This is a genomic window from Streptomyces sp. NPDC002795 (genome assembly GCF_042888725.1).
In the GTDB taxonomy this organism is placed as follows: domain Bacteria; phylum Actinomycetota; class Actinomycetes; order Streptomycetales; family Streptomycetaceae; genus Streptomyces.
In genome coordinates, this window is record NZ_JBIAQB010000002.1 from 454028 (window position 1) to 565682 (window position 111655).

Here is a 111655-nt window from a genome sequence, read left to right on the forward strand (position 1 = left end):
CGAGGGAGGCGGCGCAAGCCCCCCGTTACCGATGGGTACTCATATCCGGTTCGCGGCTGGTGCACCCTTTTCCGAGGCCGCGTCCGGTATCGGCAAGGGGCGCTTCTCGATGGCCGCGGCCATGACGTCGGGGAACAGATCCGGAGTACAGGCGAAGGCCGGCGCGCCCAGGCTCGCGAGCGCCGCCGCGTGCTCCCGGTCGTAGGCGGGCGCGCCTTCGTCGGAGAGCGCGAGCAGCGTCACGAACTGCACGCCGGACGCCTTCATCGCGGCGACCCGCTTCAACATCTCGTTGCGGATGCCTCCCTCGTAGAGGTCGGAGATGAGGACGACGACGGTCTCCGCGGGGCGGGTGATCTGCGACTGGCAGTACGCGAGCGCCCGGTTGATGTCCGTGCCGCCGCCGAGCTGGGTGCCGAACAGGACGTCGACCGGATCGTCGAGCTGGTCCGTCAGGTCCACGACGGCCGTGTCGAAGACGACGAGCCGGGTCGCTATCGAGCGCATGGAGGCGAGCACCGCCCCGAAGACGGAGGCGTAGACGACGGATGCCGCCATCGAGCCCGACTGGTCGATGCAGAGGACGACTTCCTTCTTCACGGACTGCGCCGCGCGCCCGTACCCGATGAGCCGCTCGGGCACGATCGTGCGGTACTCGGGCAGGTAGTGCTTGAGGTTGGCCGCGATCGTGCGGTGCCAGTCGATGTCGTGGTGGCGCGGCCGCTGGATGCGGGCGCTGCGGTCGAGGGCTCCGGTGAGGGTGGCGCGGGTGCGCGTGGCGAGCTTCTTCTCCAGGTCATCGACGACCTTGCGCACGACGGCGCGGGCCGTCTCCTTCGTCGTCTCGGGCATCGCCTTGTTGAGCGAGAGCAGCGTGCCGACGAGGTGCACGTCCGCGTCGACGGCCTCCAGCATCTCCGGTTCGAGCAGCAACGTGGAGAGCCCGAGCCGGTCGATGGCGTCCCGCTGCATGACCTGGACGACGGAGGACGGGAAGTAGGTCCGGATGTCGCCGAGCCAGCGGGCCACGGCCGGAGCGGACGCGCCGAGCCCCCCGCTCCGGCTGCCGCCGGTCTGTTGCCTGCCGCCCTGTTGCTTGTCGCTGCCCGAGCCGTACAGCGCGGCGAGGGCGCCGTCCATCGCGGCGTCCTGCCCCGCGAGCCCATAGCCCGTACCGTCCGCGTCCGCCCCGCCGAGCACGAGTCGCCAGCGCCGCAACCGCTCGTCCGTGTCTGTCCCGGTGTCCGTCATGCCACCGCCCCCTCAAGGCTGTTGTCTCCCCGGCCGTTCCCGTTCCCGTCCCCGTCCCCGTCCCCGAGCAGGAGGCGCAGCACCGGCAGCACCGCGTCCGCCCGCTCCGCGTCCAGTTCCTCCCCGAAGCCGCTCGGTCCGCCGGTGACCGGGGACTGCCCGCCCGCGGACGGCCCGCGCCGGACCAGCTCGCCCAAGGTCCGCCGCACGCCGGGCTCGTACGCCGAGAACGTGCGCCGCAGCAACGGCAGTACGTCCGTGAACGCATCGCCCGACACCCGCGTCAGCCACGCGTCGACCAGGCCCAGGAGCCGCTCGTCGTGCACCAGAAGCAGCCCGCCGCCCGAACCCCCGGCCGCGCCGCCGACGAATCCCTCGATCCACGCCGCCGCCTCGGCCGGCGCGGTGCCGGGCGAGAGGGCGAGACTCATCAACCGGGCAGCGTCCTCCTCGTCGAGCACGCCCTCGTCAAGCAGAACCCGCGCGCACCGCCCCCGGATCACCCCGGCCACGCTGTCCCGCTCCGCGAGCACGCGCAGCACGGTCCGCCAGCGCCCGCGCACCCCGGTGTCCTCAAGGAGCGCCACGGCCGAGTGCACCGCGTCGACGTGACCGCGCATCTCTTCGGCCGCCTCCGCGTCGAGCCCCGCGCACGCCGGGGGCAGGCCGACGAAGACCCGCCCGGCGAGGCCCGCCGCCACCTCGGCGAGGGCTTCGGTGTCGGTGCCGCGCACGTCGCCGTAGCGCAGGGCGCGGACCAGGGCGGGCAGGGCGCCGGCGAGGTGACCGACGTCCGCGTCGAGGGCCGCACGGTCGGCGAGGATCCGCATCACCGTCGGCAGCGCGTCCGCGAGTCCCGCGAGGAGGCAGACCTCGGCGAGCGCCGTGACGTCGGCGAGCGCCCCCGCCGCGACCGCGTCCGTCTCCGCCTTGACGGTCGCGGCGGCGAGCACGGTCGTCCCCCACCCCCCGGCCTCCGCGACCCGCACGGACAGCTCCGGCTCCCAGCGCAGCCGCCACGACTCGCGGAACGTGCCGGTGGTACCGCGCGCCGATCTCGCCGGCTCCCCCCAGGCCACGCCCAGGAGCCGCAGCCGGTGCAGCAGGCGGCTGCGCGCGGCGTCGGTGTCGCCCCGCAGGTCGAGGTCCAACTCCTTCTCCGCCGCGGCCGGTTTGAGCCGCAGGGAACGCTGCTGCCGCGTCAGGTCGCGCTGCAACGGCACCGCGGGCGCCGCTTCGGGCACCTCCCCCAGCACGTCACCCACCACCAGCTTGTCGTGGATGAGCGCCAGCGGTACGTCCGAGCCCTCGCACAGCACCGCCCGCACCGCGTCGGTGGTCTCGGTGAGCCCCGCGAGCGGCCGCCCGCGCATCACGGCGAGGGTCTCCGCGAGCCGTACCGCCTCGATGACATGGGCGGAGGACACGATGCGGTCCTCCTCGCGCAGCAGCCCGGCGACCTTGGTCAGCCAGCGCTCCACGGGCCGGTCGGGCGCGCTGAACAGATGCCCGTACCAGCCGGGCGAGTCGATGCCCGCCCCGTATCCGCTGACCCGGGCCAGGCGCCGGTGCGTCCACGGCACCCACGTCATGTCGACCTTCGCCTTCGGCAGCCCCTTGAGCAGGGCGCGGTCGGCCGCGACGGTCGTCCTCTCCCGCAGCGCGGGCACATGCCACGCCCCGCACACCACGGCCACGTCGTCCCCGAACTCACGCTGCGCCGCCCGCACTTGGAGGCGCATGTACGCCTCGCGCGTCACATCACGGCCGTGTCCCCCGTCCCCGCACGTCTCCCGCAGCGCGCCCATCGCCTCCCCGAGCGCGGCGAAGGCGTCGCCGTCCCGGTGCTCGACGACGTCCTCCCACCAGCGCTCCGCGTCGTCGTATCCGGCGGTCTCGGCGAGGACCCGCAGGGGGTCCACGCGCAGGGGGTCCACGCGCACGGAGTCCTCGTCCTCGGGACCCCCGGGCCCCTCGGGGTTCTCTGGCGCGGGTTCGTCATCGCCGCGCAGTGCCAGGCTGTGCGCGGCCGGCAGGTCGATGAAGCGCACCGGCACATCGCGCGCCAACGCCCAGCGGATCGCGACCCATTCGGGCGAGAACTCGGCGAACGGCCAGAACGCCGACCTCCCCGGCTCGTCCACGACGTGCGCGAGCAGCGCGACCGGCGGCCGCATACCGGCCTCCGCGGCGAGCGGCACGAGACCATCGGCCTCCGGTGGCCCCTCGATCAGTACGATCCGCGGCTCGGCGGCGTCGAGCGCGGTGCGCACGGCACGCGCGGAGCCCGGCCCGTGGTGCCGCACACCGAGCAGCGCGGGGCCCGTCGCGCTCGACGGCTTGGTCGTCATGCGCTCACCTCTCGGCAGGCCCGGTAGAAGTCCTTCCAGCCGTCGCGCTCGCGCACCACGGCCTCCAGGTACTCCTGCCAGACGACCCGGTCCGCCGCCGGATCCCGCACCACGGCCCCGAGGATTCCGGCCGCCACGTCGGAGGGGCGCAGCACGCCGTCCCCGAAGTGGGCGGACAGCGCCAGGCCGTTGGTGACGACGGAGATCGCCTCGGCGGTCGACAGCGTGCCGCTGGGGGACTTCACCTTCGTCCGCCCATCGGCCGTCACACCGTCGCGCAGCTCGCGGAAGACAGTGACGACGCGGCGGATCTCGTCCATCCCGTCGGGCGCGCTGGGCAGCTCCAGTGCGCGGCCGACCTGGTCGACCCGCCGCGAGACGATGTCGACCTCGTCCTCCACGCTCGCGGGCAGCGGCAGCACGACCGTGTTGAACCGGCGCCGCAGCGCGCTCGACAGATCGTTGACCCCGCGGTCGCGGTCATTGGCCGTGGCGATGAGGTTGAAGCCGCGCACCGCCTGCACCTCCTGCCCCAACTCCGGTATCGGCAAGGTCTTCTCGGACAGGATCGTGATCAGCGTGTCCTGCACATCGGCCGGAATGCGCGTCAGCTCCTCGACGCGCGCGGTCATCCCCTCCGCCATCGCCCGCATGACCGGGCTCGGCACGAGGGCGTCCCTGCTCGGCCCGTTGGCCAGCAGCTGCGCGTAGTTCCAGCCGTATCGGATGGCCTCCTCGGGCGTCCCCGCCGTGCCCTGCACCAACAGCGTCGAGTCCCCGCTCACGGCGGCCGCGAGATGCTCGGACACCCAGGTCTTGGCGGTGCCGGGCACGCCGAGCAGGAGCAGTGCCCGGTCGGTCGCCAGCGTCGTCACGGCGACCTCGACGATGCGTCGCGGGCCCACGTACTTCGGCGAGATCACCGTGCCGTCGGGCAGTGCGCCGCCGAGCAGATACGTCGCGACGGCCCACGGCGACATGCGCCAGCGGGCCGGCCGCGGCCGGTCGTCCTGCGCGGCGAGCGCCGCGAGTTCCTCCGCGAACGCGTCCTCGGCGTGCGCCCGCAGCACCTCGTCCGCGACCTGGCCCCCGCCCTGACTCCCGGCCCGGTTCCCAGTCTGGCTCTCGACGGAAATGGTCATGGCTGTCCCCCTCCAACTCGCCCCACTCGAACCCGCACGACGAGCCCTCGACCGCTCTCGTCGCGTGATGGGTTCCACGGTGCACCACGCCACTGACAATCGACATCGGCCGCACAATCACCGCAGGTCAGAGCCGTTGCCGGTCGGATTGTCAGTGGCGGGATCTACCGTCGAGGACATGAATCAGCTGGGGGTGCGCTGGACGACGGATCAGGTGCTCGCACTGGCGCCTGACGCCGCGTCACGCAAGGCGGGAAGCAAGCTCGGGGGGCCGGGCCCGTGGTCGGGGACCGGAAGTTCCGCGGGCGCGGAGGATTCGGACGAGGGGGCGGTATGGGGACTGTGCAAGGGGAGCGGCAGCAAGCCGTACCAGACGATCGTGGACATCGGCGGGGGCGCCCCGGGGGCGAACGGGCCGGGGTACAAATGCAGTTGCCCGAGCCGCAAGTTCCCGTGCAAGCACGCGCTCGGGCTCTTGCTGCTCTGGGCGGGCGGCGATGCGCAGGTGCCGGCCGGCCAGTCGCCGCCGGAGTGGGCCGAGCCCTGGCTGGCGGGGCGGCAGAAGCGGGCAGGGTCCCAGGAATCCGCGGTGTCGGAGACCGGTCCGGGCAGCGCCCCGGCGGATCCGGAGGCGGCCCGGCGCAGAGCCGAGCGCCGCGCCCAGCGGATCACGGCGGGCGCGACAGAACTGGAGCAGCGCCTCGCCGACCTGCTGCGCGGCGGCCTCGCGCAGGCGGAGCAGTCGGGTTACGGCCTGTGGGAGGAGACGGCCGCGCGCATGGTCGACGCGCAGGCGCCCGGACTCGCGGCGCGCGTAAGGGAGTTGGGGGCGATCCCCGCGTCCGGGCCCGGCTGGCCGGTGCGACTGCTCGAAGCGTGCGCGCTGCTCCACCTCCTCGACCAGGGCTGGTTGCGCCGCGATGCCCTGCCCGCCGACCTGGCGGCGACGGTCCGTTCGCGCGTGGGCCTGCCGGCTTCGGACAGAGAGCCACCGCTGCGCGACCGCTGGCTGGTCCTCTCCCAGTACGACACGGCGGACGGCCACCTCACCACGCGCCGGATATGGCTGCACGGCACGCGGAGCGCGCGCACCGTGCTGCTCCTCTCCTACGGGGCGGCAGGCCGCGCCCCGGCGCTCGCCCTGCCGGCCGGGCGCACGCTCGACGCGGCGGTGTCGGCGTATCCCGGAGCGGGGGCCCTCCGGGCGGAGCTGGGCGAGCAGTTCGCCCCGGCGGATTCGGACGGCATACGTCCTGGTGCCGTACGCCCGAAGGGAGTTGACGTCACCTCCGGTCTCGCTGCCTACGGAGCGGCGCTCGCGGCCGACCCCTGGCTGGAGTCCTGGCCGGTCACGCTCGCGGAGGTGATACCGACGCGGGACCCGGACGGCCACTGGCAACTGGCGGACGACGAAGGCAAGTCGGCGCTCCCGCTCACCGCACACGCGGCGGCGTCCCCCGGCCTGTGGCGCCTGGTCGCCGTCTCGGGAGGCGCGCCGGTGACGGTGTTCGGCGAATGCGGCCCGACCGGTTTCCGCCCGCTGGCCACGTGGGCGGAGGAAGCGGGGGAGGTCATATCGCTGTGCTGACCCATCCGAGAACAGCCACCACGCCGAAACACCGTTGCCGGTGAAGAGGACCGCACCACGGAGAGGACCCACGATGACCACCACCGCCACCTGGGACGACCTCGTCAGCGCCGCCCTGCTCGGAACCGAACGCCGCTCGGACCGCCCGCCACTCGCCCTCCTCGACGAGGCCGCCGTGCACACCGTGCGCCGCCGGGCCGGCCTGCGTCCCGGCACGGCGACCGCACCGCCGGACCGCGCCGAGGCCGACCCGCGTCCCCCACTGCCGAGGGCCGCGCGCCAGCGGCTCGCGCTCCTGCTCACCGACCGCTCCAGCGGCAGCGGTCCGCGCCGCGGCACCGCTCCCGACCTCCTCGAACTGCTCCCGCAGTGGCTGGCCACGGCCAACGCGCACGGGTACGCGCCCCCGCCCGAGCTGCTGCCCGCACTGCTCGACGCGGCGCGCGGCCGCACCGACCTGCGCCCACCGGCCCTCGCGTTCGCGGGGCCGCGCGCCCGGTGGCTGGCCCGGCTCAACCCGGACTGGAAGTTCGCGCTGCGTGCCACGCCGGGCGTCGGCGCCGTGCTGCCGGCTCCGGAGGAGAGCGAACAGGTCCATCTGCGGTGGGAGGAGGGCCTGTTCGCGGAGCGGGTCGCACAGCTCGCCTCCGTTCGGGCGCACGATCCGGACGCGGCCCGGACGCTCCTGGCCGGGACCTGGGGCACGGAGCGCGCCGAGGACCGCCTGATGTTCCTCGACTCGCTGCGCACGGGGCTCGGCGACGCGGACGAGCCGTTCCTGGAGCAGGCGCTGACCGACCGCAGCAAGAACGTGCGGGCGACGGCGGCCGAGCTGCTCTCCGCGCTCCCCCGCTCGGCGCTCGCCGCGCGGATGGCGGACCGCGCGCTGACCTGCGTGGCGCTCGACCGCGCGGAGGGGGAGATCGTCGTGGAGGCGCCGCACGAGTGCGACGCGGGGATGGAGCGGGACGGCGTCGTGGCGAAGCCGCCGCAGGGCCGGGGGGAGCGGGCGTGGTGGCTCGGCCAGTTGGTGGAGGCGGCGCCGCTCGGCCGGTGGCCGGACAGGTTCGGTGGCCGGAGCCCGGAGGCGATAGCGGCGCTGCCGGTCGCCGACGACTGGCGCGGGGAGCTGCACGCCGCGTGGTGCCGGGCGGCGGTCCGGCAGCGGGACATCGGCTGGTCACGGGCGTTGCTCGGGGCGCCGACGTCGTCGGACGCGGCGGGGCCCGGGGCGGTGTCGCTCGCCGAGCGGGCGAAACTGCTCGCGGCGCTGCCGGGGGTTGAACGGGCGGACTGGGTGGCGGAGTTCATCTCGGCGCACGGGCTGTCCGAGGCGTTCCAGCTGCTGGGGGTGTGCGGCACGCCGTGGGCGCGGCCGCTCGGGCGGTCCGTGGTCGATGCGTTGAACATCGCGCGGGACGCGGGGAGTTACCCGTGGAGCTTCAGCGGGGTGATGGGACTCGCGGAGCGCTGCCTGGATCCCGAGGAGGTGGCGCGGCTCGACGGGCTCACGGCGGCCGTCGAGGAACCGGAGGGCTCGGCGCCCGGGGCCGGGGGTTACTGGACGGAGGCGTTCCAGCGCCTCGCCGGCACGTTGCGGCTGCGCCGGGCCATGCGGGACGAACTGGCTCCGCCGTGATCCGGCCCGGGCCCCGGCCCCGCATCCCTCATGTGCGGCACCGGGGGCGAGGTCACGGGGCTTCGCCCCGGACCCCGCGGGCTCTCGTACGAAAGGCAGGCTGGAAGGTCAGCCGCCGGACGGCTCCGGTTGGCGGACGTTGGCGCGGACCCAGTCGACGATGGAGGCCGTCGTGGCACCCGGGGTGAAGATCTCCGCGACGCCCTTCTCCTTCAGCGGCGCGATGTCCCCCTCGGGGATGATGCCGCCGCCGAAGACCTTGATGTCCGCGGCGTCGCGCTCGGCGAGGAGCTCGATGACGCGGGCGAAGAGCGTGTTGTGCGCGCCCGAGAGGATGGAAAGACCGATCGCGTCGGCGTCCTCCTGGATGGCGGTGTCCACGACCTGCTCGGGCGTCTGGTGCAGGCCCGTGTAGATGACCTCCATCCCGGCGTCGCGCAGCGCCCGCGCGATCACTTTGGCCCCGCGATCGTGGCCGTCGAGTCCCGGCTTCGCGACGACCACGCGGATCGGACCGGCTGCCACACCCATCACTGCCTCCCTGAAACGACTGCTCAAGCAGAAGTTGAAGCGACTGTTCAAAGACTGATGCCCGAAGTGAACGAACGTTATCGACAGCATCCCGCAAGCCGCCGTTTCACGGTGCGGACCGAGGGGGAAATCACACGGTGGGACACATTCGCTGCGCGCCGCGACTGCCACAGGCGGGACTCACCGCCACATCCGGGACAGGCGCGAGGGAGCCGCTTCGAGGTCGCGCGCCACCGCGCCGACAGCCGCACGGCACGGTGGCACGGTGCTTCCGGCTGCCGTCCGGACCGATGAGTCGGCGCATCGGACACGGCCGGCGCCGCGGGGCCGCTTCGGCCGGCTCTCATGAGCGCACACGGGGACAGAGGCGTCCTCCCGTGTGCCGACGGGAGGTTGACCGATGAAGGTCACGAGGACCTTGCCCTTTCGCCCCCTCTGCCACCTGCTGCCCACGAGACTGGCCGGTCTCTCGATCGCGCTCCTGAAGGCGACCGCCCTGGAGCTGGCGATCCTCGCGGGCCATCTGCTCCTCTACCCCTCGGGCATCCTCCCGGAACGAAGGCAGCCGCGGGCGCTGCCCCGGCATCCCTCGCCCTGCACCCCCATGGACAGGGAAACCGTCACGGTGGAGGAGAGCCCACCGACAGCAGCGGACGCGCCGCGCCTGCCCACCCCGGCCAAGCCCCCGGTCCTTCTCCTGCACGGCTTCATCGACAACCGCTCCGTCTTCGTCCTGCTGCGCCGCTCCCTCACGCAGCACGGCAGGCGGCACATCGAATCGCTCAACTACTCCCCTCTCACCTGCGACATCCGGGCCGCCGCCGCGCTGCTCGCCCGGCACGTGGAAGAGGTGTGCGAGCGGTCGGGCCGGGACAGGGTCGACATCGTGGGGCACAGCCTGGGCGGTCTGATAGCCCGTTACTACGTGCAGTGCCTCGGCGGCGACACGCGGGTGCGCACGCTCGTCACCCTCGGCACCCCGCACGGCGGCACACGCGTGGCGCCGCTCGCCGACGCGCATCCGATCGTCCGGCAGATGCGGCCCGGCTCGTCCCTCGTCGAGGAGTTGAAGCGGCCCGCGCCCGGCTGCCGTACGCGCTTCGTGAGCTTCTGGAGCGACTTCGACCAGTTGATGCTGCCTCTGGAGACGGCGTGCGTGGACCACGCGGACCTTCTCGCGCAGAACGTGCGGGTCACGGGCATCGGCCATCTCGCGCTGCCGGTGCACCCGGCCGTCGCGACCGGCATCCGCCAGGCCCTCGACGCGGAGCCCGCGGAGGGAGCGCGCGCCGCCGACAAGACCGGCGGCGGTCTGACGGTGGCCTGAAATCCCGCGACTTCCCCGCGCTTTCGTCGAACGGGTCTCGAACCCAGGGCCAAGGAACTGTCCACAGTCCACCCAAAGGCGGCTGATTGCCCGTTTCCCCGGGCCCGGAAACCCGACGAAGATTGTCGAGCCGTCGTACCGACGGGTACAGTCACCGCACTGCTCTGGCAGCCCCTGTCGTCGAGGCGAAAGAGAAGTTGGTGAACGACCGCAATCCGTCGGGGACCGCGCCTTACGCGGCGTACGACGGTCACTCCGCGACCAGCTTCGCGAGTGATCCGCTCTTCGGCGACATGGCGGAGGACCCCTACGAACCGGGTTCCCACGCGACCGGCCAGTGGCACACGGCCCCCCAGCAGCAGTACGCCGACCCCTACGCCTCCGCGTACTACGACACCGGCACCTACGACGCAGGCTCCTTCGGCACCGGTACCTATGACACCGGCGCCTACGACACGAGCGGCGCCTGGGCGACCGGCGGGTACGAGCAGGTCGCCGACATCCCGGCGCAGCAGCCGCGGACGATGGCAGAGCAGCACACCACGGGTCAGTGGGACACCTCGGCGTACGAGACGCAGACGTACGCGGCTCAGCACCCCGACACGCAGAGCTTCGAGGCCCCGCACTTCGGGACGCAGATCTTCGAGACGCAGACTTTCGACGCGCAGCCGCATACGCAGTCGTTCGAGACGCAGACCTTCGAGACGCAGTCCTTTGAGACGCAGAGCTTCGAGTTCCAGGGGTTCGAGGCGCAGCACTTCGAGGCCCAGGGCTTCGAGACCCAGAGCTTCAGCACGCACGACATGCTCGGCGCGCCCGACCCGCACGACACTCAGGGTTTCACCCACACCGTCCAGGCCCCGGTCTTCGGTACGACCGCGTACGACACGGGCGCGTACGACGCCACGCAGTGGAACGCGGCCGACGCCGTAGGCACCGCGGAGGACGGGCCCGAGCCCGAGCCGATCGTGGAGCCGGACCCCGAAGCGGATCACGCGCACGGGCCCGTCCTCGACCTCGATCCCACTCCCGAGCCCGCCCCCAAGGCAACCCCGCAGCCCGCATCGCGCAGGGCCGGGAAGAACGTCTCCCGTGGTCGCGCCGGCCGCCGCCGTCCGGCGGCCAAGCGGTCCGCGCTCATCACCGTCGTCGTGCCGTCGGTCTGTGTGGTCGGCGTCGCCGGGATCGCCGCGGCGAGCGTCGGCGGCGGTGGCGAGGACGACGGCAAGGAGACGCAGGCCGCGGCCGCTTCGGACGCGCAGGCCGTGAAGCCGGCCGTCGCCAACAACAAGCTGGACTCGCAGCTGAAGGATCTGTCCGCCGACGCGGGCGACTTCGCCGACCGGGCGAGCCGCACGCAGGAGCGGATCGACCTCAAGGCCAAGCAGGAGGCGGCGCGGAAGCAGGCCGCCGAGGAGGCCGCGCGCAAGGAGGCGGCGCGGCCCAAGTTCGTGCTGCCGGTGAAGCAGCACGGGCTGAGCGCCTTCTTCGGGCAGGCCGGTGTCAACTGGATGTCCCAGCACTCCGGCATCGACTTCCCCGTCTCGTACGGGACCCCGGTGATGGCCGCGACGGACGGCACCGTGAAAACGCAGTGGAACAGCGCGTACGGGAACATGGCCATCGTCACCGCCAAGGACGGCACGGAGACCTGGTACTGCCACCTGTCCTCGCACACCGTGATGAACGGTCCGGTGAAGGCCGGTGACGTGATCGCGCGGTCCGGGAACTCCGGCAACTCGACAGGACCGCACCTGCACTTCGAGGTACGGCCCGGCGGCAGCGCGGCGATCGACCCGCTGCCGTGGCTGCGCAGCCACGGCATCAACCCGAACTGAGCCGCTCCCCCCTCAGAGGAGCGGCCGCAGCGCGGCTACAGCTTCTCGACCGGCGCGTACCGCAGCAGCAGACGCTTCGGCTTCGGGTCGCCGAAGTCGATCGACGCCTCCGACTTGTCGCCCGTGCCCGACACGCCGACCACCGTGCCCAGCCCGAACTGGTCGTGCGTGACGCGGTCGCCGACCGCGAGGGGCACCACCGGCTTGGAGTTCGCCCGGCGCGTGGCGAAGGCCGGTGTCGTGCCCGTGCGGGAGCGCGAGGACGACAGGGAGGCCGCGATGCCGCCACCGATGCTCTTGGTCGAGGCCGCAGGCGTGGACGGGCCCGTGCGCTTCCAGTCCAGGTGGCCTGCCGGGATCTCCTCCAGGAACCGCGAGGGCGGGTTGTACGAGGGCTGGCCCCAGGCGCTGCGCATGGAGGCGCGCGTCAGATAGAGGCGCTGTCGCGCGCGCGTGATGCCCACGTACGCGAGGCGGCGCTCCTCCTCCAGCTCCTTGGCCTGGCCGAGGGAGCGCATGTGCGGGAAGACGCCGTCCTCCAGGCCGGTCAGGAAGACGACCGGGAACTCCAGGCCCTTGGCGGTGTGCAGCGTCATCAGCGTGATGACGCCGCTCCCGTCGTCCTCCTCGTCGGGGATCTGGTCGGAGTCGGCGACGAGGGCGACGCGCTCCAGGAAGTCGGAGAGGCCTCCTCCACCCGTCTCGGACTCCCCCTCTTCGCTGGCCTCCTGCTCGAACTCCAGGGCCACGGCGGCGAGTTCCTGAAGGTTCTCGATCCGGGTCTCGTCCTGCGGGTCGGTGGAGGCCTGCAGTTCGGCGAGGTATCCGGTGCGTTCGAGGATGGCCTCCAGGACCGTGGCCGGGCCGGCGCCCGACTCGACGATCGTGCGCAGGTCCTCCATCAGCGTGTTGAACCGCTTCACGGCGTTCGCCGAGCGGGCCGCCATCCCGTACGCCTCGTCGACGCGGCGCAGCGCCTGCGGGAAGGAGATCTTCTCGCGCTGGGAGAGGGCGTCGATCATCGCTTCGGCGCGGTCGCCGATGCCGCGCTTGGGCACGTTGAGGATGCGGCGCATCGGCACCGAGTCCTCGGGGTTGGAGAGCACGCGCAGGTAGGCCAGGACGTCCCTGACCTCCTTGCGCTCGTAGAAGCGGACGCCGCCGACGACCTTGTAGGGCAGGCCGGTCCTGATGAAGATCTCTTCGAAGACTCGGGACTGCGCGTTCGTCCGGTAGAAGACCGCGACGTCGCCCGCCAGCGCGTCGCCCGCGTCCGTGAGCCGGTCGATCTCGTCGGCGATGAACTGGGCCTCGTCGTGCTCGGTGTCCGCGACGTAGCCGGTGATCTGGGCGCCGGGCCCTTCGTTGGTCCACAGGTTCTTGGGGCGGCGCGACTCGTTGCGCTCGATCACCGCGTTCGCGGCGCTGAGGATCGTCTGCGTGGAGCGGTAGTTCTGCTCCAGCATGATCGTCGTCGCGTTCGTGTAGTCCTCTTCGAACTGCAGGATGTTACGGATCGTGGCGCCACGGAACGCGTAGATCGACTGGTCCGCGTCACCCACGACGCACAGCTCGGCCGGGTCCGCGTCCTCGCCCTCGGTGGGGCCGACCAGCTCGCGCACCAGCGCGTACTGCGCGTGGTTCGTGTCCTGGTACTCGTCGACCATGACGTGCCGGAAGCGGCGGCGGTAGTGCTCGGCGACGTCCGGGAACGCGCGCAGCAGGTTCACCGTGGTCATGATCAGGTCGTCGAAGTCCAGCGCGTTCGCCTCGCGCAGGCGTCCCTGGTACATCGCGTAGGCCTGGGCGAGGGTCTTCTCGAAGCCGTCGGCAGCCGTCGACGCGAAGTCCTCCTCGTCGATCAGCTCGTTCTTGAGGTTGCTGATCTTGGCGCTGAAGGACTTCGGCGGGAACTTCTTCGGGTCCAGGTCCAGGTCGCGGCAGACGAGCGCCATGAGCCGCTTGCTGTCGGCGGCGTCGTAGATCGAGAAGGAGGACGTGAAGCCCAGCTTCTTGCTCTCCCGGCGCAGGATGCGCACGCACGCGCTGTGGAAGGTGGACACCCACATGGCGTTCGCACGCGGGCCGACCAGGTCCTCGACGCGCTCCTTCATCTCGCCCGCGGCCTTGTTCGTGAACGTGATCGCGAGGATCTGGCCGGGGTGCACGCCGCGCTCGGCGAGCAGGTACGCGATGCGGTGCGTGAGGACACGGGTCTTGCCGGATCCGGCGCCCGCGACGATGAGCAGCGGGGAGCCGCCGTGCACGACGGCCGCCTGCTGGTTCTCGTTCAGCCCCTCCAGGAGGGAGGCCGAGTCGAGGACAGGGCGCGGCGCGCCGTCCCGGTAGTGCGTGTCCCTGCCTGCGGGCGCGCCGAGCTTCCCGCCGAACAAGTCGTCCGGCATCGGCTCCGCGGCCCCGTCGTCGTGCTCGGGGTCCGGGGGCGGCGGCGGGGGTTCCTCCGCGCTGTTCTGGAGGCCGGTCAGGAAGCTGTCGTCAAAGAGGCTGCTCATCGCTCTACGAGTCTAGGCGGCCCCACTGACAACCCGTGGCTGCCTTCGGAACTCCGGGGACCCTCCAGAGGGCAGATCACGAAAATGTATCGGGCATATCGAACATCAACCTTCACAGCAGCCACACGAGTTGGCTACGGTGCAGCCGGGCAGCCCGTCCCCCCGCCCGCGAATGTCGCGGCGAACGGGAAGCCCCCGCTGAGTTCCGTACGCCGTAAGGCAGGGAACCGGGGACCCAACCGACCTTGGGGTGAATCGGTCAGCCGACCAGCCGACCGTAGGGCAGCCTTCCGCGTACCACGCCCGAACCCGACAGCTAACCCGGTAGGCGGACGACGGAAGGAGTCGCCTGCCTTGGCGTCGCACCGCAAGCCCCGCAGCCGTTCCCTGATGACCGGCGGCCTTCGAACGACCCCCGCGGTCGGCATCACCACCGCCGCCCTCACCTCCGTGGCACTGCTCTCGCAGACGGCACAGGCCGCGCCCGCGCAGCCCTCGTCGAAGCCGCGCCTCGAAGAGGTCCAGCAGAAGGTCGACACCCTGTACCGGCAGGCCGAGGTCGCCACCCAGAAGTACAACGGGGCGAAGGAGCGGACCGACTCCAAGAAGCAGCAGGTCGACGCGCTCCTCGACGATGTCGCGCAGCGCACCGAGGACATGAACACGGCCCGCCAGAAGCTCGGCAGGTACGCCGCCGAGCAGTACCGCTCGGGCGCCGTCAGCGACACCGCGACGATGTTCCTCGCGGACGATCCGGAGGACTACTTCTCGCAGCGCCACCTGATGAGCCGGCTCACCGACGAGCAGAAGAAGTCGGTCGACGACTATCAGTCACAGGCGCGCGAGACCGCGAAGAAGCGCACCGAGGCGCAGTCGAGCCTCCAGGACCTCACCGAGTCGCAGACCGACCTGAGGTCGACGAAGGAGACCGTCCAGACGAAGCTCTCCGACGCGCGCGAGCTGCTGGCCGAGCTGACCGCCGAGGAGAAGGCGCGGCTCGCCGCGATCGAGAAGGCCAAGGAGGCGGCGGCCCGCAAGAAGGCGGCGGAGCTGGCCGCGAAGCAGAAGGCCGCGGAGGCGGCGAAGCAGAAGGCGGCCGAAAAGGCGCGCCAGCAGGAGGAGTCCTCCGGTTCCTCTTCCGGCTCTTCGGGGTCCGCATCGGGATCGTCGGACGCCTCGTACGCCACGAAGGCCGCGCAGGCACTCGCGTTCGCCAAGGCGCAGGAGGGCAAGCCGTACGTGTGGGGCGCCACAGGCCCGGACTCGTACGACTGCTCGGGCCTGACGCAGGCGGCGTGGAAGTCAGCGGGCATCTCGCTGCCCCGGACGACCTGGGACCAGGTCGAGATCGGCAAGACGGTGCCGCTCTCCGATATCCAACCCGGTGACCTGGTGTTCTTCTACGACGACATCAGCCACGTGGGCCTCTATATGGGCGACGGCATGATGGTCCACGCGCCGAAGCCGGGCACGTCCGTGCGCGAGGAGTCGATCTACTACGACGGCACGTCGTCGATCCACAGCGTGGTGCGGCCGGCCTGACGTACGTACGCGGTCGCTCAGGTCCAGAGCACCGCGATGAAGATGTTGGCGACGGTGAGCGCGCCGACGGTGATGAAGAGGCCCTTCTCCGCCTTCTCCTCGTCCCGCTTCACGTAGACGATGCCGAGGATCACGACCAGGACGGCGAGCTTCACGCCGATCTTGATGTTGTTCACGGTGCTGCCGTCGGCCTGGTTGAGGCCGACCAGGGCGACGCCGGTCACCAGCATGGTCAGGGCGCCGTGCAGCATCGCCTTGTTGAAGCGGGCCGCGCCCTCCTTCATCGCCGACATCTGCGTGAGGAAGCCGCCGAGCAGCGAGGCGATGCCGATGATGTGCAGGCCGACGAAGAGGTGGATGAGTACGTCCATGAGGCGGAGCCTAACCGGACGTCCATGGCCTACTACGGGCACCCCTTTGCCACTCTGTTATCACTCTCCGCCACCATCCATAACAAACAGACCAGTTGCGAACAATCCGGCACCAACCCGTTACGCGGAGGTTTAGCGTCCTTGCTCAGGTGACCGGCTCCCCACCGCCGCCCGTGCCAGGGGCGGCAGTCGGACACCACCGCCGAGAAAGGTCCGGCGGCGACCCGCTCCCCCTGTGCGGGCCGCCGCCGGACGCGCGACCGGGGGCCGTGCGTTCTCGTACGGCCGCCCAGAGGAGGACCTTGTGCCGGCAGCACACCGCAAGCCCCGACCGCGTTCGCTCAACGGCGGGAGGGCCCGCACCGCGGCCACCCTCGCCCTCGCGTCCGCGGCCACCGTCACCGCCCTCGACGGCGGGGCGGCGCACGCGGAGCCCGAGCTCAGCCCCGCCCAGGTGCGGGCCAAGGTCGACAAGCTGTACCAGGAGGCGGAGGCCGCCACCCAGAAGTACAACGGGGCGAAGGAGGAGGCGGACGGCGCGCGGAAGAAGGTGGACGCCCTCCAGGACGAGGCGTCCCGGCGCACCGAGTCCCTCAACTCCCAGCGCGAGAAGCTGGGTTCGGTGGCGGCCTCCCAGTACCGCACGGGAGGCGTGGACCCCTCGGTCCAGCTGCTCCTCTCCTCCTCCCCCGACGCCTACCTCGACAAGGCGTCCCTCACGGAGCGCGTCGGCGCACGGCAGGCCGCCGCGGTCACCCGCGTACAGGGCGAACTCCGCGAGATCGACCAGCTGCGCGGCGACGCCGACGACACGCTCTCCGAACTCCGTACCAAAAAGGCCGACCTGGAGGACAACAAGAAGAAGGTGAAGCGAAAACTCGGGGAGGCCCGCCGCCTCCTCGCCCGCCTCACCCCGGAGGAGCGCACCCCCGCCCCCGCGCAGAGCGAGCACGCCTCACGCTCGGCGGAACGCGCCGACCTCTCCCACGCACCCAACTCCCGTGCCAAGGCAGCGATCTCCTTCGCGTACGGCGCACTGGGAAGCCCCTACGTATGGGGCGCCACCGGCCCCTCCGCCTTCGACTGCTCGGGCCTGACGCAGGCCGCGTACAAGGCGGCGGGGGTCTCGCTGCCCCGGACGACGTACAGCCAGATCGACGCGGGGCAGCGGGTGCCGCAGTCCCAACTCCAGCCGGGTGACCTGGTGTTCTTCTACTCGGGCATCACGCACGTGGGCCTCTACATCGGCGGCGGCAAGATGATCCACGCCCCGAACCCGAGCGCCCCGGTACGGGTGGCCCCGATCGACGAGATGCCGTTCGCGGGGGCGACGCGGGTGGCGTGAGCCGCCCCCGAAGACCGCTACGTCACACCAGCCTTCGCGCCGTCGCCCACCGCGTCAGCTCGTGCCGGTTCGAGAGCTGGAGCTTGCGCAGCACCGCCGAGACATGCGACTCGACCGTCTTCACCGAGATGAACAGCTGCTTGGCGATCTCCTTGTACGCGTAACCGCGCGCGATCAGCCGGAGCACCTCGCGCTCGCGCTGCGTGAGGCGGTCCAGGTCCTCGTCCACCGGGGGCGCGTCCGTCGAGGCGAAGGCGTCGAGGACGAAGCCGGCGAGGCGGGGCGAGAACACCGCGTCGCCCTCCTGGACGCGGAAGATCGAGTTGACGAGGTCCGTGCCGGTGATCGTCTTCGTGACGTAGCCGCGGGCGCCGCCACGGATCACACCGATCACGTCCTCCGCCGCGTCCGAGACCGACAGCGCCAGGAACCGCACCGGGTTCTCCGCGTCCGCCATCATCTGGGCGCTGCGGCGCAGCACTTCGACGCCGCCGCCGCCGGGGAGGTGCACATCGAGGAGGACCACCTCGGGCCGCGTCGCCGTGATCACCGTGACCGCCTGGTCGACGTCGGCGGCCTCGCCGACCACCTCGACGCCCGTCTCCTCGGTACGGCCGATCTCCGCCTGGACTCCGGTGCGGAACATGCGGTGGTCGTCGACCAGGACCACTCGTACCCGTCGCGTCTGAGCTGCCTCGTCGGTCATGACGTCCCTTCCGCCCTCTTCATGGTCAGTTCGACCTCCGTGCCACCGTCCGGCACCGCCCGCAGCCGGGCCGTCCCGCCGTAGCGCTCCATCCGGCCGATGATTGATTCTCTTACGCCCATGCGGTCGGGCGGGATGGAATCGAGGTCGAAGCCGGGGCCCCGGTCACGTACGGAGACGAAGATCTCTTCCCCGTCGACGTCGCCCACGACCTCCGCGTACACCTGGACGGCGCCGCCCACGCCACCGTACTTGGCGGCGTTCACCATCGCTTCCCTCGCGGCCTGCATCTGCGCCGACAACTGCTCGTCGAGCAGGGTGTCGCCCACCACCACGACCTCCAGCGGGACCCCGTGCTTGTCCTCGACCTCGGCCGCGTTGCGCTTCACCGCCTCCGCCACCGTCTCCGGCTCCTGCGGGTTCTCCGCCGCGGCCGGTTTGTACAGCCACGCGCGCAGGTCGCGCTCCTGGGCGCGGGCGAGGCGGCGCACCTCGGCCGCACTGTCCGCGTTGCGCTGGATCAGGGTGAGCGTGTGCAGGACCGAGTCGTGCACATGGGCCGCGACCTCCGCCCGCTCCTGCGCGCGGATGCGCATCAGACGCTCCTCGGAGAGGTCCTGCGTCATCCGGATCAGGTAGGGCCCGGCGAGGAGCGCGATGCCCACGAGGACGGCGAGCGCCGCCTGGAGGATCGGGCCGAGGTGCTCGGTGGCGCCCTGCGTGACGAAGATGCCGGTGACGCCCACGCCGACGAGCAGCACCCCGGAGGCCGCGCGGGCCAGGCTCAGCGTGCGCCGACGGCGGCCGACCTCCATCCAGCGGGCCCTGCGCGCGTTGTCCGCCTGCCGCCAGACAAGGGCGACGCCCGCGGCGACGAGCACGGTGGGGATCAGGTACGCCTTGGTGTTGCCGGTCAGGTTCACGTTCTCCACGAAGATCATCGCTACGACGACCATCAGGAGCAGGGCGAGGATCTGACCCTTGTCCGGCTTGCGCGTCACCAGCCGGCGGCGGCCGTCGGGAGACGTCTCCGTGCTGAGCACGGGCGGGCGGTCCGCGCCGACGCCGCCCACGCCCAGCGGCACGAAGAACCAGAACGCCGCGTACAGCAGCGCCCCGAGCCCGTCCGCCATGAACAGGCCCACGAAGACCAGACGCACCCAGATCACCGGCAGCCCGAGATGCCCCGCGAGGCCCCGCGCCACTCCGCCCAGCCAGCGACCGTCGCTGCTGCGGTAGAGCTTGCGCGGCGGCCGCGGGTCGTCTCGGTCCTCGGTGAGAGGGGCGGGCGCTGCTTCCGGCATGCCACCGATCGTCACATGCGGTAGAGGGCCGGGCATCAGGGTCGGCCCCGGATACTTCCCTGATCTTCCCGCCCGGGTCGTGTCCGCGGGTGGCTCAGGGACGATCTCAGGGTTCGGCCAGGGTTCTCCCGGCTGCCGCGAACGGGCCCCGGCCGTCACGATGTACGTATGACCCAGCAGCCCCCTCTCGACACGCCCCCTGAAGACGCGCGGCCGCCACGGCCACTGCGCGGCTTCCGCCGCGACCGGCGGTACAAGACGCTGGGCGGCGTGTGCGCGGGGCTCGGCCGGCACTGCGACATGGACCCGGTGATCTTCCGCATCGGCCTGTCGGTACTCTCGGTGACCGGCGGCGTCGGGCTGATCTTCTACGGCTTCGCGTGGCTGTTCACGCCGTACGACGACGAGGACGAGAACGAGTTCCGCAAGCTCCTCACGGGGCGGGTGGACGGGCCGGGCCTTGCCGCGATAGTCACCGCGCTCGTCGGCTGCGGGGTGTTCCTCTCCATGCTGAACAACGGGGGCGCGCTGACCTTCGCCGTCGTACTCGCCCTGCTGCTCGCCGGCGCCGGCTACTGGTCGCAGGCGCGGCGCACGACCGACCCGGACCCGGCGGCGGCCCAGGCCGTCGCGGACGCACCGCCGGAGGCGCAGGCACCGCCGGTCGCGCGCGGGCCTTCGTGGTGGCGCGACCCGATCGTGAAGGACGGCACGCACGACGGCGCCACCGGCTACCTGTGGGGCCCGCCGGACGCCGAGGAGCGCCCGGCGGCGACACGGTTCGGCTCCTGGCGCGGGCCCGTCACCGCCAAGCCGTCCGCGCCACCGCAGCCGACAGGACCGCGCGGCATCGGCGCGCTCACGTTCCTCGGGGCGCTGATCGCGGGCGGCATCGGCACCGGCGTGACGTGGGACGAGCGCACGTTTGGCGCCAGCCTGCAGACCGGACTCGCCTGCGCGCTCGCCGTGTTCGGCCTGGGCATCGCGGTGAGCGCCTTCCGCGGCCGCACCGGCGTCGGCTCGATCCTCCTCGCGCTGATCACGGCGGGCCTGCTCACGGCGTCCGCCGCACTGCCCGCGAACATCAGCACGGAGTGGGCCCGCACCGACTGGACGCCCGCGCGCGCCGCGGACGTGCGGCCGAGCTACGAACTGGGCTCGGGCGTCGGCACGCTCGACCTGTCCAAGGTGTCGGTGGCCGACGGCAAGACCCTCGCCACGCATGTGGAGGTCGGCGCGGGCAAGGTCCGGATCGTGCTGCCCGCGGACGGGACGGCGCGGCTGCGCGCGGAGGTCGGCGTAGGGGACATCCGGCTGCCGGGCGACCCGTCGCGCGATGTGGACGTACGCCCGGACCAGCAGGAGACGGTGACCTTGGCACCGCCGGGCAAGAAGCCCACCAAGGCCTCGATCGAACTGCACGTGGAAGTCGGGCTCGGACAGGTGGAGGTGGACCGTGCGAAGTGAATTCCATCCGGGTCGGCTGATCGCTGGACTGGTCCTGATGACAACGGCGGTCGTCTACTTCGGCGACGCGGGAGACGCGTGGGACGCGCCGTGGTTCGTGGGAATCCCACTGGTGTGCGGAGGGCTGTGCCTGGCGGCGGTCGTCGGGGCTGTTCGGCGCATGATGGGGCTGCGCTCCCGGGGCTCCGCCCCGGACCCCGCCGGCTGCGATCGAGCGGATCGATCCACTTGAGCAATCGATCCACTCGAGCAACAGGCTCTCGCGCAACAAAATCCACATCAGCACCCACATCGAGCGAGCCCCTGCGGCGATTGAGGCGCGGGGTCCGGGGCAGCGCCCCGCGACCGCGACGCCATCCGCGTCAATACGTGGTCCGCCGCCCCCGCCACCACGAATCCACCGACCACACCGCCGCCCCCGCCAGCACCAGCGGCAGCCACGCCATCAGATACGCCAGATCGTTCCCGAGGTAGTACGGCTCCGTCGCCCAGCTCACCGTCAGCCACAGGCTCAGCGAGATCAGCGCCCCGCCGACCGCCGCGAGCCGCGCGAGGACACCGAGGAGCGTGCCGATCCCGACCGCCAGCTCGCCGAAGGCAATCGCGTAGCCGAAGCCCGAAGGCGACTTCAGCGCGAGGTCGACGAGCGCCGGGATCGCGGACGTGTCCCGCACGCCCCGCATCTGGTCGCCGATCGAGCCGCCCCCACTGGCCTTGAAGAACGCGCTGTCGGTCAGCTTGTCGAACGCGGCGTAGATGAACGTGACGCCGAGGAAGACGCGCAGCGGCACGAGGGCGTACCGCTGCGCGGTGTCGCGCCAGCCTCCGGACGGCGGGCCGTAGCTCGTGCTCAGGTCGGATCGCATGCCGTGCGCCATAGCCGCTCCGCCGCCTCTCGCGCCTGGTGTCTCTACCTGACCATACGTACGAGAGCACGCCCCGGCTCACTACGGAAGCCGAACGGCCGCTTCAGTCGACGACGTCGATGGCGCACCGGTTCGTCTCGACGCCCGCCGCCGTGATCACCTGCACCTCGACCCGCCCCGGCTCCACGTCCACCGGGACCGGCACCGTGAGCAGCGCGTCGGTCGGGTTGGTGAAGCCGCCGGGGACCGGGACGAGCGGCACATGGACGTGCACCGGGCCGATCCGCACGGCGACCCGCGCGAGCTGGTCCACGGCGCCCGCGCCCGGCGGCACGAATCCGGAGCCGCGGATCTCGATGTCGTCGCCGGTGCGGATCGGCGCGTCCAGGTCGCCTGCCTCCCGCGCCCGCACCACGGAGAGGATCGCCGGCCGGCCGCCCTCCGCGTACTTCCCGGCGAGATACGTCGCCGCTGACACGCCCACCAGGACCGCGAGGGACCACGGCAGGTCCGGCAGCTGGTCGGGGCGGCGGGCGAGGCGGACGGCCGCCCAGACGACGACGGCCGCGCCCACGGCGGCGTATTGGATGTCCGTGAAGCTGCCGCGCCCGGAGTCGTCGGTGAGCAGGTCGGAGGCGCGCGGCCGCGGCGCCCGCAGCTTCTGCAGCCGCTGCCCGCCGACGCGGACCCCCACCACCCGGCGTACCAGCACGGCGACCGCGCACACCACCGCGAGAACCGTCAACAGGCCTGCCCCACGGGCGAGTTCGAGGCCGTCAATGAGGGCGTCACGTCGCGCGGGGTCCGAAGCGAGCGCCAGTTCACCGGCGAGGACGAGGACCGCGTACAGGGTCGGCAGGAGCACGCCGCACGCCACCGCGCGCGAGGTCGACAGGCGGTTGTCCTCGCCGATCAGCGGCGCGAGCAGACCGCCGCGCGCCCGGTGCAGATATCCGGCCACGGTGAGCGCCCCGGCCACCACCAGCGCGGCCACGAGCCCCGCCGTGCGGGCGGTGGTCCAGCCGGCGCCGATCGCGGTGAGCGACTGGACGATCAGCAGGGCGGTCACGCCGCCCCACACCACGTACAGCGTGCGCGGCCACAGCCGGGTGAACCAGGCCACGCCCTCCTCGCGGCCGCGGTCGGCCATCGCCCGCGCGGACTGGGTGAGTTCGTCGGAGATCCACTGCCGCGACGCCCCGGCCGAGTGCGCGACGGCCGCGGGCAGCCCCTGTCCCGCCGCCAACTCGTCGCGCTTCGCGGCGAATCGGGCGACGGCCCTGCGGTGCCCCTCGCGCGCCCCGCGCGGACAGTCGCCGCAGGTGCACCCGCCCTCGTGCGCCGTCCGGTCGTTCCGCGCTTCCTGCACCGCCACCGCAGCCGCCCCACCCTCGTCAACTTCCTTGCCTTGAAGGCGAATTGTGCCGCACGCCGGGGGCGTGACATCGCACGGGCTCACCCCTCAAGAGTGAATGGCTTTGACCTGCATTGACCGGAGTGTTGACGTCGCTGCGAGAATTTCCGTATGGCCGAGATCATCCAGCGTGACGGAACCTGGGCCTTCGACGGGACCACGGTCCGCATCACCCCAGGTCTGCACCGGTCGGTCGCCCTGCTGCGGCAGACCTACGGCGAGATCGACGTACCGCTCACCGCCGTCGCCGGCGTCGCCTACGAACCCGAGCGCAGACGCGGCCGCCTCCGCCTCACCCTGCGCGAGGCCGCGGACCCGCTGCTCCAGGCCACCGGCGGCCGCCTCCCGGACACCGCCGACCCGTACCGGCTCACGGTCGACGCCGACCGCTCCGGGGTCGCCGAGTACGTCGCCGAGGAGATCCGCCAGGCCCTGCTGCTCGAACAGCTGCCGCCGGGCCCCGCCGACGCGTACCTCGTGCCGGGCCCCGCGGTGCCGGTCTCGGTGCGCTCCAGCGACGGCCTCGTCTCCTTCGACGGCAGCCGGGTCCGCATCGACTGGAGCGAGACCTCGGACCGGGTGAAGCGCGCCACGGGCCCGCGCGTCATCGCGCTCGACGACCTCGAAGAGGTGGAGTGGGTTCCGGGCTCCGGCTATGAGGACGGGGTGCTGCGCTTCGTCCCCAAGGGCGCCCCCAAGGGCTCGCCGCACTCCAAGCTGCCGGCGGAGAAGGACCCGTACGCCCTCGACCTGTGGGGCAACGCCCGCAAGGACCTGCTGACCGCGCTCGTCGCCGCGGCGGTCACGGCCCGGCTCCCGCACCCGTCGGCACCCCGGGGTACGCCCCCGCTGCGGCCCCGGCAACCCGACCACGACGTCCTGCTGCGGCGGCTTCGGCAGCTGGGCGAGCTGCACCGCCAGGACGTGCTCACGGACGAGGAGTTCGCGGCGACGAAACGGGTGGTGCTGCGCGATTTCCGCTGATCACTCCACGTATCAGGACAGCAGGTCCGGCTCGCTGCGCGTGATGTCCTGCCACAGGCTCTGATAGTTGATCCAGCCCACGAGATCGCTGCCCGTCTGCTCGCGGGTCGCCATCGCCTGCCGCCGGTCGATCAGCACAGGACGCCCCGCCGAGCGCGCCGCCAACTGCACCTGGCAGGCCCGCTCCAGGGCGATGAACCACCAGGCCGCCGCGTCCACCGAGTCGCCCACCGTGAGCAGCCCGTGGTTGCGCAGCACGAGCGCCTTGTTCGCGGCGAGGGCGACCGCGATCCGCTTGCCCTCCTCCGGGTCCACGCCGACGCCCGTGTACTCGTCGAGCAGCGCGTGGTCCTCGTAGAACGCGCAGGCCTCCTGCGTGATCGGCTCGACCAGCTCGCCGAGCGCGGCGACGGCCCGGCCGTACGTGGAGTGGCAGTGCGCGACCGCCACCACCTCGGGGCGGGCCCGGTGCACGGCGACGTGCGTGGTGAAGGCGGCCTGGTTGACGTGGAAGCGGCCGTCGACGACCTGCCCGTCCCCGTTGGCGAGGACGAGGTCGCCGACCGTGACGTGCTTGAAGGGCACGCCGAACGGATTGACCCAGTAGCAGTCGTCGTACTCCGGGTCGCGGGCGGTGATGTGCCCGGAGACCCCTTCCTCGTACCCCGCCCGCCCGAAGATCCGCAGGGCGCCCGCAAGCCGCTCCTTGCGGTACCTGCGCTCGTCGGCGACGTTCGTGTGCTGCGGTGGCATCGCGAATTGGAGCTGGTCGTGGGGTATGGGGGCGGGGTTCTGCGTCGACATGGTGCGGAAGGTACCTCCGCGACAGCCAAGGTGACAGGGCCGACGTGTGAAAAGAATGCGGCGAAACGCGCGGGGATACCGGACAGAGGACGTCGGGATTGCGCGCGAGACTGGCTCCATGACGTCGAACGCGACCACCTGGGCCACCTTCACCGAAGCCGAACCGGACCTCGCCAAGACGGTCGAGGACCGCTTCGGGCAGCACATCCACCACGTCCTGGCCACCCTCCGCAAGGACGGCTCGCCGCGCACCAGCGGCCTCGAAGTCCGGTTCCTGAACGGGGAGTTCTGGCTCGGCATGATGCCCGGCTCGCTCAAGGCCCGCGACCTGCTGCGCGACCCGCGGTTCGCGATGCAGGCGAACCCGGGCGAGGGCATGACCATGGGCGGCGGCGACGCCCGGATCAGCGGCCGGGCACTTCTGGTCGAGGACGCCGCGACCGTCTCCCGCTACACCGACCAGGTCACCGTCCCGGACCCCAACGACTTCCACCTGTTCCGCACCGAACTGACCGAGGTCACCAGGACGTACGTCGAGGACGAGAAGTACCTGGTGGTGCAGGTGTGGACGCCGGACGGAGGCGTCCGGGTCATGAAGCGTACGTAAGCGAAAGTGCCGCCCACCCGAAGGTGGACGGCACTCTCGCAGGACTACTCCCACTCGATGGTGCCCGGGGGCTTCGACGTCACGTCGAGCACGACCCGGTTGACGTCCTTGACCTCGTTCGTGATCCGCGTCGAGATCTTCGAGAGCACGTCGTACGGCATCCGCGTCCAGTCCGCCGTCATGGCGTCCTCGGACGAGACGGGGCGCAGGACGATCGGGTGACCGTACGTGCGGCCGTCGCCCTGGACGCCGACGCTGCGGACGTCCGCGAGCAGGACGACCGGGCACTGCCAGATCTCGCGGTCGAGGCCGGCCGTGGTCAGCTCCTCGCGGGCGATCGCGTCGGCCTCGCGGAGCAGGTCCAGGCGGTCCTTGGTGACCTCGCCGACGATGCGGATGCCGAGACCGGGGCCGGGGAACGGCTGTCGCTGGACGATCTCGTCCGGCAGGCCGAGCTCGGCGCCGACGCTGCGGACCTCGTCCTTGAACAGCTGGCGCAGCGGCTCGACGAGCTCGAACTCGATGTCGTCGGGGAGACCGCCGACGTTGTGGTGCGACTTGATGTTCGCCGTGCCGGTGCCGCCGCCGGACTCGACGACGTCCGGGTAGAGCGTGCCCTGGACCAGGAAGGCGACCTCGGGTCCTTCCTCCTGGAGGATCTCCAGCTGCGCCTGCTCGAAGACGCGGATGAACTCCCGGCCGATGATCTTGCGCTTCTCCTCGGGGTCACAGACCCCGGCGAGCGCGTTCAGGAACCGCTCGGACGCGTCGACGACCTTCAGCTTCGCACCGGTCGCGGCGACGAAGTCCTTCTCGACCTGCTCGGTCTCGCCCTTGCGCATCAGACCGTGGTCGACGTACACACAGGTCAGCTGGTCGCCGATGGCCTTCTGCACGAGGGCCGCGGCGACCGCGGAGTCCACGCCGCCGGACAGACCGCAGACGGCGCGCTTGTCGCCGACCTGGGCGCGGATCGCGGCGACCTGCTCCTCGATGACGCTGCCGGTCGTCCAGCTCGGCTCGATGCCGGCGCCGCGGTACAGGAAGTGCTCCAGGACCTGCTGGCCGTGCGTCGAGTGCATGACCTCGGGGTGGTACTGGACCCCGTACAGCTTCTTCTCGTCGTTCTCGAAGGCGGCGACCGGTACGACGTCCGTGGACGCGGTGACGGTGAAGCCCTCGGGCGCCGCGGAGCAGGCGTCGCCGTGCGACATCCACACGGGCTGCTCGGCCGGGGTGCCCTCGAAGAGCGTCGAGTCGCCCTTCGACACGGACAGCGGGGTGCGGCCGTACTCGCGGGCGCCGTTGTCGTCGACGGTGCCGCCGAGGGCCGTGGCCATCAGCTGGAAGCCGTAGCACATGCCGAAGACGGGGACGCCGGCCTCGAAGATCGCGCGGTCCAGGCGCGGGGCGCCCTCCGCGTAGACCGACGAGGGGCCGCCGGAGAGGATGATCGCCGCCGGGTTCTTGGCGAGCATCTCCGCGACCGGCATGGTGCTCGGCACGATCTCGCTGTAGACCCGGGCCTCACGGACGCGGCGGGCGATGAGCTGGGCGTACTGCGCACCGAAGTCGACGACCAGGACGGTGTCGGGGGCGGCGGCAGCGGAAGTCGCTGATGACACGGGTTGCCTTCCGGCGGCTTAGCAGGGGGTCGTGTGGCCGATTCTACCGGGTACGTCACCCGTGGTTGTGGTCGCGGGGCTCCGCCCCGGACCCCGCTGCTCAAACGCCGCAGGGGCTTGATGTGGCTATACTCCCGCCATGTTCTCGTTCACGACCTTCGTCTTTACCTATGGCAGCCGGCCCGCCGGATGCCATGGTCGTGCTGCTTGAGCAACTGACAAGCGACTTCACCAGGCGCCCCGGGCCGACAAGGCCCGGGGCGTCTGGCGTTTCCGGGTCCTGCCGGTCCGGGGCCGCCTCCACCACACCGAGGAGCCCTCATGACCGCCACGACCGAGAACACCACCACCGACGTGATCTCCGGCGCCCGCGAACGCATCGACGCGCTCGACGACCGGATCATCGGCCTCGTCCAGGAACGCATGGCCGTCTCGGCCGTCGTCCAGGAGGCGCGGATCGCCTCGGGCGGGCGGCGGGTGCACCTGTCGCGCGAGAACGAGGTGCTCGGGCGCTACAGGGACGCGCTCGGCAAGCCCGGCACCTCGCTCGCCATGACGCTGCTCGAACTGTGCCGGGGCCGGGTCTGACCGGCAGGGCACCTCAGTTCGGTTGCGTCCTCACCCATACGGCGCGTGACCCGTTGGCACAGGCTTCGTTGGTCCCGGTGTCCGTGCCAGCCAGGGGCGGGCCAACCGAACCACGCGTGGCTCCGCTGGAGCGTTGAGACGTATCGGTCATGCCGTGCGTCGTGGGACCTCGCTCCAGACACGTGACCGGACGGCAGGGGACAGCAGCCCGGTCACACCAGAGAACGGTCGGCCTCGGGGACGCCCGAGGCCGACCGGCCTCCGTACAACCCTTTTTGGCCATCGCGGGTCACTTCAGCGGAATCTCCCAGCCCTCTGAGGACCCGATGAACCTTCGTCGCGCACTGGTGTCGGCGGCCGCGACCGCCGCGCTCGCTCCGATCGCCCTGTTGTCCGCCCCGGCCGCGTTCGCGGACGGGCCGCCTTCGGACACCACGACCTCCACCGGGACCGCCGCCCCGAGCCCGTCGGCGAGCGCGTCCGCGTCGCCCACCGCCTCGCCGAGCCCCTCCACGTCGACGCCCACGGCTCCGAAAGCGAAGGAGGCGAAGGAAGCGGGCGACAAGAAGGCCGAGCCGTCCGACGAGTGCACCGCGGCCGAGAACAGCCCCGGCACCCTCGCCGAGCTGCGGGGGCTTCCGTCGAAGATCGTCGCCGGTTCCGGGTGGCACGGCTTCACGTTCCGCGTCACGAACATGACCGACCAGGACTTCGCGTCGGCCCGGGCGCAGGTGTACGCGTTCTCGTTCGCGTACGAGGACGAGTCGGACACGAGCCGGTATCTGCGCCTTCAGTGGTTCGACGGGACCGCATGGCGGGACCTCGACAACAACCGCGAGCACGACGCGTCGTTCCCGGCCTCAGGCCCCCTCGCCCGTGGTGCGCACTCCGACGTGCAGCTGCGCATCTCGGTCGACGCGAAGACGCCGGCCGGCGCCGGTGCCGGGCTCGCCCTCGCGGTGAGCGTGGACCCCGAGGGCGTCTGCGGCAACAGCGTGCCCGAGGACGCGTACTGGGACTTCGACATCCTCGCCGCCGGTACCTCCACCGGCCACACCAGTACGCCGAAGCCCTCGGCCACCGCCACGGCCACGCCCAGTGCGTCGGCCTCCGCGTCCAACGCCCCCTCGCCGCAGGCCAGCCGCACCCCGGTCGACGGCTCGCTCGCCTCGACCGGGGCCGGCTCCGCGCTACCGGTCTTCGGAACGGCAGCGGGGCTCGCCGTCGTGGCGGGCGGCGGGGTCATGTACGCCGTGCGCCGCCGCAAGGTGAGCAACGAGGCGTAGCCCTACGTACGTACAAGAAGGACCCGCACTCGGAGGGGGAGTGCGGGTCCTTCTCATGTGTCGCTCATCGCTCATACCGCCTCAAGCGGTCAACTGGACTGCAGCGGCTCCTTCTTGGGCGGTACCTCGGGCACCGCGAGCAGCGGGAGCTTCAGCGCGCCGAAGGCCTCCGCCGGGACCGCCGGGCTCTTCGGCTCGACGGCCGCGAGCCGCCGGTACGCCGAGCCGGTTTCCGGACGGGTGTCCTCCTCACCCTTGTTCGGCCAGTACGACAGGGCCCGCTCGGCCTGCGCCGTGATCGTCAGGGACGGGTTCACGCCGAGGTTGGCGGTGACGGCGGCGCCGTCGACGACCGAGATGCCGGGGTGGCCGTAGACCCGGTGGTACGGGTCGATCACGCCGGTCTCGGCGCTGTCGCCGATGGGGCAGCCGCCCAGGAAGTGGGCGGTGAGCGGGGTGCCGATCAGTTCGCCGATGTTCGAGCCCGCGAAGCCGTTGATCTCCGCCGCGATCGCCGACGCGCCCTCCGTCGCGGCCTTGATCTGCTTCGGGTTGGGGGCGCCGTGGCCCTGCCGCGCGGTGAGCAGGCCCTTGCCGACGCCGTCCGCCTTCAGATACGTGGTCAGCGAGTTGTCGAGGGACTGCATGACGAGGCCGATGATGGTCTTCTCCGACCAGCGGCGGTTGGAGAGCGAACGGGCCACCAGGGTGGGGTGCTTGACGGCGTTCGCCAGCCAGGCCGCGACCCTCGACGAGCCCTCCGTGTACGGGACCTGGAGGATCGAGAGGCCGCCCATCGAGTTCGAGCCCTTGCCGTAGCGGACCGGCTCGATGTGCGTGTTCGCGTCCGGGTGGATCGAGGACGTGATCGCGACGCCCTTGGTGAAGTCGGCCTTCGCGATGCCGTGCTTCTTCTTGTAGCGGCGGTTCGTGGTCTGCGAGCCGACCAGGGCCTCGGAGTTGGTGCGGGTCAGCTCGCCCAGGCGCTCGGACAGGTGCGGCAGTTGGCCGTTCGCCTTCATCCGGTGCAGCAGGGTCTGGGTGCCGTACGTGCCCGCCGCGACGATGACCTTGGGCGCGGTGAAGGTGCGTCCCGTCGCCTTCTTGTCGTCCGTGGGCAGGGTCGACACCGCGTAGCCGCCGCGCGAGTCGTCGGTCACCGAGACGACCGAGGTCATCGGGTGGACGACCGCGCCCGCCTTCTCGGCGAGGTACAGGTAGTTCTCGTTGAGGGTGTTCTTCGCGCCGTGCCGGCAGCCCGTCATGCACTCGCCGCACTCGGTGCACGCCCTGCGGGCGGGGCCCGCGCCGCCGAAGTACGGGTCCTCGACCTGCCCGCCGGGGGCGGCCCGCGACGCGCCCTCGGCGTCCTTGCCGTCGCCGAAGAAGACGCCGACCGGCGCCAGGTGGAAGGTGTCGCCGATGCCCATCGACTGGGCGGCCGCCTTCAGGTGCACGTCGGCGGGGCTCATCGTCGGGTTGATCCGTACGCCGAGCATGCGCTGCGCCTGGTCGTAATACGGCTTCAACTCCTCCTGCCAGTCGGTGATGTGCGCCCACTGCGGGTCGTCGAAGAACTGCTTCGGCGGTACGTAGAGGGTGTTGGCGTAGTTCAGCGAACCGCCGCCGACCCCCGCGCCTGCCAGGACCATGACATTTCCGAGCAGATGGATGCGCTGGATGCCGTACATGCCGAGCTTGGGGGCCCAGAGGTAGTTCTTCAGGTCCCAGGAGTTCTTGGGGAGGGTGGCCGGGGTGAAGCGGCGACCCGCCTCCAGCACGCCGACCCTGTAGCCCTTTTCGGCGAGGCGAAGGGCCGATACCGACCCGCCGAAACCCGATCCGACGATCAGGACGTCGTAGTCGTACGCGGGGCTGCTTTCGCCCATCGACATTGATGGTTCTCCCTCTTTGCGTGGGCCGGTTGAATCAAGCCCCGCCGGCGATTGAGGCGCGGGGTCCGGGGCAGAGCCCCGCGACGTCGGCTACTTCAGCCGGAACTTCTTCATCAGGCCGAGGCTGACCGTCATGAACGCGGCGTAGCGCTCGTCGTCCATGCCGAAGGACGGGGCCATCGGCATCACGCGCTGGTGGGCGACCGTCTGGGCCTCGGTGTACTTGAGGATGCCCTCGGAGCCGTGCCTGCGGCCGAGGCCGGACTCCTTCATGCCGCCCATGGGCGACTGCACGCTGCCGTACGCGGGGGCGTACCCCTCATTGATGTTGACGGTGCCGGTACGAAGGCGGGCCGCGACCTCGTGGCCGCGCTTGGCGCTCTTCGTCCAGACCGAGGAATTCAGGCCGTACGACGTGGAGTTGGCAGCTGAGATCGCCGCCTCCTCGTCGCTGAAGCGGTAGAGGGAGACGACCGGGCCGAAGGTCTCCTCGCCGCAGACCGCCATCGGGGCCTCGACGCCGTCCAGGATCGTCGGCTCGAAGAAGTACGGGCCGATGTCGGGGCGCGCGTGACCGCCCGCGACGAGCGTGGCGCCCTTCGCGACGGCCTCGTCGACGTGCCGCGTCACCGTGTCCAGCTGCCGCTGCCCGACGAGCGAGCCCATCTCCGCGCCGTACGCGAGGGAGCGGCCGAGCCGCATCCCCTTGGTGCGGGCGGCGAACCGGGCCACGAACGCGTCGGCGATCGACTCGTGCACGTAGATCCGCTCGATGGAGATGCACAGCTGCCCCGCGGAGGAGAAGCAGGCGCGCACGGCACCGGCCGCGGCCTTCTCCACGTCGGCGTCCTCAAGGACCAGCATGGCGTTCTTGCCGCCCAGTTCGAGGGAGACGCCGACCAGCCGGGCGGCGGCGCCCTGCGCGACCTCGCGGCCCGTGCGGGTCGAGCCGGTGAACGAGACGTAGTCGGCGTGCTTGACCAGCTCGGGGCCGACGACCGGGCCCTCGCCGAGGACGACCTGGAAGACCTCGGGCGGCAGGCCCGCCTCGATGAGCAGGTCGCGCGCCCACAGGGCGGTCAGGCAGGTCTCCGTGTCGGGCTTCATGACGACCGCGTTGCCCGCGACGAAGGCGGGGAGCGCGTCGCCGACGGAGAGTTCGAGGGGGTAGTTCCACGGCGCGATCTGACCGACGACACCGCGCGGCTGTCGCAGCTCCGTCACCTTGGTCAGCGTCGGGACGGCGCCCGTGTGCCCCTTGGGCCGCAGGTACGCGGGGGCCTTGCGGCCGTAGTGCCGGGAGGCGACCGCGACGGCCTGCACCTCTTCGTGCGCGTGCAGCCGGGCCTTGCCGGTCTCCAGCTGGATCAGGTCGAGCACCTCGGCCTGGCGCGCGAGCACCAGGTCGTGGAAGCGCAGCAGCACGGCGGCGCGCTTGCGCACCGGCGTCCTCGCCCAGACCTCCTGGGCGGCGCGGGCCCGCTCGAACGCCGTCGCCACGTCCTCGGGCGTCGACTGCGGCAGATCCGCGAGCTTCTCGCCGGTGAACGGCGTGTGGTTCGCCGTCCGCCCCGAGCCGACCACGTCCCGCGTGAGGCGCGCGATCAGGTCGGGCGTGACCACGTCGACGGCCGTGCGGGCACCCTCGGGGGCGGCCGCGACGGGGTTCGTGCGGGTCTGCTCTGCTACGTGCTCCGGGGTGGCCTGCGACTGCGTCATACCGGCGAGCGTAAGTCCGGGCGTCCGCTTTCGGTACCCGTCGGTAACAGGTTTCACCGAGTGCACACACCGCGCCAGTGATCGGTGGCGACAAAGCCGCTGATCAGGGCTTTGCCGCCAATTCCCGTCAGCTCAGCGCTTCTTGACATCCAGGTTGGCGACGGCGGTCTTCGCGACCTCACGGCCGCGTTCCGTGAAGTCGCCCTTGCCCGGGTAGTCGACCCACAGCCGGTACATGTCGCCGGCCTTGGTCTTGTAGTAGAAGGCCTTGGCCTCGCGCGGCACGTCCTTGTCGAAGTCCGTGCCGATGCTCCGCACGCCGTACGTGATCGTGTTGAGCGCGGCGTCGCGGTCGTCGTACGTGACGTTCTGGTCCGTCTTGCTGGTGCTCGGGGTGTCGCTCGACATCGACGCGCCGGCGCCGCTGAACGTGCCGCCCTTGATGTCGTCGGAGTCCTTGAAGGCCTCCGCGTCGGCCGTGCCCGCGATGTCGGTCGAATCGTCCTTGTGGTCCCAGCGCGCCAGGTTCACGGTGATCGCGCCGCTCGGGTCCGCGTACGTCATCACGGACGGGTCGTCCTCGTCCGGGATCGGGACGTACGACTCCGGCAGCCCGAGGGTCGTGTCCAGCGGCGCCCCCGCCTCGAACTCCTTCCACCCGTCCGGCAGCGGCCCCGCGAACGGGTTCGCGAGGACCAGGTACGCCGCGGCTGCCGCCACCACGACCCCCGCCCCGATACCGAGGAGGGTCTTGCGGCTCAGCCGCAGGCCGCCCTGGGCAGAGCCGATCTGGACGACCTGGGTGGGCGCCTGCGCGGGCGGCTCGGCGGCCTTCTCCAGGAGGACGCGCGTCTGCGCCGCGTTCGGCCGGCGCGCCGGGTCCTTCTGCAACAGGCCGTTGATGGCGTCGGCCAGCGGGCCCTGCGCGGCGGCGGGCGCGGCCGGTGTCGCGTTGAGCACGGACTGGAGCGTGGCGGGCGTGTTGTTGCGGCGGAACGGGGACACGCCCTCGGTCGCCGCGTACAGGACGACGCCGAGCGACCACAGGTCGGAGGCCGGTCCTGGGCGCTGCCCCAACACCCGCTCCGGGGCGATGAACTCGGGCGAGCCGACGAATCCGCCGGTGTCGGTCAGATTCGTCTCGCCCTCGATCTGGGCGATGCCGAAGTCGGTGAGGATCACACGGTCGTGGCGGCCGAGCATCACGTTGTCCGGCTTCACGTCGCGGTGCAGGATCCCCGCGGCGTGCGCGGCCTCCAGCGCGCCGAGCATCTCCAGGCCGATGCGGGCGGCCTCGCGGACGCCGAGCGTGCCCTCCTGGAGGGCGGCGCCGAGCGAGCGGCCCTGCACGAACTCCATGACGATCCACGGCTGCCCGTTCTCGACGGCCACGTCGTGCACGTTCACGACCGCCGGGTGGTCGAGCCGGGCCGCCGCGCGGGCCTCGCGGCGCATCCGCTCGAACGCGTTGGCCCGCTCCCGCTCCGGCAGGTGGTCCGGCAGCCGCGGTTCCTTCACGGCGACCTCGCGGTCCACCGTCTCGTCCTTCGCCCGCCACACCGTGCCCATGCCGCCGTGGCCCAGCTTGCTCAGCAGGCGGTAGCGCCCGGCCACGAGCCGCCCCGCGCCCGGATCCTGCTGCTCGGCCACGACCTGCGTGGGCTGGTGGGCATGCTGGGCATACGGATTGCCCGGGTGCGGCACATGCGGCTGCTGCGGCGGCTGCAGGGCGAAGCTGGTGGGTTCGTTCTGGCCGCGCGCGGCTCCCCCGTTGTCACTCATGGGTCCATCAGTACCGTGCGGGACACCTCCGGGACCACTGGGGTCACGGAGTTGTGACCACGCTGATGCGAGCCGCCGTCACCTCTGGGGCACGGCGAAGGTGTCGACCGCCGCGTCGAAGTGGGCGCGCGCCCGGGCACTCTTGCCGACGGGGGCCGACACCCACACGTCGTACATCCGGCCGCCCTCCTCCCAGCACAGGTCGACGGTGCGCCGGGCGCCCTCGACGCCGCTGAACCCGTCCCAGGTGAACTCCCACAGCGCGGCGTCCCGCCCGTTGTGCGAGGTGTCGGTGACCTTGGCGGCGCGGTAGCCCGGATTGCTCTCGGGCCCTTCGGCGGCGGAGCGCCGCTGCACCGCGCCGGGGCCGCCGCTCTGCGCGCGCGCCACCTTGATGCCGATGCGGTACGTCTCCCCGGGCGACATGTAGAAGATCCGCTGCCCGTCCACGGAGCGCGTGAACCCCGCGGGCACGGCGAGCCGGAAGCCCTCGGGGTCCTCGACCGTGCGGTACCCCTGCGGGGCCGCGGCGCCCGGCGTACGGGTCCCCGGCCGGGTCACGGTGACGGTCGAGGTCGGCGAGCCGGAGGGCGACGCCGTACGGGTCGGGGCGGAGACGGTGGTCGTCGGCGGCGGCGCGGGCGTCTTGCCGTTGTCACCGGCCAGCAGCACCGCGGTGGCGACCCCGGCCCCCGCGACCGCGGCCACCAGCGCCGCCGCCACGAGCAGCGCCCGGGTCGACACGACACGTCTGCGCCGGGCCGTCGGCACGGTGGCTTGCGTCGGGGTGTAGAGCACCCGCGGGACGAGCGGGATGGGGATCGCGGGCTGCGGCGTCGCCCCGGTGGCGATGTACGCGCGCAGCAGCCGCTCGGCCTCGTCCAGGTTCATCCGGCGCGCCGGGTCCCGCTCAAGGAGGCCGCGGATCACCGGGAGCAGCGGCTCGGCCTCCTCGGGCGGTCTGATCTCCTCGTAGACGACGGCGTGCAGGATGCCGCCCAACGAGTCGCGGCGGAACGGGGATTCGCCGCTCATCGCCGCGCAGAGCAGCGCCCCGAGCGACCACAGGTCGGCCCCTGCCCCGGCCCGCTCCCCCGCCATCCGCTCCGGCGCCGTGTACTCCGGCGAGCCGACGAACCCGCCGGTCTCGGTGAGCGTGGTGGCGCCCTCGACCTGCGCGATCCCGAAGTCGGTGAGGACGACCCGGCCCGTCGAGCTCTCCAGGAGTACGTTCGCGGGCTTCAGGTCCCGGTGCAGCACGCCCGCGGCGTGGGCCACGCGCAGCGCGCCGAGCAGCGCGAGCCCGATCCGGGCGGCCTCCAGGGGCTCGACGGGGCCTTCGCGCGCGATGCGGTCGGCGAGCGAGTCGCCGTTGACCAGGTCCATCACTATGTACGGGTGTTCCTCGTACAGCACCACGTCGTGCACGACGATCACGTTCGCGTGCTGGAGCTGGGCCACGGCCCGCGCCTCGCGCAGCATCCGCTCCCGCTGCTGCTGCGCCTGGTCCTCCGAGAGGGTCTCGTCGACGCCGAGTTCCTTGACGGCGACCTGGCGTCCGAGCAAGGTGTCGGCGGCCCGCCAGACGACGCCCATGCCGCCGCGGCCGATTCTGGCCTCCAGCCGGTAACGCCCGGCGATCACACGGGCGTTGTCCCCCTCGGTCCCCATGCGCCCCATCATGCCGCACGCTTGTTCACCGGGACTGCACGGTTCCGGCCAGGGGACATCACATCGTCAGCTCTGCGGGGGCTGCCACCCGCGCAGCATCGCGTCGAACTGCTGGCGCGCGCCGGGCCAGTTCGCCGCCGGCACGGACAGATAGATGGCGTACTCCGTGCCGTCGTGCGCCCGGTAGGTCTGTTCGATGGCGTGCCGCGGCCCGGACGTCGTGTCCTGCGTCCCGGCGGTCCAGGTGAACTCCCACAACGACCCGGGCTGGTCCCGGAACGTGTTCGACTGCAACAGCACCCGCTGATAGTCCGGCAGCTTGGGCCGCAGCCCCTTCTCCAGGTCCAACTGGTGCTGGTACGAGTCCTGCCAGTCGGATTCCTTGTCGACGGCGATACGGACGAACCGCTGCCCGCCGTCGGGCGTGTAGTCGATCTGCGAGCCCTCCTGCTGCCGCTCCCAGCTGGGCGGCAGCATCAGGCTGAACCCCTCGACGTCGTCCCGCCGCACCCAGTCGTCGGGGATCGCACCGCCCTTGGGGATCGTCCCGCCCTTCTCGCCGGAGCCGTCCTGGCTCCCGGAACCCTGCTCCTTGTCCTGGTCCGTCGCCGCGCTGCTGCTCCCGGCGGCACGCTGATCGACGTAGTACATGGCGGCGAGCGCGCCTCCGCCGCCGACGAGCGCGGCGGCCAGGACGGCGGCGAGCAGCTTCGGCCAGCGGCGCGACGTCGCGGCGGTCGCGGGAACAGGCGTGGGGACGGGTGCGGGGCCGGGCGGGGGGACGGGTGTCGGGGGGGCCACGGTGGTGGTGTCCGCCGTGCTCATCGGCGTCGGCGGGGGCGTGGACGCGGTCGGCTGCGCGGGCACGTGCACCTGCGTCGGCACGTACGCCTGCGCCGCGTTCGGCCGACGCCCCTCCGCCGCCTCGGCGAGCATCGCCTCCGCGGCGTCGGCGTCCGGCCGCGCGTCCGGGTCCTTGCTGAGCAGCGCGCCGATGACGGGCCCGATCGCCCCGACGTTCTCCAGGGGCTCCGGCTCCTCCTCGACGACGGCCTGCATCGTGGCGATCGGCGACGTGCGCCGGAACGGGGAGAGCCCCTCCACAGCGGTGTAGAGCGTCGCGCCGAGCGCCCACAGGTCGGACGCGGGCCCCGGCTCCGAGCCGCGCACCCGCTCGGGCGCGAGGTAGTCCACGGAGCCGACTATCTCGCCGGTCCGCGTGATGGTGGAGTCGCCCTCGACCTGGGCGATGCCGAAGTCCGTCAGCTTGACCTGGCCGTTGCTGGCGAGCAGCACATTGCCCGGCTTCACGTCCCGGTGCAGCACACCGGCGGTGTGCGCGGCGCGCAGCGCCCGCAGCGTCCACAGGCCGATCCTGGCGGCCTCTGCGGGGGCGACGCGCCCGTCCTCCTTGACCGCGTCGGCGAGCGAGCGCCCCTCCACCAGCTCCATGACGATCCACGGCCGGTCGTCGTGCTCCAGCACGTCGTGCACGGTGACGACGGCGGGGTGGTTGATCCGGGCGGCGGCGCGCGCCTCCGTCTGCGTACGGGCGAGCAGGACGGCCCGGTCCGCCTCGGCCACCCACTGAGCGGCCGTCAGCTCCTTCACGGCGACGGTGCGGTGCAGCACCTCGTCGTGCGCGCGCCACACCCGGCCCATGCCGCCGCGACCTATGGATTCACCGAGCCGATACCGGCCGGCGAGGACCTCGCCCTGCATCTGATTCACGTTTCCCCGCTACTGTGTCGACCCGGTTCACACTAGGGATCAGTCGCCACACACGGAACACCAGGGGTGGCACAGAGACCGCACTGTGACGCTTTGTCGCGGCCTCAACCACCGTAGCGATACGTCGAGTACGCCTGCTGGTAGAGCCGCGTGACCTCGTCCCGCTCGGCCTCCGGGCCGCGCACCTGCACCACGTGGTACTTGCCCCCGACCACCATCGCGAGATTGCGGACGTACATCTCCCGCCCGTCGGAACCCTGCCAGGTGAACTGCCCCTCGGCCATGGCCCGTCCGCCGACGTCGATGCTCTTCATGCCGCTCGACGTGGCCCAGGTCGAGTCCCGGAACGGCTGCAACTCGCGCTCCTCCTCACGCTGGTACTTCATCGGGTCCTTGCCGTACGTGGCCGTGGAGTCGCGCCCGGGGACGACGATCATCTCGAAGGCGCCGTGCGCGTACACGACCTGCCCAAGCCCGTTCTTCCCCGTCCGCTGCCACCCCTTGGCGACGGCCACCTCGAACCCCGCGGGGTCCTCGCGCAGGACGAAACCGGGGGCCACGTCGGACTGCGGCTTGGTGGAGGAGGGCGCCGAACTGCGCTTTCCCGCAGGCGATGTGGCGCTCCTCGACGGCTCCGGCGACGGCTCGCCGCGGTCCTTCGACGAGGCGGAGGGCGCGGCCCCCGCGTTCCCCTGCCGGGCACCCGCCGCCCCGGCCCCCGTGCTCTGCCCCGACTTGGGCATGAACACCATCGCGTACGCCACCGCCCCCACGAGCCCGAGCAGGATCAGCACGACCAGCCACCGCCCGAGCGATCTCGGACGCCGCTCACGAGGTGCCCGCGCGGGCCTCGGCGCACGCTCCACGGCCCGGCCCCGCTTGTGCCTGCCGTGCTGCCCCGCGGTGGCCGGAACCCGCGCCCTGCGGCCCCGGACGAGCTCTCCCCTGCGGCGTACGACGGGCAGCCGGGCCGCGTCGTAGGCGGGCGCGGGGATGACGTTCGCCCCGGCCTCCGGCTCCGGCGCGGAGCGCACCAACGACCGCAGCCAGCCGCGCAGTTCCTCGATGTCGAGCCGCTCGGTGGGGTCCTGACGCAGCAGCGACTCGACGACGGGCCGCACGGGCCCGCACTCCTCGGCGAACGCGGGCGGCTCGGCGCACACCATCTGCACCAGCTCCGGCGTGGACTCCTCCGGGTACGGGGCGTGCCCCTGCACGGCCCGGAACAACAGCGCGCCGAGGGCCCACAGATCGGTGGCGGGCCCGACGGGCGCCGCCAACTGCCAGTTCTCCTGCACCGGATGCGCCAGCTCGGGCGCCCACCGCTCGGTGACGGGCCCGACGACGGTCATCCGCACCTGCCGGGACCGCTCGGCAGAAACAGCCCCGCCGGCGTTTGAGGCGCGGGGTCCGGGGCGGAGCCCCGAGTCGTGCTCCCCATCGGCCTCGGGTATCAACTCCCGCCAGTGGGACGGCTGCACGGGCAACGCGGCACCCGACGGCGCCGCACGCCCCGCCACCGCCCCCGCCCGATACGCGGCGACAGCCCCGGCACGGGCCGCCCGATAATCCCCCGCCCCCGGCACCGCCTCCGATTCCTCGACGAAGTCCTCCGCCTCCTCCGGGAGGGCCGGCACCACGTCATACCCGCACAACGCCTCTTCCGCGGCCCCGGCGGCGAGCCCGGTCAGCATCACCCGCCCGTCGTCGCAGACGAGCACGGTCCGCGCCGTGACGTTCCGGTGCACCCACCCGTGCGCGTGCAGCGCCCGCAGCGCCGTGAGCACGTCGGCGGCGACCTCGGCGGCCCGGTAGGGACTGAGCGGCCCACGGGCGAGCAGCGCGGACAGCGGCCGCGCCGCCACCAGTTCGCTCACGATCCACAGCGAGCCGCCCTCGGCGAACACGTCGAAGACCTGGTCGAGGCGGGGGTGGTCGGGGATGCGCGCGGCGGCCTGCACGGCCTCGACGGCGCGCGCCACGGACGGTTCGGCGGCCTCCCGCCCCGTATCGCCGCCGGGCCTGAAACCCTCCGGCAGCCCGTCGGCGTCAAGGACCTCCGCCTCGACGACCTCGGGCAACGGCACCTGCCGCACGAGGACTTCCTGCCCGCTGTACGTGTCGAAGGCCCGCGTCTCGGCCGGGGATTCGTACGTGTCGGAGGAGAGGACCGGAAGCCGGTACCGGTCGGCGAGCACCCGCCCCGCGTACTCGTCCACGACGCCTCCCCCTGTTCCACCGGCTCTGCCGAGCGACTGCGCACGGTCCGCAAACATTCACGATACGTGCCGCACGGCCCACTGGTTCAGGACTTGGGCTTGAACGTCTGTGTGAATGTCTTCCAGGTCGTCTTGCGCTGCTCGCCGCCCCAGTCGGAGTCCTTGGCGGTGTACATCAGCCCGTATCCCAGCGAGCCGTTCACCACGGTCCCCCGGTCGATCGAGTGCCACTTCGTGCCGCCGTCGGCGTACGTGAACTCCCAGTCGGCCGTCTTCCAGTCCCGGTAGTCCACCGAAGCTATGCGCACCCGGTCGTACTGCGCGCGGCGCATGCCCCGCTCCTGGTTCTGCCAGTCCGCGACCGGATCGGACTTGGGGGAGTTCGTCCAGCCGACGAGCAGCCGCTGCCCGTCGGGCCCGGTGAAGCGGGCCCCCGCCGCCTCCGTCTTGACGTACTTCCAGCCCTTGGGCAGGCCGATCGAGAAGCCCTGGGAGTGCTTGTACGTCTCCTTGACGTCCGTGCCCGGCTGACCGCCGGCGTCACCGCTCGGCGAGGTGCTCGCGCTCGGATCCGTGGACGCGGAGGCACTCGACGACGCGCTTCCGGAGGGCTTCTTGTCGTCGCCGGAGCCCTTGTCCTGGTCCTTGTCGGCTTCCTTGTCGCCGCTGCCGGCGTTCTTGTCGTCCCCGCCGGCCGTGGCCCCGGACGACGCGCCCTTGTCGCCGCCGCCCTTCGCGTCCGAGCCGTCGCCGTTGTTCAGGACGAGGGCCAGGATGCCGGCGAGCACGACGAGCGCGACGACGAGCGAGCCGATGATGAGGTTGCGGCCCCGCAGGGCGTCCGCGAGGACGGCCGCGCCGCCGGGGCGCGCACCCGCGGCGGGACCGGCGGGCGCGGTGGCGGCGGGCTCCTCCGACTTCGCCTTCGGGGCCGTCGCGGCGGCGGCCGCCTTGCGTACGTTCGTCAGGGCGCCGCGCATCTTCTCCGCGGCCTCTTCGCCCCGGGCGGCGACACCGGCGGCGGCCGAGGCCGCAGCGGCCTTGGCGGCAGCCGCCCTGGCCGCCGAAGCGCCCTTCTCCCTGGGCTCCTTGCGCTTCTTCGGTGCGGGAGCGGGCGGCAGCGGCACCACCTTCGTGGCCTCGACCGGCTCCGGCTCGGGGGCCGGCTTCGGCTCCGGGGCGTGGATGACGTCGTTGAGCATCGACCGCGCCGCCGCGTCGTCGAGCCGCTGGTCGGGGTCCTTCTCCAGCAGCCCGTAGATCACGGGCTCCAGCAGCCCGGCGTTCTTCGGCGGGTCCACCTGCTCGGTCATCACGGCGGTCAGCGTGGCGATCGCCGACCCCTTGTCGTACGGCGGGACGCCCTCCACGGCCGCGTACAGCAGACCGCCGAGCGACCACATGTCGGCGGCGGGACCCGGCTTGTGGCCGCGCGCACGCTCCGGCGAGATGTACGAGGGGGCGCCGACGAGCATTCCCGTGGAGGTGATGGACGGGTCGCCCTCGACCTGCGCGATACCGAAGTCCGTCAGGACAACGCGGCCGTCCTCGGAGATCAGCACGTTGGACGGCTTCACGTCGCGGTGCAGGATGCCCTCGGCGTGCGCGGCGCGCAGCACGTCGAGCACGGCGAGCCCGACCTCGGCGGCCCGCCGGGGTTCGAGCAGCCCGTCCTCGCGGATGGCCTCGGCGAGGGACATGCCCTCGACCAGCTCCATGACGATCCACGGCCGGTCGTCCTCGTCGACCACGTCGAAGACCGTCACCGCGCCGTTGTTGCGGATCCGCGCGATCGCCTTCGCCTCACGCAACGTACGCGTGATCAGTCGGCGCTTCTCGTCCTCGTCGATGGCGTTCGGGAAGCGCAGCTCCTTCACCGCCACCGTGCGCCCGAGCGTCTCGTCCTTGGCCCGCCACACAGTGCCCATGCCGCCGCGGCCGAGCACGTCGCCGAGCCGGTACCGGCCGGCGAGAAGCCGGCCCTCCGGGTCCTTCACGGAAGCCCCCTGAGCGTCCCGACCGGTGGAATCCTGACGAGTGCCCTTGTCTTCACGGGCCTCGCCCGCCCGCTCCGCCTCCGACATGCGTCCCCTCTAGCAACCCGCCCTGACAGAGCCTTCATTGTCCCATCACTGGACCACCACTCCGCGCGCCGGGTCACCCCCACCCGACACGCACAGGAACGTCCCACAATGGTGGCCCGCGCCGCCGAAAGGGACCGTCGTTGCCCGCACTCCGGACACTCCTGGCCATACCGCTGACCGTGGCCCTGCTGTGCCTGGCCCGGAGCAGTTCGGCGGGCTCGGCGGCACCCGCGGACGCCACTCTTCCGCTGCTCGTGACGCGAGGCAAGGCCCCGTCGGCCGCGCTCCTGGCAACCGTTGGCTCCACCGGCCACTTCACCACCACCAGTCCCAGCCTCACCCGCTCCGATCACGTGCGCGCGGGCAGCATCACCAAGACTTTCATCGCGACGGTCGTCCTCCAACTCGCCGCGGAACAACGACTGAAACTCTCCGCCCGCGTCACCACCTATCTCCCCTCCCTCACGGGCACCCGCAAACTCACGATCCGCTCGCTGCTCACCCAGACCAGCGGCCTCTACGACTTCACGACCGCCACCCGCGGCCACGTCCCGCTGAGCCCGAAGGCGGTGGCGATGCTCTCCCTGTCCGAGCCCCGCACGACACGGCTCGGCACCTGGTCGTACTCCAACACCAATTACGTACTCCTGGGCATGATCATCCATCAGGTCACGGGCCACTCCTACGCCACGGAGGCCCGCCGCCGCATCATCGACCCGCTCCACCTCACCGGCACCTCGTTCCCCGGCGCCCGCACCACGGTCCCGAGCCCGCACGGCCCCGACGCGGTCCGCCTCGACCCGCGCACGGCCGGGGCGTCCGGCGAGCTGATCTCCACGCTCCCCGACCTGAACCGCTTCTACGCGGCGCTCCTGGCCGGCCGCCTCCTCCCGCCCGAGGCCCTCCGCACGATGCTCAACACCCGCCCCACGCACGGCCATTACGGCATGGGCCTCTACCCGGAGAAACTTCCCTGCGGCACCACGGTCTGGGGCCACAACGGCCGCATAGCCCACACCTACGTCCGCACGGCAGCCACACGCGACGGCTCACAAACCGTCACCTACCGCACGACAAAGGCGACTTTGTCGGGCGACGGGTCCCCCGAGCGCCAGATACTCACGGCCGAGTTCTGCACATCAAGCCCCGCCGGCGTTTGAGGCGCGGGGCCCGGGGCAGAGCCCCGCGACCGCAACCCCGGTTCCGCGCACCACACCCGGCCGGACCGGAGGTCAGAGCGGCACAATGTCCGGCGCCCCAAGCCGCGCCGCGTCCGCCGTCAGGTCATCCGGCTGCCGCTGCGACTCCCGCTCCGCCTCCACCCGCTTCTCGTAGTGCTCGACCTCCCGCTCCACCTGATCCTTGTCCCACCCAAGAACAGGCGACATCAACTCCGCCGCCTCGCGCGCACACCGCACCCCCCGGTCGAACGTCTCGATGGAGATCCGGGTCCGCCGCGTCAGCACATCGTCGAGGTGCCGCGCCCCTTCGTGCGAGGCCGCGTACACCACCTCGGCCCGCAGATAGTCGTCGGCCCCGGTGAGCGGTGCACCCAACGCCGGATCCGCAGCGACCAGTTCGAGAACCTCCTCGGCAAGAGCCCCGTACCGGTTCAGCAGATGCTCGACGCGCACCACGTGCAGCCCCGTGCGCGCGGCGATCCGCGCCCGCGCGTTCCACAGCGCCCGGTACCCCTCGGCTCCCACCAGCGGCACCTCCTCGGTCACGCACTCGGCGACCCGCTGGTCGAGCCCGTGCACGGCCTCGTCGACGGCGTCCTTGGCCATGACCCGGTACGTCGTGTACTTGCCGCCCGCCACGACGACAAGACCCGGAGCGGGGTGCGCGACGGTGTGCTCGCGCGACAGCTTGCTGGTGGCGTCGGACTCCCCGGCGAGCAGCGGCCGCAGCCCCGCGTAGACGCCCTGCACATCATCACGCGAAAGCGGGACGCCGAGAACGGAGTTGACGTGTTCGAGCAGGTAGTCGATATCGGCGCTGGAAGCGGCCGGATGCGCCTTGTCCAGGTCCCATTCGGTGTCGGTGGTCCCGATGATCCAGTGCCGCCCCCACGGAATGACGAACAGCACGCTCTTCTCGGTACGGAGGATGAGCCCGGTCGTCGAGTTGATCCGGTCCTTGGGCACCACCAGGTGGATCCCCTTGGACGCGCGTACGTGGAACTGGCCGCGCTCGCCGACCATGGCCTGCGTGTCGTCGGTCCACACGCCCGTCGCGTTCACTACCTGCTTGGCGCGGATCTCGTACTCGCCGCCGCCCTCGACGTCCTCCACCCGCGCGCCGACGACCCGCTCGCCCTCCCGCAGGAATCCTGTGACCCGCGCGCGGTTGGCGGCCTTGGCGCCGTACATGGCGGCGGTGCGCACCAGGGTCGCCACGTACCGGGCGTCGTCCATCTGCGCGTCGTAGTACTGCAACGCGCCGACCAGCGCGTCCTTCTTCAGACAGGGGGCGACCCGCAGCGCGTGCTTGCGCGTCAGATGCCGGTGCATCGGGAGGCCGCGCCCGTGCCCGCGCGCCATCGACATCGCGTCGTACAGCGCGACACCCGAGCCGGCGTACACCCGCTCCCACGCCTTGTGCTGCAACGGATACAGGAAGGGCACCGGCTTCACGAGGTGCGGCGCGAGCCGCTCAAGGAGCAGTCCGCGCTCCTTCAGTGCCTCGCGGACGAGCGCGAAGTCCAGCATCTCCAGATACCTGAGCCCGCCGTGGACCAGCTTGCTGGAACGGCTCGACGTGCCGGACGCCCAGTCCCGCGCCTCGACGATCCCGGTGGACAGGCCGCGGGTCACCGCGTCGAGCGCCGTGCCCGCGCCGACCACTCCGGCGCCCACCACGAGAATGTCCAGCTCGCGCTCGGCCATGGCCGCCAGGGCCTCCGCACGCTGCTCGGGTCCCAGTGTCGCTGCCTTCACTGCTGCCTCCCGCTGTCGTCGGTGTGGCTCACGCGTGTGGTGTGCCCGGCCTCATGTACCTCGAAGCACGCATCGCACTCTCCCTACATGCCCCGATTCTTCACCCGCCGCCCGGTTCGGGCCACCAGCGAGCCCCCACCTGTGGACAACGTGCGGAGACTCGCGGCGCAACACTCGCAAACACATGGCGATGCAATGCCGCATATCGGTCATATTTACTCCTAGTCTGACATTGCGCTCGCTCATCCTGTCCACAGGGCTTGCGCCCTCGTCCCGCTCCGGCTAATGACCGGTCCGCTCCTCGGGAAAGGACGGCAACCGCCATGCCCGCAGACCTCGCCGTCATCGGCCTCGGCCACCTCGGCCTGCCCCTCGCGCAGACCGCCGTGGCGGCCGGGATCGCGACCATCGGCCACGATCCGGCCCGTGCCCGGGATCTCGCGGCGGGCCGGCTGCCCGGCGGCGGCGACGCGGCGGCCCTGACCGCCGCCGACCTCCGCCGCATGCTCTCCGCGGGCTTCCGCCCCACGGCCAACCCCGCCGAACTCGCCCGCGTCCGCACCGCCGTGATCTGCGCCCCGACCCCGCAAGGCCCCGACGGAGCACCGATGCTCACCCCGGTCGTCGAGGCCACCCGCACCCTCGCCGCCCGGCTCCGCCCGCACACCACGGTGATCATCGAGTCACCCGTGCCGCCGGGCACCACCCAGACGCTCCTCCTCCCCGTCCTCGAAGAGGGCTCGGGCCTGCGCGCGGGCCGCGACTTCCACCTCGCCCACGCCCCAGGACGCGTCGACCCCGGCAACCGCCTGCACCCCTACACGTCGACCCCCAAGGTGATCGGCGGCCACACCCCCGCCTGCACCGAATCGGCGGCCACCTTCTACAGCCGCCTGACCGACAAGGTCGTACGCGCGCGTGGTCCACGGGAAGCGGAAACCGTGCACCTCCTGGAGACCAACTACCGGCACGTCAACATCGCCCTGGTCAACGAAATGGCGGTGCTCTGCCACGAGTTGGGCGTCGACCTGTGGGACGTCATCCGCTGCGCGGAGACGAAGCCCTTCGGCTTCCAGGCCTTCCGCCCCGGCCCCGGCGTCGGCGGCCACGCCCTCGCCCAGGACCTCACGGGCCCGCACCTGCGCACCCGCCCCCTGCGCATGGTCGAACTGGCCCGCCAGGTCAACCACCACATGCCGTCGTACGTGGTCCAGCGCGCGGCCACCCTCCTCAACGAGCACGGCAAGTCGGCCCGCGGCGCCCGCGTCCTGCTCCTCGGCGTCACCTACAAGCCCGACCTCGCCGACCAACAGGCCGCCCCCGCCGAGGAGATCGCCACCCGCCTCATGCAACTCGGCGCCGCCGTCAGCTACCACGACCCGTACGTCCCGTCCTGGAACGTCCTGGACCGCCCGGTCCCGCGCGCCGACTCCCTCTACGAGGCGGCGGCCGACGCCGACCTGACGATCCTGCTGCAACAGCACCGCACGTACGACCTCCAGGGCCTGTTTGTAAAGGCCCAACTCCTCCTGGACACAAGGGGAGCGACGCCGGCGGGGGCCGCGCACCGCCTCTGACTGCTACTGTGCGGCCACTCTGCGCACACCGGTGCCAGGGCTCACATCCCCGGGGGGACGCATGACCCAGCCGCCTCACATACCCGACGGCAACCCGTACGCCAAGCAGCCAACCCCACAGCAGCCGCCGCCACAGCAGCCCCCGTACGGCTACCCCCAGCAGCAGCCGTACGCCCCGTTCCCCCAGCAGCAGGGCATGCAGGGCGGCTTCCACCCCGTGCCCCCGCCCGCGCCGGTGCGCGGCAACGTAGGGCTCGGCATCCTCGCCGGCTTCGTGGCCATGCTGGTCGTCGCCGGTGCCTACGGCGGCCTCATCGGCGCCACCGAGCACGAGATCGGCTACGCGGCCGTGGCCGTCGGCCTGGTGATCGGATTCGCGATCGGCAAGGTCGGCGGCAACAACCCGGTGACCCTGGTCGCCGGCCCGGTCCTGTCGCTGATCGGCGTCTACTTCGGCCAGCTGCTCGGCGAGGCGATCATCGGCTCCAAGCAGACCCCGTGGTCCGTGCCCGAGCTGTTCTTCGAGCACTTCGGCCTGCTCAACGAGGTATGGAAGGCCGACTCGGACTTCCTCACCTACGTGTTCTTCGCCGTCGCGGCCTTCGCGTCTTTCGGCGCAGCGAAAAGAGCAGCGTCTTAGGGGCGCGGGAAACTGCGCTGTTTGGGGCGCGGGGAACTGCGCTGTTTGGGGCGCGGGGAACTGCGCAAAAAGCGGGTGGGCCCCACCTTTCCAGTGGGGCCCACCCGCTTTTCGCTACGACACAGCGTCAGCGCTACCGCTTGTGTGTGGCATCCGCGACCGTGACCTCGACCCGCTGGAACTCCTTGAGCTCGCTGTAGCCGGTCGTCGCCATGGCCCGCTTCAGCGCGCCGAAGAAGTTCATCGAGCCGTCGGGCGTGTGCGAGGGGCCGGTCAGGACCTCCTCGGTCGTGCCGACCGTGCCGAGGTCGACCTTCTTGCCGCGCGGCACGTCCTCGTGGACGGCCTCCATGCCCCAGTGGTGACCGCGGCCCGGCGCGTCCGAGGCGCGCGCCAGCGGCGAGCCCATCATCACGGAGTCGGCGCCGCAGGCGATGGCCTTGGGCAGGTCGCCGGACCAGCCCACGCCACCGTCGGCGATGACGTGCACGTAGCGGCCACCGGACTCGTCCATGTAGTCACGGCGCGCGGCGGCGACATCGGCCACAGCGGTGGCCATCGGCACCTGGATACCGAGCACATTGCGGGTCGTGTGGGCAGCCCCACCACCGAACCCGACGAGCACACCCGCCGCGCCGGTCCGCATGAGGTGCAGCGCGGCGGTGTACGTGGCGCAGCCGCCCACGATGACCGGGACATCCAGCTCGTAGATGAACTGCTTCAGGTTCAGCGGCTCGGCGGCACCGGAGACGTGCTCGGCGGAGACCGTGGTCCCGCGGATCACGAAGATGTCCACGCCCGCGTCCACGACCGCCTTGGAGAACTCGGCGGTGCGCTGCGGGGAGAGCGCGGCGGCGGTGACGACACCGGAGTCGCGCACCTCCTTGATGCGCTGCCCGATCAGGTCGGCCTGGATGGGCGCGGAGTAGATCTCCTGGAGGCGGCGGGTCGCGGCCTCGGGCGTCAGCTCGGCGATCTCGTCGAGCAGCGGCTGCGGGTCCTCGTAACGGGTCCACAGGCCCTCGAGGTTCAGCACACCGAGGCCGCCCAGCTCACCGATGCGGATAGCGGTCGCCGGCGAGACGACGGAGTCCATGGGCGCGGCCAGGAACGGCAGCTCGAAGCGGTAGGCATCGATCTGCCATGCGATCGAGACCTCCTTCGGGTCGCGGGTGCGCCGGCTCGGAACGACGGCGATGTCGTCGAAGGCGTACGCGCGGCGGCCGCGCTTGCCGCGCCCGATCTCGATCTCAGTCACGTTGGGGGGCGCCTTTCACATCTGGGTCCCACTTGGGCCTTGCCTGTCCAGTATCCCTGACACACACGTGTGGGGCGGCCCCGGTGATCCCGAGGCCGCCCCACACCCCTTGTCGTAAGGGATGACCTGCTGTTACTTGTTACGGCTGTAGTTCGGTGCCTCGACCGTCATCTGGATGTCGTGCGGGTGGCTCTCCTTGAGGCCCGCCGAGGTGATCCGGACGAACTTGCCGTTGTCCTGGAGCTCCGGGACCGTGCGCCCGCCGACGTAGAACATCGACTGGCGCAGACCGCCGGTGAGCTGGTGCACGACGGCCGACAGCGGGCCGCGGTAGGGCACCTGGCCCTCGATGCCCTCGGGCACGAGCTTCTCGTCGGAGGCGACGCCCTCCTGGAAGTACCGGTCCTTGGAGAAGGACTGCTGGTCACCACGCGTCTGCATGGCACCGAGCGAACCCATGCCGCGGTACGACTTGAACTGCTTGCCGTTGATGAAGAGCAGCTCGCCCGGCGACTCCTCGCAGCCCGCGAGCAGCGAACCGAGCATCACGGTGTCGGCGCCGGCGACGAGCGCCTTGGCGATGTCACCGGAGTACTGCAGACCGCCGTCACCGATGACCGGGACACCGGCCTCCTTGGCGGCGAGCGACGCCTCGTAGATGGCCGTGACCTGCGGGACGCCGATACCGGCGACCACGCGCGTGGTGCAGATCGAGCCCGGTCCGACACCGACCTTGATGCCGTCCACGCCGGAGTCGATGAGCGCCTTGGCGCCGTCACGGGTGGCGATGTTGCCACCGATGACGTCGACGCCGCCGGAGTTGGACTTGATCTTGGCGACCATGTCACCGACGAGCCGCGAGTGCCCGTGCGCGGTGTCGACGACGATGAAGTCGGCGCCCGCCTCGATCAGCGCCTGCGCACGCTCGAAGGCGTCGCCCGCGACGCCGACCGCGGCACCGACGAGCAGCCGGCCCTCGGAGTCCTTCGCCGCGTTCGGGTACTGCTCGGCCTTCTTGAAGTCCTTGACCGTGATGAGGCCCTTGAGGATGCCCGCGTCGTCGACCAGCGGAAGCTTCTCGATCTTGTGGCGGCGCAGCAGCTCCATGGCGTCGACGCCGGAGATGCCGACCTTGCCCGTGACGAGCGGCATCGGCGTCATGACCTCGCGGACCTGACGGCTGCGGTCGTTCTCGAAGGCGATGTCGCGGTTGGTGACGATGCCGAGCAGCTTGCCCGCCGGGTCGGTCACCGGGACACCGGAGATGCGGAACTTGGCGCAGATCGCGTCGGCCTCGGCGAGCGTCGCGTCCGGGTGCACCGTGATCGGGTCGGTGACCATGCCGGACTCGGAGCGCTTCACGAGGTCCACCTGGTTCGCCTGGTCGGCGATCGACAGGTTACGGTGCAGCACGCCGACGCCACCCTGTCGCGCCATGGCGATCGCCATGCGGGACTCGGTGACCTTGTCCATCGCGGCGGACAGCAGCGGGATGTTCACCCGCACGTTCTTCGACACGTGCGAGGCGATGTCGATCTGGTCGGGCGCCATGTCCGACGAGCCCGGCAGCAGCAGCACGTCGTCGTAGGTCAGCCCGAGTGTCGCGAATTTCTCGGGCACTCCGTCGACGTTTGCAGTCATGACACCTTCCCCAAATGGCCTTGATCGGTGCGGATGTCCATGCTAACGGCCCGCGAGCGTGTCTCATTCCACGATCAAGATCATCGGCCTTCTTTGGACGTTCACACGTGCGCGGCCGGGGCGTTGCGCTACTGCTCGGCGAGCGCCCGCAGCCGACTCAGCGCCCGGTGCTGCGCACTGCGTTCTCCTGGGGGGCGACCCCCAGACCCCCAGCCCGAAATCCCAGGCGGACGGCCTCAGGGCCCGATCCACACGGCCGGCCCCGCGCCCGCGGATCTCCCGGCCGTTCGGGCTCTCTGCCTACTGCTCGGCGAGCGCCCGCAGCCGACTCAGCGCCCGGTGCTGCGCGACGCGCACGGCGCCGGGTGACATGCCCAACATCTGCCCGGTCTCCTCGGCGGTGAGCCCGACGGCGATGCGCAGCAGGAGCAGCTCCCGCTGGTTCTGCGGAAGGTTGGCGAGCAGCTTCTTGGCCCACGCGGCGTCGCTGTTCAACAGCGCCCGCTCCTCCGGGCCGAGCGAGTCGTCGGGCCGCTCCGGCATCTCGTCGGAGGGCACCGCCGTGGATCCGGGCCCACGCATGGCCGCCCGCTGCAGATCGGCGACCTTGTGCGCGGCGATGGCGAAGACGAACGCCTCGAAGGGACGCCCGGTGTCCTTGTAGCGCGGCAGCGCGAGCAGCACCGCGACGCAGACCTCCTGGGCGAGATCCTCCACGAAGTGCCGCGCATCACCCGGGAGTCGGGAAAGACGCGTGCGGCAGTAGCGGATCGCGAGGGGATGGACATGCGCGAGCAGATCGTGCGTGGCCTGCTCGTCGCCGTCCACGGCGCGGCCGACGAGCGTACCGATGACCCCCTGGGGAGTCGCTGCCTCGTCGTCACGCATCGGTCCATGGTGCCCCGGCGCCTTCCGGTCCGTGACACCGTGCCCGTAGTTGTGCACCGAAGCGTTATGAGCAGGTGCGCCGGAACTCATCTCCTGCGCCCTCCCCTCTCGCTGACCCTGCTCGCCCGACTCGTCCCCGAGGAACTCCACACCCCCAAGGATGCGGCATCGCGCGCGAAGCGTCGAAAAGTCGCTGCGCGACGGGCCGGAGCGGCCTCCCTCACGGCGGGTCCACCGCGCCCCGAAGGGCGCGGGGGTGTGCCGATCAGCGGCTCGTCAGCGAACCAGGCCCCAGCGGAACCCGAGCGCCACGGCGTGCGCACGGTCCGAGGCGCCGAGCTTCTTGAACAGGCGACGCGCGTGCGTCTTGACCGTGTCCTCGGAGAGGAACAGCTCGCGCCCGATCTCGGCGTTGGACCGTCCGTGGCTCATGCCCTCGAGCACCTGGATCTCCCGCGCCGTGAGCGTGGGGGCGGCCCCCATCTCGGCCGAGCGCAGTCTGCGCGGGGCGAGCCGCCAGGTCGGGTCGGCGAGCGCCTGCGTCACCGTGGCCCGCAGCTCGGCGCGCGAGGCGTCCTTGTGCAGATAGCCGCGGGCACCGGCGGCGACCGCGAGGGCCACACCGTCCAGATCCTCGGCCACGGTGAGCATGATGATGCGCGCACCGGGATCGGCGGAAAGCAGCCGCCGCACTGTCTCGACGCCGCCCAGACCGGGCATGCGTACGTCCATCAAAATCAGGTCCGAGCGATCGGCGCCCCAGCGGCGGAGGACTTCCTCGCCGTTGGCCGCGGTCGTCACGCGCTCGACGCCGGGCACGGTCGCGACCGCGCGGCGCAGCGCCTCTCGGGCAAGCGGGGAGTCGTCGCAGACGAGGACGGATGTCATGACCGCCCTCCGCAGCTGATGCGCGTCACCTTGAGCCTCCAGGCTGTGTACGAATCGTCACCTGTGCGGTCGACACTCAACAAGGCAATCGGACACCTGCCCGAGCGCTTGTTCCTTCAACCGCCTCCGCACCACTCAACGACGGTCACTCGAAAGAGTTACGGGTTGGACTGCCACCTTCGGCACTCTACGTGAGGGCCCGAACACGGTGCGGACAGTGCGGCGCACCCACAACGTTTCACCACAAGCTATGCCCCATTTGGAAGGTTTTCCTTCCATTTGCTGGTTTCTATGGCTAGATTCGCAATGAGTCATATTTTCATCTCCTTAGACAGTAGATGTACGGTCATGGGCACCGTATCCGCGTCTGAACGGCTACAAGGGGACACAGCAATGGCAGATTTCTCCCGCCTTCCCGGACCGAACGCCGATCTGTGGGACTGGCAGCTCCTCGCGGCCTGCCGCGGGGTGGACAGCTCTCTCTTCTTCCACCCGGAGGGCGAACGTGGGGCGGCACGCAGCGCCCGTGAGAACTCGGCCAAGGAGGTCTGCATGAGGTGCCCGGTGCGCGCGGAGTGCGCTGCTCACGCCCTACAGGTGCGCGAGCCGTACGGCGTGTGGGGCGGCCTCACGGAGGACGAGCGCGAAGAGCTGATGGGGCGGGCCCGCAACAGGCTCGTCACGGCGTCGGCCCCGAGTGGAGGACAGGCCGCCACGAGCGGCGCACGCAACTGAAGGAACGTTTCTGCACGAACCTGAACGGCCCGGGAACGTGGGCACGCCGAGTCGCGCCCACTTCCGCGTTCAGCGTGTCGCGGCCTTCGCGAGGTGGTCGAGGGTCGCGCCGACCGCGGGCACCTGGGCCAGATCGGGCAGCGTGAGCGCGACGATCTCGCGGCGCACCGGGGGCTCGACGGTCACTGTGCGTGCACCCTTGGGGCGAACAGACTCGATGGCCAGTTCGGGGAGCACCGCCACACCGAGCCCGGCGCTCACGAGCCCGACCACCGCCGGGTAGTCGTCCGTCGCGAAGTCGATGCGGGGGGCGAACCCCGCGCCCCTGCACACCTCGACCAGCTGGCGGCGGCAGCGCGGGCAGCCCGCGATCCACGGCTCGTCCGCGAACGCGTCGATGGTGACCGAGCCGGCCCCGGCCAGCGGGTGCGCCTCGGGGACGAGGCCCACGAGACGGTCCGCAAACAGCGGCCGTACGACGAGGTCGTCCCAGTCCTCGGCGGCCTGCGCCCCTTCGTACCGGAAGGCGAGCGCGACGTCGCAGTCGCCCTCGCGCAGCATCTCCACGGAGCGCGGCGGCTCCGCCTCGACCAACGACACGCGCGTACCGGGGTGCTCGGCGCGCAGGGCGGCGAGGGCGGTGGGCACGAGGGTCGAGCTCCCGCTGGGGAACGAGACGAGCCGGACGCGCCCCGCCCGCAGCCCCGCGATCGCGGCGATCTCCTCCTCGGCGGCGGTGAGTCCGGCGAGGATGCCCGACGCGTGCCGCACGAGGGCCTCGCCGGCCTGCGTCAGGCGCATCTCGCGGCCGGTGCGGATCAGCAGCGGGGTGCCCGCCGAGGACTCCAGGGCCTTCATCTGCTGGCTCACGGCGGGCTGGGTGCAGCCCAGCTCGCGGGCCGCCGCGGAGAAGGAGCCGGTGGCGGCGACGGCGCGCAGGACACGGAGATGACGGGCCTCGATCACCCCTCAAGCATAAGGGACACTTGGGTATCTCGCCGAATAACGCGTGGCGCCTTTGGGAGTCGGTCCCGTAGCGTTCCGCGCATGAAGCTTCTGTCGCTGAATCTGGGGCGGCCCCGGCCCGCCGAATACACGGACCAGCCCGAGGGCCTCACGGGCATCGACAAGCGACCGGTCACAGGACCCGTGCGGGTGTCGGCGCCAGGCCCCGAGGGCACCGGCGCGAGCGGGCTCGCCGGGGACGCGGTGTGCGACCTGCGGCATCACGGCGGGGACCACCAGGCCGTGTACGCGTACGCGCGTGAGGACCTGGACGCGTGGAGCAAGGAGCTCGACCGTTCGCTGCCCAGCGGCACGTTCGGCGAGAACCTCACGACGCAGGGGATCGACGTGTCGGGCGCGAGGATCGGCGAGCGCTGGCGCATAGGTCCCGGCCTCGTCCTGGAGGTCACCTCGGGCCGCATACCGTGCCGGACCTTCCAGGGGCACCTGGGCGAGCGGGGCTGGGTCAAGCGGTTCACGCAGGAGGGGACACCGGGGGCGTACTTCCGGGTGATCGAACCGGGCGAGATCCGCGCGGGCGACCCCATCGAGATCGTGCACCGGCCGGACCACGAGGTGACGGTGGCGCTTCAGTTCCGAGCGGTGACCGTCAACCGAAAGCTGCTCCCGCGACTGCTGGCCGCAGGCGACGCCCTGCACCCACAGGCGCGGCGCTCCGCGCGGGAGTACGTGGAGAAGTACGGCTCGTAGCGGCTCCCGAGCCGACCCCCGGGAAAACCCTTGCTGGGTATGAGGGTTGAGGTCGGGGACGGTTCGGGGACCGTCCCCGATGTGGGGTCCCACGGGTCGGCGGGACGCTCGGCACATGACCTCGAAACCCCGCAAGCCCCGCCTGAAGCGCGTCCTCGTCGTGCTCGGCTCGCTCGTCGCCGTCCTCGCTCTCGCGATCGGCGGCGGAGCGCTGTGGCTGTGGAGCGGAGCGAAGGTGAGCACCGCGGGCACGAGCGAGTTCCGCAACGAGCTGTTTGTGCCGCCGCTCGCCGCGTCGCACGTCGACAAGAAGACCGGGCGCCGCGTCTTCGACCTGCGGATGCAGAGCGGTGAGACGGAGTTCAGGCCCGGACAGAAGACACCGACCTGGGGCTTCGACGGCAGCTACCTCGGGCCGACGCTGCGCGCGAAGCGCGGCGAGAAGGTCGAGGTACGGGTCCGCAACGGGCTCGACGAGGCGTCCACCGTGCACTGGCACGGCATGCATCTGCCCGCCCGGATGGACGGCGGCCCGCACCAGATGGTCGCACCGGGCAAGAGCTGGGCACCGCACTGGACCGTCGACCAGCCCGCCGCCAGCCTCTGGTACCACCCGCATCCGCATGGGGAGACCGAGCAGCATGTACGGCGCGGTCTGGCCGGGATGTTCCTGGTCGACGACGACCGGAGCGAGAAGCTCGCACTGCCGAAGCGGTACGGGGTCGACGATCTGCCGGTGATCGTGCAGGACGTGCGGTTCGACGGGGCCAAGCTCGACTCCGGGCACAAGATGATGCGGGACGTGGGCTTCCTCGGTGACCGCACGATGGTCAACGGCACCCTCGACCCGTACAAGCTCGTGCACGACGAGCGCGTACGGCTGCGGCTGCTGAACGCCTCGACCGCGCGGACGTACGACTTCGGCTTCACCGGCGGGCAGAAGTTCGCGCTCGTCGGGACGGACGGCGGGCTGCTCGACCGTCCGGCCACGATGGACCGGATCCAGCTGTCTCCGGGCGAGCGGGCCGAGGTCGTCGTGCGGATGAAGCCCGGGGAGCGGAGCGTGCTGCGCAGCTATCCGCAGGACAACTACGGGAGTTCCTGGCATCGCCGGTTCAGCGGCGGGGACGACACGTTCGACGTACTGCAGCTGCGGGCGGCGGACCGGCTGCGCCCCTCCCCCGCCATCCCGTCCCGCCTGGGCGAGTTGGAGCTCCCCGCTCCTGGGAACGCCGTGCGCGCACGGCACTTCGACCTGAAGATAGGCGGGATCAACGGGCGCAAGATGGCGATGGGCCGCGTCGACGAGACGGTCACCCGGGGCACCACCGAGGTGTGGACGGTGCGCAACGGCAACGGGATGCCGCACAACTTCCATGTCCACGACGTGCAGTTCAGGGTGGTGTCGGTGAACGGGGAGCGGCCGCCCGCGCAGCTGCGCGGCCGCAAGGACACGGTGTTCATACCGAGCGGCACGACGATGGAGCTGGCGCTGCGGTTCGACGGCGGCCCCGAGTTCGCCGACCCGCGGACCCCGTACATGTTCCACTGCCATCTGCTCTCCCACGAGGACCAGGGCATGATGGGCCAGTTCGTGGTGGTCGACAAGGGGCAGCGGGCGGCCGCGAAGGACCCCGGTGATCACGAGCACCACTGAACCGTCATTAACCTTGGCCCATGACTACCGCCCTGATCACCGGATCCACCGCGGGCATCGGCGCCGCGTTCGCACGGCAGCTCGCCGCCGACGGGCACAACCTGGTGCTCGTCGCGCGCGACACCGAGCGGCTGCACAAGCAGGCGACAGAACTGCACGACCGGCACGGTATCGAGGCCGAAGTGCTCACCGCCGACCTGGCCACGGACGACGGGATCGCGGCGGTCGAGGCCCGTCTGACGGACCGTAAGGCGGCGGTCGACCTGCTCGTCAACAACGCCGGGTTCGGCAACAAGGGGCACTACCTCGAAGTCCCGATGGCCGACGAGCTGACGATGCTGAAGGTGCACTGCGAGGCGGTGCTGCGGCTGACGTCGGCGGCCACGGGGGCGATGCGCGAGCGGGGCCGCGGCGGTGTCGTGAACGTGGCGTCGGTGGCGGCCTTCGTGCCCCGCGGCACGTACGGCGCGTCGAAGGCGTGGGTCGTGCAGTTCACGCAGGGCGCGGCGAAGGATCTCGCGGGCAGCGGGGTGCGGCTGATGGCGCTGTGCCCCGGCTTCGTCCGTACGGAGTTCCACGAGCGGGCCGGGATGGGCACGGGCAACATCCCGAAGTGGATGTGGCTCGACGCGGACAAGCTGGTGGCGGCGGCCCTCGCGGACCTCGCCCGCGGCAAGTCCCTGTCGATCCCGGACCCCCGGTACAAGGCCCTGATGGGCGTGGTGAAGGTGACGCCGCGGGCCGTCCTCGGCGGGATCACGTCCCGGACGGGCCGCAAGTACGGTCCCCAGTAACGGGATTCGGGTTGCGGTCGACCGTTCCCACGCCACGGGGCTCCGCCCCGGACCCCGCTGGCTCTCGTTCGAACGGCGGGGCTTGATTTACCGGCACCGCCCGATGCCGCCCCGCCTTGGGCAATCTGCCGCCTTGGGCGGCAGGGTGGGCAAGGCGGCACCCCGGTGCAGCGCACCCATGACGACGGACGTCGGCCACGGCAAAGGCCGAGGCCCGGCCCCCGTCATGAACGGGGGCCGGGCCTCGGTCGGGTCAAGCGGAGCGCAGCGGGTCAGTGCGAGTGACCGTGCCCGTGGCCGCCGGCCTCGGGCTCCTCGTCGGCCGGCTTCTCGACGACCAGGGTCTCGGTCGTGAGCAGCAGGGCCGCGATGGAGGCGGCGTTCTCCAGGGCGGAGCGGGTGACCTTGACCGGGTCGATGACGCCGGCCTTGACCAGGTCGACGTAGTCGCCGGTCGCGGCGTTGTAGCCGTGGCCCTTGTCGAGCTCCTTGACCTTGGAGACGATCACGTAGCCCTCCTGGCCGGCGTTCTCGCCGATCCAGCGGAGCGGCTCGACGACGGCGCGGCGGACCACGGCGACACCGGTGGCCTCGTCGCCGACCTTGCCGAGGGAGTCGTCGAGGACCTTGGAGGCGTGCACCAGAGCGGAGCCACCACCGGAGACGATGCCCTCCTCGACCGCGGCGCGGGTCGCGGAGATGGCGTCCTCCAGACGGTGCTTCTTCTCCTTGAGCTCGACCTCGGTGGCAGCACCGACGCGGATGACGCAGACGCCGCCGGCCAGCTTGGCCAGGCGCTCCTGCAGCTTCTCGCGGTCCCAGTCCGAGTCCGTGTTCTCGATCTCGGCCTTGATCTGGTTGACGCGGCCCTTGACGTCCTCGGACTTGCCGGAGCCGTCGACGATGGTCGTGTCGTCCTTGGTGATGGTCACGCGGCGAGCGGAACCCAGCACCTCGAGACCGGCCTGGTCGAGCTTGAGGCCGACCTCTTCGGCGATGACGGTGGCACCGGTGAGGGTGGCCATGTCCTGCAGCATCGCCTTGCGGCGGTCACCGAAGCCGGGGGCCTTCACGGCCACGGCGTTGAACGTGCCGCGGATCTTGTTCACGACCAGGGTCGACAGGGCCTCGCCCTCGACGTCCTCGGCGATGATCAGGAGCGGCTTGGAGCCACCGTTCTGGATGACCTTCTCCAGGAGCGGGAGCATGTCCTGGATCGAGCCGATCTTGCCCTGGTGGATCAGGATGTACGGGTCGTCGAGGACGGCCTCCATACGCTCCTGGTCGGTGACGAAGTACGGGGACAGGTAGCCCTTGTCGAAGGCCATGCCCTCGGTGAACTCGAGGTCCAGGCCGAAGGTGTTGGACTCCTCGACGGTGATGACACCGTCCTTGCCGACCTTGTCCATCGCCTCGGCGATGAGCTCGCCGACCTGGTTGTCCTGGGCGGACAGACCGGCGACGGCCGCGATGTCGGACTTGTCGTCGATCGGGCGGGCGGTCGCGAGGAGGTCCTCGGACACGGCCTTGACCGCGGCGTCGATGCCCTTCTTCAGGGCGGCCGGGGAGGCACCGGCGGCAACGTTGCGCAGGCCTTCCTTGACCAGGGCCTGGGCGAGCACGGTGGCGGTGGTCGTACCGTCACCCGCGATGTCGTTGGTCTTGGTCGCCACCTCCTTCACCAGCTGCGCGCCGAGGTTCTCGTACGGGTCCTCGACCTCGACCTCGCGGGCGATCGTGACGCCGTCGTTGGTGATGGTGGGGGCGCCGAACTTCTTGTCGATGACGACGTTGCGGCCCTTGGGGCCGATCGTCACCTTGACCGTGTCGGCAAGCTTGTTGACGCCGCGCTCGAGGGCGCGACGGGCGTCCTCGTCGAACTTCAGGATCTTCGCCATGGAGCTGAATCAGTCCTCTCGAAACGAACCGCGCCCCTCGCACCCGGCATTCTCAGCGGGGGCCAGGGGCGCAGCTCAAAGCATTCTGCTTCGGTGAAGCTGGAAAAGCTTGGGTGAATTACTTCTCGACGATCGCGAGCACGTCGCGAGCCGAGAGGACGAGGTACTCGTCGCCGTTGTACTTCACCTCGGTGCCGCCGTACTTGCTGTACAGCACGACGTCGCCGACCTTGACGTCGAGCGGCAGGCGCTCGCCGTTCTCGAAGCGGCCCGGGCCCACGGCGAGGACAGCACCCTCCTGGGGCTTCTCCTTCGCGGTGTCCGGAATGACCAGGCCGGAGGCCGTGGTCTGCTCGGCGTCGAGCGGCTGGACCACAATGCGGTCCTCGAGCGGCTTAATGGCAACCTTGGAGCTGGTGGTCGTCACGATCCGGTCTCCCCCTTCGGAGATCTACGGGGTTAACAGTCTGGGGTGGCGACCAGGTGGATCCGTCGTCGCGGGTGCCGGACCTGCCCGTCGCTGTTGGCACTCTCCAGTGGTGAGTGCCAGGGCCGAGACTATGACCGCGATTAGCACTCGGTCAAGCGGACTGCTAATCGACTCCGTCGCTGATCGGTGGACCGGCGGCTCACAGGTAGTCCTCCAGGGCCGCCACCTCGTACCCCTCGGCCTCGATACGGCGCAGGAGACCCGGGGTGGTCTCCGCCCGCGCCCCGAGGATGTCGCCGGGTCGCAGCCGCCCCGCCGGATCGCGCCACAGGACGATCGCGTCGACGCCGCACTCGGCCGCCGCCTGGAGCGTGTTCGCGTCGTACGCGCCCCGGGGCGGATGGAACAGGCGGGGCGCCGCCCCGAAGCGGGCCTCGACGCGGTCGCGCTGGCCGCAGATCTCGGCGTGCTGCTCCACGTGTCCGAGGCCGGGCAGGAGGGCGTGGGTGAGGGTGCGGTTCTGCACCCGGGCACCCAGGGCGCTCAGTTCGCCGAGGCGGCCCACGCCCGGGCCCGCGCCCGCGAGGAACAGCGAGACCGGGAGGCGTCGGTCGCGGACCAGGTCGACGAAGCGGGGGTCCCGCCCGGCCCCGTCCTCGTACGCGAGGAAGACCACCTTGTCGCTGGTGGGGATGCGGGAGACGACCGGCGGGACCGCCGCCTCGGCGCCCGCCGCAGGCCGCGGTGGCGGGGCGGCCTCCCGCGCGCATCCGGTGAGCAGGATGGCGGCCAGGGCGCAGCCGAGCGGCCGCGCCCACGGCCTGCGCGGTGTCACAGGTAGTCCTCCAGGCGCGCCACCGAGTAGCCCCTGTCGGTGAGGTACTTCATGAGGTTCCGGATCATGTCGGGCATCGTGCCCTTCCAGTCCTCGCGGCCCCTGAAGTGCGTGAGCAGGATGTCGCCCGGATGGATGCTGCGGTCCCACTCGCGGTAGTCCATGCGGTCCACGAACGCCTCGGCGTTCCAGATCGGGACGTACTCGATGCCGCATGCCTTGGCGGCGCGCAGGGTGTTCTGGTTGTAGTCGCCGAAGGGCGGGCGGAAGAGCGTGGGCCGCTTGCCGTACTTCTCCGCGATGACGTTCTGCATCCCGCAGATCTCCTGCTTCTGCCGCGCGTACGACAGGCCGGGCAGGAACGGGTGGTGGAGCGTGTGGTTGTTGAGGGTGATGCCGCGGGCCTGCATCTTCTTGAAGTAGCCGTACTCGGGCCTGACCTCGGCGTCGGTCAGGAAGGCCGTGTACGGGATCCGCAGCTCGCTCATCATCTTCAGGAACCGCGGGTCCTTCTCGGCCCCGTCGTCGATGGTGAGGAAGACGACCTTGTCCTTGGTCGGGATCGTCGTGAACACGGGCGGCAGGCCGAGTTCCTTCTGGCCGTCGACCTCGAAGCCCTTCCGCGCCTCGATGACCGGCTTCTTCGCCGGCGGGCGCGGGGCGGTGAGCGGCACGTCGGCGAGGCCCCAGCGCTTGGTCGCCGCGACGAGCGCGGCCCGCTGGGCGCGCAGCTTCTCCGCGTACGAGTCGAGGGCCCGCGCGGGAGGAGCCTGGAGGCCCTTGTGCGCTTGCTGGCCGGGGGCCGGTTTCACGGGCTCGGCGTCGCCGCCGGCCGCGCATCCTGTGGCGAGGGCGGAGGCGGCGAGCAACGCGCCCAGGAGACGGACACCGCGTCTCCTCCTGACCAACTTTCGGACGCTTTTTTCGTTTTGTCGTACTAGTTGCATGGCGCCGGATCCTGGCAGCTCACGGACCCGTTCCCGGGCAGACACCGCGGCCTGGCGCGCACCGTCGCCCGCCTGGCCCACAATGGGCCGGGTGAGCTCCTCCCCTTCGCCCGCCGCCTTCTTCGCCCTCCTGACCCCCGAGGGCCAGGCCCTGCTCGACGAACTCCGCGACCACGATCCGGCCCAGGAGCTCGCGCTCGCCACGAAGCTGCGCCGCGAGCATCCGGCCGAACTCGTGTCCGCCGCACTCGCCCAGGCGCGGCTGCGGCAGCGGGCGGTGGCGAAGTTCGGGGCCGAGGACGCGGCCCGGATGTACTTCACGCCGAACGGGGTCGAGCAGGCGACCCGGACGAGCGTGGCGGCCTACCGCGCCGGCGCCTTCGAGCGGCTCGGCGTGCGTTCCGTGGCCGACCTGTGCTGCGGCATCGGCGGCGACGCGATCGCGCTCGCGCGCGGGGGGATCCGTGTGCTCGCCGTCGACCGGGACCCGCTGACGTGCGCGGTGGCGCGGGCGAACGCGGAGGCGCTCGGTCTCGCCGGGCTCATCGAGGTGCGCGAGGCGGACGTCACCGAGGTGGACACGTCGGCGTACGACGCCGTGTTCGTGGACCCGGCGCGGCGTGGCGGCCGGGGCCGCATCTTCGACCCCGAGGCCTACTCCCCGCCCCTGTCCTGGGCCGTGTCCGCCGCGCTCAAGGCGCCGCGCGCCGCGCTGAAGATCGCCCCCGGCATCCCGCACGAGGCGATCCCCGCGGAGGCCGACGCCGAGTGGATCTCGGACGGGGGCGATGTGAAGGAGGCCGTGCTGTGGTTCGGCACGGAGCCCGGGACGATGCGGGCGACGCTGCTTCCGGGGCCGCGGGCGCTGGCCGGGCGCGGGCTGCCGGATCCCGAAGTGCGGCCTGTGGGGCGGTACTTGTACGAGCCGGACGGCGCCGTCATCCGGGCGCACCTGGTCGCCGAGGTGGCCGAGGAGGTCGGCGGCGGGCTCCTCGACGAGACGATCGCGTACGTGACGTCCGACGAACTGCACGCCACGCCCTACGCCGCCGCGTACGAGATCACCGACCAACTCCCCTTCAACGTGAAGAAGTTGAAGGCGTTGCTGCGGCAGCGGGAGGTGGGCGTGCTGACGGTGAAGAAGCGGGGGTCGGCGGTCGAGCCGGAGGAGTTGCGGCGCAAGGCGATGCCGAAGCCGTACGGAAAGGTGGCGGCCACGGTCTTCCTGACCCGGGTCGCGGGCGCGCCCACGATGCTGGTGGGCGCTCCGGTCGCCTAACGGCCTCCGGCCCGGCCCAGCAGGAACTCCCGCTCGCGTGCGTTGCGCGTGAGTGACGCCGCACGCGCGAACTCCGCCCGCGCCTCCCCCGTACGCCCGAGGCGCTCCAGCAGATCCCCGCGCACGCTCGGCAGCAAGTGGTAGTCGCGCAGGGCGGGTTCGCCGGCCAGCGCGTCCACGATCGCGAGGCCCGCCTCGGGTCCTTCCGTCATCGACACCGCGACCGCCCGGTTCAGCTCCACCACCGGGGACGGCGCGCGGGCCGAGAGGAGGCCGTAAAGGGCCGCGATCTGGGCCCAGTTGGTCTCCTCCCAGGTGTGCGCCTGCGCATGGCACGCGGCGATCGCGGCCTGGAGGGCGTACGGGCCCGGCGCCGCGGACGACACGGCGTCCGCCCTGCCGAGCGCGGCGAATCCGCGGCGGATCAGCAGCTGGTTCCAGCGTGTCCGGCGCTGGTCCCTGAGCAGGACGGGCGCGCCGTCGGGCGTCGTGCGGGTGGCCGCGCGCGACGACTGGAGCTCCAACAGTGCGGCCAGGCCGTGCACTTCGGGCTCCTTCGGCATCAGCGACTGGAGCACGCGGGCCAGGCGCAGGGCATCCTCGCACAGGGCCGGGCGGAGGTAGTCGTCGCCCGCCGTGGCCGCGTACCCCTCGTTGAAGATGAGGTAGATGACTTCGAGCACGGAGCCGAGTCGGGCCTCGCGGTCGGGCCCGTACGGGACTTCGAAGGCGACGTTCTTCGTGGCCAGGGTGCGTTTGGCGCGGACGATGCGCTGGGCCACCGTCGCCTCGGAGGCGAGTACCGCGCGGGCGATCTCGGTGGTGGTCAGGCCGCCGAGCAGGCGCAGCGTGAGCGCGACGCGGGCCTCGGCGGACAGCACCGGGTGGCAGCTCATGAAGACGAGCCGCAGCAGGTCGTCGTCGATGTCGTCGGGGTCCGGGGCGCCCGGTTCCTCGTACGCGAACTCCGTTGCCCTGCCGACCTCCTGGAGCTTTCGGGCGTAGTTCTCGCGGCGCCGCACGAGGTCGACGGCGCGGTTCTTGGCGGTGGCCGTGAGCCAGCCGCCGGGGTTGTCCGGGACGCCGGCCGCCGGCCACTTCTCCAGGGCGGCGACCAGGGCGTCCTGGGCCAGTTCCTCCGCGATGCCGACGTCCCGTACGAGGCGGGTGACGGCCGCGATGATGCGCGGCGCCTCCATCCGGAAGACCGTCTCGACGGTGTGGGCCGTGCTGTCGTCTCGCTCTGTCACAGCCAACATCAGACACCGGGGAGGGCGCCGGGCCAAGGCCCGGCCCACGGCGACCGGTCAACAGCCGGTCAGCCCTCCGCGATCTCCCGGATCTCGGACGTCACGGTCCAGTGCTCCTCGTGGACCCGCAGGAACCTCTTGGTCCACTCCAGACACTCGGCCTCGTCCTTGGTCTGGAGGATCGCGTAGCCGCCGATGACCTCCTTGGTCTCGGTGAACGGGCCGTCGGTGACGGTGATGTCACCCTTCTCGTAGTGCACGCGCTTGCCCTGCGCGGTCGGGGTGAGCCCGGCCGTGTCGAGCAGCACGCCGGCCTTCGTCATCTCCTCGATGAGCGCGCCCATGCGCTGCATCAGCGCCTCGCTGGGGCCCTCGGCGGGGGCGTTGTTCTCGTCGACGCGGACCATGGTCAGGTAGCGGGGCATGGTGTTCTCCTACGGTTGCTTCGCTTGCCGTCGACCGCCTCTCGCGGCCTCTCACCCCTACGTCGAACGGGAACCGCCCGGATCGACACGACCGCGGAAATTTCTTCCGGATTCTTTTGACGGCGCCCGAATCAGCCGTCTGCGAAGGTCACTGCCCATGCCGTTCGACCACAACGACCACTACCACTCGCTCCTCCTGCGGCGACTGCCCGCGCACGGCCGCACCGCGCTCGACGTCGGCTGCGGCACCGGCCGCTTCGCACGGCGGCTCGTGGCGCGCGGGTACCGGGTGGACGCGCTCGACCCGGACCCGGCGACGCTGGCCGTGGCGGAGGCGGCCGGTGGCGGGCCGCGCTACCGCGTCGCCGACGCCGCGCAGGCCGAACTCCCGCCCGGTCGCTACGACGTGATCAGCTGCCTGGCGAGCCTGCACCACATGCCGTTCGAGACGCTGACCCGCTTCCGTAAGGCCCTCGCGCCCGGCGGCCGGCTGCTCGTACTGGGCTGCTACGACGGCGTCACCCCGTGGGACGTGGTCGCGTCCCCGACGAACGCGGTGGCGCGCCTCGCCGTGTACGCGGGCGAACGCGCCCGGGGCGTCCGCACTCCCCCGCCGCAACCCCCTGTGCGGCAGCCGGAGATGCAACTTCCGGAGATCCGCCGGGAGGCGGCACGCCTGCTCCCCGGCAGCGAGGTGCGCCAACTGCTCTTCTGGCGCTACCTGTTGACGTACACGACAGCGGACGCCTAAGCCGCCTCGAACCGCCAGCGGTGCACCGCACGGGTCACCAACTCGTCCGCGGGTTCCGGCAGTTCGGGGAGGGCGTCGCCGTACTCCGCGTCCCACCACGTGATGACGAGGACCCGGTCGGCCGGGGCGCGGAACGTCTCGCGGCGCTCCGGGGCCGGTTCGAGGACCTGCTCCTTCGCCCAGCTCAACAGCTTCTCGCCGCGCCCCTCGACGGCGCGGGCCTCCCACATCAGCGCGACGGTCATGAGTACAGGTTCTCCTTGCTGACCTCGTGCACGTGGTCGTGATGGTGGTGGCCGGGCACGTGCGGCTCCGTCACCGGGAGCGAGGAGTCCGCGGACAGGTCCCACGACGAGGGCAGCCGGTTGCGCGCCACCATTTCGGCGCCGAGCGCGGCGACCATCGCGCCGTTGTCCGTGCACAGCTTGGGGCGCGGCACGCGCAGCCGGATCCCGGCCCGCTCGCAGCGCTCCTGGGCGAGGGCGCGCAGCCGCGAGTTGGCGGCGACGCCACCGCCGATCATGAGGTGGTCGACGCCCTGGTCCTTGCAGGCCTTCACGGCCTTGCGCGTCAGCACGTCCACGACGGCCTCCTGGAACGACGCCGACACATCGCGCACCGGCACGTCCTCCCCCGCCGCCCGCTTGGCCTCGATCCAGCGGGCCACAGAGGTCTTCAGGCCGGAGAAGGAGAAGTCATAGGCCGGGTCGCGCGGTCCTGTCAGTCCGCGCGGGAAGGCGATCGCGGTCGGGTCGCCCTCCTTCGCGTACCGGTCGATGACGGGCCCGCCCGGGAAGCCGAGGTTCAGCACCCGCGCGATCTTGTCGAAGGCCTCGCCGGCCGCGTCGTCGATGGTGGCGCCCAGGGGACGTACGTCCGAGGTGATGTCCGTGGAGAGGAGGAGAGACGAGTGCCCGCCGGAGACGAGCAGCGCCATCGTCGGCTCGGGCAGCGTGCCGTGCTCCAGCTGGTCGACGCAGATGTGCGAGGCGAGGTGGTTGACGCCGTAGAGCGGCTTGTCGAGCGCGTACGCGTACGCCTTGGCTGCCGACACCCCGACCAGCAGGGCGCCCGCGAGGCCGGGACCGGCCGTGACGGAGATGCCGTCGAGGTCTTTCGCCGTGACGCCCGCGTCCTTCAGGGCACGCTGGATCGTGGGGACCATCGCCTCCAGGTGCGCGCGGGAGGCGACCTCGGGGACGACACCGCCGAAGCGGGCGTGTTCGTCGACGCTGGAGGCGACGGCGTCGGCGAGCAGGGTGGTACCGCGGACGATGCCGACGCCGGTCTCGTCGCAGGAGGTCTCGATGCCGAGGACGAGCGGTTCGTCAGCCATGGTTCTTCTCTTCACTCACGGTGTTGTTGTTCAGGCGCATCACGAGCGCGTCTACGTTGCCGGGCTGGTAGTAGCCGCGCCTGAAGCCGATCGGCTCGAAGCCGAAGCGCTCGTACAGCTTCTGCGCCCGCGTGTTGTCGACGCGCACCTCCAGCATCACCTGGTCGACCTCGAAGGCGGTGGCGTGCCTCAGGAGTTCGGTGAGCAGCCGGGCGCCGAGCCCGGTGCCCCAGTGATCGCGGGCGGCGGCGATGGTCTGGATGTCGGCGACGTCCCCCGAACCGGCGACGCCCCCGTACCCGACCAGCTTCTCGCCCTCGTACGCGACCACATAGCGCCGCGTGGAACCGACCCCGCGGGCGTGCGCGAGCTCGGACCAGAACATTCCGCGCGACCAGGCGTCGTCCGGGAAGAGCTCCTTCTCCAGGGCGAACACGGGGTCGATGTCCCACCAGCGCATCTCGCGCAGCGATACGTCCACGGCTGTCACTTGGGGGTGACCACCTTGTAGTTCTTGGGGACCTGCGCGTCGGGGCGGCGCAGGTAGAGGGGGCGCGGTTCGAGGAGTTCCTCGCCCGCGGCCAGCTTCTCGGCGGCGAGGGCGGCGAGCGCCGCGGCCGACACGTTCTGGGGCCCGCGCGCGTCCGGGAAGGTGTCCGGGAAGAGCAGCGCGCCCGCGCCGACGGCGGGCAGGCCCTCCACGAGGGAGGCGATGTCGGCGGGCCGGTCGACGGCGGCCTCGGTGACCCGGGTCCGCGCGTCGTCGTAGCGCGCCCAGTACACCTCCTTGCGCCGCGCGTCGGTGGCGACGACGAAGGGCCCGTCCAAGGCGTCCCGCGCCTCGTACGCGAGGGCGTCGAGCGTGCACACGCCGTGCACCGGCACGCCGAGCGCGAGCCCGAACGTGTCGGCGGTCATCAGGCCGACACGCAGGCCGGTGTACGGTCCCGGGCCCACGCCCACGACGATCCCGGTGACGGCGTCGAGCCGCAGGCCGGCCTCGGTGAGCACCCGGTCGACGGCGGGCAGCAGCAGTTCCCCGTGTCTACGAGCGTCCACCTGACTCGACTCGGCTACGACGGAGGTCCCGTCGTGCAGGGCGACGGTGACGGCGGGGGTGGCGGTATCCAGAGCGAGCAACAGCACGCGAACAGCCTACGACCACCGGAAGGCGGACACGTCCGGACTTCCCGCAAGGCCGGGCCGCGGGGCCTCGACTGCTACCGTCACCCTGAGGTTCGTACTTGAGAGGCAGGCACCTGGTGGCACGGAGCAGCACCGGATTCGTGACCGCGCTCACGGCGGGATCACTCGTCGTGGTCGGCTTCCTCGCCTACCAGGCGTCGGCGAGTGCGCCCTCCGACCTCGCCGAGAAGAAGCAGGGCTCCTCGCCCTCCGCCTCGGCGTCGAAGACACCCAAGAAGGAGACGGACCCGAAGGCGCTGCCCGCGGGCTCCGGCAAGGGCGAGCGTGTCGTGTACGCGCTGGGCGGGGACCGGGTGTGGCTGGTCGGCCCGGGCAACAAGACGAAGTCGACGTTCCGGGTGACGCCCGGCACGGTGGACCCGGCGCCCGGCTCGTACGCGGTGACCTCCCGCTCCGGCTCCGTGACCGGCACCGACGGCGTCCCGATCGAGCACGTGGTCCGCTTCGCCACCACGAACGGCGTGGCGATCGGCTTCAGCGCGGCGGTCAACGGTTCGACGGCGGCCCCCGACCCCGGCAAGCAGACGGGCGGCATCCGCGAGTCCCGCGAGGACGCCGACGACATGTGGCAGTTCGCGACGATCGGCGCGAAGGTCGTCGTCGTCAAGTAATTCAGCCCTCGCCGGTAATTCAAGCCCCGCCGGCGCTTGAGGCGCGGGGTCCGGGGCAGCGCCCCGAGTCGTCAACCCCGTCGCGCCGCAACGACGAATCGACCCGCCGCGGCGGATTCGGCGGCGTAGACACAGCCCGCGCCGCCGCACACGACGCCAACAGATCCCGCATCGACACTGCGCGCGCACCTTCACGTTCCGAAGTCGACATGAATGCCTCCCGGCGACGGTCTAGGGGGCTTAGTTAGGTAGACCTAACCAGCTCCGACCTCCATGTGAACACGCCGAAGGCACGCCGCGCAAGAATTTGCCGACGCCCTGTCGGGATACGTACGGGACGAGATACGTGCAGGAAACGGGGGTCAGCCCGCGAGCGACCCCAGGTCCGCCTCGGTCCACCGCTCGCCGATCCCGTTCAACGTCACGACCCTGACCTCGTCCGTGGTGTCACCAGTGGCCCGGTCGATGATCACGTGCAGGCGGTCGTCGGACAGCTCCTCGACCTTGCCGTCGCCCCACTCCACGACGACCACCGAGTCCGGCAGGGACACATCGAGGTCGAGGTCCTCCATCTCGTCGAGCCCACCGCCGAGCCGGTACGCGTCGACGTGCACCAGGGCCGGGCCCTCGGCGAGCGGCGGATGCACGCGGGCGATCACAAAGGTCGGCGAGGTCACCGCGCCGCGTACGCCCAGGCCCGCGCCGAGCCCACGGGTCAGCGTCGTCTTGCCCGCACCCAGCTCGCCGGTGAGCATCACAAGGTCGCTGGGGCGCAGCTGTTTGGCCAGGGCGAGCCCCAACTCCCGCATCCCGTCCGGGGAGTTGACGGTGACGGTGACCGTGCTGACGGGCGTGGTGGCGGGCTCAGCCGCCGGGCTGTGCGGTGTTGCCGGTGTCTCCATAAATCCCCACGGTAGCGGCTGCCGGCACCGCGCCCGCACGCACCAAAAGGTCCGCGAGCCGGTCCGTCACCGCCTCGGGGTGTTCCAGCATCACGAGGTGCCCGGCGTCCGGCACGAGCACGTACTCGGCGTCCGGCAGCAGCGCCGCGATCGCCTCGCTGTGGCCGCTCGGCGTGACCAGGTCGTGCTCCCCCGCGAGGACGAGCACCGGCAGGTCCGCGAAGTGCGCCAGGGCGTCCGCCTTGTCGTGCTCCTCGAACGCCGGGTAGAACTCGGCGACCACGTCGATCGGCGTCCCCTCGATCATCCGCTCGGCGAACCGGGCGACGGCCGGGTCGACGTCCCGCGAGGCGAACGAGTACCGCTTGATGATCCCGGCGAACAGGTCGGCCGTCGCCCGGCGCCCCTTCTCCACCAGGTCGGCCCGCTGCCCGAGCGCCTTCAGTACGCCGGGCAGCACCCGCCGCACCGCGTTCACCCCGGCCACCGGAAGCCCGTAGTTGACCTCGCCGAGCTTCCCCGACGACGTACCGACGAGGGCGGCGCCCACGACCCGGTCGCGGATCAGCTCGGGACACCGGTCGGCGAGCGCCATCACGGTCATGCCGCCCATGGAGTGGCCGACGAGGAGGAGCGGCCCCTCGGGCGCGGCCGCGTCGATGACGGCCAACAGGTCGCCGCCCAGCCGGTCGATGGAGACGGGCACCCCGTCCTCGACCTGCTCGGCGCCCCGCCCCGAACGCCCGTGGCTGCGCTGGTCCCAGTACACGCAGCGGACGACGCCGCGCAGGGCCGCGCGCTGGAAGTGCCAGGAGTCCTGGTTCAGGCAGTAGCCGTGGCTGAAGACGACGGTGACGGGCGCCGGGTTCTTGCGGCCGAACAGGCGGCGTCTGCGCGGCGTCGTACCACCGGCCTCCGGGTCCACCTCGTCGACCTCGTAGTACAGCTCCGTGCCGTCCTCCGCGTACGCCTTTCCCGGCACGCCGCGCAGTGCTCCGTAGGGCCCCGACGCGTCCAGGGCGAGCCGCGCCTTCTTGCGCATCCCGCGCCCCACGGTCAGCCGCTCGACGGCGACGCCCGCGGCGGCCCCGGCCGCGACCACACCTATGGCGGCGCCCGCGAGGCCGGCCCGCCGCCAGTTCCCCGACGCGGCCCTTTCCGCCGCTTCGACGACGGCCGCCGTGGCCGGTGCGCTGCTCTCGCTCACGTGCCGCTCCCTGCTCCGCGTCCTGCCTGTCGTCCGGTGTCGGGTTACCCGTTCCGTTGTTGCTTCACATGGTGGCGGCTCGGACCGCCGTGTCGGTGGACCTTCAAGCCGTGACGCCGGTCACGCGCGCGTGGTGCCGCCTTCCTCGTCCACGTAGACGCGCGGTACGCGGGATCCGATGCGCGTGACGATCTCGTACGCGATGGTGCCCGACGCGACCGCCCAGTCCTCGGCGGTCGGCTCGCCGTCGTCACCGGGCCCGAAGAGCACCGCCTCGTCCCCCGCCGCCGGCTCGTCGCCGCCGAGGTCGACGACGAACTGGTCCATGGCCACCCGGCCCGCGACCGTGCGCCGCTTGCCGCCGATCAGGACCGGGGCCGTGCCCGACGCGTGCCGCGGGATGCCGTCCGCGTAGCCGAGCGGGACGAGGCCGAGCGTCGTCTCGCCCGGTGTGACGTAGTGATGCCCGTAACTGACGCCGAGTCCACCCGGAGCGTGCTTCACGAGCGCGAGATGCGCCTTCAGCGTCATCACGGGGCGAAGACCGAAGTCGCCGGGCGCGCCGACCTCGGGGCTCGGCGAGATCCCGTACATCGCGATGCCGGGGCGCACGAGGTCGAAGTGCGTCTCGGGAAGGGTCAGCGTCCCGGGCGAGTTGGCGATGTGCCGGACCTCCGGGGTGACGCCTTCGCCCTCCGCGTACGCGACCATCTCCCGGAAGGCGGTCAGCTGGGCGGCGATGGACGGATGCCCCGGCTCGTCGGCGCACGCGAAGTGCGACCAGAGCCCGGTGACGTTCACGAACCCGGCCCGCTGCGCCTTCAGCGCCTCCCGCACGAGCTCGGGCCAGTCGCCGGGCAGGCATCCGTTCCGCCCGAGGCCCGTGTCGGCCTTGAGCTGGATACGGGCGGTCCGGCCTGCCGCGCGCGCGGCGTCGACGACCTCCCGCAGCGCCCACATGCCGCTCACTCCCATGTCGAGCCCGGCCTCGATGCCCGCCCGCCAGGGCCCGCCCGGCACCCACAGCCAGCACATGATGCGCCCGGTGAGACCCGCCGCGCGCAGCTCCAGCGCCTCCTCGGCGGTGGCGGCGCCCAGCCACTCGGCCCCCGCCTCCTTGGCGGCCCGCGCGACCGGGATCATGCCGTGCCCGTACGCGTCCGCCTTCACGACCGCCATGAACGCGGCCTCGGGCGCGTGCGCGCGCAGAGCCCTCACATTGGCCTTGAGCGCGGCCAGATCGATCTCGGCGCGGGCGCGGAGCGGGGCAGTCACGTTCTCGTTCATGGTGAGGTCAGTGTCTCAGAGGGGTGTGACACGAAATCCGCTGGCCGATCCGGCATCCGGCATCTGGCATCCGGCACAAACACTTCAGCCGGGGCGGCGGCCCTGAGGGACACTCGACGACATGCGACTCGCTCACGACGTAGAGACGGTCAGGTCTGCCGAGCGCGCCCTCATGGCGCGGCTGCCGGAGGGCGCACTGATGCAGCGCGCCGCGGCCGGCCTCGCCACCGCCTGCGCCGACCTGCTCGGCAAGGTGTACGGCTCCCGTGTCGCCCTCCTCGTCGGCTCGGGGGACAACGGCGGCGACGCCCTGTACGCGGGCGCCCGCCTGGCACGGCGCGGCGCGGGCGTCACGGCGCTGCTGCTCTCCCCCGAGCGGGCCCACGCCCGGGGTCTCGCGGCACTGCGCGCGGCAGGCGGCACGGTCCTCGACGCGCGGGACGGGAGCGCCACGGAACGCGTGGGCCGCGCCGACCTCGTCGTCGACGGCATCGTGGGCATCGGCGGCAAGGGCGGCCTGCGCCCCCGGGCGGCCGAACTGGCCGACGCGGCACGGGGCACCGTCGTGGCCGTCGACCTCCCGAGCGGCGTGGACGCCGACACCGGCGAGGTGCACGGCGCCGCCGTCCGGGCGGACGCGACCGTCACCTTCGGAACGTACAAGCCGGGCCTCCTCGTCGACCCGGCGCGGGAGTACGCGGGCGCGCTCCGCCTCGTCGACATCGGCCTCGAACTCGCGCCCTCCGAAACAGGGCTGGAGGCGCTCCAGTACGCGGACGTGGCGGCGCTGCTCCCCCGGCCGTCCGGCGAGAGCGACAAGTACCGGCGCGGCGTCGTCGGCATCGTCGCGGGCTCGGCCCGCTACCCCGGCGCCGCGGTCCTGGCGGTGGCGGGCGCGCTGCACGGCGGGGCGGGCGCGGTGCGCTACGTGGGCCCGGCCGCGGACGCGGTGCTCGCCCGCTTCCCGGAGGCGCTCGTCTCGGCCGGGCCGCCGGCGAAGGCGGGCCGGGTCCAGGCGTGGGTGATCGGCCCCGGCCTCGGCGACGACACGTCGGGCCTGCACGACGTCCTGGCCTCGGACGTCCCGGTCCTCATCGACGCGGACGGGCTGCGCCTCGCCGACCCGGCGACGGTCCGCGCCCGCACGGCGCCCACCGTACTGACCCCGCACGCCGGGGAGGCGGCCGCGCTCCTCGGCGTGACGCGCGAGCAGGTGGAGACCGAACGCCTGGCATCCGTACGGGAGTTGGCGTCCCGCTACACCGCCACGGTCCTCCTGAAGGGCTCGACGACCCTGATCTCGCCGCCGGACGAGACCCGCCCGGCCCGCGTGAACCCCACCGGCACCCCATGGCTCGCCACCGCCGGCAGCGGTGACGTCCTCTCCGGCCTGACCGGCTCCCTGCTCGCGGCGGGCCTCGCCCCACTGGACGCGGCCTCGGTCGGCGCCCACCTGCACGGGCTCGCGGCGCGGCACGCGGCGGACGGGGCGCCGATCTCGGCGCAGGACGTGGCGGGAGGGCTGCGGAGCGCCTGGCAGGACGTCGCGGAAAACCGCTTCGCCTGACGCCCGCCCCTTGCTACCGTCACCGATGACCGTGCAGTCATAGCTGGGAGGTGAGACCCGTGAACGCAGTCACCCATGGGTGCTCCCTCAGCTCGTCACGGTCCGGCGGCTGACAGCAGGTGTCGCCGGGAGCGCTCCAAGATCTCAAGATCGAGAGCCTCCCGAGGAGACACCGATGAACACACCAAGCACCCGCCATCCGGTCGTCGTCACCCGCGTGGCCGACCACCAGTGGCACGCCCTGGAGAACGACGAGGTGGTCGGCCGCGGCCACGCCTCCCACCGGCCCGACGGCCGCCGCTTCATCAGCGTCGACGCCTGGCACGACACGGCGTTCGCGGCCCTGGCCGAGACGCTGCTCGTCGACCTGCCGGGCCCGCTGCACACCGTCGTCGACGAGAACGACACCGAACTGGCGTCGAAATGGCGGGAGTTCAGGTTCACTGTCGGCCGCGGCGAGTGGGAGTACGCGCTGCCCACCGACCCCGCCGTCACGGGACTCGGTACGGCGCGCCCGCCCGCGGACGTCACCGTCGTCCCGGCAGGCGCGGCGGACGAGACACGACTGCGCGCCCTCGACCGTACGGTCCGCGGCGAGATCGAGGCCACGGTCGGCTGGCGCACCATGCCGGCCGAGGTACGGCCGCTGCCACCAGGCGTCACGGTCGTCGACCCGGCGAAGTACACCGTGGCCGAGGCCCCGGACGGCACCTACCTGGGCCTCCTGCGCCTGGCGACGGCCACCCGGCGCCCCCGCGTCGGCCTTCTCGCGGTCCGCACCGACGCGCGGCGCCGCGGCATCGCGCGGGCCCTCCTGGCCGACGTACTGAACACCCTGCACCGCTCCGGCGTGCGGGCGGCGTCCGCCGAGGTGGACGAGTCGAACGAAGCGGCGAAGAACCTCTTCGACGCCATCGGCGCGCGGCGCGTGAACCGCGCACTGGAGCTGGTCCGATGACCGGCGGCGTCCTCGCCGAGGGCACCGTCGTCGAGTGCCTGCGCAGCGCCATGTTCACCGTGGAGCTCGACAACGGGCACCGGGTGCTCGCGCACGTCAGCGGCAAGATCCGCAAGAACTACATCAAGATCCTGCTGGCGGACCGGGTCCAGGTGGAGATCACGCCGTACGACCTGACACGGGGCCGGATCGTGTTCCGCCACCGGTCGTAGGGCGGTCGGCCGAGGGGCAGCGGCAGCGGCCCTACCCCTCGGCCACCACCACCGCGGACGCCACCCCCGCGTCATGGCTCAACGACACATGGAACCCCCGCACACCCAGCTCCGCCGCCCGCGCGGCCACCGTCCCGCTCACCCGGAGCCGCGGCTGCCCGCTGTCCTCGACCCACACCTCCGCGTCGGTCCAGCGCAGCCCGGCCGGCGCGCCGAGCGCCTTGGCGACGGCCTCCTTCGCGGCGAACCGGGCGGCGAGCGAGGCGATCCCGCGCCGCTCCCCGCTGGGCAGCAGCAGCTCGTCGTCCAGGAAGAGGCGTTCGGCCATGCTCGGCGTACGCTCCAGCGACGCCGCGAACCGCTCGATCTCGGCCACGTCGATACCGACCCCGATGATGCTCATGCAGCAGACCTTACGGTCGCCGGGCCCGGTATCCGGCACCCGGCGTCAGGCCGTCCACCCTCGGTCGATCCGGTCCCGCGCGTCCCGCACGAGCGCCAGGTACTCGATCTCCTCGCAGCGCGGTTTGCTGCCGAGGCGGTAGAAATCGAGGCAGTCGTCCAGGTCCTCGCCGATGTCCTCGTCGGGCAGCTCGTAGGCGAGTTCGCTGCGGACGTGACTCGCCCAGTCGTCCATGGCATAGGCACCCGCCGACCTGCGGCGGACGAAATTCGGCACACGAAGCGCGGCCATCACGGTTCCCCTCCCGCCCCGCGAGCAGAGTTCCGTCCCACGGGTGCACGGAATGTATCGCCACCTCCACGCAGGGGCCATACCTGCCCACGCCTGTGGCGAACCTGTGACGAACGGGGTTCCCACACCCCCCGGCGTGACACACCCCACCTGCCGCAACCCGCCACACTGCCGTAACAATGGACTGTGATCTCTCCGGTCTCCGAGCCCAAGGCACAAGCGACCTCCCGGAGCACCCACCGGCAGAAGCCGGAGGTGACTCCCTACGTCGACCTCACCCGCACCGAATGGAGTGCACTTCGCGACAAGACGCCACTGCCGCTGACAGCGGAAGAGCTGGAGCGGCTGCGCGGCCTCGGTGACGTGATCGACCTGGACGAGGTCCGCGACATCTATCTGCCGCTCTCCCGCCTGCTGAACCTGTACGTGGGCGCGACCGACGGCCTGCGCGGGGCGCTCAACACGTTCCTCGGCGAGACGAACAAGAAGGCCGCCCAGTCCGGCACGCCCTTCGTCATAGGGGTCGCCGGTTCCGTCGCGGTCGGCAAGTCGACCGTCGCCCGCCTCCTCCAGGCCCTGCTCTCCCGCTGGCCCGAGCACCCGCGCGTCGAGCGGGTCACCACCGACGGGTTCCTGCTCCCCACCAAGGAACTGCAGGCCCGCGGCCTGATGTCGCGCAAGGGCTTCCCCGAGTCGTACGACCGCCGGGCCCTGACCCGCTTCGTCGCCGACATCAAGGCGGGCAAGGACGAGGTGACCGCCCCGGTCTACTCGCACCTGATCTACGACATCGTGCCCGGCGAGAAGCTCGTGGTGCGCCGCCCCGACATCCTCATCGTCGAGGGCCTGAACGTGCTCCAGCCCGCCCTGCCCGGCAAGGACGGCCGCACCCGCGTCGGTCTCGCCGACTACTTCGACTTCAGCGTGTACGTCGACGCACGCGCGGAGGACATCGAGGCCTGGTACCTCAACCGCTTCCGCAAGCTGCGCGCGACGGCCTTCCAGGACCCGTCCTCGTACTTCAGGAAGTACACCCAGGTCTCCGAGGAGGAGGCCCTGGACTACGCGCGCACCACCTGGCGCACCATCAACAAGGTCAACCTCCTGGAGAACGTGGCCCCCACCCGCGGCCGCGCGGGACTCGTCATCCGCAAGGGCCCCGACCACAAGGTGCAACGGCTGCGCCTGCGCAAGCTGTAGCTGTTAGAAAGACCCCATGCTGCATCTGCGCCTGATCACGCCGTCCGAATCGACGGACGACGTGGTGCGCCTCGTCGAGGGGACGACCGGCACCACGCACCTGGTGGTGCTTCCGGGCGCCGCCCGCGACCCGTCGGGCGATGTCGTCATGTGCGACGTCGCCCGCGAGGCCGGTGACGAACTCATCGCCGCTCTGCGGAAGTTGGGCATCGACCGGTCGGGCTCGATCTCCGTCGAGAACATCGACCTGTCGCTGTCCATGCGCGCCGACAAGGCCGAGGAGGACGCGCCGGGCGAGGGCGCGGACGCGGTCCTGTGGGAGCAGCTCTCGGACGCCACGCACGAGGAGTCCACGCTCACGATCACGTACGTGGCGTTCCTGGTCATCGCGACGATGATCGCGGCGTGCGGCGTCGTGCTCGACAACGCGATCCTGATCGTGGGCGCCATGGCGGTCGGCCCGGAGTTCGGCCCGCTCGCCGGGTTCTGTACGGCCCTGGTGCGCAAGGCGCCGCGCCTGGCGTGGCGTTCCCTGGTCGCCCTGCTCGTCGGCTTCGCGGTAGCGATGGCGGTGACGGTGGGCTTCAGCTACTTCATGGACGCCGTGAACCTGTTCAGCGAGGGCCAGTTGGAGGCGGACCGGCCGAACACCGGCTTCGTCTACGCGCCCGACTGGTTCTCGTTCGTGGTGGCCGTCCTCGCGGGCGCGGCCGGCACCCTGTCGCTCACCTCGGCGAAGTCCGGCGCCCTGGTGGGCGTCGCGATCTCGGTGACCACGGTCCCGGCGGCAGCGAACGCCGCGGTGGCGCTGAGCTACGGCGACATGGGCCAGATGTGGGGCTCGACCCAACAGCTCCTGCTGAACCTGCTCGGCATCGTCCTGGCCGGTACGGCCACGCTCCTCGCCCAGAAGTACCTCTGGGCCAAGCAACGCGACCGCACCGCCAAGCAACAGGCTTAGCCGAGCGCCGACTTCACCACGTCGGCCAGGCGCTCCGCGACGGACCGGGCCTGCGCGATGTCCGCGGCCTCGACCATCACCCGCACCAGCGGCTCCGTACCCGACGAGCGCAGCAACACCCGCCCGGTCGCGCCGAGTTCACGCTCCGCGTTCGCCACCGCCGACTGCAGTTCCCCGGACGTGGTGACGCGGGACTTGTCCACGTCCGGCACGTTGATGAGCACCTGCGGCAGCCGCTCCATGACGCTCGCCAGGTCCTTCAGCGTCCGCCCGGTCTGTGCGACGCGCGCCGCGAGCAGCAGACCCGTCAGCGTGCCGTCACCGGTCGTCGCGTGGTCGAGGACGATGACGTGCCCGGACTGCTCGCCGCCGAGCGCGAAGCCGTTCTGCTTCATGTTCTCCAGGACGTACCGGTCGCCGACGGCGGTCTGCACGAGGGCGATGCCCTCGCGCTCCATCGCCAGCTTCAGGCCCAGGTTCGACATGACGGTCGCGACCAGCGTGTCGTCGCGCAGCACCCCGCGCGCCTTCATGTCGAGCGCGAGCACCGCCATGATCTGGTCCCCGTCGACCTCGGACCCGGTGTGGTCCACGGCCAGGCAGCGGTCGGCGTCCCCGTCGTGCGCGATGCCGAAGTCGGCCTTGTGCTCGACGACGGCGGCCTTCAGCAGGTCCAGGTGGGTCGACCCGCACCCGTCGTTGATGTTCAGCCCGTCGGGCTCGGCGCCGATCGTGACGACCTCCGCACCGACGCGGGTGAAGGCCTCCGGGGAGACCCGCGAGGCCGCGCCGTGCGCCTCGTCGAGGACGATCTTCACGCCTTCGAGCCGGTTCGGCAGCACGCCCACGAGGTGCGCGATGTACTGGTCGAGACCCTCGCCGTACGACTTCACGCGGCCGACGCCCGCGCCCGTCGGGCGGTTCCACGGAGCACCGGTGCTGTGCTTCTCGTAGATCGCCTCGATGCGGTCCTCCAGGGCGTCGTCCAGCTTGTGGCCGCCGCGGGCGAGGAACTTGATGCCGTTGTCCGGCATGGCGTTGTGGCTCGCGGAGAGCATCACACCGAGGTCGGCGCCCAGCGCACCCGTGAGGTACGCGACCGCCGGCGTCGGCAGCACGCCCACGCGCAGCACGTCGACTCCGGCGCTCGCCAGGCCCGCGACGACCGCGGCCTCCAGGAACTCGCCCGAGGCGCGCGGATCACGGCCGACCACGGCGACCGGACGATGGCCCTCAAAACTGCCTTCCCGCCCGTCACCCGACCGCCGCCCCAGCACGACAGGGCTGCGCCCCGACCCCTCCTCTGCCAGAACATGCGCCGCCGCGACCGACAGACCGAGCGCGAGCTCCGCAGTCAGATCCGCATTGGCGACACCGCGCACGCCGTCCGTGCCGAAGAGTCGTCCCACCTTGATGTCCTCCGAACCTTCACATCGTCATAAGCCGAACGCCCCGGCGGCACGATACGTGCCGCCGGGGCGAGCGGGAAAACAAGCAGGCAGCGGAATTTAGCGCTTGCTGTACTGCGGGGCCTTGCGGGCCTTCTTGAGACCGGCCTTCTTGCGCTCGACCGCACGGTCGTCGCGGCGGAGGTAGCCGGCCTTCTTGAGGGCGCCGCGGTTGTTGTCCGCGTCGGCCTCGTTCAGCGCGCGGGCCACGCCGAGGCGCAGGGCACCGGCCTGACCGGAGACGCCGCCACCCGAGATGCGGGCGATGACGTCGTAGCGGCCGTCGAGCTCGAGCACCTTGAAGGGCTCGTTGACTTCCTGCTGGTGGACCTTGTTCGGGAAGTAGTCCTCGAGCGTGCGCCCGTTGACCTTCCACTTGCCGGTGCCGGGCACGATGCGAACGCGCGCGATGGCGTTCTTGCGGCGGCCCAGGCCGGCGGCCGGCTGCGGGTCACCGAAGCGCGCCGGGTTGGACTCCGAGGTGTACTCGCCCTCGACGGGGGCGTCGGACTCGGTGGTGTAGCTCTCGACGTCGGCGATCTCTTCGACCGGCGTCTCGGCAGTGGTCTCGGCCACGATTCTCCTCAGATTCTTTTCTGTCTTAGGGGGTGTGGCCGGAACTACTGCGCGACCTGAGTGATCTCGAACGGCACCGGCTGCTGGGCAGCGTGCGGGTGCGTGTCGCCCGAGTAGATCTTCAGCTTCGAGAGCATCTGACGGCCGAGCGTGTTCTTGGGAAGCATGCCCTTGATGGCCTTCTCGACGGCCTTCTCCGGGTTCTTCTCCAGAAGCTCGTCGTAACGGACGGAGCGCAGACCACCCGGGTAACCGGAGTGGCGGTACGCCATCTTCTGGGTCTTCTTGTTGCCGGACAGGTGCACCTTGTCGGCGTTGACGATGACGACGAAGTCGCCCATGTCCATGTGCGGGGCATAGGTCGGCTTGTGCTTGCCGCGCAGAAGGATGGCGGCGGTGGTCGCCAGACGGCCCAGGACGATGTCCTGAGCGTCAATGACGTGCCACTGGCGAGACACGTCGCCGGGCTTGGGGCTGTACGTACGCACGGTTCGTAGCCTTCGATTCTTCAGTGAATGGGGTCCTGACACACGGCACCACTGAAGCGACATGCAGCTGGGGCTCACAATGCCGGGGACGCTGACCCGTATGCGAGCCACTGGTAACTGCTCCAGGGAACCTACGTAAGGGCCCTTCGCGTGAGAACGACCAAGCCGATACGTATAACAACGACCGAGACTACCCGCGCCGCCCTGGATGGGTCAAAACGCGGGGCCCCCGGGGCTCCGGAGGCCGTGCAGTCCACTGCGTCGTGTCCCCTCCACGGTAACGCGGGGAAACCCCTCACACCTCCACCACAGGGCGAGGGCAATGCCACACCAGGCCTTACCTCTAAGATGCGCCCCATGAGTTTCGGGCAAGGGGGATCCCCGTGGGGGCCCAATGACGGCGGGTCGACCCCGGACTGGGCATCGCTCGCGGAGGCATCAGAGGCACGCGCGCGCAAGAAGCGCTGGATGGTGATCGGCGGTGCGATCGTCGCCACACTCGCCGTCGGTTCGGCGGTCGCGTGGGGCATCGTCTCGACGAACAGCAAGAACGAAGCCGCCAACAAACCGGCCGAACAGCTGCCGAGTACGGCGGAGATCCCCAGCGAGGGCAAGTCGGGAGGGCCGTCCTTCGACGCGACGACCCCGCCGCCCCCGCTCGACCCGAACGACTTCATCAACAACGCCGCGAAGGACACCGCCCCGCTCAGCGCGGACACGCTCTTCCCCGGCAAGAAGCTCACCTTCGGTGACCGCGTCTACACGAAGGGCGCCACGGCCCGCACCACCGACTGCGCTTCGGCCGCGCAGAAGGGCCTGTCCGGCGTACTGAAGAACAACAACTGCAACCAGCTGATCCGCGCCACGTACTACAAGGGCAACTCCGCGGTCACCATCGGTGTCGCCGTCTTCAAGACGAAGGCACAGGCGTCGAAGGCCAAGGAGCAGTACGACTTCGACGGCGCGGTGGCCTCGCTGCCGGGCTCCGGGGTGCCCGCGTTCTGCCGCACCACGGTGTGCCGCCAGACCGCCAACTCGGTGGGCCGCTACACGTACTTCACCAACGGCGGCCTCACCAACGGCCAGGACGCCTCGAAGAAGGACACCATGGTGTTCTCCCTCGGCGACGACCTCCAGGAATTCACCTTCCAGCAGATCAAGCGGCGCGGCGAGGTCCAGGCCTCCGCGGCGGCGACGTCGGGCTGACCGCCACCCCGGGCGCCGCCCTCAGCAACATCCGGCGCCCGGGAGCGTCCGCTTGTTGCGCGCCTCCTTGTTGCGCGCGGCGAGCAACTCGTCGGCGGGGTAACCGACTTCCTCCAGCGTCAGCCCGTGCGGCCGGACCACGTGCACGGCGGAGTCCCGCACACCCGCGGCGAGCACCTTGCCGGGCCAGTCGGCCGTCCGGTGCCCGTCACCCACGAACAGCAGCGCCCCGATCAGCGACCGCACCATGTTGTGGCAGAAGGCATCGGCCCGCACGGTCGCGGTGACGATCCCGTCGTCGCCGCGCACAAGACTGAGCTCCTGAAGCGTACGAATGGTGGTCGCGCCCTCACGCCGCTTGCAGTAGGCGGCGAAGTCGTGCTCGCCGAGCAGCCGTTCGGCGGCCTCGTTCATCGCGTCGACGTCCAACGGCCAGTCGTGCCACAGCACATGGCCCCGCAGCAACGGATCGACGCCGCTCGGATGATCCGTCACCCGGTACGCGTACCGCCGCCAGATCGCCGAGAAACGCGCGTTGAAGCCGCTCGGCGCCTCCGCCGCAGACCACACCCGCACATCCTTCGGCAGCCGCCCCGCGAGCCGCTTCAGCAGCTTCTCCCGGTGCTCGCCCCAGACCTCCGCCGGCAGGTCCACGTGCGCGACCTGGCCCCGCGCGTGCACCCCCGCGTCGGTCCGCCCGGCGACCGTCAGGTCGTACGTCCGCGCGGACCTGGTCACCGTACGGAGCGCGTCCTCGATCTCCCCCTGCACGGTCCGCCGCCCGGAGGCCTGCTTGGCCCACCCGGAGAAGTCCCTGCCGTCGTAACTCACATCGAGCCGCAGCCGGACGAACCCGTCCGCCACCTCATCACTCACAACCCACAGTCCCTAGCTAGGAGAAACGGAAAGCGGGCCCGCCCCAGAAGGGCGGACCCGCTCACACACAAGGCGTCAGCCTCAGGCGTCCTTCGACTCCTCGGCAGCGGCCTCGGCCGGAGCCTCGGTCTGCGCCTCGGCGGCCTCGGCGTCCTTGGCGGAACGCTTGGTGGCGGCCTCGGCCTCACCGGTGGCCTGCTGCGCGACCGTCAGGGCCTCGACCAGCTCGATGACAGCCATGGGCGCGTTGTCGCCACGGCGGTTACCGATCTTGGTGATACGGGTGTAACCACCCGGACGGTTCTCGTAGCGCGGGGCGATCTCGGTGAAGAGCGTGTGGACGACGCCCTTGTCCGTGATGACCTGGAGCACCTGACGGCGGTTGTGAAGGTCGCCCTTCTTCGCCTTGGTGACCAGACGCTCCGCGTACGGACGCAGACGACGGGCCTTGGCCTCGGTCGTCGTGATCTTGCCGTGCTCGAAGAGCGACTTCGCGAGGTTCGCGAGGAGCAGCTTCTCGTGCGCAGCGCTGCCGCCCAGACGGGCACCCTTGGCGGGCTTCGGCATGATTTCTCCTAGGTGTCTGCCCTGGCCGTACTAGGTACCAGGGTCAGTATCCGAGCAGGCGGTCGCCTGTCGGAGATCCGGGGACGCGCAAGGCGTCCCCGGAGGTGAGACCGATCAGTACTGCTCGGTCTCGACGAATCCGGCGTCCGCGTCGTCGTCGGCGCCGAAGGCGTCGGCGGCGGCGGTCGGGTCGAATCCGGGCGGGCTGTCCTTGAGGGCCAGGCCCATGCCGGCCAGCTTCGCCTTGACCTCGTCGATCGACTTCGCACCGAAGTTGCGGATGTCGAGCAGGTCGGCCTCGGAGCGGGCGACGAGCTCACCCACGGAGTGGATGCCCTCGCGCTTGAGGCAGTTGTACGACCGAACGGTGAGCTCGAGCTCCTCGATCGGCAGGGCGAGATCAGCGGCAAGAGCGGCGTCCGTGGGGGACGGGCCCATGTCGATGCCCTCGGCGTCGATGTTCAGCTCGCGGGCGAGACCGAACAGCTCGACCAGCGTCTTACCGGCGGAGGCCATGGCGTCACGGGGACGCATCGCCTGCTTGGTCTCGACGTCGACGATCAGCTTGTCGAAGTCGGTGCGCTGCTCGACACGCGTGGCCTCGACCTTGTACGTGACCTTGAGAACCGGCGAGTAGATCGAGTCGACCGGGATGCGCCCGATCTCCTGACCGACCTGCTTGTTCTGCACGGCGGAGACGTAGCCGCGACCGCGCTCGACGGTCAGCTCCATCTCCAGCTTGCCCTTGCCGTTGAGCGTGGCGAGGACGAGGTCGGGGTTGTGCACCTCGACACCGGCCGGGGGCGCGATGTCGGCGGCGGTGACCAGACCCGGGCCCTGCTTGCGCAGGTACATCACGACCGGCTCGTCGTGCTCCGAGGAGACGACCAGCTGCTTGATGTTCAGGATGAGGTCGGTGACGTCCTCCTTGACGCCCGGCACGGTGGTGAACTCGTGCAGGACACCGTCGATACGGATGGACGTGACCGCCGCACCCGGAATCGAGGAGAGGAGCGTACGACGCAGGGAGTTGCCGAGGGTGTAGCCGAAGCCCGGCTCCAGCGGCTCGATCACGAACCGGGAGCGGAATTCGTCGACGACCTCTTCGGTCAACGAGGGACGCTGAGCGATCAGCATGAAGTGAATCCTTCAGTCGTGGGCACCCACTATTTGATGCCCGACTAGTACTGCAATGGTACGGGCGGCACGGCCCGAAGGAGCCGTACCGCCCGAAAACCTCAGACCAAGCGGCCTGCGCTACTGACCGGGATCAGACGCGGCGACGCTTGGGGGGACGGCAGCCGTTGTGCGGCGTCGGCGTGACGTCCTGGATCGAGCCGACCTCGAGGCCGGTCGCCTGCAGGGAGCGGATGGCGGTCTCGCGACCGGAACCCGGGCCCTTGACGAAGACGTCGACCTTGCGCATGCCGTGCTCCTGCGCGCGACGGGCAGCCGACTCGGCGGCCATCTGCGCGGCGAACGGCGTGGACTTGCGAGAGCCCTTGAAGCCGACGTGGCCGGCGGAGGCCCACGAGATCACGTTGCCGGTCGGGTCCGTGATGGACACGATCGTGTTGTTGAACGTGCTCTTGATGTGCGCGTGGCCGTGAGCGACGTTCTTCTTTTCCTTGCGGCGCACCTTCTTGGCAGCGCCCTGACGACCCTTGGGGGGCATGTCGTTCTCCTACAGGGAGGTGGTCGGTCCTACAGCGAAGACCGCTGAACAGCGTCCGCTGAGGACTACTTCTTGCCCGGCTTCTTCTTACCGGCGATGGCGCGACGCGGGCCCTTGCGGGTACGCGCGTTCGTGCTCGTGCGCTGGCCGTGGACCGGGAGGCCACGACGGTGACGCAGACCCTGGTAGCAGCCGATCTCGACCTTGCGGCGGATGTCGGCCTGAATCTCGCGACGGAGGTCACCCTCGGTCTGGAAGTTCTGGTCCACGTACTCGCGGATCTTGACGAGGTCTTCCTCGCTGATGTCGCGAACGCGGATGTTGCGGTCGACACCGACCGCGTCCAGCGTCTCCTGGGCGCGCGTACGCCCGACGCCGAACACGTAGGTCAGGGCGACCTCGATGCGCTTCTCGCGCGGGAGGTCAACACCTTCAACGCGTGCCATTCATGGCTCCTGTTGATTCTTCGGAGGTCTGTAGCAGAACCACTCCCAGCCGCCGTCCTCTTCGTGCGAAGAGTTGGTACGAACTGAGTCCTCGGCCTCCGACCGAGGGTGTCGCCACGACTGAACGTCGCCGGCGGGCCCTGCGTATGTACTCAATGTGCTGCGTCGCGCGAACTCTGCGATCGAACTGCAGTTGAACGGGTCTGCGTCAGCCCTGGCGCTGCTTGTGGCGCGGGTTGTCGCAGATCACCATGACCCGACCGTGACGGCGGATCACCCTGCACTTGTCGCAGATCTTCTTGACGCTCGGCTTGACCTTCATGGGTGAGGTTCTCCGGGTCAGTTGCCGGCGGCCCGCCGAGGCGGGACTAGGGCAAGATCTACTTGTACCGGTAGACGATCCGGCCACGCGTGAGGTCGTACGGAGACAGCTCCACCACGACCCGGTCGTCAGGGAGGATACGGATGTAGTGCATGCGCATCTTGCCGCTGATGTGTGCCAGGACCTGGTGGCCGTTCTGGAGCTCGACCTTGAACATGGCGTTCGGCAGAGACTCGACGACAGTGCCCTCGATCTCGATGGCACCTTGCTTCTTGGCCACGCTTCGCCCTTCGAATCGACTACCTTGATCGACTTCCATGTCCGCATGGAGACATGCGCATACACGAGAGCCGACGAGTCAGTCTACGACAGTCCCCCCGGAAAGACGAATCTCGTGATTCTGCCCCACGGCCAAGATCAATAAGCCACCGACCCGCCCTGCCACCGGGTTCCACCCAGCGAACCCTCCGCGACAGCCCCGCCCGACCCGCCCCCGACCTCAGCCCAACGGATCCGGCGCCGCCGTCACACCCAACTCCGCCAGCTTCGCCTTGCCACCGTCGGGGGATGTCAGGACCAGCGGGCCGTCCTCCGTGAGGGCCACGGAGTGCTCCCAGTGCGAGGACCAGGTGCCGTCCGTCGTGATGACGGTCCAGTCGTCCGACAGGGTCTCCGTCTTCGGCGTACCGAGGGACACCATCGGCTCGATCGCGAGGCAGAACCCGGGCACCAGCTTCGGACCCTTCCCCCGCCGCCGCTCGACGTAGTTCAGCAGGTGCGGGTCCATGTGCATCTCGGTCCCGATGCCATGGCCGCCGTAGTCCTCGACGATCCCGTACTTCCCGCCGCCCGGCTTCGGCTGCCGGCGGATGTACGACTCGATGGCACGGGAGATGTCGACCAGCCGGTTACCGGACTTCATCGCGGCGAGCCCGGCCCACATCGACTCCTCGGTCACCCGCGACAGCTCGATCAGCTCCGCGGAGTGCCCGGACCCGACGAAGGCGGTGTACGCGGCGTCACCGTGCCACCCCTCGACGATCGCCCCGCAGTCGATCGAGATGATGTCGCCGTCCTCCAGGACGACCTCTTCACTCGGGATGCCGTGCACCACCACCTCGTTCTTCGAGGTGCAGATGGTCGCGGGGAACCCCCCGTACCCGAGGAAGTTCGACTTCGCCCCGTGCTCGGCGAGCACCTTGCGGGCGACCTCGTCCAGATCCTTCGTGGTCGCGCCCGGCACGGCCGCCTCACGGGTCGCCGCGTGGATCGCCGCGACGACAAGCCCCGCCTCGCGCATCTTGCGAATCTGGTCGGGGGTCTTGATCTGCACCATGGGGGCCTGCGCTCTCCGTCATCCGGTACGAGGTACGAGGGTTACGTACGTCCAGTCCCACCAACACTAAGGCCGCGATCCCCCCGACGGGGAACCGCGGCCTCAGGCACGTACTACGGGTGAAGCGATCAGCGCTTCAGGGCCTCCATGGCCCGCGCCGTGACTTCCTCGACCTTGCCCAGAGCGGAGATCGTCACGACGAGCCCCTGCTCCCGGTAGTAGTCGATGATCGGCTCCGTCTGCGTGTGGTAGACCTCGAGCCGCTTGCGCACGGTCTCTTCCTTGTCGTCGTCACGCTGGTACAGCTCGCCGCCGCAGGTGTCGCAGACACCCTCGGTCTCGGGCTGCTTGTACGTGACGTGGAAGACGTGCGCCGAGTCGTTTCGGCAGATGCGGCGGCCGGCGATGCGCTTGACCACCTCGTCCTCGGGGACCTCCAGGTCGAGAACCGCGTCCAGCGTGACGTCGTCGGCCTTGAGGGCGACGTCGAGCGCCTCGGCCTGCGAGACGTTGCGCGGGAAGCCGTCGAGCAGGAAGCCGTTCACGGCGTCCGCCTGCTCCATGCGGTCCTTCGCCATCCCGATGGTGACCTCGTCAGGGACCAGCTGGCCGGCGTCCATGTAGGACTTGGCCTGCTTGCCCAGCTCCGTGCCCTGGCTGATGTTGGCACGGAAGAGGTCGCCCGTGGAGATGTGCGGAATCGACAGGTTCTTGGCCAGGAACGCGGCCTGCGTTCCCTTGCCAGCACCGGGCGGCCCGACGAGGACGATACGCATCAGCGGAGGAACCCTTCGTAATTGCGCTGCTGGAGCTGGCTCTCGATCTGCTTCACCGTCTCCAGGCCGACACCCACGATGATCAGGATGCTCGTGCCGCCGAACGGGAAGTTCTGGTTTGCCCCGAAACCAACCAACGCCATCGTCGGCACGAGAGCGATCAGGCCCAAATACAGCGAACCCGGCCAGGTGATCCGGTTGAGCACGTACGAAAGGTACTCAGCGGTCGGTCGGCCAGCCCGGATGCCCGGGATGAAGCCACCATACTTCTTCATGTTGTCGGCGACTTCCTCGGGGTTGAACGAGATCGCCACGTAGAAGAAGGCGAAGAACACGATCAGGAGGAAGTACGTCGCGATGTAAATCGGGTGATTTCCCTTGGTCAGGTGGTCATCGATCCAGACCTTCCATTGCGAATCACCCCCGGCGAACTGGGCGACCAGGGCCGGAATGTAGAGCAGCGACGACGCGAAGATGACCGGGATCACACCGGCCTGGTTCACCTTGAGCGGGATGTACGTGGACGTACCGCCGTAGGACCGGCGGCCGATCATGCGCTTCGCGTACTGCACGGGGATACGACGCTGGGCCTGCTCGACGAAGACCACCAGGGCGACCATGACCAGGCCGACGAGGATGACGGTGCCGAACTCGATCCAGCCGTCGGCCAGCGAGCCCTGCTTCTTGATGGCCCAGAGGGCGGACGGGAAGGTGGCGGCGATCGAGATGAACATCAGGATCGACATGCCGTTGCCGATGCCCTTGTCGGTGACCAGCTCGCCGAGCCACATCATCACGCAGGTACCGGCGGTCATCGTGATGACCATCGTGATCGTGATGAAGATCGACTGGTCCGGGACGATCTCGCTGGCGACCGGGCAGCCCTGGAAGAGCGCGCCGGTGCGGGCGGTGGCGACCAGGCCGGTGCCCTGAAGGATGGCGAGCGCCACGGTCAGGTAGCGGGTGTACTGCGTGATCTTCGCCGTGCCGGCCTGTCCCTCCTTCTTGAGGGCTTCCAGACGCGGGATCACCACGGTGAGCAGCTGCAGAATGATGCTCGCGGTGATGTACGGCATGATGCCGAGCGCGAAGACCGTGATCTGCAACAGCGCGCCACCGCTGAACATGTTGACCAGACCGAACAGGCCGGAGCTGGAGTTGGCCTGGTTCATACACGTTTGGACGTTCTGGTAATCCACGCCTGGGATCGGGATGTGCGCCCCGAGCCGGTAGATCACGACGATGCCCAGCGTGAAGAGCAGTTTCTTGCGCAGGTCGGGCGTCTTGAACGCCCGGGCGAACGCGGTGAGCACGGTGCCTCCTGCGACCCCCGCGCGCGTGCGTCAGAGGTGACGGTCTTGAGGATTCGACAAATACGTAAACGGTCTAACGGTCAAGAGCCCGGATAGGTGCCGGGGGCACACTAAGCCCGGAACTTAACAACGGACGCCACCTTACCGGCGTAACTGCCCCCCTTGGAACGACCAACCGGGGATGCCCCAAATGTGGGGCATCCCCGGTAGGGACGTTCACGTCATCAAGACGCCTGATTGGCTCAGACGAGCTCGGTGACCGTACCGCCTGCGGCGGTGATCTTCTCCTTGGCGGAGCCGGAGACGGAGTCGACCGTCACCTGCAGCGCCACGGTGATCTCGCCCTGGCCAAGGACCTTGACGAGGCTGTTCTTACGGACAGCACCCTTCTCCACCAGACCCTCGACGGTGACTTCGCCACCCTCGGGGTACAGCGAGGCGAGCTTGTCCAGGTTCACGACCTGGAACTCGACCTTGAAGGGGTTCCGGAAGCCCTTGAGCTTCGGGAGACGCATGTGGAGGGGCATCTGGCCACCCTCGAAGCGCTCCGGAACCTGGTAACGGGCCTTGGTGCCCTTGGTACCACGACCGGCCGTCTTACCCTTCGACGCCTCACCACGACCGACACGGGTCTTGGCGGTCTTGGCGCCGGGGGCCGGACGGAGGTTGTGGATCTTGAGCGGGTTCTGCTCACCCATGATCAGACCTCCTCAACCGTCACGAGGTGGCGCACGGTCTGCACCATGCCGCGGAACTCGGGGCGGTCCTCCTTGACGACCTGCGTGTTGATCCCCTTGAGACCAAGGGAACGCAGGGTGTCACGGTGGTTCTGCTTGCTGCCGATGTACGACTTCGTCTGCGTGATCTTGAGCTGTGCCATTACGCAGCACCGGCCCCGGCACGCGCACGCAGCAGGGCCGCGGGAGCGACGTCCTCGAGGGGCAGACCACGGCGGGCCGCGATCTCCTCGGGACGCTGCAGACCACGCAGGGCCTCCACCGTGGCGTGCACGATGTTGATCGCGTTCGACGAACCGAGCGACTTCGACAGGATGTCGTGCACGCCCGCGCACTCGAGCACGGCACGCACCGGGCCACCGGCGATAACACCGGTACCGGGGGAAGCAGGCTTGAGCAGGACGACGCCCGCGGCCTTCTCGCCCGTGATCGGGTGCGGGATGGTGCCCTGGATACGGGGGACCTTGAAGAAGTGCTTCTTGGCCTCCTCAACACCCTTGGCGATGGCGGCCGGCACCTCCTTGGCCTTGCCGTAACCGACACCCACGGTGCCGTCACCGTCGCCCACTACGACGAGCGCAGTGAAGCTGAAGCGACGACCACCCTTCACAACCTTGGCGACACGGTTGATCGCGACAACGCGCTCAACGTACGCGGTCTTCTCAGCAGCGCCGCCGTCACGGCCCTTCCGGTCCCGCCGCTCGCCGCCACCGGCACCGCCACCGCGGCGCTGGGGTCCAGCCATTGGAATTACCTCTCTCTGTTTCCGCTAGCTACGGAACCAGGACTCAGAACTTGAGTCCGGCTTCGCGGGCGGCGTCCGCCAGGGCAGCAATGCGCCCGGCGTACTGGTTACCACCACGGTCGAACACGACAGTCTCGACACCGGCGGCCTTGGCGCGCTCAGCGACCAGGGCACCGACCGACTTGGCCTGCGCGGACTTGTCGCCCTCGCCGCCACGGATCGACGTGTCCAGGGTCGACGCCGACGCGAGGGTGTGACCCTTAACGTCGTCGATGACCTGCGCCACGATGTTCCGGTTCGAGCGCGTCACGACCAGGCGCGGACGCTCGGCCGTACCCGACATGTTCTTGCGGATACGGATGTGGCGGCGCTTGATGGCCGCACGCTTGTAAGCGTCGCCCTTAGCGATCTTCTGACCGTATGCCATGGCTTACTTACCCGCCTTTCCGACCTTGCGGCGGATGACTTCGCCTTCGTACTTGACGCCCTTGGCCTTGTACGGGTCGGGCTTGCGCAGCTTGCGGATGTTGGCCGCAACCTCGCCGACCTTCTGCTTGTCGATGCCCTCGACCGAGAACTTGGTCGCCGATTCGACCTTGAAGGAGATGCCCTCGGGCGCCTCGATCAGGATCGGGTGGCTGTAGCCGAGCGAGAACTCCAGGTTGGAGCCCTTCGCCAGGACGCGGTAACCGACACCGCTGATTTCGAGCTTCTTCACGTAACCCGTGGTCACGCCGGTGATCATGTTCGCCACCAGCGTGCGGGACAGGCCGTGGAGGGCCTTGTTCTGACGCTCGTCGTTCGGGCGGGTGACGGCCAGAACGCCGTCCTCACCCTTGGCGATCTCGATCGGCGCAGCAACGGTGTGGCTCAGGGAACCCTTGGGGCCCTTGACCGCGACCGTCTGGCCGTCGATGGTGACGTCCACGCCGGCGGGAACCGTGATGGGGAGCTTGCCAATACGCGACATAGCTGTTTCCTCCGATTCCTTCCGCTACCAGACGTAGGCGAGGACTTCCCCACCCACGCCCTTCTTGCCTGCCTGCTGGCCGGTCAGGAGACCGTGGGACGTGGAGATGACCGCCACGCCCAGGCCGCCGAGAACCTTCGGCAGGTTGGTGGACTTCGCGTAAACGCGCAGACCCGGCTTGGAGATGCGCTTGATGCCGGCGATCGAACGCTCACGGTTCGGGCCGAACTTCAGCTCCAGGACGAGGGACTTGCCGACCTCGGCGTCCTCGACCTTCCAGCCGGTGATGAAACCCTCCTGCTGGAGGATCTCGGCGATGTGCGACTTGATCTTGCTGTGCGGCATAGCCACGGTGTCGTGGTACGCCGAGTTCGCGTTCCGCAGACGCGTAAGCATGTCTGCGATCGGATCAGTCATGGTCATGAATTGGCCTTCGGCCTCTCTCGCCGGGGTTTCCTGTATGCGCCATCCCTCTCCCCACACAGGGGCGGGACGGGTGCGGCGCGGGGACCTACGGCGTAGTAAGTCGGTCAGGGCGGCAGACGCCCAACTCTCCTAGCCTAAGCCATGGGAGCTGGGGCCTCTGCCGACCCTCTACTTACCGAGAGATCCGGGCAATCCCAACTAAGGGACTACCAGGAGCTCTTGGTCACGCCCGGCAGCTCGCCACGGTGAGCCATCTCACGAAGGCACACGCGGCAGAGGCCGAACTTGCGGTACACGGAGTGCGGGCGGCCGCAGCGCTGGCAGCGCGTGTAGCCACGAACACCGAACTTCGGCTTACGAGCAGCCTTGGCAATAAGAGCCTTCTTCGCCATCTCGCTTACGCCTCCTTGAACGGGAAGCCGAGGTGACGCAGAAGGGCACGGCCCTCGTCGTCGTTGGTCGCCGTGGTGACCACGGTGATGTCCATACCCCGGACGCGGTCGATCTTGTCCTGGTCGATCTCGTGGAACATGACCTGCTCCGTGAGACCGAAGGTGTAGTTGCCACGGCCGTCGAACTGCTTGGGGGACAGACCACGGAAGTCGCGGATGCGCGGAAGCGCCAGCGACAGGGTGCGGTCCAGGAACTCCCACATGCGGTCGCCACGAAGCGTGACGTGGGCACCGATCGGCTGACCCTCGCGCAGCTTGAACTGCGCGATGGACTTGCGAGCCTTGGTGATGGCCGGCTTCTGACCGGTGATCGTCGTCAGGTCACGGACGGCACCGTCCATGAGCTTCGAGTCACGGGCGGCGTCGCCGACACCCATGTTCACGACGACCTTCACGAGACCGGGAATCTGCATGACGTTCTCGTACGAGAACTCCTCCTGCAGCTTCGCCGTGATCTCCTCGCGGTACTTCGTCTTGAGACGCGGAGTGGTGGTGGTCGTCATCAGATGTCCTCACCCGTCCGCTTGGCAACGCGGATCTTGTTGCCCTCGTCGTCGAAGCGGTAACCGACGCGCGTGACGACCTTGTTGCCGTCCTTCTCAACGACCAGCTGGACGTTGGAGACGTGGACGGGCGCCTCGGTCGTGACGATGCCTCCGGCCTGCGAACCGCTGGCGGTGGGGCCGGCCTTCGTGTGCTTCTTGACCCGGTTGACACCCTCGACCAGGACACGGTCCTCGCGGGGGAAGGCCGCAATGACCTTGCCCTGCTTGCCGCGGTCCTTACCGGTGATGACCTGTACCAGGTCGCCCTTCTTGATCTTCATGCTTACAGCACCTCCGGCGCGAGCGAGATGATCTTCATGAACTTCTTCTCGCGCAGCTCACGGCCCACCGGGCCGAAGATACGGGTGCCGCGAGGGTCGCCGTCGTTCTTCAGAATGACGGCGGCGTTCTCGTCGAAGCGGATGTACGAGCCGTCCGGACGGCGGCGCTCCTTGACGGTGCGAACGATGACCGCCTTGACGACGTCACCCTTCTTCACGTTGCCACCGGGGATCGCGTCCTTGACGGTGGCGACGATGACGTCACCGATGCCCGCGTAGCGGCGACCCGAGCCACCGAGAACACGGATGGTGAGAATTTCCTTCGCACCCGTGTTGTCGGCGACGCGCAGTCGCGACTCCTGCTGGATCACGTCTATCTCCTGATTGTCTGCCGGTTCCCGGCAGGGGCTTCTCTCTTACGAGAGGGCCCCTGCCGAGCCTGGCGGAACGAACTCTGAGGGATGCCTCAGAGCTGCATTTGTTGGAATTCCCTTGCGGGAATTACCTACTTGGCCTTCTCGAGGATCTCGACGATGCGCCAGCGCTTGCTCGCCGACAGCGGACGCGTCTCCATCAGGAGGACGCGGTCGCCGACGCCGGCAGCGTTCTGCTCGTCGTGTGCCTTGAGCTTGTTCGTACGGCGGATGACCTTGCCGTACAGGGCGTGCTTGACGCGGTCCTCGACAGCGACGACGACGGTCTTGTCCATCTTGTCGCTGACAACAAGGCCCTCACGGGTCTTGCGGAAGCCGCGGGCGGCAGTCTCTTCAGTCACAGTCTTCTCGCTCATCAGGCGCTCTCCACCGTCTCGATGCCCAGCTCGCGCTCACGCATGAGGGTGTAGATCCGCGCGATGTCCTTGCGGACGGCCTTGAGCCGGCCGTGGTTCTCGAGCTGACCCGTCGCCGCCTGGAAGCGGAGGTTGAACAGCTCTTCCTTGGCCTCGCGGAGCTTGTTGAGGAGCTCCTCGTTGCCCAGCTCGCGCAGCTCAGACGCCTTGGTTCCGGCCGACATCACGCTTCACCTGCCTCGCGCTTGACGATCTTGCACTTCATCGGCAGCTTGTGAGCCGCACGAGTCAGCGCCTCGCGCGCGGTCTTCTCGTTGGGGTACGACAGCTCGAACATGACGCGTCCGGGCTTGACGTTGGCGACCCACCACTCCGGGGAACCCTTACCGGAACCCATGCGGGTCTCGGCAGGCTTCTTGGTGAGGGGGCGGTCCGGGTAAATGTTGATCCAGACCTTGCCGCCACGCTTGATGTGACGCGTCATGGCGATACGAGCTGCCTCGATCTGACGGTTCGTCACGTACGCCGGGGTGAGGGCCTGAATGCCGTACTCACCGAACGCAACCTGCGTGCCACCCTTGGACATACCGCTGCGCTTCGGGTGGTGCTGCTTGCGGTGCTTGACCCTACGGGGGATCAGCATTTCGGTCAGGCCTCCGTTCCGGTGCTCTCGGCAGCCGGAGCGGCAGCGGCGGGAGCGTCGGCCTTGGGGGCCTCCGCAGCCGGCGCGGACTGCTGCTGCGGCTTACGACCGCGACCGCCACGCTCGCCGCCACGGCCACCACCACGGGCCGGGCGGTCGTTACCGCCACGGGCCGGACGGTTACCGGCGCGGGCCGCGGCGTTCTCGGCGCGAACCTCGGCGATGTTCTTGACGTCGCCCTTGTAGATCCAGACCTTCACGCCGATGCGGCCGAAGGTCGTCTTGGCCTCGAAGAAGCCGTAGTCCACGTTGGCGCGGAGCGTGTGCAGGGGCACGCGGCCCTCGCGGTAGAACTCCGAACGGGACATCTCGGCACCGCCGAGACGACCGCCACACTGGATCTTGATGCCCTTGGCGCCGGCCTTCATCGTGCCCTGCATGCTCTTACGCATGGCGCGACGGAAGGAGACGCGGGAGGACAGCTGCTCGGCAACGGCCTGAGCAACCAGCTGAGCGTCCGTCTCGGGGCTCTTGACCTCGAGGATGTTCAGCTGGACCTGCTTGCCCGTGAGCTTCTCGAGGTCACCGCGGATGCGGTCGGCCTCGGCGCCACGGCGGCCGATGACGATGCCGGGACGCGCGGTGTGGATGTCCACCCGCACGCGGTCACGGGTGCGCTCGATCTCAACCTTCGAGATGCCGGCGCGCTCCATGCCGGACGTCATCATCCGACGGATGGCGACGTCTTCCTTGACGTAGTCCTTGTACAGCTTGTCGGCGTACCAACGCGACTTGAAGTCGGTCGTGACACCGAGCCGGAACCCGTGCGGGTTTACCTTCTGGCCCATTACCGGGTTCCTTCCTTGCTGCTGACGACCACGGTGATGTGGCTGGTCCGCTTACGGATCCGGTAGGCACGGCCCTGAGCACGCGGACGGAACCGCTTCAGGGTCGGGCCCTCGTCCACATACGCCTCGCTGATGACCAGCGAAGAGGCGTCGGGGTGGTCGTAGTTGTGCGCGGCGTTGGCGATGGCGCTGTCGAGCACCTTGCCCACCGGCTGGCTCGCGGCCTGCGGGGCGAATCGCAGGACCGCCTGAGCCTCCGTGGCATCCATGCCACGGATGAGGTCCACCACGCGGCGGGCCTTCATGGGCGTGACGCGGATGTACCGCGCCTGGGCCCTGGCTTCCATGGTTGTCCCTTCGGTGTTAGTCATAGTCGATTCCACCCCGCCTTAGCGGCGCTTCGACTTCCGGTCGTCCTTGACGTGACCCCGGAAGGTGCGCGTCGGCGAGAACTCGCCGAGCTTGTGGCCGACCATCGACTCGGTGACGAACACCGGGATGTGGGTCTTGCCGTTGTGCACCGCGATCGTGTGACCCAGCATGCTGGGAATGATCATCGAGCGGCGGGACCAGGTCTTGATGACGTTCTTGGAACCGGCTTCGTTCTGTACGTCCACCTTCTTTACGAGGTGGCCGTCGACGAAGGGTCCCTTCTTGAGACTGCGCGGCATCTAAACCCGCTCCTAGCGCTTCTTGTTCGACTTGCGGCGGCGGACGATGTACTTGTTGCTCGCCTTGCTGCGATCACGAGTACGACCCTCCTTCTGGCCCCACGGCGAGACCGGGTGGCGACCACCGGAGGTCTTGCCTTCACCACCACCGTGCGGGTGGTCGACCGGGTTCATGACGACACCACGCACGGTCGGGCGGACGCCCTTCCAGCGCATGCGGCCGGCCTTGCCCCAGTTGATGTTGCTCTGCTCGGCGTTGCCGACCTCGCCGACGGTGGCGCGGCAGCGCACGTCGACCAGGCGGATCTCGCCGGAGGGCATACGAAGGTGGGCCATCGAGCCCTCCTTCGCGAGCAGCTGCACGGAGGCACCCGCGGAGCGGGCGAACTTGGCGCCACCACCGGGACGGAGCTCGATCGCGTGGATCGTGGTACCGACCGGGATGTTGCGGAGCGCCAGGTTGTTACCGGGCTTGATGTCGGCAGCGGGGCCGTTCTCCACCTTGGCGCCCTGCGCGAGACCGCGCGGGGCCAGGATGTAACGCTTCTCGCCGTCCGCGTAGTGCAGGAGCGCGATGCGCGCAGTGCGGTTCGGGTCGTACTCGATGTGAGCGACCTTGGCCGGCACGCCGTCCTTGTCGTGACGACGGAAGTCGATCACGCGGAAGGCGCGCTTGTGTCCGCCACCCTGGTGGCGAACGGTGATCCGACCGGCGTTGTTACGGCCGCCCTTGCTGTGCAGCGGGCGGACCAGCGACTTCTCCGGCGTGGACCGCGTTACCTCGACGAAGTCGGCGACGGAGGAGCCACGGCGGCCCGGCGTCGTCGGCTTGTACTTGCGGATTCCCATTTCTCAGTCCTCGTCCGATATTCGGACCAGGGTCTCCGTTAGGAGGCCTGGCCGAAGATGTCGATACGGTCGCCCTCAGCGAGGGTCACGATGGCGCGCTTGGTGTCGGCACGCTTGCCGAACCCGGTGCGCGTACGCTTCCGCTTGCCCTGACGGTTGATCGTGTTGACGCCGGTGACCTTGACCGAGAAGACCGCCTCGACGGCCTGCTTGATCTGGGTCTTGTTGGCGCCCGGGGCCACGACGAACGTGTACTTGCCCTCATCGAGGAGCGCGTACGACTTCTCCGAGACGACCGGCTTGACGAGGACGTCGCGCGGGTCCGAGAAGGACTTGCTCAGCGGGGTGGGCTCAACGGCGATCTTGCCCTCGGTCGCGATGCGCTTCGCCTTGGCGACGCGCGCGGCCTTGGCGGCCTTCGCAGCCTTGGACGCGATGCTCTGGTGACGAATAGCCATCAGGCTTCGCTCCCTTCGGTGTCAGCGGCCTTGGGGCCAGACACGAAGGACTCGAAAGCGGCCTGGGTGAAGACCACGTCGTCCGAGACGAGAACGTCGTACGTGTTCAGCTGGCCCGGCTCCAGAATGTGGATCTGGGGCAGGTTGCGGGCGGAGAGCCACGCGACCTCGTCGGCGCGGTCGACGACCAGGAGCAGGTTCTTGCGCTCCGAGATCTTGCCGAACAGCGTCTTCGCGGCCTTCGTGGAGACCTCGCCCTCGACCACGCCGGAAACGACGTGGATGCGAGCGTTGCGGGCCCGGTCGGTGAGGGCGTGACGCAGCGCGGCAGCCTTCATCTTCTTCGGGGTCCGCTGGGAGTAGTCACGCGGCTGCGGGCCGTGGACGACGCCACCGCCGGCGAACTGCGGCGCACGGGTCGAACCCTGGCGCGCGCGGCCGGTGCCCTTCTGGCGGTAAGGCTTCTTGCCACCACCACGGACTTCGCCGCGGCGCTTGGTCTTGTGCGTGCCCTGACGGGCAGCGGCCAGCTGGGCGACGACGACCTGGTGAAGCAGCGGAACGCTGATCTTCTCTACGTCGAAGATCTCCGAAGGGAGCTCGACAGACCCGGTCTTGTCGCCTGCCGGCGAAAGGATGTCAATGGTGCTCATCGGTTCCTCAAACCCCCTTGGCCGCGGTACGGACCAGGACGAGGCCACCGTTCGGACCGGGAACTGCGCCCTTGATGAGGAGCAGACCCTTCTCCGCGTCAACGGCGTGAACGGTCAGGTTCTGGGTGGTGACCCGCTCGTTGCCCATGCGGCCCGCCATGCGGGTGCCCTTGAACACACGGCCGGGGGTGGCGCAACCGCCGATGGAACCCGGCTTGCGGTGCACGCGGTGGGCACCGTGGGATGCCTTGCCACCACGGAAGTTGTGGCGCTTCATGCCGCCGGCGAAGCCCTTGCCCTTGCTCTGGCCGGTGACATCGACCTTCACGCCGCCATCGAACACCTCAGCGGTGATCTCCTGGCCCAGGGCGTACTCGCTGGCGTCAGCGGTACGGACCTCGACGAGGTGGCGACGGGGGGTGACATCGGCCTTGGCGAAGTGGCCCTTGAGGGGCTTGTTCACCTTGCGCGGGTCGATCTCGCCGAAGGCGAGCTGGACGGAGTCGTAACCGTCGACGTCATTCGTACGGACCTGGGTGATCACGTTCGGTCCGGCCTTGACGACGGTGACGGGAACAACACGGTTGTTCTCGTCCCACACCTGCGTCATGCCGAGCTTCTCGCCCAGGATGCCCTTGATCGGCTTAGCCATTCTCAGTTCACCGACCCTCAGAGCTTGATCTCGATGTCGACACCGGCCGGGAGGTCGAGTCGCATCAGGGAGTCAACGGTCTTCGGAGTCGGGTCGAGAATGTCGATCAGGCGCTTGTGAGTGCGCATCTCGAAGTGCTCGCGCGAGTCCTTGTACTTGTGCGGCGACTTGATGACGCAGTACACGTTCTTCTCTGTGGGCAGCGGCACCGGGCCCGCGACCGACGCACCAGTGCGCGTCACCGTCTCGACGATCTTCTTCGCCGAGGAGTCGATGACCTCGTGGTCGTAGGCCTTGAGCCGGATGCGGATCTTCTGTCCCGCCATGGCTACCTAGTAGTCCTGTCTCTCGTAACGCTCTGGAACTCGGGGGCCCTGTTTCACACTTCCTCCGCCCCACGCGGTCGGGCGTGTCGCAGTCCCGCTGACAGAAATATCCGCATGGATGTCCCTGCTAAGGGGTCTGCGGCCAAGACCGCATGTACACGGGGGAAGAAACCCACCGAGCGCCTGGCCAAGGGACCTCGCTGACGCTTCCCGAAAGATTCCCGTACGTCCGGCCGATTGCTACCCCGAGGGGTAGATACAGCCGACGAGTACTGTGGGACTCGCTTCCGGTCCTCCCGGCGGGAGGCGCGCAGCATCGGCACTCAACCGAGCAACCCCCACAGTCTGCCATACAGGGCATGTCCGGGGCCAATCGAGCCGAAGAGAGTACCCCCTCAGTGACGAAGGTCAAACCAGGGGTGTGCGTGTCCCGCGCGCACGCGGCGCCGGCCGGCCCGCGTCCACAGAGGCCAAGATCACCGGAACCCGGGCATCCTCTTGCCCCTCTGTTGAGGTGAACCACCTGAACAGAGGCGAGCGCCCCACCCCCGAACGCTGCCTCGGCAGCGAACGGAGTGAGCGCCACCGTGCGGGAAAGACCTGCAACACCCCATCCCTACATAGCCGTTGGGCGCCGGCCCGCCCGCCGCAGCGCCCTCCTCGCAGCCGCCGCGCTCACCGCCGCGGGCGCCCTCTCCGCCTGCTCCCGCACCAGCCCCGCGCCACCGCCGAGCGGCACCGCCCCCTCCCCCGCCACCGGCCGCACCGCCGCACAGGCCGAGCGCGCCCTGCTGCTCCAGGTCCTCGCCCACCCCGACGACGACCTGTACTTCATGAACCCGGACACCCGGCAGGCCCTCGACGCGGGCACCCCGGTCGTCTGCGTGTACGTCACCGCGGGCGAGGCCGACGGCCGCAACAAGACACCGGCCGACCGGGCCCCCGCACCCGACAAGGCCGCCTACTCCTCGGCCCGCCACCAGGGCCTGCGCCAGTCGTACGCGACCCAGCTCGGCCTGCCCGTCTTCACCCGCTGGACCACGACCGCCGTCCGACTGCCCGGCGGCTTCCAGGTCGAGGTCGACTCGCTCCAACACCGGGGCCACAGCGTCGAGTTGGTACACCTCAACCTCGCCATGCACACCACCGCGGGCCACATGGGCGTCCCCGCGCTCTGGCGCGAACCCGGACTCCTGCTGCGCACCCTGGTCCCCGTGGGTTCCCCGCTGCGCTCCGTCCAGACGTACGACCGCGCGTCCCTGGTCGACGTACTCGTGGCGCTCTTCGAGCGCTACCGCCCCACCCTCGTGCACACCCTCGACCCGGACCCCGACATCCAGCACAGCGACCGCCTCACGCGGATACGTGACAGCGAGCAGCCCGGCTACTCCGATCACGCCGACCACACGGCCGTCGCCTGCTTCAGCTGGGCCGCGCTGATCCGCTGGACGCGGCAGGCCAAGAGCGGGCCGCCCGCCTTCGCCACGACCGCCTTCCGCGGCTACTACAACAACCACTGGCCGAAGAACCTGCCGCCACGGGTCCTCCAGAAGAAGGCCGCCCAGCTCGTCCCGTACGGCGCCGCCCCCGACTGGAGCTGCGGCAACCCCTCCGGCTGCGGCGACTACAACGTAGGCGGCGACCGCCCCCTCACCAACCGCAAGGGCTGGGTCCGCGCCACCCACTACCGCTACCCCGGGCCCCGGCTCGCCCTCGTCCCGAACGCCGACGGTCGGCTCACCGCGTACGGCGTGCTGGGGCTGCGCGCCGTCCGGTACACCGAGAAGGACGGTGAGTTCGGCGCCCCGGCCGACCTCGGCGGCGGCCCGCTCGCCCCGGCCCTCACGGCGGTCGCGCTCCCCGACGGCCGCCACCTCGTCATCGGCCTGCGCCTCGCGTCCGTCCAGGACGGCGCCGACGTACGCGAGATCGTGGCCCTGGAACGGCAGGCGTGGAAGGGCCTCGGCAGCCCGGAGAGCGATCCGGACCGCGGCCGCCGCATCGGTGTCCCGGTGGCGGCCGCCGCTCCGGACGGCCGCGTCCACCTCTTCGTACGCAACGCGGGGCAGGGCATCAGCACGCGGGTGCGCGACAGGGCCGGGAGCTGGTCCCCGTGGCGCGAACTCGGCGGCGGCCCGGTCCAGGACGGGCTCACGGCGGTCGTCGGCGACGACGGCGAGGTGCACGTCTACGCCGCGGGCCGCGACACCGTCCACCACTGGACGCCGCGGGGCCCCGCACGGCTGTCCGGCCTGCCCGCCCCCGCCGACGCCGTCGCCGCGTCCGGTGACCGTCTCTACTACCGTCCGCCCGCGTCCGCCGAGCTGCTGGCCGTCGGGGGCCCACGCGTCGACTTCCCCGGCTACGGGCCGGTGGCGGCAGCGGGCGCGTACCTCCTCGGCCGTGACACCGAAGGCAACGTCCAGCTGCACCACGCGGGCCGCACCGTCCGCCCGAGCACGGCGCCCGCAACCCTGGGAGGACCGGCCCTGGCCCTGACCTCCCGCGGCCCGGCCGCCGCGGGCCTCTCCCCCGACGCCAGACCGTGGCTGTGGCGGCCGACGCAGGCGCGCGCCTGAACCGGGGCAGCAGAAAGGGCCCGTACGACCGAAGTCGTACGGGCCCTCTCAGGTGCTCTATGAGCTACCAGGCATCAAGCCCCGAAGGGACTCAACAGGTAAGTGAGACTTACTTGTTGATCTTGGTGACCTGGCCGGCGCCCACGGTCCGGCCACCCTCACGGATGGCGAACTTCAGGCCCTCTTCCATGGCCACGGGCTGGATCAGCGAGACGGACATCTCGGTGTTGTCGCCCGGCATGACCATCTCGGTGCCCTCGGGGAGGGTCACAACGCCCGTCACGTCCGTCGTACGGAAGTAGAACTGCGGACGGTAGTTGTTGAAGAACGGCGTGTGGCGGCCACCCTCGTCCTTGGACAGGATGTAGGCCTGGGCCTCGAACTCGGTGTGCGGCGTGACCGAACCGGGCTTGATGATGACCTGGCCGCGCTCGACGTCCTCGCGCTTGATGCCACGGAGGAGCAGACCGACGTTCTCACCGGCCTGGCCCTCGTCGAGCAGCTTGCGGAACATCTCGATGCCGGTGACCGTGGTGGTGGTCTTGTCCTGCTTGATGCCGATGATGTCGACGGTCTCGTTGACCTTGAGGACACCACGCTCGATGCGGCCGGTGACGACCGTGCCACGACCGGTGATCGTGAAGACGTCCTCGATCGGCATCAGGAACGGCTTGTCGACGTCACGCTCGGGGGCCGGGATGGCCTCGTCGACGGCCTTCATCAGGTTGAGGACGGACTCGCCCCACTCCTTGTCACCCTCGAGCGCCTTGAGCGCCGAGACCTTGATGACCGGAAGGTCGTCGCCCGGGAACTCGTACTCGGAGAGGAGCTCACGGACCTCGAGCTCGACGAGCTCCAGGATCTCCTCGTCGTCCACCATGTCGGCCTTGTTCAGGGCGACAACGATGTACGGAACGCCGACCTGGCGGGCCAGGAGCACGTGCTCCTTGGTCTGCGGCATCGGGCCGTCGGTGGCGGCGACCACGAGGATGGCGCCGTCCATCTGCGCGGCACCCGTGATCATGTTCTTGATGTAGTCCGCGTGACCCGGGCAGTCGACGTGGGCGTAGTGACGCGCCTCGGTCTGGTACTCGACGTGCGCGATCGAGATCGTGATACCGCGCTGGCGCTCCTCGGGAGCCTTGTCGATCTGGTCGAAGGCCGAGGCCTCGTTCAGGTCCGGGTACGCGTCGTGCAGCACCTTGGTAATGGCGGCCGTGAGGGTCGTCTTACCGTGGTCAATGTGACCGATGGTGCCGATGTTGACGTGCGGCTTAGTCCGCTCGAACTTTGCCTTCGCCACTGAATCCTCCTGCGGAGTGGTTCTGTACGCCTTGCTTCATCGGCGCCAGGTGATCTTTGCTGGAAAGCCGGTCTCCCGGGGCATTTCGCGGCTGTTGCCGGGAAATGCCCCAAGAGCTCCGGTGTCAAGCCTAAAGCGTGAACTCGAGTGAGTTACTCGCCCTTGGCCTTCGCGATGATTTCCTCGGCGACGTTCCGCGGAACCTCGGCGTAGGAGTCGAACTGCATCGAGTAGCTCGCGCGACCCGACGTCTTGCTGCGGAGGTCGCCGACGTAGCCGAACATCTCCGAAAGCGGGACCAGGCCCTTGACGACACGGGCGCCCATCCGCTCCTCCATGGCCTGGATCTGGCCACGACGGGAGTTGACGTCGCCGATGACCTCGCCCATGTAGTCCTCGGGCGTGATCACCTCAACGGCCATCATCGGCTCGAGGAGCACGGGACCGGCCCTGCGCGCGGCCTCCTTGAACGCCTGCGAACCGGCGATCTTGAAGGCGAGCTCGGAGGAGTCGACCTCGTGGAAGGCACCGTCGAGCAGCGTGATGCGAACACCGGTCATCTCGTAACCGGCGAGGATGCCGAACTGCATGGCCTCCTGGCAGCCGGCGTCGACCGAAGGGATGTACTCCTTCGGGATACGACCACCGGTGACCTTGTTCACGAACTCGTAGCTCGCGTCGCCACCCTCGATCGGCTCGATCGAGATCTGCACCTTCGCGAACTGGCCGGTACCACCAGTCTGCTTCTTGTGCGTGAAGTCGACCTTGTCCACCGTCTTGCGGATGGTCTCGCGGTACGCGACCTGCGGCTTGCCGACGTTCGCCTCGACGCGGAACTCGCGACGCATGCGGTCGACAAGGACGTCGAGGTGGAGCTCGCCCATACCACCGATGATGGTCTGGCCGGTCTCCTCGTCCGAGTGCACCTGGAAGGAGGGGTCCTCCTCCGCGAGACGCTGGATGGCGACACCCAGCTTCTCCTGGTCACCCTTGGACTTGGGCTCGATCGCGACCTGAATGACCGGCGCCGGGAAGTCCATGGACTCCAGGATGACCGGGTTCTTGTCGTCGGACAGCGTCTCACCGGTGGTGGTCTGCTTCAGGCCCATGACGGCGACGATGTCACCGGCGCCCACCGACGCGATCTCCTCACGCTTGTTCGCGTGCATGCGGTAGATCTTGCCGATGCGCTCCTTCTTGCCCTTGACGGAGTTCAGCACCGCGGTGCCGGCCTCCAGGCGACCCGAGTAAACCCGGATGAAGGTGAGCTTGCCCAGGTGCGGGTCGCTCGCGATCTTGAACGCGAGGGCCGACAGCGGCTCGTCCTCGGACGGCTTGCGCTCGATGACCTTCTCCGGGTCCTTCACGTCGTGACCCTCGATGGAGTCGACGTCAAGGGGAGTCGGCAGGTAGCGCACGACCGCGTCGAGCAGGGGCTGGACGCCCTTGTTCTTGAACGCGGTACCGCAGAACACCGGGGTGACCGTGGTGCCGTCGGACTTGCCGGACGCGATGGTGACACGACGGATCGCGGCGTACAGCTGCTCCACGGACGGCTCCTGGCCCTCCAGGTACAGCTCCATGATCTCTTCGTCGTTCTCCGCGACGGCCTCAAGGAGCTTGCCGCGGTACTCGTCCGCAGCCTCCTTGTGCGTGTCGGGGATCTCGACGGTGTCGTAGGCCTCGCCCTTGGCGGCCTCGGCCGACCAGACGTACGCCTTCATCGTGACGAGGTCGACAACACCCTGGAAGTCGGCCTCGGCCCCGATGGGGAGCTGCATGACGAGCGGCTGGGCGCCCAGGCGGTCCGAGATCATGTCCACACAGCGGTGGAACTCGGCGCCGGTACGGTCCAGCTTGTTGACGAAGCAGATGCGCGGCACGCCGTAACGGTCGGCCTGACGCCACACCGTCTCGGACTGCGGCTCAACGCCGGCGACACCGTCGAACACCGTCACGGCACCATCGAGCACACGCAGGGAGCGCTCCACCTCAACGGTGAAGTCGACGTGCCCCGGGGTGTCGATGATGTTGATCGTGTAGTCGTTGTCCTCGAGCGGCCAGTGGCAAGTGGTGGCAGCAGACGTGATCGTGATGCCACGCTCCTGCTCCTGCTCCATCCAGTCCATCGTGGCGGCGCCGTCGTGGACCTCACCGATCTTGTACGAGACGCCGGTGTAGAACAGGATCCGCTCAGTGGTGGTCGTCTTGCCCGCGTCGATGTGGGCCATGATGCCGATGTTTCGGACCTTGGCCAGGTCAAGTGAAGTGGTAGCCATAAGGCTTCAGTCTTCTCTCGGTCTCGATGTGGGTTGCGACTACCAGCGGTAGTGCGCGAAGGCCTTGTTGGACTCGGCCATCTTGTGCGTGTCCTCGCGCTTCTTGACGGCAGCACCGAGGCCGTTCGAGGCGTCGAGCAGCTCGTTCGTCAGACGCTCGGTCATCGTCTTCTCGCGACGGGCGCGCGAGTAGCCGACGAGCCAGCGGAGCGCGAGGGTGTTGGCGCGGCCGGGCTTGACCTCGATCGGCACCTGGTAGGTCGCGCCACCGACACGGCGGGACTTGACCTCAAGGGTCGGCTTGATGTTCTCAAGCGCGCGCTTCAGGGTGATGACCGGGTCGTTGCTGGTCTTCTCGCGCAGGCCCTCCATGGCGCCGTACACGATGCGCTCGGCGGTGGAGCGCTTGCCGTTCAGCAGCACCTTGTTGATGAGGGAGGTCACCAGAGGAGAACCGTAGACCGGGTCGATGATGACCGGGCGCTTCGGGGCGGGGCCCTTACGAGGCATTTCTACTTCTCCTTCTTGGCGCCGTAGCGGCTGCGGGCCTGCTTGCGGTTCTTGACACCCTGGGTGTCAAGCGAACCGCGGATGATCTTGTAACGAACACCGGGCAGGTCCTTCACACGGCCGCCGCGCACGAGCACGATGGAGTGCTCCTGCAGGTTGTGTCCCTCACCCGGAATGTAGGCCGTGACCTCGATGCCGCTGGTCAGACGCACACGCGCGACCTTACGGAGGGCCGAGTTCGGCTTCTTCGGGGTGGTCGTGAACACACGCGTGCAGACGCCACGACGCTGGGGCGAACCCTCGAGCGCGGGCGTCTTGTTCTTCTCGACCTTGTCCTGCCGGCCCTTCCGGACCAGCTGCTGGATCGTAGGCACTACTTCTCCGGTTTCTGTGTGCCGAGTAGTAAAGCTAACCTGAAACGCGCCCGACCCACGCGGTCGGGTGTGTCGAATACTGCAGACCCCCGCCGAAGGCGGGAAGGCGGCAGATTGCGGTGGCCGTGATAGGACTCGCCATGCGGCTGATGACACGCACACGAGCCCAGGCACACCCCAGGCACAAGGTCTGAGCGTACCTATCTCATACGCTGTGGTCAAAACAAATACCCCGGAGCCAGGACACGCCGGGCGCTCTGCTACCCGCCACTAGCTCCCCGAGGCGACGATCGCGACGATGAGCAGGACCCAGAAGGCCACGGAAAGCCAGCCGAGCACCAGCCCGCCGACCGCCATCCCGTCGCCGGACTCGCCCCGCTCCCGGATCTCCTTGCGCGCCATGTGACCCAGGATCACCGCGGGGATGGCCGAGACGCCCGCGCTGAAGAACGTGCCCACACCGCACACCAGCGCCCCGATCGCCTTCCCGTTGGTCGGCGGGGGCGGCGGCAGGAACGTCCGGGGCACGCCCATCATCTGCTGCTGCTGGAACTGCTGCTGAGGCGCGGGGCCCTGCGGCAGGTCGGCGACGAGCGTGGTCAACTCCCCCACGGTGCGCGCCTGGTAGGCCCGCTCGATCCGCCGCTCGTACTCGCTCTGCTGCATCCGCCCCTCGGCGAACCCCGCGCGCAGCACATCGACGGCGCGCTCCCTGTCCGCATGCGCGGCCAGCATCGACGGCTGATGACCCTGGTGGCCCGGCCACGGGACCGGCTGCCACGACGGATTCGACACGAGACCACTCCCCCGGGACCCGGACATGTTGTGGTGTCCATCATGCGTCACTACGCCGCAGGGCGGCCACCCCGGTTCTCACCGGAGTGGCCGCCCTGCGGTTTCGAGCAGCTGCTCGCCTACTGGTTGTACGGACCGTAGTCGTAGTCCTCCAGCGGAACGGCCTGGCCGGAGCCACCACCGAACGGCGAGTAGTCGATGTCGTCGTAGCCGACGGCCGAGTACATCGCGGCCTTGGCCTCCTCGGTGGGCTCCACCCGGATGTTGCGGTAGCGGGACAGACCCGTACCGGCCGGGATGAGCTTACCGATGATGACGTTCTCCTTGAGGCCGATGAGGCTGTCGGACTTGGCGTTGATCGCCGCATCCGTCAGGACTCGGGTCGTCTCCTGGAAGGAGGCGGCCGACAGCCAGGATTCCGTCGCCAGCGAGGCCTTGGTGATACCCATCAGCTGCGGACGGCCGGAGGCGGGGTGACCGCCCTCGGTGACCACACGACGGTTCTCGCCCTCGAACTTCGAGCGCTCGACCAGCTCGCCGGGCAGCAGCTCGGCGTCGCCGGACTCGATGATCGTCACACGGCGCAGCATCTGCCGGATGATGATCTCGATGTGCTTGTCGTGGATCGACACACCCTGCGAGTTGTAGACCTTCTGGACCTCGCCGACCAGGTGCACCTGGACCGCACGCTGACCCAGAATGCGCAGCACGTCGTGCGGGTTGGTGGCACCCACGGTCAGCTTCTGGCCGACCTCGACGTGGTCGCCCTCCCCCACGAGCAGACGGGCACGCTTCGAGATCGGGAACGGGATCTCGTCGCTGCCGTCGTCGGGGGTGACGACGAGCTTCTTGGTCTTCTCGGTCTCCTCGATGCGGACACGGCCCGCGGACTCGGAGATCGGGGCGACACCCTTCGGCGTACGAGCCTCGAAGAGCTCGACGACACGGGGCAGACCCTGGGTGATGTCGTCACCTGCCACACCACCGGTGTGGAAGGTACGCATCGTCAGCTGGGTACCGGGCTCACCGATGGACTGGGCGGCGATGATGCCGACCGCCTCACCGATGTCGACCAGCTTGCCGGTGGCCAGCGAGCGGCCGTAGCAGAAGGCACAGGTGCCGACCGCGGACTCGCACGTGAGCACCGAGCGGGTCTTGACGATCTCGACGCCGTGGGCGACGAGGGCGTCGATGAGCACGTCACCCAGGTCGACGTTGGCCGGCGCGATGACCTTGCCGTCGACGACGATGTCCTCGGCGAGCATGCGGGCATACACGCTGGTCTCGACGTCTTCGGTCTTGCGCAGCACGCCGTCGGCGCCACGCTCCGCGATCTGGAGCTTGAGGCCACGGTCGGTGCCGCAGTCCTCCTCGCGAATGATGACGTCCTGCGAGACGTCCACCAGACGACGGGTCAGGTAACCCGAGTCGGCGGTACGCAGGGCGGTGTCCGCCAGACCCTTACGAGCACCGTGAGTCGAGATGAAGTACTCCAGCACCGACAGGCCCTCACGGAAGGAGGCCTTAATCGGACGCGGGATCGTCTCGTTCTTGGCGTTCGACACCAGACCACGCATACCCGCGATCTGACGCATCTGCATCATGTTTCCTCGGGCACCCGAGTCAACCATCATGAAGATGGGGTTGGTCTTCGGGAAGTTCGCGTTCATCGCCTCGGAGACCTCATTGGTCGCCTTGGTCCAGATCGCGATGAGCTCCTGAGTGCGCTCTTCCTTCGTGATGAGACCGCGCTCGTACTGCTTCTGGACCTTCTCGTCCTGCGCCTCGTAGCCCGCGACGATTGCCTTCTTCGCCTCGGGAACGACCACGTCGGAGATGGCCACGGTGACGCCGGAGCGGGTACCCCAGAAGAAGCCGGCCGCCTTCAGGTTGTCGAGCGTCGCCGCCACGATGACCTTGGGGTAGCGCTCCGCGAGGTCGTTGACGATCTCGCCGAGCTGCTTCTTGCCGACCGAGTAGTCGACGAACGGGTAGTCCTCGGGCAGCAGCTCGTTGAAGAGCGCGCGGCCCAGCGTCGTACGCAGACGGAAGGTGTCGCCCGGCTGGTACTCCGGCTCACCCTCCTCCGCGACCGGCGGGGTCCAGCCGCGCGGCGGCATGGTGCCCACCGGGAAGCGGATGTCGACCGCGGACTGCAGCGCGAGCTCGCCGGCGTCGAACGCCATGGTCGCCTCGGCCGTGGAGCCGAACGCGCGGCCCTCGCCCTTGACGTCACGGAGCTCACCGTCGGTGGTGAGGAAGAACAGACCGAGGACCATGTCCTGGGTCGGCATCGTCACCGGACGGCCGTCGGCGGGCTTGAGGATGTTGTTCGAGGACAGCATCAGGATGCGGGCCTCGGCCTGCGCCTCCGCGGAGAGCGGCAGGTGCACGGCCATCTGGTCACCGTCGAAGTCCGCGTTGAACGCGGTGCAGACGAGCGGGTGGATCTGAATGGCCTTGCCCTCGACCAGCTGCGGCTCGAAGGCCTGGATGCCGAGGCGGTGCAGCGTCGGCGCACGGTTCAGGAGAACCGGGTGCTCGGCGATGACCTCTTCGAGAACGTCGTACACGACGGTACGGCCGCGCTCGACCATCCTCTTCGCGCTCTTGATGTTCTGCGCGTGGTTGAGGTCAACCAGGCGCTTCATCACGAACGGCTTGAAGAGCTCCAGCGCCATGGCCTTCGGCAGACCACACTGGTGCAGCTTCAGCTGCGGGCCGACGACGATCACGGAACGCGCGGAGTAGTCCACACGCTTACCGAGAAGGTTCTGACGGAAACGACCCTGCTTGCCCTTGAGCATGTCGCTCAGGGACTTCAGCGGGCGGTTACCGGGACCGGTGACCGGGCGACCACGACGACCGTTGTCGAAGAGGGCGTCCACGGCCTCCTGGAGCATGCGCTTCTCGTTGTTCACGATGATCTCGGGAGCGCCGAGGTCGAGAAGCCGCTTCAGGCGGTTGTTGCGGTTGATGACGCGGCGGTACAGGTCGTTCAGGTCGGAGGTCGCGAAGCGGCCACCGTCCAGCTGCACCATCGGACGCAGGTCCGGCGGGATGACCGGCACGCAGTCGAGCACCATGCCCTTGGGGCTGTTGCTGGTCTGCAGGAACGCGGAGACGACCTTGAGGCGCTTGAGCGCACGGGTCTTCTTCTGGCCCTTGCCGGTACGGATGATCTCGCGGAGACGCTCGGCCTCCTCCTCGAGGTCGAAGGTCTCGAGGCGCTTCTGCAGCGCCGCGGCACCCATCGAGCCGTCGAAGTACGTGCCGAAGCGGTCACGCAGCTCGCGGTAGAGGAGCTCGTCGCCCTCGAGGTCCTGGACCTTGAGGTTCTTGAAGCGCGACCAGACCTCGTCCAGACGGTCGATCGAGCGCTGCGCACGGTCGCGCAGCTGCTTCATCTCGCGCTCGGCACCCTCGCGCACCTTGCGGCGCACGTCGGCCTTGGCACCCTCGGCCTCGAGCTCGGCCAGGTCGCCCTCGAGCTTCTTGGCGCGGGTCTCCAGGTCGGAGTCACGACGGTTCTCGACCTGCTGACGCTCGACCTGGACATGCGCCTCAAGGGAGGGCAGGTCGCGGGTACGGCGCTCTTCGTCGACGAACGTGATCATGTACGCCGCGAAGTAGATGACCTTCTCGAGGTCCTTCGGGGCGAGGTCGAGCAGGTAGCCAAGGCGCGACGGGACGCCCTTGAAGTACCAGATGTGGGTGACAGGAGCGGCCAGCTCGATGTGCCCCATCCGCTCACGACGCACCTTGGCGCGCGTGACCTCCACGCCGCAGCGCTCGCAGATGATGCCCTTGAAGCGGACACGCTTGTACTTACCGCAGTAGCACTCCCAGTCCCGGGTCGGACCGAAGATCTTCTCGCAGAAGAGCCCGTCCTTTTCCGGCTTGAGCGTGCGGTAGTTGATGGTCTCGGGCTTCTTGACCTCGCCGTGGCTCCACTGACGGATGTCGTCAGCGGTGGCCAGACCGATCCGGAGCTCATCGAAGAAGTTGACGTCGAGCACTATGCGTCAATCCCTCTCAGGGTTGTAAGTCTGTGGTCTGAAACGGGGGTCGAGGGGTCGGTAGGGGCCCGCGTGCGGGCCCCTACCGGACTCCCGTCAGACCTCTTCGACGCTGCTCGGCTCGCGCCGGGACAGGTCGATGCCGAGCTCCTCCGCTGCGCGGAAGACGTCCTCGTCGGTGTCGCGCATCTCGATGGACATGCCGTCCGAGGACAGCACCTCCACGTTGAGGCACAGGGACTGCATTTCCTTGATGAGCACCTTGAAGGACTCGGGAATGCCGGGCTCGGGGATGTTCTCGCCCTTGACGATGGCCTCGTAGACCTTCACGCGGCCGGTGACGTCGTCGGACTTGATCGTCAGCAGCTCCTGGAGGGCGTAAGCGGCGCCGTATGCCTCAAGCGCCCACACCTCCATCTCACCGAAGCGCTGGCCACCGAACTGAGCCTTACCGCCCAGCGGCTGCTGGGTGATCATCGAGTACGGACCGGTCGAACGAGCGTGCAGCTTGTCGTCGACCAGGTGGTGCAGCTTGAGGATGTACATGTAGCCGACCGAGACCGGCTCCGGGAACGGCTCGCCGGAGCGGCCGTCGAACAGGTGCGCCTTGCCGGACGGGAGGACCATGCGGTCGCCGTCGCGGTTCGGGCGGGCGTTCTCCAGCAGACCCGCGAGCTCGTCCTCACGCGCGCCGTCGAAGACCGGGGTCGCGACGTTCGTACGCGGCTCGACCTGGTCGGCGCCGATCGACTGCAGGCTCTGGGCCCACTGGTCGCTCAGGCCGGAGACGTCCCAGCCCTGGCTGGCGAGCCAGCCGAGGTGGATCTCCAGAACCTGTCCCGGGTTCATTCGGGACGGCACACCCAGCGGGTTGAGGATGATGTCGACCGGGGTGCCGTCCTCCAGGAACGGCATGTCCTCGATCGGGTTGATCTTCGAGATGACGCCCTTGTTGCCGTGACGGCCGGCGAGCTTGTCACCATCGGTGATCTTGCGCTTCTGCGCCACGTAGACACGAACCAGCTGGTTCACGCCCGGCGGCAGCTCGTCGCCCTCTTCACGGTCGAAGACGCGGACGCCGATGACCTTGCCGATCTCACCGTGCGGCACCTTCAGCGAGGTGTCGCGCACCTCGCGCGCCTTCTCACCGAAGATCGCGCGGAGCAGGCGCTCCTCCGGCGTCAGCTCGGTCTCACCCTTGGGCGTGACCTTGCCGACGAGGATGTCGCCGGCGACGACCTCGGCACCGATACGGATGATGCCGCGCTCGTCGAGGTCGGCGAGGACCTCCTCGGAGACGTTCGGGATGTCCCGGGTGATCTCCTCCGGGCCGAGCTTGGTGTCACGGGCGTCGACCTCGTGCTCCTCGATGTGGATCGAGGAGAGGACGTCGTCCTGCACGAGGCGCTGCGACAGGATGATCGCGTCCTCGTAGTTGTGACCCTCCCACGGCATGAACGCCACGAGCAGGTTCTTACCGAGGGCCATCTCGCCCTCTTCGGTCGCGGGACCGTCGGCCAGGACCTGGCCGGTGATGATCCGCGCGCCCTCGTCCACGACGACCTTCTGGTTGACAGAAGTGCCCTGGTTCGAGCGGGAGAACTTGTGCAGGCGGTACGTGCTGTACGTGCCGTCGTCGTTGGCGGTGGTGATGTAGTCCGCGGAGACCTCCTGGACCACACCGTCCTTGTCGGCCTTGAGCACGTCGCCCGCGTCGGTGGCGCAGCGGTACTCCATGCCGGTGCCGACGAGCGGCGCCTCGGACTTGATGAGCGGCACGGCCTGACGCATCATGTTCGCGCCCATGAGGGCACGGTTGGCGTCGTCGTGCTCGAGGAACGG

The 111655-nt window shown here is 70.0% G+C and carries 111 protein-coding genes and 1 riboswitch (1 of these 112 only partly in view); of the genes, 29 read left to right on the forward strand and 82 right to left on the reverse strand.

The genetic code is table 11. From position 1 onward, the window contains the following. Positions 1-39 precede the first annotated feature (39 nt). The 3 genes from ACFYWS_RS06615 to ACFYWS_RS06625 are packed head-to-tail and all read right to left on the reverse strand — an operon-like array spanning position 40 to position 4744. Entirely contained in the window at positions 40-1251 is a 1212-nt protein-coding gene (locus ACFYWS_RS06615) for a vWA domain-containing protein (protein ID WP_389270311.1), read from the reverse strand. Continuing rightward, on the reverse strand, positions 1248-3602 hold the full coding sequence (locus ACFYWS_RS06620) for a DUF5682 family protein (RefSeq protein ID WP_389270314.1): 2355 nt from the start codon (positions 3600-3602) through the stop codon (positions 1248-1250). The genes ACFYWS_RS06615 and ACFYWS_RS06620 overlap by 4 nt, the downstream gene beginning before the upstream one ends. Further along, positions 3599-4744: an AAA family ATPase gene (locus ACFYWS_RS06625; RefSeq protein WP_389270317.1), complete on the reverse strand. Its 1146-nt coding sequence runs from the start codon at positions 4742-4744 to the stop codon at positions 3599-3601. Before ACFYWS_RS06625 ends, ACFYWS_RS06620 begins: the two co-directional genes overlap by 4 nt. 178 nt (positions 4745-4922) lie before the next feature. Between ACFYWS_RS06625 and ACFYWS_RS06630 the strand changes: the two genes are divergently transcribed. Both ACFYWS_RS06630 and ACFYWS_RS06635 read left to right on the forward strand, forming a co-directional pair. Further along, complete coding sequence (locus tag ACFYWS_RS06630) at positions 4923-6332, forward strand: SWIM zinc finger family protein (RefSeq protein ID WP_389270320.1); 1410 nt, start codon at positions 4923-4925, stop codon at positions 6330-6332. 73 nt (positions 6333-6405) lie between these two features. Continuing rightward, on the forward strand, positions 6406-7971 hold the full coding sequence (locus ACFYWS_RS06635) for a DUF5691 domain-containing protein (protein ID WP_389270323.1): 1566 nt from the start codon (positions 6406-6408) through the stop codon (positions 7969-7971). A 108-nt stretch (positions 7972-8079) separates the two neighbouring features. Here the strand turns inward: ACFYWS_RS06635 and ACFYWS_RS06640 are convergent, their stop codons facing one another. Beyond that, positions 8080-8502 carry a cobalamin B12-binding domain-containing protein gene (locus tag ACFYWS_RS06640; RefSeq protein WP_389270326.1) on the reverse strand — a complete coding sequence of 141 codons (423 nt, stop codon included), beginning with the start codon at positions 8500-8502 and terminating at the stop codon, positions 8080-8082. A 400-nt stretch (positions 8503-8902) separates the two neighbouring features. Between ACFYWS_RS06640 and ACFYWS_RS06645 the strand changes: the two genes are divergently transcribed. The 3 genes from ACFYWS_RS06645 (at position 8903) to ACFYWS_RS06655 (ending at position 11667) form a co-directional block, all read left to right on the forward strand. Beyond that, positions 8903-9829, forward strand: a complete 927-nt coding sequence (locus ACFYWS_RS06645) for a lipase family alpha/beta hydrolase (RefSeq protein WP_389270329.1) — start codon at positions 8903-8905, stop codon at positions 9827-9829. Positions 9830-10379: 550 nt separating this feature from the next. After that, positions 10380-10547, forward strand: coding sequence for a pentapeptide repeat-containing protein (locus ACFYWS_RS06650; protein ID WP_389270332.1), 168 nt, complete (start codon positions 10380-10382; stop codon positions 10545-10547). A 793-nt stretch (positions 10548-11340) separates the two neighbouring features. Beyond that, on the forward strand, positions 11341-11667 hold the full coding sequence (locus ACFYWS_RS06655; protein WP_389271741.1) for a M23 family metallopeptidase: 327 nt from the start codon (positions 11341-11343) through the stop codon (positions 11665-11667). A gap of 35 nt (positions 11668-11702) precedes the next feature. Here ACFYWS_RS06655 and pcrA read toward each other — a convergent pair whose 3' ends face one another. Further along, a complete protein-coding gene (pcrA, locus tag ACFYWS_RS06660) occupies positions 11703-14180 on the reverse strand; it encodes a DNA helicase PcrA (protein ID WP_389270335.1) in 2478 nt (825 codons plus the stop codon). 186 nt (positions 14181-14366) lie between these two features. Continuing rightward, positions 14367-14527, forward strand: a riboswitch (cyclic di-AMP (ydaO/yuaA leader). 7 nt (positions 14528-14534) lie between these two features. Here pcrA and ACFYWS_RS06665 point away from each other — a divergent pair. Beyond that, positions 14535-15722 (forward strand): NlpC/P60 family protein, encoded by a 1188-nt coding sequence (locus ACFYWS_RS06665; protein ID WP_389270338.1) that lies wholly within the window; start codon positions 14535-14537, stop codon positions 15720-15722. A gap of 17 nt (positions 15723-15739) precedes the next feature. Here the strand turns inward: ACFYWS_RS06665 and ACFYWS_RS06670 are convergent, their stop codons facing one another. Beyond that, positions 15740-16093, reverse strand: a complete 354-nt coding sequence (locus tag ACFYWS_RS06670) for a hypothetical protein (protein ID WP_389270341.1) — start codon at positions 16091-16093, stop codon at positions 15740-15742. Positions 16094-16397: 304 nt separating this feature from the next. Between ACFYWS_RS06670 and ACFYWS_RS06675 the strand changes: the two genes are divergently transcribed. Continuing rightward, positions 16398-17438, forward strand: coding sequence for an NlpC/P60 family protein (locus tag ACFYWS_RS06675; protein ID WP_389270344.1), 1041 nt, complete (start codon positions 16398-16400; stop codon positions 17436-17438). Positions 17439-17460: 22 nt separating this feature from the next. Here the strand turns inward: ACFYWS_RS06675 and ACFYWS_RS06680 are convergent, their stop codons facing one another. Both ACFYWS_RS06680 and ACFYWS_RS06685 read right to left on the reverse strand, forming a co-directional pair. Then, complete coding sequence (locus ACFYWS_RS06680; RefSeq protein WP_389270347.1) at positions 17461-18144, reverse strand: LuxR C-terminal-related transcriptional regulator; 684 nt, start codon at positions 18142-18144, stop codon at positions 17461-17463. Beyond that, positions 18141-19448, reverse strand: a complete 1308-nt coding sequence (locus ACFYWS_RS06685; protein WP_389270350.1) for a PspC domain-containing protein — start codon at positions 19446-19448, stop codon at positions 18141-18143. The genes ACFYWS_RS06680 and ACFYWS_RS06685 overlap by 4 nt, the downstream gene beginning before the upstream one ends. A 168-nt stretch (positions 19449-19616) precedes the next feature. On the opposite strand from ACFYWS_RS06685, the gene ACFYWS_RS06690 reads away from it, so the two are divergent. After that, on the forward strand, positions 19617-20915 hold the full coding sequence (locus tag ACFYWS_RS06690) for a PspC domain-containing protein (RefSeq protein WP_389270353.1): 1299 nt from the start codon (positions 19617-19619) through the stop codon (positions 20913-20915). Between the two features lie 362 nt (positions 20916-21277). On the opposite strand, the gene ACFYWS_RS06695 is transcribed toward ACFYWS_RS06690, so the two are convergent. Both ACFYWS_RS06695 and ACFYWS_RS06700 read right to left on the reverse strand, forming a co-directional pair. Beyond that, positions 21278-21793, reverse strand: coding sequence for a DoxX family protein (locus ACFYWS_RS06695; RefSeq protein WP_389270356.1), 516 nt, complete (start codon positions 21791-21793; stop codon positions 21278-21280). Positions 21794-21884: 91 nt separating this feature from the next. Continuing rightward, positions 21885-23156 (reverse strand): hypothetical protein, encoded by a 1272-nt coding sequence (locus tag ACFYWS_RS06700; protein WP_389270359.1) that lies wholly within the window; start codon positions 23154-23156, stop codon positions 21885-21887. Positions 23157-23306: 150 nt separating this feature from the next. On the opposite strand from ACFYWS_RS06700, the gene ACFYWS_RS06705 reads away from it, so the two are divergent. Next, positions 23307-24179, forward strand: coding sequence for a DUF4429 domain-containing protein (locus ACFYWS_RS06705; RefSeq protein ID WP_389270362.1), 873 nt, complete (start codon positions 23307-23309; stop codon positions 24177-24179). Between the two features lie 12 nt (positions 24180-24191). Here the strand turns inward: ACFYWS_RS06705 and ACFYWS_RS06710 are convergent, their stop codons facing one another. Continuing rightward, positions 24192-24983, reverse strand: a complete 792-nt coding sequence (locus ACFYWS_RS06710; RefSeq protein ID WP_389270365.1) for a class II aldolase/adducin family protein — start codon at positions 24981-24983, stop codon at positions 24192-24194. Between the two features lie 118 nt (positions 24984-25101). Here ACFYWS_RS06710 and ACFYWS_RS06715 point away from each other — a divergent pair, with 118 nt between their 5' ends. Next, on the forward strand, positions 25102-25590 hold the full coding sequence (locus tag ACFYWS_RS06715) for a pyridoxamine 5'-phosphate oxidase family protein (protein WP_389270368.1): 489 nt from the start codon (positions 25102-25104) through the stop codon (positions 25588-25590). Between the two features lie 44 nt (positions 25591-25634). On the opposite strand, the gene guaA is transcribed toward ACFYWS_RS06715, so the two are convergent. Beyond that, complete coding sequence (gene guaA / locus ACFYWS_RS06720; protein ID WP_389270371.1) at positions 25635-27215, reverse strand: glutamine-hydrolyzing GMP synthase; 1581 nt, start codon at positions 27213-27215, stop codon at positions 25635-25637. Positions 27216-27536: 321 nt separating this feature from the next. Here guaA and ACFYWS_RS06725 point away from each other — a divergent pair, with 321 nt between their 5' ends. After that, positions 27537-27803 carry a chorismate mutase gene (locus tag ACFYWS_RS06725; RefSeq protein ID WP_389270374.1) on the forward strand — a complete coding sequence of 89 codons (267 nt, stop codon included), beginning with the start codon at positions 27537-27539 and terminating at the stop codon, positions 27801-27803. Positions 27804-28129: 326 nt separating this feature from the next. Beyond that, positions 28130-29089, forward strand: a complete 960-nt coding sequence (locus ACFYWS_RS06730) for a hypothetical protein (protein ID WP_389270377.1) — start codon at positions 28130-28132, stop codon at positions 29087-29089. A gap of 89 nt (positions 29090-29178) precedes the next feature. Here ACFYWS_RS06730 and ACFYWS_RS06735 read toward each other — a convergent pair whose 3' ends face one another. The 7 genes from ACFYWS_RS06735 to ACFYWS_RS06765 all read right to left on the reverse strand — a co-directional run bounded on the left by ACFYWS_RS06735 (position 29179) and on the right by ACFYWS_RS06765 (position 42190). Beyond that, complete coding sequence (locus ACFYWS_RS06735) at positions 29179-30984, reverse strand: GMC family oxidoreductase N-terminal domain-containing protein (RefSeq protein WP_389270380.1); 1806 nt, start codon at positions 30982-30984, stop codon at positions 29179-29181. Positions 30985-31074: 90 nt separating this feature from the next. After that, positions 31075-32703 carry a succinic semialdehyde dehydrogenase gene (locus ACFYWS_RS06740; RefSeq protein WP_389270383.1) on the reverse strand — a complete coding sequence of 543 codons (1629 nt, stop codon included), beginning with the start codon at positions 32701-32703 and terminating at the stop codon, positions 31075-31077. 132 nt (positions 32704-32835) lie between these two features. Further along, entirely contained in the window at positions 32836-34485 is a 1650-nt protein-coding gene (locus ACFYWS_RS06745) for a serine/threonine-protein kinase (RefSeq protein WP_389270386.1), read from the reverse strand. A gap of 78 nt (positions 34486-34563) precedes the next feature. Next, positions 34564-36156, reverse strand: coding sequence for a serine/threonine-protein kinase (locus ACFYWS_RS06750; protein WP_389270389.1), 1593 nt, complete (start codon positions 36154-36156; stop codon positions 34564-34566). 66 nt (positions 36157-36222) lie between these two features. Next, on the reverse strand, positions 36223-37878 hold the full coding sequence (locus ACFYWS_RS06755) for a serine/threonine-protein kinase (protein WP_389271744.1): 1656 nt from the start codon (positions 37876-37878) through the stop codon (positions 36223-36225). A gap of 113 nt (positions 37879-37991) precedes the next feature. Continuing rightward, positions 37992-40106 (reverse strand): protein kinase, encoded by a 2115-nt coding sequence (locus tag ACFYWS_RS06760; protein ID WP_389270391.1) that lies wholly within the window; start codon positions 40104-40106, stop codon positions 37992-37994. Between the two features lie 86 nt (positions 40107-40192). Further along, on the reverse strand, positions 40193-42190 hold the full coding sequence (locus tag ACFYWS_RS06765) for a serine/threonine-protein kinase (RefSeq protein ID WP_389270394.1): 1998 nt from the start codon (positions 42188-42190) through the stop codon (positions 40193-40195). Positions 42191-42330: 140 nt separating this feature from the next. Here ACFYWS_RS06765 and ACFYWS_RS06770 point away from each other — a divergent pair, with 140 nt between their 5' ends. Continuing rightward, entirely contained in the window at positions 42331-43350 is a 1020-nt protein-coding gene (locus ACFYWS_RS06770; protein WP_389270397.1) for a serine hydrolase domain-containing protein, read from the forward strand. 72 nt (positions 43351-43422) lie between these two features. Here ACFYWS_RS06770 and ACFYWS_RS06775 read toward each other — a convergent pair whose 3' ends face one another. Further along, entirely contained in the window at positions 43423-45129 is a 1707-nt protein-coding gene (locus ACFYWS_RS06775; protein ID WP_389270400.1) for a glycerol-3-phosphate dehydrogenase/oxidase, read from the reverse strand. A gap of 323 nt (positions 45130-45452) precedes the next feature. On the opposite strand from ACFYWS_RS06775, the gene ACFYWS_RS06780 reads away from it, so the two are divergent. Both ACFYWS_RS06780 and ACFYWS_RS06785 read left to right on the forward strand, forming a co-directional pair. Then, entirely contained in the window at positions 45453-46706 is a 1254-nt protein-coding gene (locus ACFYWS_RS06780) for a nucleotide sugar dehydrogenase (RefSeq protein WP_389270403.1), read from the forward strand. A gap of 61 nt (positions 46707-46767) precedes the next feature. Next, the gene (locus tag ACFYWS_RS06785) at positions 46768-47346 is read left to right on the forward strand and encodes a hypothetical protein (RefSeq protein ID WP_389270406.1); all 579 of its coding nucleotides are present in this window, start codon (positions 46768-46770) and stop codon (positions 47344-47346) included. 133 nt (positions 47347-47479) lie between these two features. On the opposite strand, the gene ACFYWS_RS06790 is transcribed toward ACFYWS_RS06785, so the two are convergent. From ACFYWS_RS06790 to ACFYWS_RS06805, 4 genes are all read right to left on the reverse strand, one after another. Further along, positions 47480-48604, reverse strand: a complete 1125-nt coding sequence (locus tag ACFYWS_RS06790; protein WP_389270409.1) for a GuaB3 family IMP dehydrogenase-related protein — start codon at positions 48602-48604, stop codon at positions 47480-47482. A gap of 132 nt (positions 48605-48736) precedes the next feature. Beyond that, a complete protein-coding gene (gene guaB, locus ACFYWS_RS06795; protein ID WP_389270412.1) occupies positions 48737-50245 on the reverse strand; it encodes an IMP dehydrogenase in 1509 nt (502 codons plus the stop codon). 300 nt (positions 50246-50545) lie between these two features. Continuing rightward, positions 50546-51133, reverse strand: coding sequence for a sigma-70 family RNA polymerase sigma factor (locus tag ACFYWS_RS06800; RefSeq protein ID WP_266713169.1), 588 nt, complete (start codon positions 51131-51133; stop codon positions 50546-50548). A 276-nt stretch (positions 51134-51409) separates the two neighbouring features. Beyond that, complete coding sequence (locus ACFYWS_RS06805) at positions 51410-52021, reverse strand: response regulator transcription factor (RefSeq protein WP_003948568.1); 612 nt, start codon at positions 52019-52021, stop codon at positions 51410-51412. Positions 52022-52414: 393 nt separating this feature from the next. Here ACFYWS_RS06805 and ACFYWS_RS06810 point away from each other — a divergent pair, with 393 nt between their 5' ends. Continuing rightward, on the forward strand, positions 52415-52756 hold the full coding sequence (locus ACFYWS_RS06810) for a WhiB family transcriptional regulator (protein WP_389270416.1): 342 nt from the start codon (positions 52415-52417) through the stop codon (positions 52754-52756). A gap of 69 nt (positions 52757-52825) precedes the next feature. Here ACFYWS_RS06810 and ACFYWS_RS06815 read toward each other — a convergent pair whose 3' ends face one another. Further along, positions 52826-53722: a LysR family transcriptional regulator gene (locus ACFYWS_RS06815; RefSeq protein WP_389270419.1), complete on the reverse strand. Its 897-nt coding sequence runs from the start codon at positions 53720-53722 to the stop codon at positions 52826-52828. A gap of 81 nt (positions 53723-53803) precedes the next feature. On the opposite strand from ACFYWS_RS06815, the gene ACFYWS_RS06820 reads away from it, so the two are divergent. The 3 genes from ACFYWS_RS06820 to ACFYWS_RS06830 all read left to right on the forward strand — a co-directional run bounded on the left by ACFYWS_RS06820 (position 53804) and on the right by ACFYWS_RS06830 (position 56923). Beyond that, positions 53804-54472, forward strand: coding sequence for an MOSC domain-containing protein (locus ACFYWS_RS06820; protein ID WP_389270422.1), 669 nt, complete (start codon positions 53804-53806; stop codon positions 54470-54472). Between the two features lie 115 nt (positions 54473-54587). Continuing rightward, positions 54588-56129, forward strand: coding sequence for a multicopper oxidase family protein (locus tag ACFYWS_RS06825; RefSeq protein ID WP_389270425.1), 1542 nt, complete (start codon positions 54588-54590; stop codon positions 56127-56129). Positions 56130-56149: 20 nt separating this feature from the next. Further along, the gene (locus ACFYWS_RS06830) at positions 56150-56923 is read left to right on the forward strand and encodes an SDR family NAD(P)-dependent oxidoreductase (RefSeq protein WP_389270428.1); all 774 of its coding nucleotides are present in this window, start codon (positions 56150-56152) and stop codon (positions 56921-56923) included. Between the two features lie 272 nt (positions 56924-57195). On the opposite strand, the gene groL is transcribed toward ACFYWS_RS06830, so the two are convergent. The 4 genes from groL to ACFYWS_RS06850 all read right to left on the reverse strand — a co-directional run bounded on the left by groL (position 57196) and on the right by ACFYWS_RS06850 (position 61033). Further along, complete coding sequence (gene groL, locus ACFYWS_RS06835; protein WP_389270431.1) at positions 57196-58821, reverse strand: chaperonin GroEL; 1626 nt, start codon at positions 58819-58821, stop codon at positions 57196-57198. Positions 58822-58939: 118 nt separating this feature from the next. Beyond that, complete coding sequence (gene groES, locus ACFYWS_RS06840) at positions 58940-59248, reverse strand: co-chaperone GroES (protein ID WP_018528412.1); 309 nt, start codon at positions 59246-59248, stop codon at positions 58940-58942. A 202-nt stretch (positions 59249-59450) separates the two neighbouring features. After that, on the reverse strand, positions 59451-60086 hold the full coding sequence (locus ACFYWS_RS06845; RefSeq protein ID WP_389270435.1) for a polysaccharide deacetylase family protein: 636 nt from the start codon (positions 60084-60086) through the stop codon (positions 59451-59453). Further along, on the reverse strand, positions 60083-61033 hold the full coding sequence (locus ACFYWS_RS06850; RefSeq protein WP_389270439.1) for a polysaccharide deacetylase family protein: 951 nt from the start codon (positions 61031-61033) through the stop codon (positions 60083-60085). The genes ACFYWS_RS06845 and ACFYWS_RS06850 overlap by 4 nt, the downstream gene beginning before the upstream one ends. A gap of 82 nt (positions 61034-61115) precedes the next feature. Between ACFYWS_RS06850 and ACFYWS_RS06855 the strand changes: the two genes are divergently transcribed. After that, positions 61116-62312 (forward strand): methyltransferase domain-containing protein, encoded by a 1197-nt coding sequence (locus ACFYWS_RS06855; RefSeq protein WP_389270442.1) that lies wholly within the window; start codon positions 61116-61118, stop codon positions 62310-62312. On the opposite strand, the gene ACFYWS_RS06860 is transcribed toward ACFYWS_RS06855, so the two are convergent. Together ACFYWS_RS06860 and ACFYWS_RS06865 are read right to left on the reverse strand one after the other, a co-directional pair. Further along, the gene (locus ACFYWS_RS06860) at positions 62309-63571 is read right to left on the reverse strand and encodes an RNA polymerase sigma factor (protein WP_389270445.1); all 1263 of its coding nucleotides are present in this window, start codon (positions 63569-63571) and stop codon (positions 62309-62311) included. The genes ACFYWS_RS06855 and ACFYWS_RS06860 overlap by 4 nt on opposite strands. Before the next feature lie 59 nt (positions 63572-63630). Next, on the reverse strand, positions 63631-63987 hold the full coding sequence (locus ACFYWS_RS06865; protein WP_389270448.1) for a YciI family protein: 357 nt from the start codon (positions 63985-63987) through the stop codon (positions 63631-63633). 157 nt (positions 63988-64144) lie between these two features. Here ACFYWS_RS06865 and ACFYWS_RS06870 point away from each other — a divergent pair, with 157 nt between their 5' ends. Further along, positions 64145-64738, forward strand: coding sequence for a class I SAM-dependent methyltransferase (locus ACFYWS_RS06870; RefSeq protein WP_389270451.1), 594 nt, complete (start codon positions 64145-64147; stop codon positions 64736-64738). On the opposite strand, the gene ACFYWS_RS06875 is transcribed toward ACFYWS_RS06870, so the two are convergent. Genes ACFYWS_RS06875 through tsaB form a run of 4 tightly spaced genes read right to left on the reverse strand, consistent with a single transcriptional unit; the run spans position 64735 to position 67220 of the window. Beyond that, the gene (locus ACFYWS_RS06875; protein WP_389270454.1) at positions 64735-64983 is read right to left on the reverse strand and encodes a hypothetical protein; all 249 of its coding nucleotides are present in this window, start codon (positions 64981-64983) and stop codon (positions 64735-64737) included. The two genes, ACFYWS_RS06870 and ACFYWS_RS06875, sit on opposite strands and share 4 nt — an antisense overlap. Next, entirely contained in the window at positions 64980-66074 is a 1095-nt protein-coding gene (tsaD, locus tag ACFYWS_RS06880; RefSeq protein ID WP_389270457.1) for a tRNA (adenosine(37)-N6)-threonylcarbamoyltransferase complex transferase subunit TsaD, read from the reverse strand. Before tsaD ends, ACFYWS_RS06875 begins: the two co-directional genes overlap by 4 nt. Next, positions 66067-66534 carry a ribosomal protein S18-alanine N-acetyltransferase gene (gene rimI / locus ACFYWS_RS06885; protein ID WP_389271747.1) on the reverse strand — a complete coding sequence of 156 codons (468 nt, stop codon included), beginning with the start codon at positions 66532-66534 and terminating at the stop codon, positions 66067-66069. Before rimI ends, tsaD begins: the two co-directional genes overlap by 8 nt. A gap of 26 nt (positions 66535-66560) precedes the next feature. Beyond that, entirely contained in the window at positions 66561-67220 is a 660-nt protein-coding gene (tsaB, locus tag ACFYWS_RS06890; protein ID WP_389270460.1) for a tRNA (adenosine(37)-N6)-threonylcarbamoyltransferase complex dimerization subunit type 1 TsaB, read from the reverse strand. A gap of 116 nt (positions 67221-67336) precedes the next feature. Between tsaB and ACFYWS_RS06895 the strand changes: the two genes are divergently transcribed. Then, positions 67337-67891, forward strand: coding sequence for a hypothetical protein (locus ACFYWS_RS06895; RefSeq protein ID WP_389270463.1), 555 nt, complete (start codon positions 67337-67339; stop codon positions 67889-67891). Positions 67892-67910: 19 nt separating this feature from the next. Here the strand turns inward: ACFYWS_RS06895 and ACFYWS_RS06900 are convergent, their stop codons facing one another. The 4 genes from ACFYWS_RS06900 to alr form a co-directional block, all read right to left on the reverse strand. Then, positions 67911-68102, reverse strand: coding sequence for a hypothetical protein (locus ACFYWS_RS06900; RefSeq protein ID WP_389270466.1), 192 nt, complete (start codon positions 68100-68102; stop codon positions 67911-67913). Positions 68103-68253: 151 nt separating this feature from the next. Further along, positions 68254-68793 (reverse strand): tRNA (adenosine(37)-N6)-threonylcarbamoyltransferase complex ATPase subunit type 1 TsaE, encoded by a 540-nt coding sequence (gene tsaE / locus ACFYWS_RS06905; RefSeq protein ID WP_389270469.1) that lies wholly within the window; start codon positions 68791-68793, stop codon positions 68254-68256. Beyond that, positions 68756-70000, reverse strand: coding sequence for an alpha/beta fold hydrolase (locus tag ACFYWS_RS06910; RefSeq protein WP_389270472.1), 1245 nt, complete (start codon positions 69998-70000; stop codon positions 68756-68758). The genes tsaE and ACFYWS_RS06910 overlap by 38 nt, the downstream gene beginning before the upstream one ends. 120 nt (positions 70001-70120) lie before the next feature. Continuing rightward, on the reverse strand, positions 70121-71287 hold the full coding sequence (gene alr, locus ACFYWS_RS06915) for an alanine racemase (protein WP_389270475.1): 1167 nt from the start codon (positions 71285-71287) through the stop codon (positions 70121-70123). 121 nt (positions 71288-71408) lie between these two features. Here alr and ACFYWS_RS06920 point away from each other — a divergent pair, with 121 nt between their 5' ends. From ACFYWS_RS06920 to infA (ACFYWS_RS06930), 3 genes are all read left to right on the forward strand, one after another. Next, on the forward strand, positions 71409-72854 hold the full coding sequence (locus ACFYWS_RS06920) for an NAD(P)H-hydrate dehydratase (protein WP_389270478.1): 1446 nt from the start codon (positions 71409-71411) through the stop codon (positions 72852-72854). A gap of 175 nt (positions 72855-73029) precedes the next feature. Further along, positions 73030-73812 (forward strand): GNAT family N-acetyltransferase, encoded by a 783-nt coding sequence (locus ACFYWS_RS06925; protein ID WP_389270482.1) that lies wholly within the window; start codon positions 73030-73032, stop codon positions 73810-73812. Continuing rightward, complete coding sequence (gene infA / locus ACFYWS_RS06930; RefSeq protein ID WP_389270485.1) at positions 73809-74024, forward strand: translation initiation factor IF-1; 216 nt, start codon at positions 73809-73811, stop codon at positions 74022-74024. The genes ACFYWS_RS06925 and infA (ACFYWS_RS06930) overlap by 4 nt, the downstream gene beginning before the upstream one ends. Positions 74025-74055: 31 nt before the next feature. Here the strand turns inward: infA (ACFYWS_RS06930) and ACFYWS_RS06935 are convergent, their stop codons facing one another. Then, positions 74056-74427 (reverse strand): holo-ACP synthase, encoded by a 372-nt coding sequence (locus tag ACFYWS_RS06935; RefSeq protein ID WP_389270488.1) that lies wholly within the window; start codon positions 74425-74427, stop codon positions 74056-74058. A gap of 45 nt (positions 74428-74472) precedes the next feature. Then, positions 74473-74718: a hypothetical protein gene (locus tag ACFYWS_RS06940; protein ID WP_389270491.1), complete on the reverse strand. Its 246-nt coding sequence runs from the start codon at positions 74716-74718 to the stop codon at positions 74473-74475. Between the two features lie 186 nt (positions 74719-74904). On the opposite strand from ACFYWS_RS06940, the gene coaA reads away from it, so the two are divergent. Next, positions 74905-75918, forward strand: coding sequence for a type I pantothenate kinase (coaA, locus tag ACFYWS_RS06945; RefSeq protein WP_389270494.1), 1014 nt, complete (start codon positions 74905-74907; stop codon positions 75916-75918). 16 nt (positions 75919-75934) lie between these two features. Further along, complete coding sequence (locus ACFYWS_RS06950) at positions 75935-76879, forward strand: DUF389 domain-containing protein (RefSeq protein WP_389270496.1); 945 nt, start codon at positions 75935-75937, stop codon at positions 76877-76879. Here the strand turns inward: ACFYWS_RS06950 and glmM are convergent. From glmM to rplM, 3 genes are all read right to left on the reverse strand, one after another. Further along, on the reverse strand, positions 76876-78288 hold the full coding sequence (gene glmM, locus ACFYWS_RS06955; protein WP_389270499.1) for a phosphoglucosamine mutase: 1413 nt from the start codon (positions 78286-78288) through the stop codon (positions 76876-76878). The two genes, ACFYWS_RS06950 and glmM, sit on opposite strands and share 4 nt — an antisense overlap. Before the next feature lie 99 nt (positions 78289-78387). Next, complete coding sequence (rpsI, locus tag ACFYWS_RS06960) at positions 78388-78903, reverse strand: 30S ribosomal protein S9 (RefSeq protein ID WP_266713119.1); 516 nt, start codon at positions 78901-78903, stop codon at positions 78388-78390. Between the two features lie 44 nt (positions 78904-78947). After that, positions 78948-79391, reverse strand: a complete 444-nt coding sequence (rplM, locus tag ACFYWS_RS06965; protein WP_389270502.1) for a 50S ribosomal protein L13 — start codon at positions 79389-79391, stop codon at positions 78948-78950. Positions 79392-79748: 357 nt separating this feature from the next. Between rplM and ACFYWS_RS06970 the strand changes: the two genes are divergently transcribed. Beyond that, a complete protein-coding gene (locus tag ACFYWS_RS06970; protein WP_389270505.1) occupies positions 79749-80597 on the forward strand; it encodes a hypothetical protein in 849 nt (282 codons plus the stop codon). A gap of 21 nt (positions 80598-80618) precedes the next feature. Here ACFYWS_RS06970 and truA read toward each other — a convergent pair whose 3' ends face one another. The 31 genes from truA to rpsJ form a co-directional block, all read right to left on the reverse strand. Continuing rightward, entirely contained in the window at positions 80619-81473 is an 855-nt protein-coding gene (gene truA, locus ACFYWS_RS06975; protein WP_389270508.1) for a tRNA pseudouridine(38-40) synthase TruA, read from the reverse strand. Between the two features lie 81 nt (positions 81474-81554). Then, complete coding sequence (gene rplQ, locus ACFYWS_RS06980; RefSeq protein ID WP_389270511.1) at positions 81555-82040, reverse strand: 50S ribosomal protein L17; 486 nt, start codon at positions 82038-82040, stop codon at positions 81555-81557. Between the two features lie 114 nt (positions 82041-82154). Beyond that, entirely contained in the window at positions 82155-83177 is a 1023-nt protein-coding gene (locus ACFYWS_RS06985; RefSeq protein WP_003966937.1) for a DNA-directed RNA polymerase subunit alpha, read from the reverse strand. Positions 83178-83310: 133 nt separating this feature from the next. Next, the gene (gene rpsK, locus ACFYWS_RS06990; protein ID WP_003948617.1) at positions 83311-83715 is read right to left on the reverse strand and encodes a 30S ribosomal protein S11; all 405 of its coding nucleotides are present in this window, start codon (positions 83713-83715) and stop codon (positions 83311-83313) included. Between the two features lie 65 nt (positions 83716-83780). Then, the gene (rpsM, locus tag ACFYWS_RS06995) at positions 83781-84161 is read right to left on the reverse strand and encodes a 30S ribosomal protein S13 (protein ID WP_389270516.1); all 381 of its coding nucleotides are present in this window, start codon (positions 84159-84161) and stop codon (positions 83781-83783) included. A gap of 208 nt (positions 84162-84369) precedes the next feature. Beyond that, complete coding sequence (gene rpmJ / locus ACFYWS_RS07000) at positions 84370-84483, reverse strand: 50S ribosomal protein L36 (protein WP_003974245.1); 114 nt, start codon at positions 84481-84483, stop codon at positions 84370-84372. 58 nt (positions 84484-84541) lie between these two features. Then, positions 84542-84763 (reverse strand): translation initiation factor IF-1, encoded by a 222-nt coding sequence (gene infA / locus ACFYWS_RS07005; protein WP_003948620.1) that lies wholly within the window; start codon positions 84761-84763, stop codon positions 84542-84544. A gap of 219 nt (positions 84764-84982) precedes the next feature. Next, positions 84983-85819 (reverse strand): type I methionyl aminopeptidase, encoded by an 837-nt coding sequence (gene map, locus ACFYWS_RS07010; protein ID WP_389270519.1) that lies wholly within the window; start codon positions 85817-85819, stop codon positions 84983-84985. Positions 85820-85947: 128 nt separating this feature from the next. After that, complete coding sequence (locus ACFYWS_RS07015; RefSeq protein ID WP_389270522.1) at positions 85948-86595, reverse strand: adenylate kinase; 648 nt, start codon at positions 86593-86595, stop codon at positions 85948-85950. Continuing rightward, entirely contained in the window at positions 86595-87908 is a 1314-nt protein-coding gene (gene secY, locus ACFYWS_RS07020; protein WP_389270525.1) for a preprotein translocase subunit SecY, read from the reverse strand. Before secY ends, ACFYWS_RS07015 begins: the two co-directional genes overlap by 1 nt. Positions 87909-88150: 242 nt before the next feature. Further along, a complete protein-coding gene (gene rplO / locus ACFYWS_RS07025) occupies positions 88151-88606 on the reverse strand; it encodes a 50S ribosomal protein L15 (protein ID WP_389270527.1) in 456 nt (151 codons plus the stop codon). 2 nt (positions 88607-88608) lie between these two features. Beyond that, positions 88609-88788 (reverse strand): 50S ribosomal protein L30, encoded by a 180-nt coding sequence (gene rpmD, locus ACFYWS_RS07030; RefSeq protein ID WP_326020845.1) that lies wholly within the window; start codon positions 88786-88788, stop codon positions 88609-88611. Beyond that, positions 88788-89390, reverse strand: coding sequence for a 30S ribosomal protein S5 (gene rpsE, locus ACFYWS_RS07035; protein WP_351338259.1), 603 nt, complete (start codon positions 89388-89390; stop codon positions 88788-88790). Before rpsE ends, rpmD begins: the two co-directional genes overlap by 1 nt. Positions 89391-89433: 43 nt before the next feature. Then, entirely contained in the window at positions 89434-89817 is a 384-nt protein-coding gene (gene rplR / locus ACFYWS_RS07040) for a 50S ribosomal protein L18 (RefSeq protein ID WP_389270530.1), read from the reverse strand. A gap of 3 nt (positions 89818-89820) precedes the next feature. Next, entirely contained in the window at positions 89821-90360 is a 540-nt protein-coding gene (gene rplF / locus ACFYWS_RS07045) for a 50S ribosomal protein L6 (RefSeq protein WP_266713093.1), read from the reverse strand. A gap of 24 nt (positions 90361-90384) precedes the next feature. Next, positions 90385-90783: a 30S ribosomal protein S8 gene (gene rpsH, locus ACFYWS_RS07050; RefSeq protein WP_326020850.1), complete on the reverse strand. Its 399-nt coding sequence runs from the start codon at positions 90781-90783 to the stop codon at positions 90385-90387. A 209-nt stretch (positions 90784-90992) separates the two neighbouring features. Further along, positions 90993-91178 (reverse strand): type Z 30S ribosomal protein S14, encoded by a 186-nt coding sequence (locus ACFYWS_RS07055; protein WP_003948630.1) that lies wholly within the window; start codon positions 91176-91178, stop codon positions 90993-90995. A gap of 5 nt (positions 91179-91183) precedes the next feature. Further along, complete coding sequence (gene rplE, locus ACFYWS_RS07060) at positions 91184-91741, reverse strand: 50S ribosomal protein L5 (protein ID WP_389270534.1); 558 nt, start codon at positions 91739-91741, stop codon at positions 91184-91186. Then, a complete protein-coding gene (rplX, locus tag ACFYWS_RS07065; RefSeq protein WP_389270537.1) occupies positions 91741-92064 on the reverse strand; it encodes a 50S ribosomal protein L24 in 324 nt (107 codons plus the stop codon). The genes rplE and rplX overlap by 1 nt, the downstream gene beginning before the upstream one ends. Positions 92065-92066: 2 nt before the next feature. Continuing rightward, positions 92067-92435 (reverse strand): 50S ribosomal protein L14, encoded by a 369-nt coding sequence (gene rplN, locus ACFYWS_RS07070; RefSeq protein ID WP_003974257.1) that lies wholly within the window; start codon positions 92433-92435, stop codon positions 92067-92069. Between the two features lie 134 nt (positions 92436-92569). Continuing rightward, on the reverse strand, positions 92570-92854 hold the full coding sequence (rpsQ, locus tag ACFYWS_RS07075; protein WP_266713085.1) for a 30S ribosomal protein S17: 285 nt from the start codon (positions 92852-92854) through the stop codon (positions 92570-92572). Next, positions 92854-93078 (reverse strand): 50S ribosomal protein L29, encoded by a 225-nt coding sequence (gene rpmC, locus ACFYWS_RS07080; RefSeq protein WP_010036720.1) that lies wholly within the window; start codon positions 93076-93078, stop codon positions 92854-92856. Before rpmC ends, rpsQ begins: the two co-directional genes overlap by 1 nt. Further along, positions 93078-93497 (reverse strand): 50S ribosomal protein L16, encoded by a 420-nt coding sequence (gene rplP, locus ACFYWS_RS07085; protein ID WP_018528356.1) that lies wholly within the window; start codon positions 93495-93497, stop codon positions 93078-93080. Before rplP ends, rpmC begins: the two co-directional genes overlap by 1 nt. Positions 93498-93502: 5 nt before the next feature. Further along, the gene (gene rpsC, locus ACFYWS_RS07090; protein ID WP_266713081.1) at positions 93503-94345 is read right to left on the reverse strand and encodes a 30S ribosomal protein S3; all 843 of its coding nucleotides are present in this window, start codon (positions 94343-94345) and stop codon (positions 93503-93505) included. Further along, the gene (rplV, locus tag ACFYWS_RS07095) at positions 94345-94692 is read right to left on the reverse strand and encodes a 50S ribosomal protein L22 (protein WP_266713079.1); all 348 of its coding nucleotides are present in this window, start codon (positions 94690-94692) and stop codon (positions 94345-94347) included. Before rplV ends, rpsC begins: the two co-directional genes overlap by 1 nt. Positions 94693-94734: 42 nt before the next feature. Then, entirely contained in the window at positions 94735-95016 is a 282-nt protein-coding gene (gene rpsS / locus ACFYWS_RS07100) for a 30S ribosomal protein S19 (protein WP_266713077.1), read from the reverse strand. A gap of 12 nt (positions 95017-95028) precedes the next feature. Beyond that, positions 95029-95865 carry a 50S ribosomal protein L2 gene (gene rplB, locus ACFYWS_RS07105; RefSeq protein WP_326020860.1) on the reverse strand — a complete coding sequence of 279 codons (837 nt, stop codon included), beginning with the start codon at positions 95863-95865 and terminating at the stop codon, positions 95029-95031. 38 nt (positions 95866-95903) lie between these two features. Continuing rightward, positions 95904-96323, reverse strand: coding sequence for a 50S ribosomal protein L23 (gene rplW, locus ACFYWS_RS07110; RefSeq protein ID WP_326020861.1), 420 nt, complete (start codon positions 96321-96323; stop codon positions 95904-95906). Beyond that, a complete protein-coding gene (rplD, locus tag ACFYWS_RS07115) occupies positions 96323-96976 on the reverse strand; it encodes a 50S ribosomal protein L4 (protein WP_389270546.1) in 654 nt (217 codons plus the stop codon). The genes rplW and rplD overlap by 1 nt, the downstream gene beginning before the upstream one ends. Before the next feature lie 7 nt (positions 96977-96983). Then, a complete protein-coding gene (gene rplC / locus ACFYWS_RS07120; RefSeq protein ID WP_389270549.1) occupies positions 96984-97628 on the reverse strand; it encodes a 50S ribosomal protein L3 in 645 nt (214 codons plus the stop codon). A gap of 17 nt (positions 97629-97645) precedes the next feature. After that, on the reverse strand, positions 97646-97954 hold the full coding sequence (gene rpsJ / locus ACFYWS_RS07125) for a 30S ribosomal protein S10 (protein ID WP_003948644.1): 309 nt from the start codon (positions 97952-97954) through the stop codon (positions 97646-97648). 587 nt (positions 97955-98541) lie between these two features. Between rpsJ and ACFYWS_RS07130 the strand changes: the two genes are divergently transcribed. Further along, positions 98542-100533 (forward strand): PIG-L family deacetylase, encoded by a 1992-nt coding sequence (locus ACFYWS_RS07130; RefSeq protein WP_389270552.1) that lies wholly within the window; start codon positions 98542-98544, stop codon positions 100531-100533. A gap of 109 nt (positions 100534-100642) precedes the next feature. Here the strand turns inward: ACFYWS_RS07130 and tuf are convergent, their stop codons facing one another. The 7 genes from tuf to rpoB form a co-directional block, all read right to left on the reverse strand. Continuing rightward, positions 100643-101836, reverse strand: coding sequence for an elongation factor Tu (tuf, locus tag ACFYWS_RS07135; RefSeq protein ID WP_389270555.1), 1194 nt, complete (start codon positions 101834-101836; stop codon positions 100643-100645). Between the two features lie 152 nt (positions 101837-101988). Next, positions 101989-104115, reverse strand: a complete 2127-nt coding sequence (gene fusA / locus ACFYWS_RS07140; protein ID WP_389270558.1) for an elongation factor G — start codon at positions 104113-104115, stop codon at positions 101989-101991. Between the two features lie 39 nt (positions 104116-104154). Further along, complete coding sequence (rpsG, locus tag ACFYWS_RS07145) at positions 104155-104625, reverse strand: 30S ribosomal protein S7 (protein ID WP_266713060.1); 471 nt, start codon at positions 104623-104625, stop codon at positions 104155-104157. A gap of 2 nt (positions 104626-104627) precedes the next feature. Beyond that, positions 104628-104999, reverse strand: a complete 372-nt coding sequence (rpsL, locus tag ACFYWS_RS07150; protein ID WP_003948652.1) for a 30S ribosomal protein S12 — start codon at positions 104997-104999, stop codon at positions 104628-104630. Between the two features lie 270 nt (positions 105000-105269). Next, complete coding sequence (locus ACFYWS_RS07155; RefSeq protein WP_389270561.1) at positions 105270-105794, reverse strand: DUF1707 and DUF4190 domain-containing protein; 525 nt, start codon at positions 105792-105794, stop codon at positions 105270-105272. A 119-nt stretch (positions 105795-105913) separates the two neighbouring features. After that, positions 105914-109813, reverse strand: coding sequence for a DNA-directed RNA polymerase subunit beta' (locus ACFYWS_RS07160; protein WP_389270564.1), 3900 nt, complete (start codon positions 109811-109813; stop codon positions 105914-105916). Positions 109814-109909: 96 nt separating this feature from the next. Beyond that, on the reverse strand, positions 109910-111655 hold the 3' portion of the coding sequence (rpoB, locus tag ACFYWS_RS07165; RefSeq protein WP_389270567.1) for a DNA-directed RNA polymerase subunit beta. It continues 1740 nt past the right edge of the window; 1746 of the gene's 3486 nt are visible here — the last part of the coding sequence; the start codon falls outside the window, past its right edge; the stop codon is at positions 109910-109912.

Excerpts from the sequence above, each read along its gene's own strand:
- ACFYWS_RS06615 (WP_389270311.1), bottom strand. The coding sequence starts at position 1,251 with ATGACGGACACCGGGACAGACACGGACGAGCGGTTGCGGCGCTGGCGA.
- ACFYWS_RS06620 (WP_389270314.1), bottom strand. The coding sequence starts at position 3,602 with ATGACGACCAAGCCGTCGAGCGCGACGGGCCCCGCGCTGCTCGGTGTG.
- ACFYWS_RS06625 (WP_389270317.1), bottom strand. The coding sequence starts at position 4,744 with ATGACCATTTCCGTCGAGAGCCAGACTGGGAACCGGGCCGGGAGTCAG.
- ACFYWS_RS06630 (WP_389270320.1), top strand. The coding sequence starts at position 4,923 with ATGAATCAGCTGGGGGTGCGCTGGACGACGGATCAGGTGCTCGCACTG.
- ACFYWS_RS06635 (WP_389270323.1), top strand. The coding sequence starts at position 6,406 with ATGACCACCACCGCCACCTGGGACGACCTCGTCAGCGCCGCCCTGCTC.
- ACFYWS_RS06640 (WP_389270326.1), bottom strand. The coding sequence starts at position 8,502 with ATGGGTGTGGCAGCCGGTCCGATCCGCGTGGTCGTCGCGAAGCCGGGA.
- ACFYWS_RS06645 (WP_389270329.1), top strand. The coding sequence starts at position 8,903 with ATGAAGGTCACGAGGACCTTGCCCTTTCGCCCCCTCTGCCACCTGCTG.
- ACFYWS_RS06655 (WP_389271741.1), top strand. The coding sequence starts at position 11,341 with ATGTCCCAGCACTCCGGCATCGACTTCCCCGTCTCGTACGGGACCCCG.
- pcrA (WP_389270335.1), bottom strand. The coding sequence starts at position 14,180 with ATGAGCAGCCTCTTTGACGACAGCTTCCTGACCGGCCTCCAGAACAGC.
- ACFYWS_RS06670 (WP_389270341.1), bottom strand. The coding sequence starts at position 16,093 with ATGGACGTACTCATCCACCTCTTCGTCGGCCTGCACATCATCGGCATC.
- ACFYWS_RS06680 (WP_389270347.1), bottom strand. The coding sequence starts at position 18,144 with ATGACCGACGAGGCAGCTCAGACGCGACGGGTACGAGTGGTCCTGGTC.
- ACFYWS_RS06685 (WP_389270350.1), bottom strand. The coding sequence starts at position 19,448 with ATGCCGGAAGCAGCGCCCGCCCCTCTCACCGAGGACCGAGACGACCCG.
- ACFYWS_RS06690 (WP_389270353.1), top strand. The coding sequence starts at position 19,617 with ATGACCCAGCAGCCCCCTCTCGACACGCCCCCTGAAGACGCGCGGCCG.
- ACFYWS_RS06695 (WP_389270356.1), bottom strand. The coding sequence starts at position 21,793 with ATGGCGCACGGCATGCGATCCGACCTGAGCACGAGCTACGGCCCGCCG.
- ACFYWS_RS06705 (WP_389270362.1), top strand. The coding sequence starts at position 23,307 with ATGGCCGAGATCATCCAGCGTGACGGAACCTGGGCCTTCGACGGGACC.
- ACFYWS_RS06710 (WP_389270365.1), bottom strand. The coding sequence starts at position 24,983 with ATGTCGACGCAGAACCCCGCCCCCATACCCCACGACCAGCTCCAATTC.
- ACFYWS_RS06715 (WP_389270368.1), top strand. The coding sequence starts at position 25,102 with ATGACGTCGAACGCGACCACCTGGGCCACCTTCACCGAAGCCGAACCG.
- ACFYWS_RS06725 (WP_389270374.1), top strand. The coding sequence starts at position 27,537 with ATGACCGCCACGACCGAGAACACCACCACCGACGTGATCTCCGGCGCC.
- ACFYWS_RS06730 (WP_389270377.1), top strand. The coding sequence starts at position 28,130 with ATGAACCTTCGTCGCGCACTGGTGTCGGCGGCCGCGACCGCCGCGCTC.
- ACFYWS_RS06735 (WP_389270380.1), bottom strand. The coding sequence starts at position 30,984 with ATGTCGATGGGCGAAAGCAGCCCCGCGTACGACTACGACGTCCTGATC.
- ACFYWS_RS06740 (WP_389270383.1), bottom strand. The coding sequence starts at position 32,703 with ATGACGCAGTCGCAGGCCACCCCGGAGCACGTAGCAGAGCAGACCCGC.
- ACFYWS_RS06745 (WP_389270386.1), bottom strand. The coding sequence starts at position 34,485 with ATGAGTGACAACGGGGGAGCCGCGCGCGGCCAGAACGAACCCACCAGC.
- ACFYWS_RS06750 (WP_389270389.1), bottom strand. The coding sequence starts at position 36,156 with ATGGGGACCGAGGGGGACAACGCCCGTGTGATCGCCGGGCGTTACCGG.
- ACFYWS_RS06755 (WP_389271744.1), bottom strand. The coding sequence starts at position 37,878 with ATGCAGGGCGAGGTCCTCGCCGGCCGGTATCGGCTCGGTGAATCCATA.
- ACFYWS_RS06765 (WP_389270394.1), bottom strand. The coding sequence starts at position 42,190 with ATGTCGGAGGCGGAGCGGGCGGGCGAGGCCCGTGAAGACAAGGGCACT.
- ACFYWS_RS06780 (WP_389270403.1), top strand. The coding sequence starts at position 45,453 with ATGCCCGCAGACCTCGCCGTCATCGGCCTCGGCCACCTCGGCCTGCCC.
- ACFYWS_RS06785 (WP_389270406.1), top strand. The coding sequence starts at position 46,768 with ATGACCCAGCCGCCTCACATACCCGACGGCAACCCGTACGCCAAGCAG.
- guaB (WP_389270412.1), bottom strand. The coding sequence starts at position 50,245 with ATGACTGCAAACGTCGACGGAGTGCCCGAGAAATTCGCGACACTCGGG.
- ACFYWS_RS06800 (WP_266713169.1), bottom strand. The coding sequence starts at position 51,133 with ATGCGTGACGACGAGGCAGCGACTCCCCAGGGGGTCATCGGTACGCTC.
- ACFYWS_RS06805 (WP_003948568.1), bottom strand. The coding sequence starts at position 52,021 with ATGACATCCGTCCTCGTCTGCGACGACTCCCCGCTTGCCCGAGAGGCG.
- ACFYWS_RS06810 (WP_389270416.1), top strand. The coding sequence starts at position 52,415 with ATGGCAGATTTCTCCCGCCTTCCCGGACCGAACGCCGATCTGTGGGAC.
- ACFYWS_RS06820 (WP_389270422.1), top strand. The coding sequence starts at position 53,804 with ATGAAGCTTCTGTCGCTGAATCTGGGGCGGCCCCGGCCCGCCGAATAC.
- ACFYWS_RS06825 (WP_389270425.1), top strand. The coding sequence starts at position 54,588 with ATGACCTCGAAACCCCGCAAGCCCCGCCTGAAGCGCGTCCTCGTCGTG.
- ACFYWS_RS06830 (WP_389270428.1), top strand. The coding sequence starts at position 56,150 with ATGACTACCGCCCTGATCACCGGATCCACCGCGGGCATCGGCGCCGCG.
- groL (WP_389270431.1), bottom strand. The coding sequence starts at position 58,821 with ATGGCGAAGATCCTGAAGTTCGACGAGGACGCCCGTCGCGCCCTCGAG.
- ACFYWS_RS06850 (WP_389270439.1), bottom strand. The coding sequence starts at position 61,033 with ATGCAACTAGTACGACAAAACGAAAAAAGCGTCCGAAAGTTGGTCAGG.
- ACFYWS_RS06855 (WP_389270442.1), top strand. The coding sequence starts at position 61,116 with ATGGGCCGGGTGAGCTCCTCCCCTTCGCCCGCCGCCTTCTTCGCCCTC.
- ACFYWS_RS06860 (WP_389270445.1), bottom strand. The coding sequence starts at position 63,571 with ATGTTGGCTGTGACAGAGCGAGACGACAGCACGGCCCACACCGTCGAG.
- ACFYWS_RS06865 (WP_389270448.1), bottom strand. The coding sequence starts at position 63,987 with ATGCCCCGCTACCTGACCATGGTCCGCGTCGACGAGAACAACGCCCCC.
- ACFYWS_RS06870 (WP_389270451.1), top strand. The coding sequence starts at position 64,145 with ATGCCGTTCGACCACAACGACCACTACCACTCGCTCCTCCTGCGGCGA.
- ACFYWS_RS06875 (WP_389270454.1), bottom strand. The coding sequence starts at position 64,983 with ATGACCGTCGCGCTGATGTGGGAGGCCCGCGCCGTCGAGGGGCGCGGC.
- tsaD (WP_389270457.1), bottom strand. The coding sequence starts at position 66,074 with ATGGCTGACGAACCGCTCGTCCTCGGCATCGAGACCTCCTGCGACGAG.
- rimI (WP_389271747.1), bottom strand. The coding sequence starts at position 66,534 with ATGCGCTGGTGGGACATCGACCCCGTGTTCGCCCTGGAGAAGGAGCTC.
- ACFYWS_RS06900 (WP_389270466.1), bottom strand. The coding sequence starts at position 68,102 with ATGTCGACTTCGGAACGTGAAGGTGCGCGCGCAGTGTCGATGCGGGAT.
- tsaE (WP_389270469.1), bottom strand. The coding sequence starts at position 68,793 with ATGGAGACACCGGCAACACCGCACAGCCCGGCGGCTGAGCCCGCCACC.
- alr (WP_389270475.1), bottom strand. The coding sequence starts at position 71,287 with ATGAACGAGAACGTGACTGCCCCGCTCCGCGCCCGCGCCGAGATCGAT.
- ACFYWS_RS06920 (WP_389270478.1), top strand. The coding sequence starts at position 71,409 with ATGCGACTCGCTCACGACGTAGAGACGGTCAGGTCTGCCGAGCGCGCC.
- ACFYWS_RS06925 (WP_389270482.1), top strand. The coding sequence starts at position 73,030 with ATGAACACACCAAGCACCCGCCATCCGGTCGTCGTCACCCGCGTGGCC.
- infA (WP_389270485.1), top strand. The coding sequence starts at position 73,809 with ATGACCGGCGGCGTCCTCGCCGAGGGCACCGTCGTCGAGTGCCTGCGC.
- ACFYWS_RS06935 (WP_389270488.1), bottom strand. The coding sequence starts at position 74,427 with ATGAGCATCATCGGGGTCGGTATCGACGTGGCCGAGATCGAGCGGTTC.
- ACFYWS_RS06940 (WP_389270491.1), bottom strand. The coding sequence starts at position 74,718 with ATGGCCGCGCTTCGTGTGCCGAATTTCGTCCGCCGCAGGTCGGCGGGT.
- ACFYWS_RS06950 (WP_389270496.1), top strand. The coding sequence starts at position 75,935 with ATGCTGCATCTGCGCCTGATCACGCCGTCCGAATCGACGGACGACGTG.
- ACFYWS_RS06970 (WP_389270505.1), top strand. The coding sequence starts at position 79,749 with ATGAGTTTCGGGCAAGGGGGATCCCCGTGGGGGCCCAATGACGGCGGG.
- rplQ (WP_389270511.1), bottom strand. The coding sequence starts at position 82,040 with ATGCCGAAGCCCGCCAAGGGTGCCCGTCTGGGCGGCAGCGCTGCGCAC.
- ACFYWS_RS06985 (WP_003966937.1), bottom strand. The coding sequence starts at position 83,177 with ATGCTGATCGCTCAGCGTCCCTCGTTGACCGAAGAGGTCGTCGACGAA.
- rpsK (WP_003948617.1), bottom strand. The coding sequence starts at position 83,715 with ATGCCCCCCAAGGGTCGTCAGGGCGCTGCCAAGAAGGTGCGCCGCAAG.
- rpsM (WP_389270516.1), bottom strand. The coding sequence starts at position 84,161 with ATGGCACGCGTTGAAGGTGTTGACCTCCCGCGCGAGAAGCGCATCGAG.
- rpmJ (WP_003974245.1), bottom strand. The coding sequence starts at position 84,483 with ATGAAGGTCAAGCCGAGCGTCAAGAAGATCTGCGACAAGTGCAGGGTG.
- map (WP_389270519.1), bottom strand. The coding sequence starts at position 85,819 with ATGGTGCAGATCAAGACCCCCGACCAGATTCGCAAGATGCGCGAGGCG.
- ACFYWS_RS07015 (WP_389270522.1), bottom strand. The coding sequence starts at position 86,595 with ATGCGTATCGTCCTCGTCGGGCCGCCCGGTGCTGGCAAGGGAACGCAG.
- rplO (WP_389270527.1), bottom strand. The coding sequence starts at position 88,606 with ATGGGTGAGCAGAACCCGCTCAAGATCCACAACCTCCGTCCGGCCCCC.
- rpmD (WP_326020845.1), bottom strand. The coding sequence starts at position 88,788 with ATGGCACAGCTCAAGATCACGCAGACGAAGTCGTACATCGGCAGCAAG.
- rpsE (WP_351338259.1), bottom strand. The coding sequence starts at position 89,390 with ATGGCTGGACCCCAGCGCCGCGGTGGCGGTGCCGGTGGCGGCGAGCGG.
- rplR (WP_389270530.1), bottom strand. The coding sequence starts at position 89,817 with ATGGCATACGGTCAGAAGATCGCTAAGGGCGACGCTTACAAGCGTGCG.
- rplF (WP_266713093.1), bottom strand. The coding sequence starts at position 90,360 with ATGTCGCGTATTGGCAAGCTCCCCATCACGGTTCCCGCCGGCGTGGAC.
- rpsH (WP_326020850.1), bottom strand. The coding sequence starts at position 90,783 with ATGACCATGACTGATCCGATCGCAGACATGCTTACGCGTCTGCGGAAC.
- ACFYWS_RS07055 (WP_003948630.1), bottom strand. The coding sequence starts at position 91,178 with ATGGCGAAGAAGGCTCTTATTGCCAAGGCTGCTCGTAAGCCGAAGTTC.
- rplE (WP_389270534.1), bottom strand. The coding sequence starts at position 91,741 with ATGACGACCACCACCACTCCGCGTCTCAAGACGAAGTACCGCGAGGAG.
- rplX (WP_389270537.1), bottom strand. The coding sequence starts at position 92,064 with ATGAAGATCAAGAAGGGCGACCTGGTACAGGTCATCACCGGTAAGGAC.
- rpsQ (WP_266713085.1), bottom strand. The coding sequence starts at position 92,854 with ATGAGCGAGAAGACTGTGACTGAAGAGACTGCCGCCCGCGGCTTCCGC.
- rpmC (WP_010036720.1), bottom strand. The coding sequence starts at position 93,078 with ATGTCGGCCGGAACCAAGGCGTCTGAGCTGCGCGAGCTGGGCAACGAG.
- rplP (WP_018528356.1), bottom strand. The coding sequence starts at position 93,497 with ATGCTGATCCCCCGTAGGGTCAAGCACCGCAAGCAGCACCACCCGAAG.
- rpsC (WP_266713081.1), bottom strand. The coding sequence starts at position 94,345 with ATGGGCCAGAAGGTAAACCCGCACGGGTTCCGGCTCGGTGTCACGACC.
- rplV (WP_266713079.1), bottom strand. The coding sequence starts at position 94,692 with ATGGAAGCCAGGGCCCAGGCGCGGTACATCCGCGTCACGCCCATGAAG.
- rpsS (WP_266713077.1), bottom strand. The coding sequence starts at position 95,016 with ATGCCGCGCAGTCTCAAGAAGGGACCCTTCGTCGACGGCCACCTCGTA.
- rplB (WP_326020860.1), bottom strand. The coding sequence starts at position 95,865 with ATGGGAATCCGCAAGTACAAGCCGACGACGCCGGGCCGCCGTGGCTCC.
- rplW (WP_326020861.1), bottom strand. The coding sequence starts at position 96,323 with ATGGCTATTCGTCACCAGAGCATCGCGTCCAAGGCTGCGAAGGCCGCC.
- rplD (WP_389270546.1), bottom strand. The coding sequence starts at position 96,976 with ATGAGCACCATTGACATCCTTTCGCCGGCAGGCGACAAGACCGGGTCT.
- rplC (WP_389270549.1), bottom strand. The coding sequence starts at position 97,628 with ATGGCTAAGCCGATCAAGGGCATCCTGGGCGAGAAGCTCGGCATGACG.
- rpsJ (WP_003948644.1), bottom strand. The coding sequence starts at position 97,954 with ATGGCGGGACAGAAGATCCGCATCCGGCTCAAGGCCTACGACCACGAG.
- fusA (WP_389270558.1), bottom strand. The coding sequence starts at position 104,115 with ATGGCTACCACTTCACTTGACCTGGCCAAGGTCCGAAACATCGGCATC.
- rpsG (WP_266713060.1), bottom strand. The coding sequence starts at position 104,625 with ATGCCTCGTAAGGGCCCCGCCCCGAAGCGCCCGGTCATCATCGACCCG.